Here is a 110,366-nt window from a genome sequence, read left to right as displayed (position 1 = left end):
TCGGCGACGCCGATTCGAGGATCAAGATGAAGGGAAGGCCCGGATGGGAGACCCGGATCGACCGCAACAGACGGACGCCGTCCAGATCGGGAAGGGCGTAGCCGCCGACGACGCCGTCCACCTCGCCCCGCGCCACGAGGCGGAGACACTCGCCGGCCGAATCGACGATCGTCACGTCGAAGTCCCCGTCTCGGAGCGTCTCGGTTAACCTCCCCGCGAGTCGATCCGGGACGGCGACGAGGGCGATTCGCGGTGTCTCCTCGGGCATGGCGACATCGTGACAACGCGTTCCACGCACCTAACGCCTTGGGGGCCGGCGTTCCGAGCGTCGAAAGCGACACGCCAGCGGGGCGCAGTCGACCGGTCCGCGTCGGGGACGGCCGCGACACTCGGGTGCCGCGTTCGGTAGCCTGATACCGCGGCCGCCCGACCGCCAGATATGGACGTGGACATCACCAGATCACGGGTCGGGGGACGGGCGCGCGCGCCGCCGTCGAAGAGCTACACGCACCGGGCGATCCTCGCGGCGGGGTACAGCGACGGCGCCGTCGTCGCCGATCCGCTCGTGAGCGCGGACACGCGGGCGACGATGCGTGCTGTCGAGGCCTTCGGAGGAACCGTCGACCGCACGGACGGCGACCTGGACGTGACTGGCTTCGCCGGCCGGCCGGGCGTCCCCGACGACGTCATCGACTGTGCGAACAGCGGGACGACCACCCGACTCGTCACGGCGTGTGCGGCGCTCGGGGACGGCCTGACGGTACTGACGGGCGACGACTCGCTACGCTCGCGGCCGCAGGGACCCTTGCTCGACGCCGTCGAGCAACTCGGCGGGCGCGCGGAGAGCACGCGGGGCAACGGACAGGCGCCGCTGGTCGTTGGCGGACCGATTGCGGGCGGCACCGTCTCCATCCCCGGCGACGTGTCCTCGCAGTACATCACCGCGCTCCTGATGGTGGGCGCGGTGACCGACGACGGGATCGACATCGACCTCGAAACCGAACTGAAGTCGGCGCCCTACGTCGACATCACGCTCGAAGTGCTGGACGCCTTCGGGATCGAGGCGGCGGAGACGACGACGGGCTACCGGGTGCCGGGCGGGCAGCGATACGAACGGGTCGATCCCTACCCCGTGCCCGGCGACTTCTCGTCGATGTCGTACCTGCTCGCGGCGGGCGCCGTCGCGGGGGCGGAGGGGGGCGTCGTCGTCGAGGGTGCCTACCCCAGCGCGCAGGGCGACAGCGCCATCGTCGACGTGCTGGAACGCATGGGTGCCGATATCTCGTGGGACCGCGAGGCGGGCGAGATCACGGTCCGCCGGAGCGACCTCACGGGCGTCGAGGTTGACGTGGGCGACACGCCGGACCTCCTGCCCACCATCGCGGTCCTCGGCGCCGTCGCGGACGGCGACACCCGGATCGTCAACTGCGAGCACGTCCGGCTGAAGGAGACCGACCGGGTGCGCGCGATGGCGACGGAACTGGAGACACTGGGCGCCGCGGTGACCGAGGAGGAAGACACCCTGACGATCCACGGGGGAGAGAGCGACCTGCGAGGGGCGACGGTGGCGGGCCACGACGACCACCGGATCGTCATGTCGCTCGCCATCGCTGGCCTCGTCGCCGAGGGAACGACTGCCGTCGCTGGCGCGGATCACGTCGACGTCTCCTTCCCGGGGTTCTTCGACGTGCTTTATGACCTCGGGGCCGAACTGGACGAACATGAACGGTAACCGATTCGGTCGTCTGTTTCAGGTGACGACCTACGGCGAGAGCCACGGCGACGCGATGGGCGTCGTCGTCTCGGGCTGTCCGGCCGGACTGGAGCTGTCCGAGGAAGACATCCAGGGCGACCTCGACCGGCGCAAGCCGGGGCAGTCGATGATCACCACCAGTCGGGGCGAACCCGACGAGGTGCGCATCCACAGCGGCGTGCAGGACGGCTACACGACCGGCACGCCGATTGGCATGGTCATCCAGAACAAGGACGCCCGCTCGGGCAAGTACGAACCGTTCATCACCGCGCCCCGCCCCTCCCACGGCGACTTCACGTACTCCGCGAAGTTCGGGACGCGCAACTGGGGCGGCGGCGGGCGCTCCTCGGCTCGCGAGACGGTGAACTGGGTGGCCGCGGGCGCGGTGGCGAAGAAGATTCTGGGCGACCACGGAATCGAACTCAAGGCCCACGTCAACCAGATCGGTGACATCGAAGCGCCCGCGGTGAGCTTCGAGGAGATGCTGGAACACAGCGAGGACAACGAGGTGCGGTGTGGTCACCCCGAGACGGCCGAACGGATGCGCGAGCGGATCGAGCAGTACCAGAAGGAGGGCGACTCCATCGGCGGTTCCGTCGAGTTCGAGGCACGTGGCGTCCCCCGGGGGCTCGGGGCACCGCGGTTCGACTCCGTCTCCGCTCGCCTCGGACAGGCGATGATGTCGGTGCCGGCGGCGACGGCCTTCGAGTTCGGCCTCGGGCGCGAGGCGCGCCGGTACAGGGGGTCGGAGCGCAACGAGGACTGGGAGTTCGACGAGGACGGCGACCCGGTGCCCGTCGGCAACGACCACGGGGGGATTCAGGGCGGCATCACGACCGGCCAGCCGATCCGTGGCGAAGTGACGATCCACGCCCCCACCTCCATCCCGAAGACCCAGACGACCGTCGACTGGGAGACGCGCGAGGAAAAGGAGATTCAGGTCGTCGGGCGCCACGATCCGGTGCTCCCGCCGCGGGGTGTCCCGGTCGTCGAGTCGATGCTCGCCCTGACCATCGTCGACTTCCTGTTGCTGTCGGGACGAGCCAACCCCGACCGGATGGACGGGAAGCCGGGCGAGTACGACACCGACTACCACCCCCGCAGTCCGGAGAACGTCGACGAGTAATACTGTCGGCTGTAGCTGTTTCAAGAGACCAGTCACACCGAGGTGACCGATCTCTTGATTGCCTTACAGCCGACAGTATAGGGCGCTTTCAGCGCTGATAACCGGTCCCTGAGGTATATATCGCCACAGTCCGCCGTTCGGATAGATGGCCGCCGACGCCAGCCCCTCGGATATCACGGAGTTCTTTCAGGCGGCGAGTCGCCACGACGTGTCGCTCGTCACGATCAATCGGACACATCCGGAGCCGGTACAGGAGTTGCTCGCGGACGCGTTCAGTATGCAGTCGGTCGACCTGGTCGAGCGGTCGCTCCCGCAGAACGACGACGACATCGTCGCCCTCCGTAAGGACGGTCAGGTGACGGCCGTCTCGTCGCTCCGCGAACTGATGCGGTCGTTCCTGCTCGTGAACGCCGACCGGTTCAAGACGGGGACCAAGGGCTTCGACAGCGACGTGCCCGACGTGCTCAAAGGGATGGACGAGACGCTGTTCGACCTGCGGGGGTATCCGGCGTCCAACAAGGAGAAGCTCCTGCTCATTCTCGTCTCGCGGCACATCGAACGACGAGCGTACGAGGCGGGAGCGGGGACGCTCCGCTCGACGTTCCAGCGGCTCTCGCGACTCGAAGACGAACTCGGGACGAAGAAGGTGTACGAACGGCTCGCGGGACGGACGGTCGACGTGCACGTCTACGGCGTGCCGGACGGGGTGCCACGGGGCCTCGACGCGACGGTCCACACCGGCACTAGCGACGAGTACCGGAACTCGTGGTGTGTGGTGTTCAAACCGCCGGATGGATCGGGGGCGGCGCTGATCGCCCACCAGCAGGAGCCGAACCGCTGGCGGGGGTTCTGGACGTACGACCGGGAGACGGTGGCGCGGGCGAATCGTTACCTCGACCGGTCGTTCTGAGAGGGGGTATCGTAACTGTCCGGCGAGAATCGCTACAGACGCCCGACAATTCCTCTGAGACGGATCGTCGTCCCCGTCGAAATCGACGGGAACCGCCCACGCGTTCAGGGACCCAGACCCCCGAAATCGGGAGTCTTACATCATTTTTGCTTGGTAACGTATAGCAAAGGCTTTAGTCGAACCGTGGTCAATCGTGTCGATAGTGGCCCCCCGAGGGCCGTGAAGTAAATATGACTGACCACGAGCTCATGTGGCGAATTGCTGGTGGCTCCGGCGACGGTATCGCGTCGACCAGCCAGAACTTCGCCAAGGCCCTGATGCGCGCGGGCCTTCACGTCTTTACGCATCGACACTATCCGTCGCGGATTCGCGGCGGTCACACCTACACCGAGGTACGGGCCGACTCGGAGCCGGTCCGATCCCGCGGCGACGGCTACAACTGCCTGCTCGCGCTCGGCGACTCCTTCGCCCGGAACCCGAAGGAGGGCGCCTACTACGGCGACGAGGAAGTGAAACCGCTGGCGGAGAACCTCGACGAACTCAACGAGGGCGGCGTCATCGTCTACGACACCGGCCTGCTGGACGCCGACGACATCCCGGACTTCGAGGAGCGAGTCGAGGAGAACGACTGGCACGTCTACCCGCTCAACCTCCGCGAAATCGCCCGCGACCACGGGCGTGAGGTCATGCGAAATACGGCGGGCGTCGGCGCGACGGCCGCGTTGCTGGGGATCGACCTCCAGTACTTCGAGGAACTGATGGCCGAGTCGATGCCCGAGGACATCCTCGAACCCAACAAGGAGATCCTCCACTACACCCACGACATGGTGACCGAGGAGTTCGAGTTCACCCACGACCTCCGGGTGCCCGAGGGCACCCACGACGAGGAACAGGTGCTCCTGTCGGGCAGCGACACCATCGCCTACGGCGCCATCGACGAGGGCTGTCGGTTCATCGCCGGCTACCCGATGACGCCGTGGACCGAGGTGTTCACCATCATGTCCCAGGCGCTGCCCGAGGTGGGCGGCATCTCCGAGCAGGTGGAGGACGAAATCGCCGCCGCGGCGCTCGCGCTCGGCGCCTCCCACGCCGGCGTCAAGGCGATGTCCGGCTCCTCAGGTGGCGGGTTCGCGCTCATGTCCGAGCCGCTCGGTCTCGCGGAGATGTCCGAGACGCCCGTCGTCCTCGTCGAGGCGATGCGTGCCGGCCCCTCCACGGGCCTGCCGACCAAGCCCGAACAGGCCGACCTCGAACACGTCCTCTATACGAGTCAGGGCGACTCGAACCGCGTCGTGCTGGCGCCGGGGACGGTCGCCGAGGCGTACGAGCAGTCCCGACTCGCCTTCCAGCTCGCCTACGGCTACAACATCCCCGCCATCCTGCTGTACGACCAGAAGATCGGCGGTGAACTGATGAACGTGCCCGCGAGCCACTTCGACCGCGAGCCCAACCCCGAACTCGGCGCCGTCACGACCGAGGCTGAACTGGAAGAGGCCCCTCACGGTCCCGGCGGGAAGTTCTACCGCTACCGCTACGACGCCGAGGACGGCGTCAGCCCGCGATCCATCCCGGGTCAGAAGGGCGGGCACTTCCTCGTGACCGGCAACGAACACAACCAGGCCGGCCACATCGACGAGGACCCGACCAACCGCGTCACGCAGGTCGAGCGTCGGGCGTCGAAGCTCGACGCCATCCGCGAGTTCCTCGACGACCAGGGCACCCAGACCCACATGGGTCCCGAGGAGGCCGACTACGGCCTGATCACCTTCGGGAGCCAGCAGGGGACCGTCGCGGAGGCGGTCGACCGCCTCAACGACGCCGGCCACTCGGTGAAAGGCATCGGCGTCAGCGACATGATGCCGTACCCGGTCGAGGAGATGACCGAGTTCTTAGAGAGCGTCGACGAGGCGCTGGTGGTCGAGATGAACTCCTCGGGACAGTTCCGCGGCCTCACGCAGAAGGAGCTCGGCCGGTTCGGCGAGAAGCTGTCGAGCCTCCTGAAATACAACGGCGAACCGTTCGAACCCGCCGAAATCGTCGCGGGGTTCGAGGCCAGCATCGAGGGCCAGGACGTGCCCGAACAGCAGACGACCTACGTCCCAGCGGCAGGTGACTAACATGAGTGCATTCTCAGCCATCGGTGAGGAACGGGAGATCGACCGCGAAGAGTTCACGCCCACCCTGGAACCGCAGGCGACGTGGTGTCCGGGCTGTGGCGACTTCGGCGTCCTGAAGGCGCTGAAACAGGCGATGCCGGAGATCGGCCGCAACCCCGACGAGGTGTTGCTGGTCACCGGCATCGGCTGTTCGGGCAAGCTGAACAGCTACTTCGAGTGTTACGGCTACCACTCGATCCACGGTCGGTCGCTCCCCATCGCCCGCGCGGCCAAACTCGCCAACCCCGAACTCGAGGTCATCGCGGCCGGCGGCGACGGCGACGGCTACGGCATCGGCGGGAACCACTTCATGCACACCGCCCGCGAGAACCACGACATGACCTACATCGTCTTCGACAACGAAATCTTCGGCCTGACGAAGGGGCAGACCTCGCCCACGTCGCCGAAGGGTCACAAGTCGAAGACCCAGCCCCACGGGAGCGCCAAGGACCCCATCCGGCCGCTCTCGCTCGCGCTCACGTCCGGCGCCTCCTACGTCGCCCGGACGGCGGCGGTCAACCCCAACCAGGCGAAGGAGATCCTCGTCGAGGCGATGCAACACGACGGCTTCGCTCACGTCGACTTCCTGACCCAGTGTCCGACCTGGAACAAGGACGCCCGCCAGTACGTCCCCTACATCGACATCAACGACTCGGAGGACTACGAGCACGATCCGACGGACAAGGCGGCGGCCCAGGAGATGGCCAGCGAGGCCGAGCGGGGCCTCTACGAGGGCGAGGTCCTGACCGGTCGGTTCTACGTCGACAGCGACCGGCCCTCCTACTCCGAGGAGAAACAGGCCATCGGCGAGATGCCCGAGGAACCGCTCGCGGAGCGGTACTTCGACGACGACTACGAGTGGGAGCGGACCCACGACATGCTGCTCGACCGGCACAAGTAGCGGTTTTCTTCTTCGCAACATATTTTTTCCGTGGACCGAAACGGGTAGGTATGAGTACGCTCGATACGGAACGTCGGATTCTCTCCGTCCTCGAGGAGGACGCACAGGCGTCCTACGGGGAGATCGCCGACCGGGCCGGCGTCTCGAAGCCGACGGTCCGAAAGTACATTCAGCAGATGGAGGAGGAGGGTGTCATCGTCGGCTACACCGCGGAGGTGGACCCGAAGAAACTCTCGGGGCAGTCCATCGCCATCGTCGGCATCGAAGTCGAGAGCGAGCGCTACGTCGAGGTCACCCGCGCGCTGAAGGGGATGGACGCCGTCGAAACCCTCTACACCTCCTCCGGCGACCACATGCTGATGGCGGAAGTCCGGGCACCCGACGGCGACGCCCTCGGCAACGTGATCAACGACGACATCCTCGACATCGACGGCGTGACCGCCACGCACCCCTCCTTCCTGCAGGAGCGCCTCAAATAACGGAATCTTGAGGGCCGTCGGCGCGCTACCCATCCTATGGTCGACGAGGGCGGGACGCTCCCCGGCGCGGACGACGGCGACGACCCCCGCATCGTCTGTCACGTCGATATGGACTGTTTCTACGCCAGTTGCGAGCGGCTTCGGGAGTCCGAACTGCGGGGCGAGCCGGTCGTCGTCGGCATGGGCTACGAATCCGGCGAGCCCCACGGCGCCGTCGCCACCGCGAGCTACGAGGCACGCGCCTACGGAGTGGAGAGCGCCCAGCCCGTCTCGCAGGCGCTGGAGTTGCTGCCCCGAAAGGCGGTCGCCCGCGAGGACCCCACCCTCGACCCCGCGGATGCGGGGCACTACCGGCCGGTCGACCTGGAGTACTACCGCGAGGTGGCGGGGGAGATCAAGGCGATCCTCCACGAGTGTGCGGACCGCGTGCGCGAGGTGAGCGTCGACGAGGCGTACCTCGACGTGACCGAGCGGACGGCGTGGGAGGTGGTGGACGGCCGACCGCTCGCTGAAGGGTACGCCCGCCACGTCAAGGAGCGCATCGCCCGCGAGGTGGGCGTGCCGGCGAGCGTCGGCGTCGCACCCACGATGAGCGCCGCGAAGGTGGCGAGCGACCACGACAAGCCGGACGGCCTCGTGGTCGTGGAGCCGGGCGGGGTGCGCGACTTCTTCGACCCCCTGCCGGTCGAGGCGGTCCACGGCGTCGGCCCGGTGACGGCGCGGAAACTCGGCGAGATGGGCGTCGAGACGGCGGGTGACCTCGCGGCCGCGGACCCCACGGCGATCCGCGAACGGTTCGGCGAGCGCGGGCGGACGCTCTACGACCGGGCGCGCGGAAACGACGACCGGGCGGTGACGCCGACGGGCCGCCCCAAGAGCCTCTCCCGGGAGTCGGCGTTCACGGAAGCGACGGCCGACGCGGGGAGACAGCGCGAGACGGTCGCGGGACTGGCGGCTGACGTGGCCGAACGGGCCGAGGGGAAGGGCGCGCTGTATCGCACCATCGGCATCAAGGCGGTGACCCCGCCGTACGACGTGTACACGCGCGAGCGCTCGCTCCCCGGCCCCGTGGCCGACGCCGATCTGGTCCGGGAGGTGGCCGGCGACCTCCTCGCGGAGTTCGCGGGCGACGAGATCAGAAAACTCGGCGTCCGGGTGTCGAACCTGCAGTTCGGGGCGGCCGAACAGGCGCGACTGGACGGGTGGGACGACGACGAGGCGGTGGAGCCGACGCCCGACCGGTCGACGACGGACGGCCAGTCGTCGCTGACGGACTTCGACGGGCTGGAGTAGGACGCCCGTCTGACGCGGAACTATGGGGAACGGGCGTCTCTCGGAGACCGATGACGGACACGGAGACGGAAACCATCACGGTCGCGGACGTGAGCGACGGTCCCGGCGGCGACGCCGGCGCCGACCCGGGGACGCCGGTCTCGCTCCCGGTCGTGGAACTGCTCACCGGCCGGGGGTTCGTCACGGGGAAGTCGGGGTCGGGGAAGTCCAACACCGCGTCGGTGCTCGTGGAGAACCTGCTGGCGAACAACTTCCCGGTCCTCGTGGTCGACACGGACGGCGAGTACTACGGCCTCAAGGAGGAGTTCGAACTCCTACACGCCGGCGCCGACGACGAGTGTGACATCCAGGTCAGCCCGGAGCACGCGGAGAAAATCGCGTCGCTGGCGCTGGAGGGGAACGTCCCCATCATCCTCGACGTGTCGGGCTACCTCGACGACGACGAAGCGAAGGAGCTCCTGCTGTCGGTCGCCCGCCACCTGTTCGCGAAAGAGAAGAAGCTGAAAAAGCCCTTCCTGATGCTCGTCGAGGAGGTCCACGAGTACATTCCGGAGGGCGGCGGCCTCGACGAGACGGGGAAGATGCTGATCAAGATCGGCAAACGGGGCCGGAAACACGGCCTCGGCATCGTCGGCATCAGCCAGCGTCCCGCCGACGTGAAGAAGGACTTCATCACGCAGTGTGACTGGCTGGTGTGGCACCGTCTGACGTGGAACAACGACACGAACGTCGTGAGTCGGATCATCGACGCCGAACACGCGAGCGCCGTCGAGGACCTCGGCGACGGCGAGGCGTTCCTGATGACCGACTGGAGCGAGTCGGTGCGCCGGGTGCAGTTCCACCGCAAGCGCACCTTCGACGCGGGGGCGACGCCCGGCCTCGACGACTTCGAGCGCCCGGAGCTCAAATCGATCAGCGACGACCTGGTCTCGGATCTCCGCGAGATCAGCGACGAACAGGAGCGCCGTGAGAGCGAACTCGCGGACCTCCGACAGGAGGTGGAGAAGAAAGAACAGCGCATCCGGGAACTGGAGGCGGAACTGGAGGAGGCCCGCGACCTCTCGCGGATGGCCGACCGGTTCGCGCAGGCGATGCTGCAGAAGGCGGAGGCGCCGTACCGCGGCGGCGAGGGTCGCAACCTCGCCCGCGCGGGGACGGTGGTGGACGATCAGGCCGAACTACACGAGTACGAACCCGACGACGAGACGAGCGAGGCGGATCCGGCCGAGGCGACGACGGACGACGCCGACGACCACCCGGCCATCGAGCCGAACGAGTGGCCGACGCCCGGGGCGGTGGGGGGAGGCGACGGCGCCGAGGAGAAGGACGGGGACGCCACCCCCGACGCCTCGAACGCGCAGACTGAAGTGACGTTCGGCGGCGAGGCCGCGGACGAGGAGCCGTCGACGTCGGTCGAGTCGGAGGAGAAGCCGGACGGAACGGCGTCCACGCCCGACGGCCCCGAACCCGGCACGCGCGAGGCGGTCGTCGCCCGGCTTCGGGCCGAAATCGACGGCCTGCCCGACCTCTCGCGGCGGATGCTCGCGCACTACCGCACGGAGGGACCGGCCGACCCGGTCGACGCCCACGTCGCCGCGGGCGGGACGCCGGAGGGGCCGATGGCGTACGGGCGAAATCGACCGCTCCGAACGGCCGGCTTCGTCGAACACGTCGAGGAGGACCAGTATCGGTACGCGCTGCCGGATCGGGTGGCCGAGGCGTTCGACGGCCACCTCGACGGCGACGCACTCGACGAGGCGGTCCGGGACGTGGAGCGGGCGTTCGTCGACGGGGAGACGCTTGCGGCCGAAGCGACGGACGTGCGCGCGGCCGACGAACGCGACGAGGTGGAAGTCGTCGACGACGACGTGGTCGGCGACGACGGCTTCGTCGACGAGGACGCGGTGCTGGTCGAGGAGAGCGGCGGCGCGCCGGCGTCGGCGGACGACGCGACGCGCCAGCAGATGTCGTCGGGGAGCGAGAGCGGGAGCGGGAGCGACGATCCGACCTCGCGGACCGACGCGGAAATCCTCTAGACGCCCGAGAGGGGCGTCGCTATCCTACACCCCGGAGACGAGGTCTTCCAGTGCCGCCCGCGGATCGTCCGCCTTGGCGACGCCGCTCGCGAGGAGGACGCCCGCGGCGCCGAGGTCGGCGGCCGCGGCGAGGTCGTCGCCGGTCGAGACGCCGGCGCCACAGTAGACGTCCACCTCGGGGTCGACGGCGCCCGCAGCGGCGACGGCACCCTCCACGATATCGGGGTCGGCGGTGCTGACCGACACGTCGCCGCCGATGAGCGCCGGGGGTTCGACCGCGACGGCGTCGGGACCGAGCGCGGCCGCCGCCGCGACCTGATCGGGGTTGTTGGCACAGACGACCGTCTCCAGGTCGGTGCGCTCCGCGGCGTCGAGGGCGCCGTCGACGTCCGCGAGTGTCAGGCGATGCTCGGAGTGGTTGCAAAGCGTGCCCGTCGCGCCCGCGTCGGCGACGGCCTCGGCGAGGGTGTGGCCGGTGTGGCTGCCGTGAGCGATCGGATCGACGTGTTGGGCCCACGTCTCGACGCCCGTCTCGGCGACGGCGTCGAGGTGGGCGGCCTGCGGCGCGACGGCGATTCGGACGCCGCTCGCCTCGGCCACGTCGCGGGCCGCCGTGGCGACGGCGACCGGATCACAGGGGTACGCCTTCAGGTTGACGAGAACGAACATGCTGTGGAACGCGTGGGGTGAGGTGAAAAAACGTGGCTATCCCTCCTCGATGGCCTCCGCGACGGCTTCGACCGTCTCCACGTCCACGTCGTACTCCTCGGCGAGCGACTGGGCGGCGGCGGGCGAGAGGGGCGGCCGGTCACCCCCGCCGTGGTGGTCGTGGATCGGGTCGAGACGCCCGTCGCTCACCTCCAGATTCACCGCGTCCCAGCGGGCGTAGTGGCCCATCGCGTCGAAGTACGCCTTGGTGGCGCGACGCTCGGAGCGGTCGAACTCGGCGGTCAGAAGCGTCTCTTCGCCTATCGCCGGCCCGGCTTTCACGATGCCGGCGGGGTTGACGAGCATGCTGCCCCCGTTGCCGACCCCGAAGCCGATTTCGCCCTCCTCGAAGCCGTCGGGGACGCCCTCGCTCATGTAGGCCGAACAGGAGACGACGAAGGACTGCGTCTCGAAGGCGTACTCGCGGACGGCGGGGTAGATGTCGCAGGTGTCGCGGGCCTCGGCGGAGGTGGCGCGGGTCTTGTCGCCGGGGTGGCCGTGTTGCTCCCAGAAGCCCGGCCAGACGGCGGCGTGAATCTCCTCGCCCTGCGCACAGAGCGCTGCCTTCGAGAGCGTCATGTGGTTCTCGTAGCAGACGAGGCCGCCGAGACGGCCCACGTCGGTGTCGTGGACGGCGAGGTGTTCGGGGTCGCCCCGACCCCAGATGGCGCGTTCGTCGTGGGTGGGCATGAGTTTCCGGTGGCGACGCACCAGGTCGCCGGAGCGGTCGAAAAAGAACAGCGAGTTGTAGAGCGTCCCGCTGCCCGGTCGGTCGTCCACCTCGTTGGTGCCGAGGACGAGATGCAGGTCGGCGTCGGCGACGGCCTCGCCGATGGTCGAGACGGCGTCGTCGTCGACGTGGAGGCTGTTGTCCGCGAGGTCGACCATCAGATCGGTCCAGCGGGCGATGGAGGTGCTCCGTCGCCAGTAGGGGTAGCCGGGGAAGTACGTCTCGGGGAAGACGAGGACGTCGACGCCCCGGTCGCCGGCGCGTTCGATCCACCGGCAGGTCTTGTCGAGGGTGGCCTCGGCGTCGTGATAGACCGGTTCGATCTGTGCGGCACCGAGCGTGAACGACTCGGCGGCGTCGCGGTCGCGTGACATGGCCACGGGTTGACGGGCGACCGCTATAATCGTACGCCTGCTAGTCCTTGCGCTTCACCACGTCACCGAGGGTGGTCGTCGTCGACGACCCGCCGGACCACTCGGCGTCCTCGTCGCCGGCGCCCTCGGAGAGGGAGATGTCGAGTTTGCGCTCCAGTTTCGTCTGGACCTCGTCGCTCGGGAGCACGTCGCCACGTTCGAGTTTGCGGATGAGGCTCGCCTTCTCGTTGAGTTCGTTCGCGAGTTCCTCCTGACTCAGGCCGCGATCCTCGCGGGCCGAGCGGATGCGGTCGTCGTAGTCGGTGGCGACCTCCTCCATGTCGTCGAACATGTCGCGGCGGCGGCGGGAGCCACCGGACGACGAGCCGCCCGACGTGGACGACGAGGACGACGAGGACGACGAGGACGAGGACGAAGTGGAGTACTTCGTCGAGGACGAACTGCTCGACTCCGTCCGGACCTCGGTGCCGAAGTCGGTACAGCTGTCACAGAGTTCGAGTTCGGCCCCCTCGACTTTCGTCGTCGTGAGCGACGAACTCTCCGCACCGCACATTTCACACTGGGGCATACTCCTCCGTAGCGGACGCCGGGGGATAAAAGGTGCGCCCGGGGGGTCAGGACAGATCGGACCACGCGCCCCAGAACCGCTGGAGCGCGGTGAAGTGGCCGATGACGGCGAAGAATGCGAGCAGGTAGCCGACGACCGAGAGGGAGAGCGGGCCGATCGGTCCCCCCACGACGGCGGCGACGACGGCGCCGAGGCCGATGAGGGCGAGGCGGTCCGCGCGGCCGACGAGGCCGCCGTACTCCCGGCCGAGGCCGACGGCCTGAATCTGCGTGCCCAGATAGGAGGTCATCAGGACGCCGGTGACCGCGAGGAGACCGAGGTCGTAGCGCGCGACGCCGGCCGCGAGGCCGACGACGAGGACGATGTCGGCGTACCGATCCAGCACGTGATCCAGCAGGTCGCCGCCGCGGGAGTCGACGTTCTGGGTGCGCGCGAGGGCGCCGTCCAGCAGGTCTAGCCACCCGTTCGCGAGGACACAGAGCGCGCCGACGACGTAGCCGACGGGCGTGGCGAGGGAGAAGCCGACGGCGGCGGCGACGGCGAACCCGAACGCGAGGACGCTGATCCCGTCGGGGGTGAGGCCGATCCGGTCGGCCGCCGCGACCATCGGATCGAGGACGAGTTCGGCCAGCGGACGGAGACGATCCAGGGTCATGATGATCGTTGTGACCGTTTGCTGGTGGTTCGCCGGCACGGTACGGCGAACAATTGGTGATGACTTTCGACGAACATTATCACAGATGGTCCGTGAAATCCACGTCGCCGGCGCTCGGGTCGCGGTCGCCGGCGATCACGGCCTCGATGTCGGCGGCCACGTCGGCCGGCGGCCGGTCGGTGGTGTCGATTTCGTAGACGTTGTCGAGGCCGTGACGGTCGACGGCCTCGGAGAGGATCACGTCGAGCGCCTCGCTCTCGGCGTTCTCGGCCGCCTTGGCCTCGTCGGCACCGCGCTCCCGGAGGCGGGATTCGAGTACGTCCGGCCGGCACCGGAGGACGACAACTCGGTCGGCGTCGAGGTGGTGGGCGAGGTGGGACTCGACGACGCCCGACCAGTCGCCGAGCGCCTCCCGGACGGCGTCGAGATCGGCGACGAGGGAGTCACGGCCCTCGTCGCGTTCGGACCAGAGGCCGGCCTCGCGGATCAGATCGTTGAGGTGGATCACCGGGCCGTCGAGCAGGGTGGTGACCGTCGTCTTGCCGGTGCCGGGCGTCCCGGTGACGGCGACCCGACGGTCGTCGCTCACACCCGCACCTCCGCGAGGGCGTCGTTGATCGTCTCGACGGCACGGGGCGTACTCTCGCGGGTGCCACAGGAGACGCGGATACACTCGGGGAGGCCGAAACTGGAGCAGTCGCGGACGATGACGCCCCGACGCTTCGTGGCCTCGGCGACGGCGGCGGCGTCGCCGACTTCGGCGAGGACGAAGTTGCCGCCGCTCTCCCACGTCGGTGCGTCGAGGTGCTCGCGGAGGTAGGCACGCGCCCAGCGCGCCGTCTCGACGGTGCGTTCGAGGTGGTCGTCGTCGTCGAGGGCGGCGAGGGCGGCCCGACACCCGACTTCGCTGGCGGCGAAGGGCGTGTTGACGCGGGCGTAGGCGTCCGCCCACGACGCGGGGACGACGCCGTAGCCGACGCGCAGGCCCGCGAGACCGTACGCCTTCGAGAACGTCCGCAGGACCGCGAGGTTGTCGTAGGAATCGAGGAGGTCGATGGCGGAGGGCGCGTCGGTGTACTCCGCGTACGCCTCGTCGACGACGAGGAGGGTGTCCTCGTCGACGGACTCGGCCAACTCGACGACCGCCTCGCGGGAGAACTCGGCGCCGGTCGGGTTGTGCGGCGACGTGAGATACACCATCCGCTCGCCGTCGTAGGCGTCGAGCACCGTCGCGGGCGTCTGGGCGAAGTCGTCGGCTTTTGCCAACTCGTAGGTCGCCACCTCGCCGTGGTGGTAGCGGGCGCTCATCCGGTAGTACGAGAAGCCGGGTTCGGGGACGAGAATCCGGTCGCCGGGGTCGAGGAAGGCCCGCGAGAGGTAGTCGATGGCGCCGTCGGCGCCGGGGGTCACCCACACCTGTTCGGGCGCGCAGTCCCAGCGGTCGGCGAGTTTGTCGCCGAGGTCGGTGTGGGAGGCCTTGGGGTAGACGCCGACCCGCGGCGCCGTCTCGCGGATGGCCTCGACGGCCGCCGGACTCGGGCCGTGAGGGTTCTCGTTCGACGAGAGTTTCGTGAGGTCGTCGGGGTCCATCCCGAGTTCGCGGGCCACCTCCTCGGCGCCGCGGCCGGGGACGTACGGCGAGAGATCCGAAAGGTCCCGTGGTTGCATGGTCGGAGGATGCGGACGCCGACGCTTAAGCGTGTTCGATCAGTCACCGCCGGTGATGGCGTCGAGGCCCTCGTGAACCAGTTCGAGCGTCTCCGTCGCCGCGGCGGGACGGTCGGCGGCGAGTTCCGGCCCCGTCCACCGGGCGGGCGTCGCGTCGCGACAGCGCCAGCCACGCGCTCGCTCGCCCGCGGCGTCGAGCAGGTACACCCGCACGTCGCGTTTCTCGACCCGCCCGTCCACCCAGTCGCGGAGCCAGTCCCAGAGCCGTCGGTCGTCGGTGATCCCCCGCCGGAGCGTGAGCGGTGGCGAGGCGGGTCGGCGGCGAGGAACGGACGGCACGCGGCCGATGGCGCCGAATCGGTCGCGCCAGTCCAGCCAGTCCGCGTCTCTCGCGTCGTCCCCGGCCTCCTCGCCCGGCCGCGCCTGGACCCGAATCGACAGCCCGCGCACCTCGGTGAAACCGAGCGGCGGGCGGTCGTCCCCGATGTCGACGTCGAACCGGTGGCGGCGGTAGGGGTCGTCGCTCATCCCTCATCGGGACTTTTCCGGGTCAGGTTCGGCCGCTCGTCGGGCCGGTACCGGCGGGTGAGGTCCGTCAGCCCCTCGCTCGGCTTCCGCGGCGTCGGGGGGCCGTGTTCGGCACGCTCGCCCGCACCGTCGGTTTCCGATCCCGTGTCGACGCGGCGGAGCCCCTCGCAGACGATTTCGAGCGTCTCGATGGCGACGGCGGAGCGCCCGGCGTCGAGCGTCGGCGCCGCGTATCGCCGGGGCCACGCATTTCGGAGTTCCCACCGCGCGGCCGGGGCCCCTTCCTCGTCGAGGAGGACGACGGCGATGGAGCGGCGCGCCTCGTCGACCTTTCCCTGCTCGACGAGCCGTCGCCACTCGTACAGTTCGATGGCATCGGTCGTGACGCCGTAGCGCAGTTCGAGCGAGCCGTACTCGTTCAGGCCGGCGAGTTTCCGCGGCGTCGGCGGATCGTTGCCCTCGCGGTACTCGACGACAGCCGTCGAGGAGTCGGGAATCCGACACCGGGTGAACCCCGCCTTCGCCACCCCGTCGATTTCGAGGAGGAAGCGAGCCACCCGGAACGGGCCGTGTCGGTCAGGCATCGTCGCCTCGCGAGGGGAGCGCCACGTGTGTATGCGTTGTTACCATACACCACGGACGAACGTCTCCGGGGCCCTTGAAGCTATGCGGGGCCGGTGGTCGTCGCTCACGACGGTGGGAGAATCGGCTACCGATGACGTGGTCGTCGCACTCGTCGGCGACCACGTGGTCGTGGTAGCGAAAAGCAGAGGAGGGACCCGCAGACGCGTCTCGGCCGTCAGATGGTGTAGGTGGTGTCGTAGGAACTCCCGCCGTTGCGGTCGATCAGGTTGCCACCGTCGTTGTCCGCGTTGGGATCGACGAGTTCGGGCACGCCGTCGTCGTCGTCGTCGTTCACCCAGGTGTTGTTCCGGAGTTTGAGCGCGCCGCCGCTGAGGTTGTCGACCGGGTGGTGGAACTCGTTGTCGTACACCTCGTGGTCGTTCCCCGGGGTGTTCGATCCGCCGACGAAGATGGCCGGCTGGCCCCAGGTACCGACGATGTTCTGGAAGAGGTTGTTCAGGATAGTGAAGTTCCGCGGACCGGTTCCGTTGCTGTCCTCGACGAGGGTGACGCCACGGGGTTTCTCGGTCCCGTTGACCCCCGAGTCGGTGACCGGTTCGGCACTGGTCGGACTCTCGTTACTACCACCAGCGGCGCCGATATTGGTGAACTCGTTGTGGACGACGCTGGCGTTCAGGACGTTCCCGTTCAGCGCGACGCCTTTCGCCTTGGAGTCGTTGTCCGAGTCCGAGAGGTCGGTCCCGCCGGTGGTCTTGATGTCGTCGAACACGTTGTTCTCGACGATCACGTCGTTGACTTCGCCGCCCGCATTCGGCCCCTGTACGCTGGTGACGACGACGCCCGTCGCCCGGACGGCGCCGTCGGCGTTGTCGGACGTACTGAACCGTCCGATGTCACAGTTGCGGACCGTGAGCCCGTCAGAGACGGCCTGTGCCCGGACGGCGTACTTCTCGCTGTTCGGAGAATTGTTGCCGTCGAACGAGATGTCGAATCCGTCCACAGTGACACCGGAAACGCCCGCGACTTCGATGGCACGATTGGTCGCCGGAGCCGACGTCCTGATCTGGGCACCGAGCGGATTCTTCGAGGCGAGTGTCAGATTCGCCTTGTCGATGGATACCCCTTCGTTGTACGTCCCGTCCCTGACGAGGATCACGCCCCCGTCGGGCACGTCGTCGACCGCTTCCTGAATCGTCGAGACGTTGGCGCCGCTGCTGCCGACGACGAGGTCGGCGAAGGCCTCCTGTTGCTGGTTCAACTGGATCGTGATGTCCCCTATCGCCTCGAGGTTCTGGACATCGTTGCCGGCGCCTCCCGGCAGCGACCAGTCGATGGTGAGATTCTTCGTCTGACCGCCGTCGAGCGGGACGTCGGCGTTGGACCACTCGCCCTCCCCGTCGAAGACGGTGTCGAAGGTCCCGCGCCGAATCTCGGTCCCGCCGATGGAGACGGTGACTTCGAGAATCTCGGTCAGGTCGTTCCGGTTGTCGGGCGTCCCGAACACCAAGCTGAGGTACCCGTTCAACGACCCGACGTTGTTGAGGCTGAGCGACTGGCTACCGCTCTGCCCGGGGCCGACGGGGCCGACGTTGATCGTCGTGGTCGGCGAGTCGTTGCCATTTGTTCTGAGGTCGATGTCCCCCGTCTGAATCGTGTTGTCTTCGGTCTGTACGTCGTCGCTGAAGTACGCTGCCGTGCCGGCACCTGCCGATGCCCCGATAGCACCGACGAGCGCCGCGCCGGCGAGCGCGCGCCGTCGTGTGACGTTCAAAATGTTGTCGTCTGTCATCGTAGCAGTCTCGATCCGAATCGATTGGTTGACGCTCCCCCACGCGCCGAGATGTGGTTGCCCTCTATCGAAATGCGGTGGGAGCGACGCGCTACAACCTATTAGATAACCATTTATTATTAGAAATCCAAGGTGTTTGAGAGAAGCGGCGTCGCTCTTCGAGGCGCCCCTCGATCATCCCGGTGGGGGGCCGTAATTGTTAGATTCTTAACTAGTTATTAACGCCCGGTACGAGGGAAGGGAGGGCGCGGAGGCGAGTTACAGCCACTCGTCGAGGCGGTCGGCCAGCCGACAGCTCAGGGCGGCGATGGTGAGCGTCGGGTTCATCGCGCCGCCGGTGGGGAAGACGCTGCTGCCGGCGATCCAGAGGTTCTCGCAGTCGTGGGCGCGGCAGTCGGGGTCGACGACGCTCGATTCGGAGTCGGTGCCCATCCGGGTCGTGCCCATGTGGTGGTACGCAGGGCCGGTCGCGTCGGGGCCGACGACCCAGTCTATCTCGGCGCCGAGTTCCGTCAGGATCGACCGCTGGACCTCGTTGGCGCGCTCGATGGCGCGGCGCGTCTCCGAACCGATCGACCACTGCACGTCGGGCACGGGATTACCGTGGTCGTCCGTGGTCGAGCGGTCGAGGGTGATGCGGTTCTCGGCGCGAGGGAACTGCTCGACGAGGCCGCCGACGGCGAGGTGGGTACCGTAGGACTCCCGCAGGGAGTCGAGCAGGGAGTCACCCCAGTCGTCGGCGTGGAGCGCGTCGATGACGGGGGAGGGACCGGCGTAGTTGAGAAACTCCAGTTTCACCCCAGGTAAGGGGTCCACTCCGTCGTAGAGGGCGTGACACTCGGTGGTGTTGAAGCCGACGTGGTTCTGTCGGGTCGGGCGGTCGATCCGGCCGCCGACGCCGGCGAAGCAGTGATCCATGAAGTAGCGGCCGACCGCCCCGGAGGAGTTGGCGAGGCCGTCGGGGTGAGCCCCGGACGCGGAGAGCAAGAGGAGGCGAACGTTCTCGACGCCGCCACAGGCGAGCACGACGGCGTCGGCGTCCTGCCGGTGTTCCTCACCGTCGGGCGTCGCGTAGACGGCGGCGTCGATCCGTTTCCCGGTATCGTCGTGGACGAGTCGCTGGACGGGCGCCCGGTCGACGACGCGGGCACCCGCCGCCTCCGCCCGGGCGACGTGACGCTCCGCGGTGTATTTCGCGCCGGACGGACAGACGGGTTTGCAGGTGCCGTAGCCGACACAGGCCGAGGCGCCGTCCGCCGGTTCGGAGTTGCGGGCGTTCGGCACGGAGTGGGTTGGGAGGCCGAGCGATTCGCAGGCCTCGGCGAAGATGGCGTCGCTGTGAGAGGGCGGGAAGGCGGGGAGGGGGAACGGCTCCTCGCGGGGCGGGGCGAAGGGGTTGTCGTCGGCGCCGGCGACGCTCAACTCCCGTTCGGCCTCGGCGTAGTACGGACGTAGGTCGGCGTAGTCGACCGGCCAGTCGACGCCGACGCCGTGGCGACTGTGGAGTTCGAAGTCGCGTTCGTGGAGACGCATCACCATGCCCTGCCAGTGGAGCGTCGACCCGCCGACGCCTTTCACGCGCGCGGCGTTCAGGGGGTAGCCCCTCGGCCCGCTGGATGTGTAGGCGTCGCGCTCGCCGCCCATGCCCCACAGCCCCTCCAGACCGGGGCGGATGTGCGCGTCGAGTTGGTCGGTCCGGTCGTCCAGGTCGAACCGCGGGCCGGCGTCGAGGACGACTACGTCGTAACCTGCTTCGGCGAGGCGGGCGGCGACGATGGCGCCCGCGGGGCCGGCGCCGACGATACAGACGTCGGCGTCGGGGTCGGGCGAGCGATCCTCAGCCATCCTCTTCCTCCATGGAGGCGCGCTGGTAGCTCTCGGTGCCGCCGGGGTAGGCGATGGGGTTCTCGATGCCGACCAGTCGGCCGCCGGTCGGCGAGGCGTAGAAGGCATAGAGGAGTTCGTTCACGAGGTGGAACCGAATCCGCTCGGAGAGGTAGCCGTCGGCGTCGGGGTCGGCCACGTCGACCCCGAGGTCACGGAGAAGGTCGTCGCGGGTCGAGCGGTCGAGGTCGGCGGGGGGGGCGTCGAACCAGTCCCGGGCCGTCGCGTCGAGGTCGGCGGCGACGGCGAGAACCTCGTCCCGGCGGTCGTCGGGGAGGCCGGCGACGTACGTCTCGACGAAGGTGTCGACGCCCTCGGCGGCGGAGGGGTAGACCGTCTCCGCGACGGCGACGAGGGTCGCGAGACCGTCGTCGGGGACGGGAGTGGCGTCGGGTGCCGCGGGGTCGGTACCCGTGGCCTCGTCCCCGTCGTCGAGGAACGCCGTCCCGGCGACGCCGGCGACTCCCGTCGCGGCCAGCGCCGCCAGCGCATCCCGTCGGCTCAGGTCCATCAGCCACGGATTAGGTGGGCCTAAATTTATGGCTTGTCCTCTCGGGTCGCGGTGAGCGGGCGGTCGGCCCAGGGGTAATCTCGCACCTCTATCGGTACCCGTCGAACAGCCACGACGAGAATCGACGACGAGTGCCGATCAGTCCTGTTCGACGGTGAACGCGAGGGTCTCGACGCCCTCGACGTCCACCTCGACCTCGTCGCCGTCTTCGAGGCCGCCGACGCCGGAGGGGGTGCCCGTCGAGATGACGTCGCCGGGTTCGAGGGTCATGTACGTGGAGATTTCCTCGATCAGTTCGGGGACGGAGAAAATGAGCTGTGTGATGTCTGAGGACTGCTTCTCTTCGCCGTTGACGCGGAGGCTGATCGCGGCGTCGTCGGGGAGGTGGTCGGGGTCGGCGACGACCGGCCCCATCGGGGCGCCGCCGTCGAAGGCCTTGCCGCGGACCCAGTTCTGTTCCTGTCGCTGGTCGTCGCGGTTCGAGAGGTCACAGACGACGGTGTAGCCGGCGATCACGTCCTCGGCGTCGGCGGCGTCGACGTTCCGGCACTGCTCGCCGACGACGACGCCGAGTTCGGCCTCCCAGTCGACCTGCTCTTTCCCCGCGGGGAGGGTGATCGTGTCGCCGTGGGCGGCCACGGTGTTGGGGGGCTTGAGGAAGAGCATGGGGCGGTCGGGGATGTCCATACCCGTCTCATCGGCGTGGTCGGCGTAGTTGAGGCCGATGCAGACGATTTTCGACGGGTCGCACGGAGCGAGGACGTCCACCTCGTCGAGGTCGTAGGTGGAATCGGCGAAGCTGACGGCGTCGCCGTGCCACTCGCCGGTCCGAACCATGCCTGCGGGATCGCGGAATCTGACGCGTCGCATGCGGGTTGCGTTATCCGCGGGCGAAATAAGCCTTCCTCGTTGGAGCGGGTGCCCGCCCGGCGACGATCCCTAAAGATTGATGTTGGCATGCGGACAACTCCAGAACGAACCATGGAACTCACCTGGCACGGCCACTCCACGTGGCACGTTTCGGTCGACGACACCTCCCTGTTGATCGATCCGTTCTTCGACAACCCGTTCACGTCGGTCGATCCGGCCGACCTTTCCCCCGATTACGTCCTCCTGACCCACGGGCACGCCGACCACGTCGGCGACGTGGGCGCGTTCACGGACGCGACGATCGTGGGCACACCGGAACTGGTCGGCTGGGTGGCCGACGAACACGGGGGCGACGACACCGTCGGCATGAACCTCGGTGGCACCGTCGAGTGTGGGTCGGCGTACGTGACGATGCACCGTGCGGACCACACCAACGGCATCGGCACCGACTACGAGTACAGCGCGGGGATGCCCGCGGGCTACGTCATCGGCGATACGGTTCCCACTCAGGAAGGCGACGAGGACGCCTTCGCGTTCTACCACGCCGGCGACACCGGCCTGATGAGCGAGATGCGCGACGTGATCGGGCCGTTCCTCGAACCCGACGCCGCGGCGCTCCCGGTCGGCGACCACTTCACGATGGGGCCGGCACAGGCCGCCATCGCGGCCGACTGGCTGGACGTGGATCACGTCTTCCCGATGCATTACGACACCTTCCCACCCATCGAGATCGACGTCGGAGACGTCGAGCGCGAGGTGGCGGCGACCGGCTCCGACGCCGAGGTGCACGTCCTCGACGGTGACGGGAGCTTCGCGTTCGAGCGGCCGTACGCCGAGGAGTAATACTGTCGGCTGTAACTGTTTCGAGATATGCGTCACCCCGGAAGGGCGGATATCTCGATTGACTTACAGCCGGCAGTAAGGCGAGCGTCGCGGACGACCGGAATCCGCACTATTTAGGCGACGCGCGCCGACCGAACGGACGCAATGAGCGATATCGAAACTATCACCGTCAGCGACGAGGGCTTCGCGTGTGTCAACCAAGTCGGCGACTTCGAGTTCACGGTCGACGCCACCGACGAGGAGGGACCGAACCCGAACGCGGCGCTCGTGGCGACGTACGCCTCCTGTTTCCTTCCGGCGTTCCGTGTCGGCGGTCAGCAGCGCGACCACGACGACCTCGGCAAGGTACAGATCGACGCGAGCGCCGACCTCGACGAGAACGACGACCTCGCGTCCATCCACTTCGCGATCCACGTCGAGGCCGACGTCGACGACGAGACGCTCGACGAGATCGTCGAGCGGGCGGAGGGGATCTGTCACGTACACACCGCGCTCCGTGAGGGGCTGCACGCGGACATCGACGTGTACGGCGACGCGTTCTGAGCGGCGAGTGGGTCGCCAGCGCCGCCGCTCCCGGGCGACGAGCGGCGTCGTCGAAGGAGGTTCAGCGGCGGTACCAGCGGTAACTCATCGCACGGCCGTCGACGATGACGACCTCTTGTCCTTCGGTCGTCGGCTCGTCGGCGCCGTCGTCGACGTCTTCCATCTCGTCGCGAAAGACGTACGGGCTGTCACTCGATGACATACACCACGGTAGGCGCCCACACATAAATAAAGTTACGTCAGACGCGTCAGCGCGGCTGTCTGGGACGATCCGTGGGACGTAATTGTCCTCTAGTGAGAACGACACCGTGCTTTCTTGTGGGAAATCGCCATCGTGTGCAGTAGCGGGAATGGTTCGGAGACACACGACCGACGGCGACCGCGGGTGGATCGGGACGGAACGACTGCCGCGGACGCGTGGACGGGGAGCGCCGTGAGCGGACACGGGGAGCGGGCGCCCGAGGCCAACCTGGGCCTCCTCGACGCGACGATGATCGGCATGGGGGCGATGATCGGCGCGGGGATTTTCGTCCTGACGGGACTGGCGGCCGAAATCGCGGGACCGGCGGCCATCCTCGTGTTCGCCCTCAACGGCGTCGTCACCGCCTTCACCGGCCTCTCCTACGCCGAACTCGCCGCCTCCATCCCCAAGAGTGGCGGCGGATACGCCTTCGTCCGGGAGGTGTTCGCCGACCTCCCCTCGTTCGTGATGGGGTGGATGCTGTGGTTCGCGTACATGATCGCCGGCGGCCTGTACGCGCTGGGCTTCGCTCCCAACTTCCTCGAACTCCTGCACGTCTACGACCTGACGCCGGCGCCGGATCAGGTGGGTGCAGTGGCGCTCCCGGTCGTCGACGCCGCCGTCCCCGCGGCCGTCGGCCTCGCGTTCGTCGCCGTCCTCGGGTTGGTCGTGCTGAACGCCATCTCGACGGCGGCGAGCGGGAGCGTCGAGACGATTTTCACGCTGATCAAGGTGAGCATCCTCGTCGTCTTCGTCGCCTTCGGTGCCACGTCGCCGATGTTCACGAGCGCCGAGTTCCAGCCGCTGTTCGCGGACGGCGGCGGCCCACTCAGCATCCTCCCCGCGATGGGGTTGACCTTCATCGCCTTCGAGGGGTACGACCTCATCACGACGGTGACGGAGGAGGTGAAAAACCCTCGCGAGAACATCCCGAAGGCCATCTTCGTGAGCCTCGCGGTGACCGTCGTCGTCTACCTCGCGGTGGTGAGCGTCGCGGTGGGGACCCTCGGCGCCGACGGCCTCGCGGCGGCGGGGGAAGCCGGTATCGCACAGGCGGCGACGGAGTTCATGCCGACGGGCCTGCCGGTCATTCGGAACGGGGGCGCGATCATCGTCTTCGGTGCCGTCTTCTCGACGCTGACGGCGCTGAACGCCGTCGTCATCGCCTCCTCGCGGGTGGCGTTCTCGATGGGTCGGGAGGACCAACTGCTCCCCTCCTTCGGCCAACTCCACCACCGCTACGGGACGCCCTTCGTCGCCATCCTCGCGAGCGGAGTGGTGATGCTCGGCTCCGTCGCCCTCCCGACCCAGAGCGCCGGCAACATGTCCAGTCTCTTCTTCCTCCTCTCCTTTATCGTCGTGAACGGCTCGGTCATCAAACTGCGACGGGAGCGTCCCGACATGAACCGGCCGTACAAGATGCCGTACTACCCGATTCCACCGGTCCTCGGCATCGTGCTCAACCTGATCCTGACTGGCGTGCTGGTGGAGTATCTGCTCCGGACGGACGTGCTGGCGCTCGGGCTCAGCGCCGGTTGGATCGCACTCGGCGTCGTGGCCTACGCCGTCTACACCCGGCTGGGAGCGGACGAAAGCGCGAGCAAACCGACGGGTGCCGACGAGACGGCACCACAGACGGACGACTGATCACCATGACCCTCGACATCATCATCGCTGGCGGTGGACGTGTCGGCTTCGAAACGGCGGCCCTCCTCGATACCCGCGGCCACGACGTGACGGTCGTCGAATCGGACGGCGACCGCTGTGACGCGATGGCCGACGAGTACGTGGCGACGATCATCCGCGGGGACGCCTCCAACCCCGACATCCTCCGGCAGGCCGACGTGGCGGGAAGCGACGTGATCGCCGGCCTCACCGGCCTGCCGGGGCTGAACCTCGCCATCTGCATGGAGGCGGCGGAGCTGAACCCCGAGATTCGGACGGTCGCGCGCATCACCGAGCGCGATCAGGAGGGGTACGAACGCTTCGTCGGCGAGACGGTCTTTCCCGAGGGCGCCGGCGCCCGGGTGGCGGCGAACGAAATCGAGGGAAGCGACGTGCGGACGCTCGCGGACGTGACGGGCACGCTCGACATCATGGAGATTCGGGTCGAGGAGGGCGCGCCGGCCGCGGGGAAGGCGCTTCGCGATGTTCGCTTCCCCGCCGGAACGCTCGTTATCTCGGACGACGACGGGGAGCGTGTCGCGCGCCCGGAGACGACGCTCGCGCCGGGGAAACGCTACGTCATCGCGGTCGAACCTGACGTGGCCGACGAAGTGATGAACCTCCTGCGGGGCTAGAGAATCGTCGCCACGTCGGCCAACGAGTCGAGGACGTAGTCGGGCTGGACGTCGCTCCGCTCCAGATCGCGGTCGTCGGTGACGCCGGTGCGGACGAGGGCCGTCGTCATGCCCGCGCGTTCGCCGAGGGCGATGTCGGTGTCGAGGCGGTCGCCGACGACCAGGCAGTCGGCGGGCGGGAGGCCGAGGCGCTCGCGGACGACCCGCTGGGCCGGTTCGGAGGGCTTCCCGAGCATCACGTCCGGATCGCGCCCGACCACGCCCGCGACGGCGTTGATGATCGCCCCCGATCCGGGCAGGTCGCCCTCGGCGGCGGGGATCACCATGTCGGGATCGGTGCCGACGAGCGTCACGGCCTCGTCGTCGCAGGCGCGGAGCGCCGCACAGAGCCGGTCGTAGTCGAAGGTGCGGTCGATGGAGACGACGACGGTGTCGGCACGCGCTTCGTCGGCGACTACGGACAGGCCGGCGTCGGTCAACTGGTCGACGAGAGCGTCCTCGCCGACGACGAAGAGGACGTCGTCGGCGTGGTTGTCGGCGAGATAGTCGGTCGTGATCGTTCCCGCGGTGACGATTTCGTCGGGGTGGGCGTCGAAGCCGGCCCGGCGGAGCCGCTCGGCGTACGCGGGCGGGCGCTTGGTCGGGTTGTTCGAGACGAACAGGCGACGGAGGCCGGCCCGCCCCAGTCGGTCGAGGCCCTCGGCGGCACCCGGGATCGGTTCGTCACCACGCACGACCGTTCCGTCCACGTCGAGGACGACTCCGCGGTAGGTCATCGAGGGCGATAGGGACGGGGGACAGTTGAACTTCGCGCTCGGCCTGAACCCGATTAACGGCCGATTAGCCAGCGCAAGGCGTCATTAGCTAACCCGGTACGTCGAGAGTATCCGGACGACCCAGAGGGGACATCGTCCCGATCCGGGAGCGTGACCATGACAGACGACTTCGAACTCACGAGGCGGAAGGCCCTCGCCGCCCTCGGCACCATCGGCGTGGCGTCGGCCGGCGCGGGACTCGGAACGAGCGCGTACTTCAGCGACCAAGAGACGTTCCAGAACAACCAGTTGACCGCCGGCGAACTCGACATGAAGGTGAGCTGGGCGGAACACTACAGCGACTGGAGCGCGGACGAGGCCGAGTTCGCCCGCATGGAGGACGGGGAACTGGTCGTCGACGACCGCGAGGGGTTCATGAACGCCACGCTCGAGGAACAGTTCCCGGACGACGAGACCCGGCAGGCCATCGAGACCGGCGACGCCGATCCCTGCGAGGTGCTGGCGGACGTGCCGGACGACCTCGACGGGCCGGTGATCAACATCGAGGACGTGAAACCCGGCGACTTCGGCGAGGTCACCTTCGACTTCGCGCTCTGTGACAACCCCGGCTACGTCTGGTTGAACGGCTCGCTCCGCGACGCGAACGAGAACGGACTGACCGAACCCGAGGCCGACGACCCCGACGAACAGGACGGCGTCGTCGAACTCTTAGACGAGATTCGGGTCACGGTCTGGTACGACGACGGCGACAACGTACTGGAGGACCCCGAGACCATCGTCACGGATCGGGAGTTCGAACCGAACCCCATCTCGGCGTCCATCGCCGTCTCCGGCGACGACCGCATCGTCACGCAGGGCACGCTCCGGGAGGTCCTCACGCAGCTCTCGATCGGGAACGGAATCCCGCTGGACGCGAATCCGACCTCCGACGGCCGTGACTGCTACACGAACTCGCCGACGATCCACTATATCGGCTTCCTGTGGGAACTGCCGGTCGATCACGCCAACGAGATTCAGTCCGACTCGGCCACGTTCGACCTCGGCTTCTACACCGAGCAGTGCCGGCACAACGACGGCGTGGGGTTGGCGACGGACCTCGAAGCGTACTACCCGCTGGACGGGAACGCGAACGACGCGAGTGGGAACGGATACGACGGCAGCGTCGTCGGGGAGGTATCGTACGCGAGCGGGCAAGCGGGGCAGGCGGCATCGTTCGATGCCACGGACTACGTTGAGGTTCCGGGATTCATCGACGCGAGCGCCGTTCAGAGCCGATTCGCGTGGGTGAAACCGCTCGACGGAATCGACGGTGCCTATCCCCGCGTGTTCCACCAGAACAACGCCTTCGAACTCGGATGGAAGCAGGGCAGCAACGAATGGGGTGTCTACAACGGGAACGACTGGTTCACGTTCGCCACGGCGCCGAGCGGTGAGTGGCAACACGTCGGCGTCGTGTGGGACGGGACGAATCTGATCGGATACAAGAACGGACAGGCCTTCCAGCTTGGCACCGCCGGCAGTTCAAGCTCGACCGCACCGATCAGGATCGGCGCGAACCCTTCGCCGAGCGGAGACAAGTTAGCCGGCCAGATCGACGACGTGCGCATCTACTCGCGCGCGCTCTCGGCGGCCGAGGTGCAGTCGCTCTACGACTCGGCCTGAGGGCCATCACCAAACCAAAGAGCCATTTGGACGCCGCCCTACGGTCCGATACCGTGACGAACACGCAGTTGACGCTCGTTCAGATCGACAACTACGGGCCGTGGACGGTGACGCCGGAACCGCGCCGCGAGATGGACCTCCAGACGCTCCAGTCGCGACTGTTCGCGGACCTCGCACAGTTCGTCGGCCACCGGGGCGGCTACGCCTTCTTCACCCGCTTCGACAACATGGTCGCCGTGACCAACGGCCTCGACCTCGACGACCACCGACTCCTCCAGGAGTCGACGGGCAACCGCTACCCCGTCACCGTCAGCCTCGGAATCGGCGTCGACCCGAACCCCGCCGTCGCGCTGGAGCGGGCGACGGAGGGGTTGCAAGGCGCCGGGAGCGCACAGGACGGCGACCGGCGCGAGGTGTTGAGCGGAACGCCGGTGACGGAGCCCTCCGGCGACGACGTCTCCATCGCCCACTTCGACGTGAACGACGCGACCGAGAAGTACACCGACCAGCTCAACGAGTTCGACTCGTTCATCCAGATCGAACAGGGCTACGCGGCGCTGATGCGGTACCTCCGCGAGGAGCACGGCGGCCTCTCCTTTTTCGTCGGCGGCGACAACATCATCGCCGTCACGCCCGACATGGCCGTCGCCGACTACCGGGCGGCCATCGACCACGTGGAAGAGACCGTCGGCGTCGACCTGAAGGTCGGCGTCGGGCAGGGCGAACACGCCCACGCGGCGGGGATGGCGGCGAAGCACGCCCTGGAGGAGTGTCGACACCACGGCACCGCGGTCGAACTGGGCGGGGCGGCGGGAGAAGTCGAGAGCGAGTAGCCGTCTCGATCCGGTCTACGCCTCGATAGCCGGTTCGTCCACGTCGAAGTTCTGCGCTTCGAGGGCGTCCTCCATCGCGGTCAGGAGACACGCGACGTTCTGCCGGCGGGCGGAGTAGCCCATGCAGCCGATCCGCCAGATGTCACCTTCGAGGGCGCCGAGGCCGCTCGCGATTTCGATGTCGTACTCGTCCATCAGGAACTCGATGACGGCCGCGTCGTCGACGCCGTCGGGCACCTCGATGGAGTTGAGGCTGGGGAGCCAGTACTCCTTCTCGGCGGCGGGTTCGAGGCCGAGGTTCTGGAGGCCCTCGCGGAGTTCACCCGCGACGGCGCGGTGGCGCTCCCAGCGGTTCTCCAGACCCTCCTTGGCGACGAGGCGGAGCGCCTCGCGGAGACCGTAGAAGTTCGTCGTCGGCGCGGTGTGGTGGTAGTTACGCTCGTCGCCCCAGTACTCCATGACGAGGTCGAGGTCGAGATACCAGGAGCCGGTGTCGTCGTCACGGTTCTGAATCTTCTCGCGGGCGCGTTCGCCGATGGTGAGCGGCGTCGCACCGGGGGTACAGGAGAGACACTTCTGGGGACTGCCGTAGGCGGCGTCGATGCCCCAGTCGTCGACGTGGAGTTCGACGCCCGAGAGGGAGGTGACGCAGTCGGCGATGGTGATGGCGTCGTGGTCGTGGGCGATGTCGGTCAGGTCGGAGACGTTCGGCTGGCGGACGCCCGTGCTCGTCTCGGCGTGGATGAAGCCGAACACGTCGGGCTGGTGTTCGTCGAAGGCGTCGGCCACGTCGGCGGGGTGGAGGGGTTCGCCCCACGGCGCATCGACGGTCACCACGTCACCGCCGGCGCGGCGGGCGATCTTCCCCATCCGGTCGCCGAAGTAGCCGTTGGTGGGAACGAGCATCGTGTCGCCGGGTTCGACGATGTTACCGATGGCCGTCTCCATCGCCGCGGTGCCCGTCCCGCTGGTCGCGAGGGTCCACTCGTTGTCCGTCTGGAACGCGTACCGCAGGAGCTCCTGGATGTCGTCCATGATCTCCAGGAACGAGGGGTCCATGTAGCCAAGTGCCTGTGTCGACATCGCGCGAAGGACGCGCGGGTGAATCATACTCGGGCCGGGACCCATCAGAATACGTGACGGTGTATCGAGTTCGCTCGTCTCCGGTGGACTTCTCATGTGTTTGGTCAAGGCCGAGCGGGATAAAAATCTGCGTGTTCGTGGCAATATATTGTCGAAGGGGTAGTTCGACGATTGTGGTGTGTGACCAATACCCGTGTTCACAACAGTCGTGGGACGAGCCGTCGCCAGCCAACGGTCAGGACGACGACGACGACGTAGGCGCCGACGAGGGAGCCGACGAAGTAGAGACCCAACTGTCCGAGCGGCATCGATTCCGCGGAGACAGCGGCGCTGACGCTGTAAGCGAGCGCGAGGGCGTGGTGGTACCAGCTCAGAAACGGGGACGACCCTCGGTCCGTCGTGGACGGCCGGTCGGCGGGGCCAGCCGTGTCGGGTGACGCCATACGGCGTATCCGGCACCCGGACGCAAAAGCGGTGCGACCGGTCGAAGCCGTTCGGTCGGTACAATTTTGTCTTCGCACATACACAATCGACGGTGTGTTTCGGTGTTCCGCCGAGGACCGGAGCGTCGCACCGGTCATCGCGGTGACGTTGCTCGTCGCACTCGTCGTCGTACTCGCCACGACGGTGTCCGGGTTCGTCCTCACGAACGAGACGGACGTGCCCCCGCCCGCCCCACAGATCAGCGTCTCACACACGACGGTCCCCGACGGGGACGAGCGGACGGTGGCGGTCACCCTCGACGCCGGCGACGCCGTGGCCACCGACCAACTCTACGTGGCCGGCTCGAAACCATTGGATATCGGAGGGCCGCCCGGGAGCGCCATGGCCGCGGACGACGGGGACGCCAGCGCCCGGGAGAACTTCGCCGAAACCGCGGCCGGCGACCCACAGGTCAGTATCGGTGCGCAGTGGGAAGCCAGCGAGACGGTGTATCTCGACCCCAAGGGGTCGGCCGACGGCGTGACGATCGAGATTTACTGGAACACCGAGCCGGTGCAGGGTGACGATCCCGGGACGGTGACGGGCGACGACGCCTACCTGATCGCGGAGTTCAGGGTCTGAAATGGGGTCGAATCTGGCTCGGTACGGGACTGCTGCCCACCGGTGGTTCGCCGTGAGGAAATGGTGTCGAAGGGATTCTGAACCACGGTCGCAGCAAGCTGCTTCTGCCGCTCACGGAGTCGTTCGCGGCAGGAAATGGGGTCGGAGGGATTTGAACCCCCGATCGACTGATATCTCCGGTTACGCCTCGGTACTCCAGAGGGTCGTCGTCGCGCGGCGATGATCAGTCGCGCGCTCGGTATATCAGTCTGGAGTGTCGTCACCGGGCGTTGCCTCTGGAGTCAGTCGCCATGCCGGGCTTGGCCACGACCCCTCGACAACTCCTTATCCGAAGGGCGGTAAAGGGATTTCGGTTATCGGTCGGTGGCCGACCAGTCGCACTCCTGGCATTTGTAGCCCGTGATCAGTTCCGTGACGGAGGGCATATACGCGACGGCGAGGACGTCGCCGTCGCAGTCCGGACACTGGCGGTCGGCGTCCTCGATGGCGTCGGCCTCCATGGGCGGGTCGCCCTCGATCAGTTCGGCCAGGCGTTCGGCGGTCACCATCCGACCCTGCACGACGCGGTTCGTCATGATGTGACGGTGGGTGTGGAGACAAGTAAGCTCTGTGTACGACGCCGCTCCGTCGGGGGTGACGACCGGTAGATTTTGATACTATGGAACGGTATGGACCGGTACGGATAGATAACCATGCACGGTGGCGTACGCGGCCGACACGGTGATGGGGTGGAGAACCGGTGACTGCGCCGTACAGCTACGACGGGATGTTGCCGCTGGGACCGGAACGGGGCTCCGAGTACGTCTGTTCGCGGTGTGAGTCGACGTTCGACGACGACCACTATCTCTGTCCGGTCTGTGGAACGCTTACACTCGAACGTCGATCAGTGACGGAGTCCTGACGGCCGGGGGAGTCGGCAGAACTATTTTTCTGCCACTCGTGGGATGTCGATAGCCGGATCGACTCGGCGCAGTCATGACCTCGTCACCACCCCACATCCTCGTCGTCGAGGACGAAACCGAACTGGCCGAACTGTTCGCCGAGTGGCTTTCGGAGGAGTACGACGTCGAGGTGGCGACGGATGGGGAGACGGCGCTGGAGCTGGTCGACGACGACACCGACGTGGTGTTGCTCGACCGACTGATGCCCGGGCTCTCGGGCGACGAGGTGCTGGAATCGATCCGGGAGCGCGGCCTCGACTGCCGGGTGGCGATGGTGACCGCAGTCGAACCCGACTTCGACGTTCTCAGTATGGGCTTCGACGACTACGTCGTCAAACCACTGTTCCGGGCGGACATCCAGCGACTCGTCCGGGGACTGCTCGAACGCGACGCGTACGACCGACAGCTCTCGGAGCTGTTCTCGGCGGTTTCGAAACTTGCTGCGCTCGAATCCCACAAGGAGCCGGACGAACTGGCCGACAGCGATGAGTACCAGCAACTCAAAGCGGAGCTAGAGCGAACTCGCGAGCGGGTCGAACAGCTCGAGGCGGACATGAACGAGGAGGACTTCGAGGCCGTCTTCTACGACTTCGACCGGATCGACCTGTGACGACGGTGCTGCTATCGGCCGATCCGCCACCGCGTTTCGAGAGACGTACCAATCGGCATTTGTTTCGGGACGTTGACAACCCACTGTATGGTACGAACCGACCCGTGTACGACCCTCCCGCCGTCACCCGTCCTCGACCGACCCGCGACTCGACAGTCGACTCACTGGCCGCCCGAACCGGGAGATGATGGGCGATGAGCGTGAGCAACACGCAAGCGAGCGATACCCTGCTGAGCCTCCCGGAGAACCCGATGGGCTACGTGGCGATCCTACTCGCGGCGGTGACGGGGGTGATCCACCTCTTCCTGGCGCCGCAGGTGATCGGCTTCAGTCAGACCCTCGCCATCCTCTTTGGCCTCAACGGGGCCGGGTTCGTCGGTGGCATCCTCGTCTACCTGACCCGGTACTGGCGCCGTGAACTCTACCTCGTCGCCGCCGGCTACGCCCTCGTGACGGTGCTCGCCTTCTTCGCGTTCCAGGGCTTCGGCGTCGACGCCTTCTACCGACAGGGGAGTCTGAACACGATGGCCGTCGTCTCCAAAGCCGTAGAGGGCCTGTTCGCCGTCGTCGCCGCGTATCTCTACACGAGCACCGACGCCTAGGTGTCCGGGCCGTCGAACACCTTGCCGGGGTTCATGATCCCCGCCGGATCGAGCGCCTTCTTGATCGAGCGCATGGCGTCCACCGCGGCCTCGCCGTGTTCGGCGACGAGGTAGTCCTGCTTGCCGAGGCCGATGCCGTGCTCGCCGGTCGACGTGCCGCCGAGTTCGATGGCGCGCTCGACGATTTTGCGGGACACCTCCTTCCCACGGGCGACGTGGTCCGGGTCGTCTTTGTCCACCATCACCGCGTAGTGGAGGTTACCGTCGCCGGCGTGGCCGAAGCAGGGGATTAGGAAGTCCTCCGCTTCGGCCAGTTCCTTCGCGTAGCGGATGATGCCCGGATACTCGCTGATGGGGACGGTCACGTCGCCGGGTGTGAGCGGCGAGAGGTGCTTCTCGTACGGTTCGAGGGCCTCGGCGAGTTCCCGGCGCGCCGCCCACAGTTCGTCCATCCCGCGGTCGTTCTCGGCCACCTCGAAACTCGTCACGTTGTGGGCTTCGAACACCGACCGGCAGAAGTCGATCTCCTCCTCGATGCCGTGGTTGGCGTGGAACTCGACGAACACCATCGGCACGTCGGGGAGGTCGGTGTCGAGATGCGCGTTCGACATCGCGGCGCTCAGGCGGTCGATGAGTTCGATTTTCGCCACGTCGACGCCCGAGCGGACGGCGTCGAAGACGGCGTTGGCGGCGTCGTCGAGCGTCTCGAAGTGGGCGCGCCCGCCCCGAACCTGCGCGGGTCGCCCGGCCAACTTGATCGTCACCCGGGTGATGACCCCGAGGGTGCCCTCGCTGCCGACGATGATGTCGCCGAGGTCGTAGCCACTCGACGTCTTGACCGCGCGGCTTCCGGTCGTGATCACCTCGCCCGTCGGGAGGACGACCTCCATCCCCAGCACCCAGTCGCTCACCTCGCCGTATTTTACGGTCTTCATCCCGCTGGCGTCGTTGGCGAGCATGCCGCCGATGGTCGAGATGGCGCCGGAAGAGGGGAGCGCGGGGAGGAAGAGCCCGTGTTTCGCCACCGCCTCGTTCACGTCGTCGCCGAGGATGCCCGGCTGGACGTCCACCTGCAGGTCGTCCGGGCGGACGTCCAACACGGCGTCCATCCGCGTCATGTCGAGCGTGATCCCGCCGTGGATCGGGACGGCGTTGCCCTCCAGGCTCGTGCCCGCGGCGTAGGGCGTGACGGGGACGCCGTGTTCGGTCGCCGCCCGCATGATCGACGCCACGTCCGCCGTTGACTCCGGCCAGACGACCACGTCGGGGCGGACGCCGTCCTCGCGCGCCGTCCCCCAGTCGTGGGAGCGCTGCTCGCGGTCGGCGTCGGCCACCGAAATCTGGTCCGGGTCGAGTCCCAGGTCGTCGACGAACGTGGTATCGTGGTGCATGCTTCGACCCAGCGTGGGCGCGAGTATAGACTTGTTGCTCGACGGGCGACCACGGGACGACGATATCGCCCGTGAAATCGCTCGGCCGATACGGCCACGAACGCGCCCGAAAGTCGATAGTTCGAATCTCATCGCCGATAATCGGCCAGTTCGCTTTTATGCATCGATGCCCTCCCAACCTCAATGGCTCGGTCACGCGTCCCCCGGCTGTACCGGTTCGTGCGCGACCGAACTGCGCAGGCCGAACCGATCGGCGTGGTGCTCGTCCTCGGCCTCGTCCTCGCTTCGACGACGGTCGTCGTCGCGTTCGGATCGGCCGCCATCGGCGACGTGCAGTCTCGGTCCGAACTCGACCGGGCGGAGAACGGGATGACGCTGCTCGACTCCCGACTCTCGACCGTGGCGCTCGGCGATTCCGAGACCCAGAGTGTCGACCTCCCCACGACGAGCGGCGGGTACACCGTCGATCCGGACGCGGGGACCATCCGCATCGTCCACCGGAACTACGACGGCTCCAACGACGCGACGCTGGTTCCGAACACGTCGCTCGGCGCCATCGTCTACCGGAGCGACGGAGCGTCCATCGCGTATCAGGGCGGCGGTGTCTGGCGGTCGTACGAAGACGGGTCGGCGCAGATGGTCTCGCCACCCGAGTTCCACTACCGCCGCGGGACGCTCACCTTCCCGCTCGTCCGCATCGAGGGCTCGGGGAGCGCGACCGGGAAGGCGACGGTGAGCGCGCGGTCGCCCGGTCAGGGGACGCCGGTGTATCCCGACGAGGCGACCTACCCCAACGGCGCCAACTACTCGAACCCGGTCGAGAACGGGACGGTCGAAGTCATCATCGACAGCGAGTACGCGGATGCGTGGGGGTCGTACTTCAGCACGCGGACCGACGGCAACGTCTCTTATCCGAGTTCGAACACCGTCGCGGTCGAACTCATCAGCATCGGGACGCTCGGCGACTTCCAGATGCCGCCGGAGACGCAGGGTATCACCGTCCGCGGGATGGACAGCGGCCACTCGCTACAGGACTTCTCGTTTACCGTCCGTCCGCAGGACACCGAAGAGTCCTCTTTCGCGAACCTCGACTGGTCGCTCTACGCCCAGCAGGGCCAACGGCAGTTCGAGATTCACGTCGGCGGCAACGGCGTCAACGACTGTAACGAGGACGTGGCGCTCTCCTTGTACTACAGCGACGACGGCGGCGACACCCACCACGGCTGGTACAGCGACGACTACCTCGAGACCGAGTGTGGCGAGGTGAACGGCAAGCCGGCCGACGGCGACGAGATATGGGTCGACGTCGACCTCACCCCGCCGAACGGGACGGCCGATCTGAACTACGAGAAGGTGAAAAACGACAACGTCCACTTCAAGTCGGGATCGAAGACGCTCGCGAGCGACGCGAAATTCGACGATCACCCGCCCGACCCGGGCGTCACCTACACCAGCGGGGACGACGAGGACCTGACCTTGCTCACCCGACATTACTTCGCGAAGATAGGGCCCGGCTTCGACCTGATCGTCGCCGACGGTAACAACGCTGGAATCGGCGAATCCGGCTCCTCGGGCTACATCTACTACGACGGGAGCGGCAAGGTCGTCACCTATCTCCACATCACGAAACACAACGTGACCGCACAGGTCAATTGATCCGAACCCTGATCGTCGTCTGTGCGACGTGGAGGTTGTCGGTCTCGAACGAACAGGAGACGGTTCCGGAGCCGTCGAGCGAGTCACAGGTCGCGCCGGGCATCCCCTCCAGTTGCGCCTCGAAGTAGCGTTTCCAGGCTTCCGCGCGGCGCGGCGTAGTTTCGACGACGACGGTCACCGCGTTCGACGGCTGGGTGTGTGAAACTACGGCGGTACTGCCCCGGACGCTCCGGACGAGCACGGTCGTCGACCCGGAGCGACGCTGGACGGCCCCAGTCACGGATTCGAGGGTCACGTAGTGGATCACCGTCCGGTTCTCGCCGAACTGGAACGGGGGCGCGCGACGCATCGCGGCGCCACCGCGGTCGACGCGGAAGACGGCACCGAGTTCGTAGACGACACCCCGCGAGAGGTCGTTGCCGTCGCCCGACGTACCTAGCGTGATCGACCGGGACTCCGTGGTTCCAACGGTCGTCCCGTCCGACAGCGAGACGTTGGTGTCGGAGGACTCCCCGAGCGTCAGCGTGGTCTCCGCGAGTTTGATCTCCGTCGCCCGCGACGGTGCGCCGCCGTGGGCGATGTCTCGCTGGTTGTCCGCGAGCACCTCGAACGCCCGCTCGCCGTTGTCGATCCGTTCCGCGTTGCGGGCGTCCTGCAGGCTCCCGAGGCCGACGACCGTGACTAGCCCGACCGACGCCGTGATCAGCGAGAACACGAGGACGAAACTCAACACGTCGCTGACGGCGCGTTCGTCAGTCATTCCGCACCTCCAGGGTACCCGCCGCGGGGTCGTACTCGGCGATCATCGTCCCGCCAGTGACGGACGTCTCCACGACCGGGACGCTCGTCCGAACCGTGACGTTGATCGCCACGTTCGACCGCCCGGTCGTCAGCGCGAGGCGGTACCGGTACGAAGGGGCGGTGCCGTCCACCTCGACCACGTCGATCAGATACGATTCGCTGGCGACGCGCGAGGGTACGTCGATCCGGAGCCGGACGTCACAGGAATCACAGTCCGAGAGGCGGCCGGCGCTCGCCAGGTCGTCGGCGACGGTCTGTCCGATCACCTGCAGTTCGATCCGCGCGGACTGGTCGCGCTGATCCTCCATCAGGCCGCCGCCGGCGACGAGCAGGCCGGAGACGAGGACGGCGGCGATGCCGAGCGACAGGACGTAGCCGAGCGCCGTCGACGTGGCGCGGCGGTCGCGGCGCATCACGGCGGACACGCCCCCGTGTCGTGAATCTCGCTGACGCGGCGGTCCGACGTCCCGTCGGTCACCGTGCCGTTGACGTAGTACGCCAGCCCACTCGGCACGTCCTTGAACGACGCCGACCCGTTCGGCGACAGGCCGGACGAGTCGGCGTAGACCGTCCCGTTGGTCACGTAGGTGACCCGAAGGTCGACGGAGTCGACGTCGGCGTTCGGATCGCTGGTTTGCCAGCCGACGTCGAAATCGTTCCCCGACTGCGTGACGTTGAACGTCGTGAAGGTGGGTCCGGTGGCCGGCTCGCCCGCCTCGTCGGGCGCCGCCCGGACCGTCCGCCGGTAGTCGAGGTCCTGTGTCGCGACCCCGATTCGCGCCGTCGCGGCGTAGATGGCCGGCGTCGTGTACGGGTCGTCGCCGACCGTCGTCGCGTACGTCGGCGGCGACGGGGGCGTACACTGCCCCGGGAAGTTGGCCGTGTCGACGGCGGTCCGGAACCCCTCCGAGTGGCGGTCGACGACGAACGAGTAGGTGGCGTCGATGCCATCGCCGTTCGACACCGACACGTCGACGGTCCCCGTCGGGCGGGCGTCGGCCAGCGGCGGGCAGTAGTCGCCGTCGACCCGGCCGGCGCCGATATCGACGTGCCCGCGCGTCAGTTCACAGGTGCCCCGGCCCACGACGCGGACCTGCGGCCCGCTCCCGTCGTCCTCGACGACCACGTCCTGTGCGGTGCCGTCGTCGATAGTGATGGTCGTGTCGTCGGGCGAGTCGACGGACGAGAGCGTGACGTTCAGCCGGAAGCGCCGAACCGACGAGTCGGTGGCCATCGTCCAGTCGCCGTCGCCGTTCCGGTCGACGATGCCGGTGCTCGCGTTCGCGTCGACGATACGGGTCCCCTGCTGGACGCCCGCGCGGTCCACGTCCCCCGCCAGCCCGTCGGTCGCGGAGTAGTTCGCGAGCGTCGGGATCCAGTCGTCGGTCGCCGCGCGATACGCGTCGCGACGGTCGGCGAAGCCAGTCACGTTCCGCCGGTTGGCGTATTCGACGGCGCCGCCGAGGCCGTCGACGACGGACGCCCGGAACGTCTCGGCTTTCTCGACGTCGGCGTGGGTCTGGCGCGTCGCCAGGTTCTCCGTGTAGATGACCGAGTTGAGCAGGAGGCTCAGCGAGAGGAAGATGACGGCGAGCGCGAGCGCGCCCACGAGGAGCAGCTGTGCGCGGCTCCGCTCCCCGGTCACATCCGCCACACCACCACCTCCACGCGGACGACGTTGTACAGCCCCGTCGACGACTCCGGCGGGATCAGGGCGTCGTAGGTGGTCGACTCGTTGACCGTCGTGTCGGTCGGCGTCTCGTTCGCGTCGTAGAGCGGGTCGTCGTCGTAGAGCATCACCGTCGTCGCCGCCGTGGCCGCGTTGTCGCTCGGCTCGCCGCGGTAGATGAACCGCTGGCGTGCGAACGACCCCGTGTCCGCGGTGTACGTGAAGTAGACGTTGAAGGCGACGCCGCGCGCCTCGAAGGTGTCGAGGAGCATCCGGCCGAGCGTCGTCCGTTCGACTTCGGCGTCGGTCGTGTACCCGCCGCCTGAGGTGCCGTGGAGCGTCCCGTTCGTCTCGTCCCAGTAGGTGACGGCGGCGTCGAGCGCCCCGTTCTCCCGGGCCGCGTCGAGGACGCCCGCGGCCGACGCCTGCTGTTGGTTCTCGATGTGCTGGCTGGCCGTACTCGCCGACAGCGGGGTGACGGCCGTCACCTGCAGGGCGAAGACGACGCTCGCGAGGACGACGATGCCCGCGGCGATTGCCTCCAGCGTGTGAGCCTGTGCGCGCACGGTTACCACATCCTGACGACGACGGTGGCGGTGGTTCCGTCGACGTAGACGACCCGTCGCCCGATCACCGACGCGCCGTCGGGGGGAAGGGAGTCGCCCGCATCGAGCGTGAACCCACTCGAACAGTCGTCGGTGTCGCTCACGTACACCCGCGTGCCGTCGGAGCAGACGGGGTTCGCGGTGCCGTCGTCGGCGCCGACGACGGTCACGTTGGCGTGGTGGCCCGCGGAGAGGCCCACCTGCTCGGCGAAGGGAGCGGCGTCGTCGAAGGCACAGCCGGTGTCGGTGTCGTCGGCGTCGAAAAAGGCAATCGTACAGCGGCGGTCGAGGGTCGCGCCGCCGTCGCCGTCGCCGTCGTCGAGGAGGTCGTAGACCACCGTGTCCGCGACGCGGTCGATACCCGCGAGCTCCTCCTGAGGACCGTCCGCGAACGGCTGGAAGATGCCGGGGACGAACGCGACGACGAAGGCGACGGTGACGAGGAAGACGCTCGTCCCGATGGCGAAGTCGATCGTGGTCTGGGCGCGGTTGCGGTGACGGCCACCCTCGATCATCCAACCACCAGCCACACGGCCAACGCGATGGTCTGCAGGATCACCACGAACTTGACGCCGGCCATCAGCTTCGCGGTCCGGATGTAGCCGCTGATGACCCCCGAGAGGATGGCCTGTAGGGTGACGGCGTGGAAGAAGAGCAAAGAGAGCAGCTGGGTGTCGATGCCGCCGCCGAACTGCGAGGACCCGCCGCCCCCGCCGCTGCTGCCCGCCTGCTCGGTCAGCCCCGCCATCACGTCGAGGAACTGCGTCTTCAGAATCGCCATCACGCCCAGCAGCGTGAGGTAGGTCATCAGGATGATCGCCACCTGCATCCGGGTGCGCGACCGTCGCTCGCGTTCGATGTCGTCCTGGTTCTCGCTGGCCTGGGCGGCCGTGGTCAGGACTTGCGTGATCTGACTCGACGCCTCCTGGGCCTTGCTGATGAGCTTGACCGTCCGGGCCAGCCGCGGGATGTGGTACTTGTTGTTGAACTCGACCAGCGCCGTCCGCAGACTCATGCCGTAGTTCACCTTCGCGTAGAGCACGTCGAACTCGTCGGCCAGCTTCCCGGACGACGTCTCGGCGACGGTGTTCACCGACTCCAGCAGCGTCTGTCCCGTGTCGTTCGCGCTCGACAGTTTGCGGAGGTTGTCGGACAGCTTCCCCGTGATGGCCGCCCGCGACCGGACGTTCCACTCGTGGAAGACGCCGAGGGGGACGAGCGTCAGGTAGAGCGGGACGTAGATCCACACGAACGTCCCCCAGACGGGTGCCTGCACCATGCCGGCCCACGTCGTCGGCGCCGCACCGCTGACGGCGGTGAACGCGACCAGCACCAGCGCTGCCGGAACGGTCAACACCAGCGTGAACAGTGGGTTGTCGCGGAAGAAGACGTGTGGCTGCCGCAGGAGCTGTTTCGTCCGGAACGCCCCTTCGCGGGATTTGATGCGGTCGAAGATGCCGAACTCGCCGACGTAGCTCTCGATCAGCCCGAGGTGAAAGAGGCCGCCACGGGTCGTCTCGGCGCCGCGGCCGCCATCGTCCGACGGGTCGAGGTAGCCGTCGCCCGGTTCGTCCTGTTTCACCGTCGAAACGAGCACCAGAAACATCGCGCCGGTGATCGGGATGAGACCGTACACCGTCGCGTACAGCATGAACGACTGGGCCTCCCCCAGCATACTCATGATGACGAGGATGATGATCAAGAGGAGCGGGAACAGCGAGAGCGTCATGTACATCTCGCCGAACAGTTCGAGGGTGTCGAGCGTGACTTCCTGTTGCTGTTTGGCGGTCCGCATGTGTTTGTCCTTCTTGTCGGAGAGAAACGCCTGCATGTTCCCGCCGGAGTTGACGATAGAGAGCATATCCGTCAGGAACTGCGAGAGGTCGTCGCTCGGCGTCTCGATGGCCTGTTGCTGGATGGCGTTGCGGTAGTCGGTGCCGAAATACTCCGTCTCCTGGACGATGCTCTGGAACTCGTAGGCCACCTCGCCGTACGTGTCGTCGGCTTTCGCCATCGCCTCCAGAATCTCCAACTGGTTGAGCCCCCCGACCGACAGGGCGTACATGAAGGAGATGGAGTCGGAGAGGAGCATGTTGATCTCGCGTTCCCGCGACGACGCCCGCGAGTAGGGGATGGCGATCAACGTGCCGAAGCCCGTGACGAAGCCGAACGAACCCATGACGAGGCCGATGATGGCGATAGCGGCGGGCACCTTGATCAGGTCGATGAACGCGACGACCGCCTCGTTGGGAATGCGCGCCCCCGTCGAGAACAGTTCGGGGGAGACGAGGCCGAACGCGAAGAGGCTGTAGCCGACGAGCGTGCCGAGCGCCCACAACACGCCGCCGAGGAGCACGCCGACGGCGAGCGCCCGCGAGAGGTAGAGTTCGACCGTCGTCGCCATCCGAGCCTGGACGAGTTTCGTCTCCACCTCGCCGACGAAGTCGCCGTCGCCGTCGAACAGCCGTCGGTAGAGGGGGTAAAACAGGTCGCCGAGGCTGTCGACGCCGCCGTTCAGTCCACGGCCGGTGTCGAGGCTCACGTCACTCCTCCTCGTCCGCGTCGGTCACGTCGCCGAAGCCCCACTCGTCCATGTCGGCGGCCGACTCGTCGTCGCCGTCGTCGAGCGAGTCGTCGGTCGACGCTTCGTTCGTCTCGCCGTCGTCGAGCGAGTCGTCGGGCGATGCTTCGTTCGCCTCGTCGGTCGACGCCTCGTCCACGTCGGGCGAGCCGTCCCCGTCCGCCGGCTCTTCGGCCGCGTCGGCGAACGACTCGTCCGCCGGCTCCTCGGCCGCATCGGCGAACGGCTCGTCCGCCGGCTCTTCGGCCGCGTCGGCGCCGGACGTGGACGACCCCCAGTCGAGGTCGACGTCGGCGCCCGACTCGTCGGTCGGCCCGTCGTCGAAGGAGATGTCGAACCCGTCGTCGCCGGACGACGCGCCGGCCGTGGGGTCGTTTCCGGTGTCCGACTCCGCGTCGAACGGTGACTCGTCGAGGTCGACCGTTCCCGCGGCGTCGTCGCCCCCGTCGGCGTCGGCGCCCGCGTCGTCGAATTCCGGTCCACCCTCGCCGCCGGCCTCGGCCGACGAGGGCGGCGTAGAGGGCGAGGCGGTCACGTCCGCGGCGGTGTCCACGTCCGTGAGCGCCGCGTCGATGCCCGGCACCGCCTCGCCGCGATACTCCTCGAACAGTTCCGTCTCGGCCCGGTCGAGGATGTCCGCACACAGCTCCAGTCCCGCCTCGTTCGGATCGGGACGGGGCACCATCGCCTCCTTCTCCGGATCGATGTCGATGAGGACCGACTCCATCTCGCGGAGGTCTTCCAGGCTGCGTTCGAGCTGGTCGTTCGCCATCAGCGCGAGGATGGTCTCCTCGTCGTTGATAAAGGCCTGGACGGTGGCGGCGACCTGCGTGTACGTGTTGAGACCGTTCTCGATGAGGTAGGCGAGGACGGCCTCGCGCTTGAACAACTCTTCTTCAAGGGTCCCACGAGTCCACCCGCGGTCGAACCGAATCTCGTCCAACGTGTTCGAGTTGCTCATCCGGAGGAACTCGTCGGTCTCGGCCTGCCATTGGTAGACGTCTTGGACGTTTATCTCGTCGTTTTCCGCGTCGTAGAAGTTGATCTCGGTGAGGTTCTTGTTCCGGCGAACCTTCCGGCCGCCCACCCTGGTCTGGGTCTGGATCGACACCAGGTCGAGCGCCGAGAACATCGTCTTCGAGACGTTGATCGGCTCCGTGGTGAACCGCTTGAGCACCTCGCCCACGCTGTCGGCGTGGAACGTCGTCAGCGTGGTGTGCCCGGTGGACATGACCTGGAAGAGGGTGCGGCCCTCCTCGCCTCGAATCTCGCCCATGACGATGTACTCGGGCCGCTGGCGGAGTGCGGCCTCCAGCAGGTCGAACTCGTCCACGTCGCCCTGTTCGTCGTCGGAGAAGGAGGGTCGAGTCACGGAGGCGACCCAGTTGCGCTGGGGCAGTTCCACCTCGCGGGTGTCCTCGATGGAGACGATTTTGGAGTTCGAGGGAATGAACAGGGAGACGGCGTTCAGGCTGGTCGTCTTCCCGGACGCGGTCCCGCCGGCGAAGATGAGCGACTTGTTGTTCTCGATGGCGAGCCACAGGTAGGCCATCTCCTCCAGCGAGAACGTCTTCCAGTTGATGAGGTCGACGGGGGTGAAGGGAACGTCCTTGAACTGCCGGATGGTGTAGTTGGTGCCGTGGTCGGAGACTTCCTTGCCGAGGGTGAGCTGGGCGCGGGAGCCGTCGGGGAGGGTGGCGTCGACCTGTGGCCGTCGCTTGCTGATCCCCTTGCCCGATCGCTGGGCGAGTTTGACGACGAAATCGTCGAGTTCGTCGTCGCCGTGGTAGATGTTCGAGATGATCTGTTCGTAGTCGCTGTGGTAGACGAAGACGGGGGAGTGGTAGCCGTCACACGAGATGTCCTCGACGTTGATGTCGTGTTTGATGCCGTCGATGCGCTCGTAGCCGATGAAGTCCCGCTTGAGGAAGTAGAGCAGTTTCTCGACCTGGTACTCCGAGAGGTGATCGGCGTCCTCCTCGACCAGCGCGGGTTCGGGGCGGACGCTGAGTCCCGACAGCTCCTCGTCGACGTCTGGCGCCGGCCGCCAGCCGAGACGGGAGAGGAGCCGTCCGGCCGTCCCGTCGGCGCTCTCGACGCCGAGTTGGGTGGCGATGGTGTCGAGCAAGCCGCTCCCCGACGTCTTCGAGTAGAGGTCGTACCGTTCCAGCAGCGCGTACGTCTCGTCTTTGATCACCCGTTCGCGCTCGTCGAGACCGCCCGCAACCTCGACGTCGGCGTATTTGATCGCGTTCTGGAGTTTGGCCCGCAGAAATTCGAGCAGGTCGTCCTCGATGGGCGTCGTGTGAGGTTGGACCACGTAGTATTTCTTCTCGTTTTCCTTGCGGGACTGGAAGATGACGACGTAGGCGTAGGGTTTGTTCACCCAGTAGCGGTCGATCTCCCGGAAGTGGAGCTTCTTCTCCATCGGCACCGTCTTCTCCAGGTCGTACCGGTTGGTGACGGTCGTGGCGCCGAACTCCGTCTCGAAGAAGGCGTCCTCGTCGAGGGCCTCGTCCACGTCGACCGTCCGCTCGTCGACGACGGTGTCGAGCTCCGCGGCGAGATTCTCGCCGAACGAGAGGACGTTCTCGGTCTTCTCGGGGTCGAACCCGAGGGTGTCGCTGGGATCGAACGGAACCGCCTCCCCCTGCCCGTCCGTCGGTGGAGTGCCGTCCGCGTCGTAGTGGAACTCCCGCTTGTAATCCTCCCACGTCCAGAGTCCCTTGACGACCGGCGGCGCGCCGTCCTGCACCCGCGAGACGGCGGCGTCGAGCCGGGTCGCTGCCGCCTTCCCGGCGGCGAGCGAGTCGGAGAGTGCCGCCGGATCGACCGCGTCGTCCCAACCGACGGCGGCCGCGCCGTCGAACCCCTCGGAACCGGAGTTCTCGGCGTCGTCGATAGCCATTGCACGATTCAAGATTGTCGCAGATATAAACTCTGGTGGCCGATCTAGACGGATGATAATTGGAACGACGTAGCTGTGACAATCTCGAACGTTTTTTGAAGGGGTATCCCATACCGGACGCCACGACCGAACCATGACATTTAGTCGCAGGAAGATCGTCGCGGCCGCTGCCGGTATGGTTGGCTCACTCGCGGGTTGTGCTGGTGGCTCCGGCGGCGGTGACGGCGGTGGTGGCGAGGCGACGGCGACCGAGACGGACACGCCCGAACCGACGGCGACGCCGACGCCGACGCCGACGCCGACGCCGTCCGGGCCACCGGAGGACGCCCCGACACAGACCATCACCGTCGAGAACAAGACGTTCGTCCCGATGGTGGCGGAGGTCGAACCGGGGACCGTCGTCGAGTGGGTGTACGAGGGCATCGGCTCCCACAGCGTCACGTCGATGTCGCCGTCCAGTTCGGAGAGCGGCCGAACCGCGTGGAACCCGGATATCGCCTCGGACTGGGAGATGAACGAGGACATCAGCAGCGAGCCGGTCAGCCACTACTTCCCCGAATCCGGTGTCTACGAGTACAAGTGTTCGTACGACTTCGGGCACATCGGCGGCTGTGCGGCCGTCGTGGTCGGCGATCAGGACTACGACCAAGAGATGCTGCCCTGCGAGCCGCAGTAACCGGCCAGTTCCTTTTCCGCCGTCGCGTCGGCAGGTCCACCCCCATCCGGCACGATCCACGCGTACATTTATCAACGAACCGAACGTTCCTCACCAACGAGTGTCAGTCGTATGAATGGAATACACGGGGTCGCGGCTGTCGACGGACGAACGACGGGGGACGACGCGCGGGAGCGAAACATCGCTGCCGGAACCGCACTGTCGGAGCTACTGCGGACGACGCTCGGGCCGAACGGTCGCGACAAGATGCTCGTCGACGATGGGACGGTGATCGTGACCAACGACGGGGCGAGCATCGTCGACCGGCTCTCCCTCGACTCGCCGGCCGCGCGGCTCCTCGCGGGTGTCGCCCGGGCCCAGCGCGGTGAACTCGGTGACGGCTCGACGGCCGCCATCGTCCTCGCGGGGACGTTGCTGGCCGAGGCCGAGACGCTCCTCGACGACGGTCTCCACCCGACGACGGTGATCGCGGGCTACGCCGACGCGGCGGGCCACGCCCGGTCACTCCTCGACGACCTGGCGTCGGCGCCCGACGGCGAGGTGGACCACCGTGCCGTGGTCTCGACCGCGGTCACCGGACGGTGGGACGAGCGCCGGACGGCGTTTCTCGCCGATCTGTCGACGCGGGCGTACCGCGCCGCTCGCGCCGGCGGCGACGATGCGGACCTGTCCGCCATCACCGTCCACGGCGCCGCCGGGGAAGCGACGACGGATTCCGAGCTCCTCGACGGACTGGTCATCGACACCGACACGTCCTCGACGAGCCTCTCCTCGATTGCCGCCGACGTGCCGCGCCGGCTGACCGACGTACGGATCGCCCTCCTCGACGACGAACTCACGATCCAGTCGCCCGATTCGGTGTCACGATACAGCGTCGACAGTCCCGACGGCCTCCGGCGCGCCCGGGATCACGAGCGCGACGAGTACCGGCGCTACGTCGAGACGCTTCGGAGTCACGGCGTCGACGTGTGCTTCTGTCAGAAGTCGATCGACGATGGCCTCCGTGCCCGCCTCGCCAAGGCGGGTATCCTCGCCTTCGAGCGCACTCGACAGGACGAGGTGCACAAGCTGAGCCGGGCGACGGGCGCGAGGCCGGTGATGCGTCTCGACGCGCTCGACCCGTCGGCGGTCGGACGCGCCGACGAACTGGAACGGGTGCGCCTCGGGAAGGGATCGTTCGTCGTCGTCCGGGAGGCGTCGTCGCGGCAGGTGTCGGTACTGCTCCGGGGGAGTCCCGAACACGTCGTGGACGAGACCGAACGCATCGTGAGCGACGGCATCGCACTGCTGGAGACCCTCGACGCCCGTCCCGGGCTGGTTCCGGGCGGTGGCGCAACGGAGACGGAGCTCGCGCTGGCGGTCCGGACGTTCGGCCGCGGCGTCGACGACCGGCGGGCGCTCGCCGTCGACGCGTTCGCCGACGCGCTCGAAACCGTGCCCGTCTCGCTGGCGCGGAACGCGGGCATGGACCCCGTCGACAGCCTGCTCGAACTCCGACGGCGCCACGCCGACGGCGAGCGGTCGGTCGGCGTCGACGGCGACACTGGGACCGTCACGGACGTGATGGCCCGCGGCGTCGTCGAGCCGGTCCGACTCAAGGACCGCGTCGTCGCCAACGCGACGGACGCGGCGACGCTCGTCCTCCGGGTCGACGACGTGATCCGGACGCGAGGGACGCGAGGCGGCGAAGAGCACGACCACGACCACGATCACGATCACGGCCACGGCGGCGTCCGGAGCGATCCGGGCGGCTACCCGTGGGCGATCGGTCACTGATACTGACGGCTGTAAGTCAATCAAGATATTCGCCACCCCGGGGTGGCGAATATCTTGAAACAGTTACAGCCGACAGTACGAAAAGAAGCGGTCGCGATCAGGACGGCTTGGCGGCCGTGCCACGGGACTGGCTCTCCACGTCGCCCAGGTCGTCCGGGTCGATGGTGAAGTCGAAGGCCTCCTGTGGCAACGACACCGTGACGCAGGTGTTCGGCAGGTCGACGATGCCGGCGATGCGGCTCTCGACGGGGATGGTGCTGAGCGCGAAGTACGCCTGCTCGCCGGTGTAGCCGAAATTCTCCAAGTAGTGGATGGCGTCGAGACACGCCCGGCGCATGCCGACGTTGGCGTTCTTGTAGTGCTGGGTACCGTCCTCGTCGACGGAGTAGCCCTCGAAAGTGATGTACTCGGTGAACTGGGGTTCGACGTTGCCCGGCTTGAAGATGGCGTGGTCGAGGCCGAACCGTTCCTGCCCCCCTTTGATCAGGTCGACCCGGAAGTCGATCCAACCCGCCATCTCGATGGCGCCACAGAAGGTAATCTCGCCGTCACCCTGCGAGAAGTGAATGTCGCCGGTGATGAAGTTCGCCCCCTCGACGAAGACGGGGAGGTAGACGCGGGAGCCGCGGCTGAGGTTCTTGATGTCGCAGTTGCCTGCGTTCTCCCGGGGCGGGATGGTTCGGGCGGCCTTCTGGCTCGCCTCCTCCAGTTCCTCGCCCTCCATCGATCCGAGCATGGCGTCTTCGGGTTCGGGCGGGAGCGCGAGCGGGGGTTGTTCCTCGCGAGTCTCGTGGTTGACGGCCGTCTCGACGTCCGGCCCGTCGTCGATGAGCTTCTGCTCTCGACGGTTCCACTCCTCCAGCAGTTCGTGTGACGGGGCCGTCCCGAGGATGCCGGGGTGGGTCAGTCCGGCGAAGTCGACGCCGGGGACGTGGCGCGAACGGGTGTAGACGCCGTCGAGTTCCCAGATGGCCTTGCGCGCCTCGGGGAAGTGGTCGGTGAGGAAGCCGCCGCCGTTGTCCAGCTCGAAGATGCCGGTGAAACCCCACTCGTGGTCCGGGAAGGCGCCGATGTCGAGGATGTCGACGACGAGGATGTCGCCCGGCTCCGCTCCCTGCACCTCGATGGGGCCACTCAGGTGGTGGTTCGGCGCCAGCTTCATGTCCCGGATGTCGTTGGCGCTGTCGTCGTTGACCACCTGCCCGCCGGTCCAGTCGAGACACTCCACGCGGAACTTCTCGCCGGGTTCGACGCTCGCGGCGGGCGGCGTGTCCGGATGCCACCGGTTGACGATGGGGTCGGGCTGTTCGTCGGGGGGTGCGTCGGTGTCTACCTCGAACACTGTCTCTGGCATAGGCCGTGACGATATTGTGTTTCAGAAACATTAATATTACTATGTATTCAACTGGTGATCATGTTGGGAGAAGGGACGAAGCGCGCGTGGACCGGTCGCGGAGGCGCGTCGCGACGGCCATGACCACCGAAGAATCGGGGGCGCTGGAGGATCGAATCGACCTTTACACGACGCTCTGGTCCGTCTTTCGGGACCGGCCCTTCGAATCGGACGAACTCGCTCGGCAGCTCGTGGAACGCGGGCAGCACGAACTCGTCTCGACGACGGCGGAGCCGGACGCGTCGCTCGCGTGGCTCGTCGACGCCGGCGTCGTCACGGCCGACGGGTCGGCGTACCGGGTGACTGACCTCCCGAACGACGCCGCGAGGGCGTTAGCCGACGCGGCTGCGGCGGACGTGGAGACGGTCCGTCGTCAGGTGCTCGCGGCGCTCACGGCACCGGACGAGGAGTCCGAGACGGTCGTCGTCGACGACGACGGCTACACCGTCGTCGAACTGGGCGTCGGAGAGTCGATGGACGCGGCCGCCGACCGGGTCGTCAAGGCCGCCGCGGACGGCGAGGGCGTCGCCGTGACGACGCCCGGGACGAACGCCGCCGCGGCACAGCGACTCGCGGACCGCTTGATCGCGGACCGCTCGTGGTCGAAGGCCGGATCGACCGTCGTGGAAGGCGACCACGAGGACGCGGAGCTGGTCTTTCACCTGTATCTCGACACCGACTAAACGAGGAGGGCGGCGGCACCGATGCCGACGAGCGCGCCGAGCAGGTTCGCGCTGGCGTACCAGACGGCGAGACGGCGCTCGCCCGTCTCCCACAGTCGAACGGTGTCGACCGAGAAGGAGGAGAAGGTCGTGTAGGACCCACAGGCACCGGTCCCGACGAACAGGAGGACGTCCTCGCCGGCCCCGAGGAAGGTTACGAGCGCGAGGACGAACGACCCGACGACGTTGACGGTGAAGGTTCCGTAGGGGAACGGCCGGTCGCCCGCGACGCCGCCGACGTAGCGGCCGGTCGCGAACCGGAGCACGGCGCCGATGGCGGCGCCGGCGCCGACGAGATACGCGGGGTCGACCATCACTCACCACCCCCGAGTGCCCTCGCGACGCGTCGGCCAGCGAGGACGGCGGCGAAACCGGCGGCGTAACTCGCGATCACGTACCCGAGACCGACGGCCGGTGCCGACTGGACGACTTCCAGTGCGAACGTGCTGTACGTGGTAAACGAGGAGAGAAAGCCGGTGCCGAGGACGACACTCGTCTCCTCGCTGAGCACGCCGTGGAGTTCGGCCTCGTAGACCAGAAAGCCGAGCGCGAGACAGCCGAGGACGTTCGCCGCGAAGGTGCCGGCGAGGCCGGGAAGTGCGAGCGAGAAGGCGTGCCGGAGGTTCGCCCCGGCGAAGCCACCGACTGCGACGAGGGCGACGAGTTCGAACGTCCGCAGTCGCGACGCCGTCGTCCGCTCCATGACGACCCGAACTGCGGGACGGTCCGTATTAATCACCCCCGTCGAATCGTCGCCGAGAGAAATGTGGTTTATAATGAAATTCAGGATAGTTAATTATAAGTAAATTATAAGTCGGGGTTCGTCGTTTGTAGACGTGTCATGGTACTAACTAGCGTAGACTACGACAGCCATCGTCCATCGCGGGGAGAATCATGACGCTGTACGGTGTCCTCGGGATGGGACTGCTGTTCGTCGGTGGCGTTCTCTTCGTCAACGGGATGTGGCTCCTCGGCTACGGATCGAACAGGGACGTCGCCATCTTCAACTTCCTCGTGGGGCTGATCACGTTTCTCATCGTCCTCTGGTGGGCGTTCGGCGGCGACGCCTCGGAGGGAACCGCGTTCAACGCCGCCGGCACCATGCTGTTTTCGTTCACCTATCTCTGGATCGGAGCGAACGCCATCCGCGGCGTCGACGATCAGCGCTCGTTCGGCTGGTACTGCGGATTCGTCGCCGTCACCGCCCTCCCGACGGCGTATCTCGTCTTCCTCAGCGGCGACGTGGGATTGACCGGACTGTGGCTCCTGTGGGCGGTGCTCTGGGCCGCCTTCTTCGTCCTGTTGGCGCTCGAACGCGACGACCTCACCAACCCGGTCGGCTCCTTTACCGCCATCACCGGCGCCGTCACCGCCATCGGCGGTTACCTGATGGCCGCCGGCTTCTGGCCGTGGGCCTGACCCGACGGCCCGTTTCGTTCTCTTCCTCGTGGCTGAATACAGTAACATGTCAGTCTGATTTGTTACAATAGTATTAAGTATATCTGAATAACATATCCTCGTGGACTGGTATCAATGCCCGAAGTAAAATTCGAAGTCGACGTCGACAGCCCGCCGGACGAACAGCCGGGAGCGAACCCGTTCAACCGCTGGCATCCGGATATCCCGGCCGTCGTCGACGTGGAACCAGGCGAGTCCGTCCGCCTCGAGGCGCTGGACTGGACCGGCGGTCAGATCACCGACAACGACGACCCGAACGAGGTCAGGGACGTCGACCTCTCGCAGGTCCACTACCTCGCGGGGCCGGTACACGTGGAAGGAGCCGAACCCGGCGACCTGCTGAAAGTCGAGTTCCTCGACATGGGACCGCTCAACGAACGCTCGGAGTTCGGGTTCACCGGCACCTTCTCGCAAAAAAACGGCGGCGGCTTCCTCACCGATCACTTCCCGCACGCCGCGAAGTCCATCTGGGACCTCGACGGCTACACCGTCTCCTCGCGCCACATTCCGGACGTGCGCTACGAGGGGAAGATTCACCCCGGACTCGCGGGCTGTGCGCCCAGTCAGGAACTCCTCGAGGAGTGGAACGCCCGCGAACAGGAACTCATCGACAAGTTCGAGGACGACCCCACGTCCATCCCCAACCACCCGACCGCGGAGAAGGAACCGGGCGTCGCGAACCCGCCGACGACCGAGGGCGCCCAGATGGGTGAGATGGACCCCGACGAGGCCGAGGAAGCCGCGAAGGAAGCGGCCCGAACCGTCCCGCCCCGCGAACACGGCGGCAACCACGACATCAAGGACCTCTCCATCGGCTCGACCGTCTACTTCCCCGTCTACGTCGACGGCGCCAAGTTCGGCGTCGGCGACTTCCACGCCTCGCAGGGCGACGGCGAGGTCACCTTCTGTGGCGCCATCGAGATGGCCGCCTACATCGACCTCAAATTCGAGGTGGTGAAAAACGGGATGGAAGACCACGGCGTCACCCACCCCATCTTCGAACCCGGCCACCGCGGCCCCAACTTCGAGGACTACGTCACCTTCTGTGGCTACTCCGTCACCGAGGACGGCGAGCAGAAGTACATCGACTCCCACACCGCCTACCGGCGGGCCTGCCTCCAAGCTATCGACTACCTCAAGCAGTTCGGCTACACGGGCCAGCAGGCGCTACATATCCTCGGCACGGTGCCAATCGAGGGCCGACAGAGCGGCGTCGTCGACGTGCCCAACGCCTGTTCGACGCTCGCGCTCCCGACCGGCGCCTTCGAGTTCGACATCTCGCCGGGGAGCCTCGGCAACGCGAGGGACCGCGGTGACCTCGTCGTCACCGACCGGCCGCTCGAGTAGCGGCCCGGTCGGTCACGCCGGCGACGCGTCTCGGCGGTGAAAGCGAGAGGGAGAGGGAATCGTCCGGGAGACCGGCGCTTAGCTGGTTTTCTCGGTTTCGGCGGTCGAGGTGTCGGCGGTCGACGTCTCCGTCGTCTCCGCGGTCGACGTCTCGGACGAGGACTCCTCCGCGCCCTCCTGCAGCTCCTCCTCGATCTCTTCGCGCCCGCGTTTGAACTCACCCATGGCCTGCCCGGTCGAGCGAGCCAGCTTCGGGATTTTGTTCGCCCCGAACAGCAAGACGAGGACGAAGAGGACGATGAGCAACTCCGGCCCGCCGGGCAACCCGGGGAACAGTGGAACGATTGGGTCGTACATCACTACCTCCTGCTAGCCTGTTCGCAATTATAGGCTTTTTGCTGTTCGCGACGCCGCAGAACGTCGCTGGCACCGGCCGGGACAGTGGCCGTCGTGGGACGGCGCACGTGCGATTCGCGGGCAAACGGTGCCAAACGCGCCGATATCAACAGGCGTAAGACCGTTCTCCCTCGTACGACGCCCATGGTCGACATCGGCGACGACGCTCCGGATTTCACCGTGCCGCTCGCGAACGGCGGCGTCGAGACGTTCACCCTCTCGGACCGCCTCGACGAGGCGCCAATCGTGCTCGCCTTCTTCCCGGCGGCGTTCACCAACACCTGCACGACCGAGATGTGTACGTTCCGCGACCGACTGGCGAACTTCGAGGACGTCGGTGGAACGGTGTACGGCGTCAGCGTCGACTTGCCGTACACGCTCAACGAGTTCCGCGACGAACACGACCTGAACTTCGGCCTCCTCAGCGACGAGCGCCGCGAACTGATCGAAGCCTACGACGTGGTCGACCGGTGGGAGCCACGCGACATCCGCGTCGCCAAGCGAGCCGTCTTCGTCGTCGACGGCGACGGGACGGTCACGTACGCGTGGGTCGGCGACAACCCGAAACAGGAGCCGGACTACGAGGAAGTCCACGAGGCGACGGTCGACGCGGCCTGAGACGGATCGTTGTAACTTAACTGTGTACCGGGGAGTCGCCGGACCCGCTCGGTACTGACTGGCAAGGACCCGTACGAGCCAGCGCGCTTTTTTCGCCGGCCGGCGAAACGTCCGCATGAACAGCGACGATGCCGACGGACGCAAGTACGACCCCGACGCCGACCACCCGTACCCCGACGAGAGACTGAACGACGTCCTGTCGGCCCTCCTCGACGACCCCGAGGTGACGACGTATCTGGAGGCCCAGAACGTCAACGCCGTCACGCGGAAAGGGTACAACGACCACGGGCCGAAACACATCAGCATCGTCCGGAACCGGGCGCTCCGGCTGTACGAACTCCTGAAACGCGCCGGCGTGTCGTTCAACGGCGCCGCGGACCAGGGCCTCGACGAGGCCGACGAACCGGTCGTCGTCGCGCTCGCGGCCACCCTCCACGATGTAGGCCACGTCGTCCACCGCGACGGACACGCCTACTACTCCATCCCGCTCGCCGCCGACATCCTCGACCGACTCCTCCCGCAGTGGTACGACACGGGTGAAGCGGTGCGGATGAAAGCCGAGACGCTCCACGCCATCCTCTGTCACCACACGGAGGAGGACCCCCTGACCCGCGAGGCGGGCGTCATCCGCGTCGCCGACGCCCTCGACATGGAGCGGGGGCGCTCGCGCATCCCCTACGAGAAGGGCGGCCGTGGGATCAACACGCTGTCGAGTCAGGCGATCCGGGACGTGACGCTGGAGTCGGGCGACGACACCCCGGTGCTAGTCGAAATCGAGATGGTGAACGCGGCCGGCGTCTATCAGGTCGACAACCTGCTGAAGGCGAAACTGCGGGACTCGATGCTGGAGGAGTACGTCCGCATCGTCGCCGTCAACACGAAAGAGGAGAGCGGGCTGGTCGAACGGATCGAACTCTAGTCGTCGACGACGGTTTCGGCCGTGACGCCGCTGACGTCGAGCGAGCCACCGAGCGTGCGGTTCGGGTAGGGGATGTTGATGTCCTCCGCGTCGAAGCGCTCTTTCACCGCGGTGACGTACTCGCCGCGGGTCTTGACGAAGTCCGAACGACTCGGATCGTCGATCCAGACCCGCGATTTGAGCACGACGGAGGAGTCGCCGAGTTCGGTCAGTCGGACCGTCGGTGCGGGGTCCTCGAGGATGTCCGGGTGGGCGTGGGCCTCCTCGAGGATGATCTCGTTCGCCCGCTCGATGTCGTCGTCGTAGCCGATGCCGAAGGGGACCTGCAGGCGAAGCTGTTTCTTCGCGACGGGATTCTTGATCACGTCGTCGGTGAGCTGCGAGTTCGGCACCGTCAACAGTTCGTTGTCGAAGGTGCGCACCCGCGTCACGCGGAAGCTGATGTCCTCGACGATGCCCGAGTTGCCGTCCCACTCGATCCAGTCCCCGATGCGGAACGGCTTGTCGGTGAAGATGAAGATGCCCGCGACGAAGTTGGCGATGACGTTCTGCATCGCGAAACCGATGGCGAGCGTCGCCGCCGCGGCGACGGTGGCGAGCGACTGCAGGAAGTCGCCGTAGCCAGCGAAGCCGAAGGCGACGGCGATGCCGACGAAGACGGTGATCGCCAGCATGAGTTTCCGGAGCGGCTTCCGGGCGTGCACCTCCAGTCCACGCGCGTCCATCACCCGGTCGAGAAGCGGGATGACCACCAGTCGGCCGACCAGATAGACGGCGAGCAGAGCGACGGCGAACGCGATGGCCGAGCCGAGCGACTCGGCGTACGGGACGCCGTTGTTCGCGAGGAACCGTGCGATGGCGCCGCCACCCCCGGCACCCGGTTCGGCTCCGGCGCCGTTCTGTAAGACGACCGGCGTCATCGGTACAGCACCGCGGTGTTGCCGCGCGTCTCGACGACGTCGGCGTCGACGCGGTCGGACAGGTCGACCGCCAGCGTCTCCACGTCCGTCCCCCCGCGGGCCGCTCGCAGGAACTTCACCTTCACCAGCTCTCGATCCCCCAACTGATCGTCGAGTTCGTCGACGACGGCCCCGACCCCGCTCTTGCCGACCCAGACCGTCACGTCGAGGTCGTGGGCCCGCTTTCGCAGCGCTTGCGTATCCATACCCCGGTACTGTGCCCGAATCGGTTTGAAACTTTATAATAAGGCCGACCGTGCGCCGCTCGGCCGGCGGGCCGCAACCAGACCGATCAGTCGTAGGGGTACCGCGCCGTCGCGCCGCAGTCACAGCGGACGACGACGTGCCCACTCTGGAGTCGGACGCGGGCGTTCCGGCCGGGCACGAGGTAGGCGTCGCAGGCGTCACAGGTGAACCGCCGGAAGGTCCGCGGGAGGGTGAGCCGGTTGCGCTCGGCGATGCGGCGGGCGAGGCGGACGTACTCCCGGGCGCGCTCCTCGTTGCCCTCCCTGACGGCGGCGCGGGCGAGGGCTTCGAGGCGGTCGACGCGCTCCGCGGGGATGCCCATGGTCGAAGCGGGCCGCGGGGTGGCAAAGGCCTTGCGACACCGCGTCGCGGCCGACGCCGCGACGGTGTGGAGAGTTTCGGTAGCGTCAAGGGAGCCAGGGGAGAATCGCCGCCCGTGCGGGTGCTGAACTACCTCGAACTGGAAGGCCAACTGGAGCGAAGCGGCATCGGCACCGCCGCCGCCCAGCAACGCGCCGCGCTGGCGACGACGGACGTCTCCGTCGTCACGTCGCCGTGGACGGGCGGGTCGCCGGCCAGTGCACTCGAGAGCCTCCTCCGTGGCCGCGGCGCCGTCCGCGACTACGACGTGGCCCACTGCAACGTGATCGGTCCGGGATCGGTCGCCGTCGCCCGCCACGCCAAACGGACGGGGCGGCCGCTAGTGCTTCACGCCCACGTCACCGCCGAGGACTTCGCCGAGAGCTTCCGGGGCTCCACCCACCTCGCCGGCCCGCTCCGTCGCTACCTCCGCTGGTTCTACTCGCAGGCCGACCTCGTGCTCTGTCCGAGCGCGTACACGAAGCGCACCCTCGAATCCTACCCCGTCGACGCGCCGATCCGACCGATCACCAACGGCGTCGACACCGAATCGCTCGCGGGCTTTGCGGACCTCCGTGAGGAGTACCGCGAGCGGTTCGATCTCGACGGACTCGTCGTCTTCTCGGTCGGCAACGTCTTCGAGCGCAAGGGCCTGACCACGTTCTGTCGGCTCGCCGAGGACACCGACTACGAATTCGCGTGGTTCGGTCCCTACGACACCGGACCACAGGCCTCCGAGACGGTGCGTCGCTGGACGACGAATCCCCCGGCGAACGTCACCTTCACCGGCTGGGTCGACGACAAGCGCGGCGCCTTCGCCGCCGGCGACGTCTACTGTTTCCCCACCAAGGCGGAGAATCAGGGCATCGCGGTGCTGGAGGCGATGGCCTGCGGGAAGCCCGTCGTCCTGCGGGACATCCCCGTCTTCGAGGAGTTCTACACTCACGGTCACGACTGCCTGAAGTGTTCGACCCACGAGGAGTTCCGCGACGCGCTGGATTCACTGGCTGCCGACCCCGACCTACGCCGGCGACTCGGCGAGAACGCGCGGGAGACGGCGAGCGAGCACTCGCTTTCGCGGGTGGGCGAGAAACTGGTCGACGCCTACGCCGAAGTCACAAGCGATTAACCCCTCCTCGTCGAATCGCCGACAATGCGTTCGGTCGCCGTCTTCACCGACACCTATCTCCCCACCGTCAACGGCGTGACCTACACCGTCAAGGCCTGGCGTGACTGCTGGGCCGACCGCGGCGGCCGGATGGACGTGGTCTACCCCCGCACCGACGGCTACGCCGCGCGCGCCGGCGAGTACCCCGTCCGGAGCCTCCCCTTTCCCTTCTACCCGGGCTTCCGACTCGGCACGCCCTGGATCCCGCGGCGCGTGCGGGACGCCGAAATCGTCCACGCCCACACGCCCTTTGCCGTCGGCCTCGCGGGGCTCCGGCTGGCGCGACGGACGGATCGTCCCTTCGTCGCCTCGTATCACACTCCCACGGCGGAGTACGCCGACTACGTGGCGCCGAGCGACGCCGTCGAACGACTCGTCGAACGCGCGAGCGAGCGCTACGAGAAGTGGTTCCTCGACCACGCGGACGCGGTGCTCGCGCCGAGCGAGGCGACGGCCGACCACCTCGACGACGTGGGCGTCGACACGCCCGTGACCGTCATCCCGAACGGCATCGACACCGACCGGTTCCGTCCCGTCGACGCCGCGGCGTTCCGATCACGACACGGCCTCGACGACGCCGAGACGCTGATCGGCTACACCGGCCGCCACGGCTACGAGAAGCGCCTCGCCGACGTCGTCGACGCCGCGGCGGCGCTGGACGCGACGGTCGTCTTCGGCGGCGACGGCCCGGCCCGCGACGAACTCGAAGCGCGCGCGGCCGACCGCGGCGTCGACGCCCGCTTTCTCGGCTTCCTCGACCGGGAGGAACTCCCCGCGTTCTACAGCGCGCTCGACGCCTTCGTCTTCCCGAGTCCGATCGAGACGCAGGGACTGGTCGCGCTGGAGGCCAACGCCTGCGGGACACCGGTCGTCGGCGCGAACGACGGCGCCCTCGCCGACACCGTCGAGGACGGCGTCACGGGCTATCACTTCGAGACGGGCGACGTCGACTCCCTCCGAACGTCGATCCGGCGGACGCTCGACGAACGCGACGCGCTCCGGGAGACGTGTCTCGAGACGCGGGAGCGACACGGGGTCGACCACGCGGTCGACCGCCTCGCTGACGTGTACGAACGGGTGAGCTAGAGTCGCGAATCGGCGTGACCGCCGGCGCCGTCAGTCGTCCTCGATGGCCTGGGCGATGCGCTGGAGCTGCCGGGTCACGTCACGAACTTCGTCGCGGAGCTGTCGGACCTCGCGGACGAGTTCCTCGTTGCCGACGGACTCCTCCTCGCCGCGGCCGCCACCCATGCCCGGTGGGCCGCCACCGCCGCCCATGCCCGGCGGACCGCCGCCCATACCGCCGCCCATGCCACCCGGGCCGCCACCGCCCATCATGCCGCTCATCATCTGGGCGAAGGGGTTGCCGCCCTCGCCGCCGCCCATCATCTCTTCGGGGTCGGGACGCTCGCCCTCCTCGCGCTCCTCGGCGCGTCGCTCGCGAATCTCCTCGACGCGCTCGCGGAAGGACTTCTCCTCCTCGCCGCCCTCGCTCTCCTCGCTACCCTCTGCCGGAGCGTCGTCGCCGGTGTCGTCGTCTGCCATGGAACCCGGTTCGCGAGCCACGCCGAAAAGGGTTGTCGTCTCCCGAGACGCACCCCGACACCGGCGCCGGACCGGCGGCGGCGGAGCGAACGGGTACGTTTTTTACTGATGGATCCAGTGTCGCATGGTATGGCTACACGTGGACAGCACGCTTCCGGCGCGACCCTCCCCGACATCGTGCCGTTCGATCCCCCCGCACTGACGCGACTGAGCTGGGAGCTCGGCTCCCGCGTCGTCGACGACGAGGCGTCCGTCCGAGTGGGCCGGTGGGAGCGCGTCGGGTCGTCGTGGTCGCTGTCGGTGTTCCGGGTGACGAGCGAAACGGTCGTCGTGCGCGTCCGGACACCCATCGGACGGCAACGCTTCTACGGGGCGGCGTGGATGGACCTCGAAGACGACGTCCCGGAACTCGACGCGGCGCCGTCGTGGGAGCGGGGCGCCTGACCGCCCCGACTGCCCCGTCAGCCGAACGCGCCCAGACTCGACTGCAGCCGTCGGTCGGTGCCGCCCTCCTCGACCTCGTAGCCCACCAGATCACGCAGATCGACCGCGTAGGTGCTGCCCCCCTGATCGAGCACGAGCAGTCGGCCCTTCGTCCCCCGGACCCGCCCCGTCGCCAGCGTCTCGGCGACCGGCCGCTCCGATATGTCCAGGCCGTAGTCGAAGTCGAACGTCTCGACGGGGTCGAAGTCGTCGAGGAGCGCCCGCCACGCGGCGCCGTCGACGGCGCGGCCGAGGCCCGCGCGCTTCGTGGGCACCCGGACGCGGTCGGTGATCTCGGTCGCCAGTTCGGCCTCGATTTCGCGCGCGATCCGCCCGTCGTCGACGGTACGGAGGTGCGCGCCGCGGTCCGCCCCCTGCTCGCGGAGGCGGGTCTCCAGCCGATACGCCTTCGTGACGCCCACCTTGAACGTGTCCGGGGCGAAGGCGGCGAGGTAGATGGCGTGATCGTCGAAACAGTCCATCTCGTCTTTGAGGCAGGTGCCCGTACACCGGGCACAGACCCACGTGGAAGTGTGGTCGGGGCAGTGGGGCACCCCGTCGGCGTCGCAGGGGCGGTGGCCGTCGTCGGTCACGACGCCCGCGCAGTGACGGTCACCGAGACGATAGGAGAGCTCAGTCCCGGGGTCGAGGGGGACGTACTCGACGGCCGCGGTCGGGTGTCGGGCGTCGGCCTCGACGTCGGCGCTCCCGTCGCTCACGAGGAGGCCGCCGTCGCCCGTCTCGTAGCCGACGATCTGCACGGGTCGGCTTGGACCTGCGGCCTAAAGGCCTATCCGATTTCGTCGATCAACTGCCGGGCGGCGCGGCGGACGGCGTCGTCGCTCGACTCCGGCGGCTCCCACCCCAGCGCGGAGAGCTTCTCGACGGAGAGGCGCATCTTCGGCACGTCGCCGGTCCATCCGCGGTCCCCGCCCGTGTACGCGTAGTCCGGATCGAGTCCCATCTCCTCGGTCACGATGTCGGCGATGCGGTTGACCGAGGTGGTCGTCCGCGAGCCGAGGTTGTAGGTGTTGAGCGGCGCGTCCGCGTGCGCGACGACGTGGCAGATGGCGTCGACGCAGTCCTCGACGTGGAGATACGACTTCTCCTGCCGGCCGTCGCCGAGGATCGTCAGGTGTTCGGGGTCGTCGCGGAGCTTCTCGACGAAATCCGGGATCACGTTGCCGCGCTGCCCCGGCCCGACGATGTTGGCGAAGCGGAACGTCCACGCCTGCAGGCCGTGGGCGTGGGCGTACGTGGAGACCAGTCCCTCGTCGGCGAGTTTGCTCGCGCCGTACTCGCTGATCGGTTCGAGGGGGGCGTAGTCCTCGGGCGTCGGCCGCGGTGCTTCGCCGTAGACGGTCGAGGAGGAGGTGAACGCGACGCCGTCGACGCCGACCTCCTCGGCGCGCTGGAGGACGGTGTAGGTCATCGCGGTGTTCTCCTCGAACATCCGCCGGGGTTCGGCGTGGTTCGTGTCGGTGTAGGCGGCGAGGTGGAAGACGAGGTCGGTGTCTCCCGTGACGGCGTCGGCCACGTCGTCGGGGTCTTTCACGTCCGCGACGACGAGATCCGCGCCGTCGGGGACGCGGTCCGCCTTCCCCTTCGACAGGTCGTCGGCGACGATCACCTCGTTGTCCGGGGCGAGACGGCCGGCGAGATGCGACCCGATGAGGCCCGCACCGCCGGTGATCACGACCCGCCGGTCGGTGAGTTGCATATCGGGCCATGCTCTCGGGCCGCGCAAGTGCCTTCCGATCGGGTCCGAAAGCCGTTACCCACTCCGTCACCTCCGCACGTCCATGCAAGACAGTCCGGAGGTCGTCGTGTTGCGTCTGGGCCATCGCCCCGGCCGCGACGACCGGATGACGACACACGTCGCCCTGACGGCGCGGGCGCTCGGCGCCGACCGGGCCGTCCTCGTCGGCGAGGCCACGCAGGCCCGGGAGACGGTCGCCGGGGTCACCGACCGCTTCGGTGGGCCGTTCGAGGTGACCGTCACCGACTCGTATCGGCCCCTCCTCCGGGACTGGGAGGGCACCGTCGTCCACCTCACGATGTACGGCGAGCCAGTCGAGGACGTGACGCCGACGATTCGGGAGCGCCACCGCGACGATCCGCTCCTCCTCGTCGTCGGCGCCGGAAAGGTTGACTTCGAGGTGTACGACCGCGCCGACTGGAACGTCGGCGTGACGAACCAGCCCCACTCCGAGGTGGCGGCGCTCGCCGTCTTTCTGGATCGGCTGTTCGAGGGGCGAGAACTGGACCGGGAGTGGGTCGACGCGGACCGCCGGGTGATCCCGCAGGCGACGGGCAAGCGCGTCGAGGAAGTGGACGACTAGAGTCGCTCGGACGTGCCGTCGACGTCGTGGCCGGCGAGGACGCCCGTCTCTTCGAGCAGGTAGTACGCCGCGGTGTGGACGACGAAGGCAGCGACGAGACCGTTCAGGGCCGCCCCGCCGGGACCGGGCAGCACCTGCGGCGCGCCGACGCCGGGGACGACCTGTCCTGCGGTGAGGATGGCGACGACGATACCGACGCCGTAGCCGAGGATGGCGATCCATCGAACCCCGGCGAAGTCGACGTCGTCCATCCGGGGAATATCCAGCCGCCAGCAGAGCAGGAAGTCGGCGATGATGACGCCACCCAGCGGCGGGACGTACTGTCCGAGCGTCGACAGCCACGGGATGAGCAGGCTCTCCGCGCCGGCGAGGGCGAGGAGGATGCCGACGGTGCCACCGGCCAGCACGAAGGGGCGCTTGCGGTCGAACTCGAACGCCTCGCTGCCGGCGACGCCGAAGGCGTAGGCCGCGTTGTCGTTCGTCGTCCAGATGTTGAGGATCAGGGCGATCAGGCCGATGGCGGCCAGTCCCTGCGCGGCGAGCACCTCGTACAGGTCACCCGCGGGCGTCACGTCGTAGACGGCGCCGCCGACGGCGCCCGAGAGAAAGAGAAAGCCGTTGCCGACGAGGAAGGCGATGAGGCCCGCCCAGAAGCCGACACGGGTGGACGACGCGAACCGCGCCCAGTTGGGCGCCTGCGTCCCACCGCTGATGAACGTGCCGACGACGATGGTGACCGCCGCGGCAAAGCCCATCTCCCCGCCGCCGGTGCCGGCGAACAGGCCGGAGACGCCGCCGGCGTCCTGGACGGCGATGAACACCGAGAGCAGGCCGACGACGACCAGAATCGGGACGGCGATCAGCGAGAGCTTCTCCATCCCCTCGTAGCCGAAGTAGGCCGTCGCGAGGTGAAGGACCCCCCAGACGACGATGAGCGCGAGGATCAGGCTCCGGGATTCGACGCCGAAAAACGTCGCCGTGGGGATGGCGACCATCGGGATGGTGACGCCGAACCAGCCGACCTGCGTCCCGCCGAGGAGGAGGTCGGCGAACTTCGCGCCCCACCGGCCGAAGCTGTATCGCGCGAGCAGGACGGTCGTCAACCCGGCCTTCGCGGCGATGCCACACAGCGCCGCGACGTAGACGCCGAGGATGGCGTAGCCGACGGCGGTGGCCGAGAGCATCGGGCCGAATCCCATCGCCGCCCCGACTTCCGCACCGGACCACAGCGTCCCGGCGAAGAAGACGAAACCGAGCAACACTGCGGAGATACTCACGAGCCCCTTGCGTTCGTCACGCGGGACATGATCTATCGGGTAGTCCGGGTCGGGCAGGTCTTCGTCACCGAACACGAACGTCCGCCAGGTTGATGATTCGTCCTCTGTTGCCATTACCCCTTGACGCACACGTATTGTTGATAAAATTTGGCATTACGCCCACGTTCGTCCGGAAATCCGGAGTGCGAAAGAATATGTACCGGCTGGTCATCGATCCGATATGACCGAGTACATCGTCACGGGGGGACGGACCCTCGACGGCGACGCCGTCGACATCGAGATCAGGGACGGGACGATTCGACGGATCGCCCCTGCCGGCGAGGGGGACACAGAGGCGTTCCCGGCGGATCGGCGCCACGACGCGGACGGGCGACTGGTGACGCCGCCGCTGATCGAACCCCACGTCCACCTCGACGCGACGGGGACCGCCGGCGATCCGTCCTGGAACGAGAGCGGAACGCTCGCGGAGGGCATCGAGGTCTGGGCGGCGTACAAGGCCGATATCACCGTCGACGACATCGTCGACCGGGCGACGCGGACCGTCGAGTGGTACGCGGCCAACGGCGTCACGCGCATCCGGACCCACGCGGACACGACGGAGCCGTCGCTGACGACGGTCGAGGCGCTCCTCGAACTTCGCGACCGGGTCTCGGACCTCGTCGACCTGCAGGTCGTCGCGTTCCCGCAGGACGGTCTCTTCACCGAGGAGGGCAACGCGGACCTGCTCCGCGAGGCGGTGTCGATGGGCGTCGACGTGATCGGAGCGATCCCGCACAACGAACACACCCGCGAGGACGGGGTCCGGAGCGTCCAGACGGTCTGTGACCTCGCCGAACGCCACGACCTCCCCCTCGACTTGCACATCGACGAGACGGACGATCCGGGGTCGCGGTTCACCGAGGTGCTGGCGAGCGAGGCGCTCAAGCGCGGCATCGGCGACCGGACGACGGCGAGTCACACCACGGCGATGCACTCCTACAACAACGCCTACGCCGACAAGCTGATCTCCCTGCTCGCCGAGAGCGGCGTGAGCGTCGTGACGAACCCGCCGGACAACTCGGTCCTGCAGGGGAGCTACGACGACTACCCGCGGCGGCGCGGGCACACGCGCATCGACGAACTGCGGGCGGCGGGTGTCACCGTCGGCATCGGCCACGACTCCGTCCTCGATCCGTGGTACCACTACGGACAGGCCGACCCCCTCGACGCCGCGTTCGTCCTCCTGCACTACGCCCACATGGCCGGCCGAGACGACGTGGCCGACCTGTGGACGATGCTGACCGAGGCCAACGCCGACGTGTTCGGAGTGGACGAGTACGGCCTCGTCGAGGGGTCGGCGGGGTCGCTCGTCGTCTACGACAGTCCCGACGCGTTCAACGCGCTCCGCACCCGCGCGCCGCGGACGCTCGTACTCCGGGAGGGCGAACCGGTGGCACGGACGGCGCCGGCGACGACGACGGTCCGTCGGGACTCCGGGGAGCGGCCGGTCGACTTCCACCGCTGATCCCGACCGTGCGAACCCTTTTGCCGACCACACCCTAAGAGCCGACCATGGCCCCCGTCGTACTGCAGTTGATCCCGAGCCTCGGACCGCTCCTCGTCGGTATGCTCGTCCTGCTTCTCGCCATCGTCACGGTGTACCAGATGGTGGAGATCGTCGACGCCTACGAGAAGAAGGCCCTCACCGTCTTCGGCGAGTACCGCCGCCTGCTCGAACCGGGCATCACCTTCATCCCGCCGTTCGTCTCGCGGACGTACGCCTTCGACATGCGGACACAGACGCTCGACGTGCCGCGACAGGAGGCGATCACGCGGGACAACTCCCCGGTCACCGCGGACGCCGTCGTCTACATCAAGGTGATGGACGCCCGCAAGGCGTTCCTCGAGGTGGACAACTACAAGATGGCGGTGTCGAACCTCGCCCAGACGACCCTGCGGGCCGTCCTCGGCGACATGGAACTCGACGACACGCTGAACAAGCGCCAGGAGATCAACGCCCGCATCCGGAAGGAACTCGACGAACCGACCGACGAGTGGGGCGTCCGCGTCGAATCGGTCGAGGTCCGGGAAGTGAACCCCTCGAAGGACGTGCAACAGGCGATGGAGCAACAGACCTCCGCGGAGCGTCGCCGCCGAGCGATGATCCTCGAAGCGCAGGGTGAACGGCGGAGCGCCGTCGAGACGGCCCAGGGTGAGAAGCAGTCGAACATCATCCGCGCCCAGGGTGAAAAGCAGAGTCAGATCCTCGAAGCGCAGGGTGACGCCATCTCGACGGTCCTCCGCGCGAAGTCCGCCGAGTCGATGGGCGAACGCGCGATCATCGACAAGGGGATGGAGACGCTGGAGCGCATCGGGCAGGGCGAGTCGACGACGTTCGTCCTCCCGCAGGAACTCACGTCGCTCGTCGGCCGGTACGGCAAGCAGTTGAGCGGGAGCGACGTGCAGGATCAGCAGGGACTGAGCTCGCTCGAATTCGACGACGAGACCCGCGAGCTGATCGGCCTCGACGACATCGAGGAGATTCTGGGTCAGATCGACGAAGCGGCCGAGATGGACATCGAGGAGCTCGAACAGGAGGCCGAAGCGATCAAGTCGGGCGCGGGAACGGACATCAAAAGCGCCGACGAGGTGGTTCAAGAGGCGGATAGGGGCGCGGATTTCACGGGCGAGGAGTCTGAGACGGAGACGGAGACGGAGTAGCCGTGGGGGCGACACGTTTTAGTCGGCAGATGACGACTGTGCGGTAGATGCCGAGTGGGGACCGGGGGGTCGACGCCGAGAAGCGGGCGACGCTACGACGATTCGCCGCACTGGGAGCGGCGACGCCGCTCGCCGGCCTGAGCGCCGGCGAGGCGCAAGCACAGACAGGCGACAACGACGCCCGCGACGCCATCCTCGGTTACGTGAACGCGACGCCCGGCGCCCACTTCTCGAAGCTCCGTGACGACCTGAAACTCGGGACGGGTGAGACCCAACACCACCTCCGGCGGCTGCTCGACGAAGGGGCACTCGTCTCGCGACGCGACGGCGACTACCGGCGCTTCTTCCTCGCCGACCGCTTCTCGACGTTCGAGCAGGTGGCGCTTGGCTACCTGCGTCGAGAGACGCCGCGGGGGATGCTGTTGACGCTCCTTCGCCACCCGGACGCGACGGGCAGCGAGATAGCGAGCGCCCTCGACGTGTCGCGGGCGACGGTGAGCACGTACGCCTCACAGCTCGACGACGCGGGACTGCTCGATCGGACGGACGGCTACGCCGTCTCGCGTCCGGAGACGATCATCACGCTACTGGTCCGTTACGCCGACTCCTTCGACGCCGAGACGCGGGCGTTCGCGGCCGACGCCGACTCGCTCGTTCGTTACGACCCCTGAACGTCGACCTTCCAGGTCGTCCCCGAGGAGTAGCCCCACTTCTCCACGTCCACGTCGAACTCGCCGGTGTGGATCGCGGTCATGTTTGCACCGACCTCTTTGGCGGTCATGCCGAGTTCCTGCGCGATGAGTCGGGACTTGAAGTACGTCTTGGTGGCCGCGTGTTCGCGGAGGTAGCCGAGGATGCGCCGCTGTTTCTCGTTGAGGTCGGTGCCCGCGGTGGTCGTGCTCATACCAGAGGAGTGGACCGAGTCGGTAATAGGGGGTTTGGTACGTGCGGTTAACACGCTTCCGTCGGTCGGTTTTCTCGCGTTCTCGAGGTGTAACACCCGCCGAAGATGGCCCACGAGGTACGGTCGCCTAACAGCCGGCGGCGTCGATGCCGGCCCGTGGCTCGGCCGCCGACGGGTCACGACGTGACCGCAACGGCGACACAGCTACCGACGGGTATCCGCCGGAAACGAAGATACTTATTAGCGTCACGGGTATGCGGTGGTATGGGTCTGTTCGATCGGCTGCGCGGTGAGGACCACCCGCGCGTCGCGTTCGTCGGCATCGACGGAGTGCCGTTTAGCCTCCTCGAGGAGCATCCGGAGGAGTTTCCGAACTTCGCGGCACTCGCCGACGAGGGGAGTGCGGGTGCCATCGACAGCATCGTCCCGCCGGAGTCGAGCGCGTGCTGGCCGGCGCTCACGACCGGCGTCAACCCGGGTGAGACCGGCGTCTACGGCTTCCAAGACCGCGAGGTCGGATCGTACGACACCTACGTCCCGATGGGACAGGACGTACAGGCACCGCGCATCTGGGACCGCCTCGACGAGGCCGGCCGGGAGGCGACGGTGATGAACGTCCCCGTCACGTTCCCGCCCCAGCGGAACGTCCAGCGGATGGTGTCGGGCTTTCTCTCGCCCGGCGTCGACAAGGCCGCCCACCCCGACGAACTCCGCGACTACCTGCAGTCCATCGATTACGCCATCGACGTGAACGCCAAACTCGGACACAGGGAGGACAAAAGCGACTTCGTCGAGGACGCTCACGACACCCTCGACACCCGCTTCGAGGCCTTCTCCCACTACCTTCAGGGGGACGACTGGGACCTGTTTTTCGGCGTCTTCATGACGACCGACCGGGTCAATCACTTCCTGTTCAAGGATTACGAACGGGACGGCGAGAACAAGGAGGCGTTCATGGACTTCTACCGCAAGGTCGACGACTACGTCGGCAAGATTCGGGCGATGCTCCCCGACGACGTGACGCTCGTCGTCGCCAGCGACCACGGCTTCACGTCGCTCGACTACGAGGTCCACTGCAACGCGTGGCTCGAAGAGGAAGGATGGCTCTCCTTCGAGGACGACGACCACGACGACCTGACCGACATCGCCGAGGAATCCCGCGCGTACTCGCTCATTCCGGGTCGGTTCTACATCAACCTCGAAGGGCGCGAACCGCGTGGGTCCGTCCCCGAGGAGGAGTACGACGAGGTGCGCGCCGAACTGAAGGCGGCGCTCGAATCGCTGGAAGGGCCGGACGGGAAGAAGGTGTGTGAGCGAGTCGTCGAGAAGGAGGACGCCTTCCGGGGGACCCACGACGACATCGCACCCGACCTCGTCGCCATCCCGAACCACGGCTTCGACCTCAAATCCGGGTTCAAGAGCCACGACGAGGTGTTCGACGTGGGGCCGCGCAACGGGATGCACAGTTTCGACAACGCGACACTGTTCGTCGACGACCCGTCCGTCTCCATCACCGACGCGGACCTGTTCGACATCGCGCCCACGATTCTCGACCTGATGGACGTCGACTACGGACGCACCGACTTCGACGGCGGGAGCCTCGTCACGTCGAAGTGATAGGGGTCATCGGAAGTCGTCAGGGATTCTCGCCGGACCGTCTCGGCGAGAATCTCTGGACAGTTACGATACTTCCTATGAGCTAGAGCAGGCCGTCGATCCGGTCGTCGGTGAGTCCCGCATCGTCCTCCTCCGCTCGTTGCTCCTCCTCGCGGGCCGCCTGTCGCGCGCGTTCGAGGAAGCCCTCGAGACGGTCGGAGTGGGCGACGCCGCCGAGCAGGACCAGCGCGGCGAGGCGGTCGTCACGGGTCGGAAAGTCGCCGCCGCGCACCTCCATCGTGTCGACTTCCGTCTCCAGCCACGAGCGGGCGCGTTCGACGCCTTTCCGCGAGATGGCGTCCGGGCGGCCGGCGACGACCAGCAGCCCGCGTTCCGCAGTCGTCGTCTCGGGGAGACTCATCCCGGAGCGTACTGCCCGCCGGGTCGTGCTCGTGACGACGTTGACGTTCGCGGCGGCGTCCGACGAGGCGTCGGCCGAGGCGTAGCCGAGCGTCGCGACGCCGCTTCCGCGGAGCGTGTTGATGACCTCGGAGCTGTCGACGACGGACTCGCCGACGCCCTGTGTCGCCTCGCCGGCGGCGAGGAGGAGGCCGACCCGCCGGGCGATGCGCTCGTTGATCGCCTCGTAGCCGGATTCGAGGCTCTCGCCCGACGACCGCCACGCGTCGTTGTCGACGAGGAGGGTGGCGTCCGCCTCACGGAGTAGCGTCTTCAGCGACCGACCGGCGTTCACCTGGTAGAGCGATCCCTCGTCGCGGCCGGGGAGGATACCCAGTCCGTAGACGGGGAGGTCGTATATCTCCTGCAGTTCGCTGACGAGATACGGCGCGCCGCCGCTCCCCGTCCCACCGCCGAGGCCGGCGACGACGAATATCGCCTCGGCCTCGGCCGTCGTACGACCGTCGATGGCACCCATCACTTCCTGCAGGTCGTTTTGCATCACCTGCGTGCCGAGTTCGTTGTCGCCGCCGACGCCGTGCCCGTTCACCTCGGCGCCGCCGATGAGGACGGTATCGAGAGGGAGGGACTGGAGGTCCGAGCGGGCGCTGTTGACCGCGAGCGACCCGACGACGGCACCGAACCCGTTTCGCGCGTCGAAGTCGGACAGCGCGGCGGTGACCTTGCCACCGGCCTGCCCGACGCCAATCAGGACGGACTTCATACGTCCGACGTGTGTCTTGCGCCCTCTTCAACGCTCCGTTGCGTGCAGCCGAGATTTTAGGTACGATGCCGGAACCACCGCGCAACATGGACGACAGATTGGAAGAACGCGTCGCCGCCCTCGAACGCACGATAACCGACGGTCACGCCGACGACGGCCTCCCCGAGGCCGCACGGATGGACGCCCGCCTCGACGAACTCGAGGCGACCGTCGGCGACATCGAGGCCCGGGTGGCCGAACTCGACGCGGCGGTGCAGGCGCTCCGTGGCTTCGCCGGCGGCGTCCGGGCAGTCGACGAAGCGGTCGAGCGGCGAGCGGACGCCGCCGTCGCCAGGGTCGACCGCCTCGAATCCGAACTGGCGGCGGTGCGCGAAGCGGTGAGCGGTCGGGACGAGACGAGCGTCGCGAACGAACCGACCGACCGCGACCACGCCACGGCCCCACCTCGCGACGCACGAACCACCTCGCAACGCGACTCAAGCCGGCGCGAACCGAGCGTCGCGGGCGACCGGAGTGAGGGTGCGGGTCGCGTCGGCGACCGCAGTCGCGACCGTGACGGCTCGTTGACCGGCGAGGTGGCCGCCCGCACCGACGACGCCCTCGCCGACGCAGCGGCGATGGAGGCGAAGCCGGACGACGCCGACGCCGACCGGTCGCTCGCCGAGCGCATCCGTCGGCTCCTGTGATCCGGGCCGTCCTCGCCGTCTGCCTGACCGTCGCCCTGCTGGCGGCGGTGACGCCCGCCGTCGACGAGGGGCGGGAGCGGCGGACGACGATCCACCTCGACCGCGTGGTCGACCGGATCGACCGCGCGGTGCGGTCGCTCCAGGCCCACGAGGACCCGACGGCGCCGAGCGTGGCGGGTGCACGGCGACTCGTCAGCGTTCACCTCCCGGAGCGGTCGTGGACGGCCGTCGGCGCGCGCCTGTGGATCGACGGCGAGCGCGATCAGATCGGCTATCGCCTCGACGGCGCGCGCGCACGCCGGACGCGACTGCCGGGAGTCGACCTCCGGACGCCGGACGGGCGCGTCGTCCTCGACGGTGGGTCCCGGCGTCGTCTCGAACTCTCGCTCGTCCGCGACGACGGGGTCGGCGTCGCCGTCGGGTGAGGTTGAAAAGCGATGCCGCGGCCACCGGCCACATGCGACTGCTGGATCGGCTGCGTGAGCGAGGGCGAACGGACGGCGTGTCGGACACGGGCGCCGACGACGAGTGCCGGTGTGAACCGACCTTCCGGACGCCGGCTGGATCGGACCCCGAAGACGACGCGGTGCTCGTCGTCGACGCCGACGACTGCCAGGGTGGGGGCGACCTGGCTACCGAACCGACCTGTCGCGCGACGGTCGTCGACGCCCTCGCGGACCGGGACGCCGACGCGGTTCGCGTCCGGCGTGACGGGCGCGAACGCGTCTACGACGACGGCGCCGTCGGACTGCTGGTCGCGGCCGGGCGGTTCGCCGCCCGCGTCGCCGTCCACGACGAGTCGCTCGCAACGCGGGCGCGACGTGATCCGCTGGGCGCCGCGCGTACCGCGACCGGTCGCACCGGGCCGGTCGCGAAGCTGGCGGCCAGCTCGGGGTTGGCCGCCGGCGCCGAGCGAGCCGACGGCGAATACGAGACGGCGCTATCCTCGACTGTCGGACTGACGGTGTCGAACTCGCGGCTGATCGAGCGCCCGCCGACGGGGGCGACGCTGGTCGAGCGGCGCGAACTCGACACCGGGGCGACGGTGCGTCGCTACCGCACCGACCGCGGCGACCACTACCTGCTCGAACCGCTCGGCTCGCGACTGGACGACGCGGAGCGGCGTGCCCTGTCAGCCGCCTACGACCGACTGGCGGCCGGCGACGTCGGCGGCGACCGGCCGGTCACCCGCGCCGTTCGTGCGGTCGACGCCGTCGCCGACGAGGAGGCCGTCTCCGTCGACGCGGTCGAACGCGTCCTCCGCAAACACACCCGTGGCCACGGCGTCCTCGACGATCTCTTCGCCGATCCGGCGGTGTCGGAGGTGGTGGCCTCGGCGCCGGTGAGCGACGGCCCGGTTCGGGTCTCCGCCGACGGCGAGCGGCTGCCGACGAACGTCTACCTGACGCGACGGGGAGCGGCCGCGCTCGCCTCCCGGTTTCGTCGGGAGAGTGGACGGGGCTTCTCCCGCGCGAACCCGACACTCGACGCGACGACCGAAGGGCCGTTCGGCGGGTCGATTCGCGTCGCGGGCGTCACCGACCCCGCCAGCGACGGCACCGGGTTCGTCTTCCGTGCCCACGAGACGGACGCGTGGACGCTCCCGGCGCTGGTGGCGAACGGAACGCTCCCGGCCGACGCGGCGGCGCTCTGCTCGCTGGCCGTCGAGCGTGCCGCGGCGGGGTTGATCGCCGGGCCGCGCGGCGCAGGAAAGACGACACTCTGTGGAGCGCTCCTGTGGGAACTCCCGCCGTCGACCCGGACCGTCGTGGTCGAGGACACGCCAGAACTCCCGGTCGCGGCGCTCCACGACGTCGGACGGGACGTCCAGGCCGTCAGAACCGAAGCCGACGACGGCCCGGCGCTCTCGGCGACCGAGGCGTTGCGCACGGCGCTCCGGCTCGGCGACGGCGCGCTGGTCGTCGGCGAAGTCAGGGGCGAGGAGGCGTCGACGCTCTACGAGGCGATGCGGGTCGGCGCGGCGTCGAATGCCGTTCTCGGGACGATCCACGGCGACGGCGCCGAGTCGGTCCTCGAACGCGTCGTGACCGACCTGGGCGTCCCGGCGTCCTCGTTCGCGGCGACCGACCTGCTCGTCACTCTCTCCGCGGACGAGCGGCGACGGGTCGCCGGCATCGAGGAAGTCCGTCACGCCGACGGCGAGGTGGCCTTCGAGTCGCTGTTCGAACGGGGTCCCGACGGTACGGAGTCGACGGGCGTCGTCGACCGCGGGAACAGCCACCTCGTGGCGTCGCTCGCCCGCCCCGACGAGTCGTACGCGGACGTGTTGACGGCGCTCGACGACCGCGAGGCCATGCTGTCCGACCTCGCCGACTCCGAGCGGACGGCCGCCGACGAGGTGGACGCGGCACACCGTCGGCGGGTGACGGAATGATCGTCCCGGTCGTCGACCGACTCGCCGGCTGGTGGCCGTGGGCCGTCGATCCCGAGCCAGAGACCGAACGGGCGCTGTCGTATCTGGCGGCCGGCGTCGACGCCGAGATGCTCGGCGCGGCGGCACGTGCCGCGGCGGTCCTCGTCGTCGTCGCCACCGTCGGTGCCGGCGTGTCGGTAGCTACGGTCGCGACTCCACGGCTCGGCGTCGCCGTCGGGTCCGCTGGCATGGCCGCCGGCGTCGCCGTCCCGTTCGTCGCGGACCGGGGACCGCAGTTCTTGGCGACGATTGCCCGCACCCGGGCGCTCGGCGCCGCCGCCTCGCTCGTCGGGCGGACGGCCCTCCGGTTGCGGATCGATCCGACGATCGAGCGGGCGGCGGCGTTCGCCGCCCGCACCGGGCACGGACCGCTCGCGGCGAGCCTCGGTGACCACGTCGAACGGGCTGCAGGGACGCCACGGAGCGGGATCGACGCGTTCGCGGACGAGTGGGCCGACCGGTTCCCGGCGCTCGGACGAGCCGTGACGCGACTGGACGCCGCCGCGTCGGCACCGGCGACCGAGCGCGACCGACATCTCGACCGGGCCGTCGAGGCGGCGCTCGACGGGGTGCAGGAGGAACTGGCCTCGTTCACGGGCGAGATCAGGGGCGCCGTCACGGGGCTGTATGCCTTCGGCGTCCTCCTGCCGCTCGCGCTGATCGGCGTCCTGCCGGCGGCGCGGGCGACGGGCGTCCGGCTCCCGCTGTCGGTCGTCGTCGCGCTGTACGACCTCGTGTTGCCGACGGGGGTGGTCGGGGTGGGTGCGTGGCTTCTCGCCCGTCGCCCCGTCGCCTTCCCGCCGCCGCGGATCGGTCGTGACCATCCGGAGACGCCGAATCGCCGCCTCCACGTCGTGGGGTGTGGCGTCGTCGCGGCGGCGGTCGGCGGCTACGGTGCGACGCGCCTAGTCGCCCCGTGGGCGGCACCGGTCGCCGCGGTCGGTTTCGGTGCCGGCGTCGCCCTCGTCGTCGACGCTCGCCCGGCGAAACGGGTGCACGAGCGCGTCCGCGCCGTCGAGGCCGAACTCGGCGACGCCTGCCACCTCGTGGGACGACGGGTGGCAGCGGGCGAAGCCGTCGAGACGGCTATCGCCGGTGCAGCGGAGCGGCTGACGGGAGCGACCGGAGCGATGCTGACCGACGCGGCGAATCGGCAGCGCCGGCTCGGCGTCACGGTCGACGAGGCGTTCGACGGCGAGGCCGGTGCCCTCGCGACGCTTCCGAGTCGGCGGGCACGTGAGGTGGCGACGCTGTTTTCGCTCGCGGCGACCGAAGGACGGCCGGCCGGTGAGGCACTGGTGACGACGGCCGAACACGTCGCGGAACTCGACCGGATCGAGCAAGCGGCACGCCGAGAACTGGGACAGGTGACGGATACGCTTTCGAACACCGCCGCGGCCTTCGGACCCATCGTCGGCGGGACGACGGTCGCGCTGTCGGCCCGCGTCACGCAGACGGGGACGACGGCACCGTTCGGGGCTGCCCCGCTCCCGACGGCCGAGTTGGGCCTCGCCGTCGGCGCGTACGTGCTGTGGCTCGCCGCCGCGCTCACGACGCTCTCGACGGGATTGACCCACGGACTCGACCGGACGCTCGTCGGTCACCGCGTCGGCGTCGCCCTCTGTCTCGCGACCGCCTGCTATCTCGCGGCGTTCGTGGGCGCCGGCCTCTTTCTCTGATACGGTTTATTGTAACTGTTTACCGGTGGTTCGCCGGATTGTCTCGGCGAACCACCGGTGATGACTTACAATAATCCGTATGACCCGAGATTCAAGTGCGGTGACGGGGCCACCCCATCCCATGATCGGTGTTCCAGTCGACGCGTGGTACGTCTGGCTCGGGTTGTCGCTCGCGAGCGTCGCGCTCGTGGGCGTCGGGACGACGCTACCGACGGCGCCACCCCCCGCCGCGGGGGACGCCGCCGAGACGGTCGACCGAACGGCGGCGACGGCTCACCCGGCGACCGCCGAGCAGCCGCTCGACGCGGAATCGGTTCGAGTCGGCTCGAGGCGCCTCGGCCTCCGAAACGACGCCGGAACGACGCACGCGACGTTCGCGTTCGGCCCGGTGACACCCGCAACCCGGGCACGAGGGCTCCAGGCGATCCTCCGCGGCGCTCCACCGGGGACACATTTCGACTCCGGCGAAGCGCTCTGTGCGGCCGGCCGCGACGCGCGTCGACGAGCACCCCGGTGGCGGCCGGTCGACGGCCCGCTGATCGTCCGACACGTCGTGTGGGAGGGGTGTGATGTCACGCTCGTCGGCTAGGGGGCAGGTCGAGCCGATCGCTGCGCTCGTCTGCCTGCTGGCGGTGTGTGCCGCCGTCTCCACGTACGCGACGGCGCTCGCAGGGGCGGGATACGAGACGGAGCGGGACGTGGCAACGCCGACGCTCGACCGCGTCGTCGACCGACTCGCGGCCGGTGGCGTCGCCGTCCCCGACCGGACGGAGCGAGCACGGCGCGCCGGGCCGGCGGGCTACCGGCTCAACGTCACGGTGGCGGCGGCGGGGGAGCGATGGCACGCGGGGCCGAGGCCGCCGGGGCGACGGGCCGACACCGACACCGCGGGGCGCACCATTAGCGTCCGACTGGCGCCGGGGCGGATTCGCCCCGGCCGGGTTCGCGTGGAGGTGTGGGCGTGACGAGCACCGTCCTCGACGCCGTCCTCTGTCTGCTGTTGATCAGCGCCGCGGTGGTGACCGTGACGACTGCGACGCCACGCGAGCCACCCGAGGAGGGGCGTGCCGCCGACGTGGCGTCGACGCTGACGACGACCACCACGTCGGTCAACTACACGCTCACGCCCCGGGGCGAAACGACGGCCGTCGGCGTGCTGGATCGCTCGGTCCGCTTCGACCGAACGAGCCACGGAACGTTGGCCGGACTCCTCGCGCGGGCTGCCGTCGCCCGCATCGAAGTGGACGGCGAACGGCTCTGGTACGCGCGGGACGGCTTCGGTCGTGCAGTCGGTCGGTCGGTACGAGGCGTCGTGCAGCCGAATCACACGCGGATCACCGCGACCTGGCGGCCGTATCCCGAGTCGTCCATGGAGGGGCGGGTCGTCGTCGGGAGTCGCCCGCCGCCGGACCGGCCGGTGCACGCGGCGACGGTCGAGGTGTCGAGCGCTTTCCCGACGACGCGGGAGTCGAGCCGGCGCGCGGCCCGGTCACGCGGGATCGACGGCGTCGCCGACGTCGTGGCCGACGGGTTCGTACGGGGGCTCTTCCCAGCGACTCGCACCCGGACCGCCGCGGGTGGGGCGCCGCCGTCGGCGGCGCTCGTCCGTCACCGATACCGACGCGTCTCCACTCGACTCGGCGTCTCGCGGCCGCCACGGCTCGCCGACGGCGGCGTCGCGGACGCCAACGAACGCCTCGAATCGGCGCTGTCGGATCGTGTCGCACGAGACCTGCGGTCGACGAACACCTCGGCCACGACGGCCGCCGAGGGCGTTCGTCTCGGTCGTGTCCGCATCGTCGTGAGGACGTGGCCGTGACCCGGTTCGCCGAGGACCGGCGGGGGCGCGTCCCCTTCGCGCTCGTTGGCATCGTGCTCCTCGTCGGTGCGTCGACGTTCGGTGCGGCCATCTCGACGCAGGGACCGGATCGGGTCGACCGTGGCGTCGACGCGGCGATGGAGCGGTCGTCCGCGGAGGCGACGGCCGCCCTTCGGTCGGGAGTCGCGGAGGCGGCGCGCGAGGCGGCGGCGGAGCCGGTGACGGCTCCCGCGGAGACGCCGTACGGGCGGTTGTTGAGCGACTCGACGCCGTTTCGGGACGCCCTCCGGCTGCGGATCTATCTGCGCGTCCAGGAGCGACTGTCGGTGACGCGGTACCGCCGGGGGGACGTGACCGCCGCCGCTACGCTTCCGGAGGCGACGACGCCGGCCGAACTCCAACGCGGCATGGAACGAATCGAGATTCGCGGGGTCGAGAACGGAACCGCCCTCCGCGTGACGGTCCGCAACTTGACCGTCACCGCGCTGGAGTCGGGGCGGGTCGTCGCCAGCGAGCGACGGGATCGAACGGTGACTGTCTCGACGCCGGTGTTGACGCTTCACGACAGGGCGACGGCGTTCGAGACGCGGCTGAACCGCGGGCCGCTCGACGGGCCGGGGCTTGGCCGTCGGTTGAGCGCGCGACTCTACCCCATCGCGTGGGCGCGCGGCTACGCCCAACATTACGGGACGGCGCCCATCGCCAACGTCGTCGCGAACCGTCACGTGGAGCTGTCGACCAACGGCGCGGTGCTCGAAGCACAGCGGGAGGCGTTCGGGCGGAGCGACCCCGAGGGCCGGGAGGCGATGCAGCGCGCACGGCTCGAATTCGGGGTGAAGGAGTTCGCGGCCGGGGCACCGGTCGACAGCTCGATGGCCGAGCGCGTCCTCCCGCGGCCGAACGCGATCCGGGAGCCGTCGGCGTCGCTTCCGCCCCGACACGGGGCGGACAACGCGTCTCCGAACCGGCGGCTGGACGTCGACGTGGGAACGATTTCGGGGCGAGCCCTGGCCGGCCTCCGGACGGACTCGGTCCGGTCGAACCGGTCGCTACGCGAGGTCCTCCGGGCGGCCTATCGGGTTGAGGCGAAGCTCCGAACGACGCGGCGGCAGACGTACGCGGAGCCCCGTCCGGAGTTCGAGTCCCCGGGCGAGGGGTGGTCGCTCGTCGACACCGACGAGAGCGCGAACCCGACGGTCGAGTCGAGCGTCGGGCCGACGCCGGACGCCCGGGCCGGGGAACGTCGGTTCGACGGGTTCGCCAGACACGTCGAACTCGACCGACGGGTGACGTGGACGTGGCGGCGCGGAAACGAGACGAGGACCACGGGCGGCGAGTGGACCGAACGGTATCGGGTGGGCGTGACGCTGGTCGGGCGATACGCCCCGAACGGGACGGCACCGGATCGACCGACGCGTCCGCGCTTCGAACGCGGTGGCCCGCTCGACGGCCCGAACCTCGCGAACGTGTCGGCGAAGGCCTCTCGGCGGCTCGTCGACGAGCAGGGTGGTCGGGACGCGGTCGCCGCCGCCGTCGCCGCCCGCGATCTCGACGTCCGCAAACGGACCGTCTACGGTGACCGGCCGGCCGACCTCCGCTCGTGGACGAACGAGAACTTGACCGCGTTCCGTGGCCAGCTCGCCAACGTCTCCGTCTCGGTGAGCGCGGGGCGGGTCGCGACTTACACGACGAACCCACCCGAGCGGCTGGCGGCCGAACTCCGCCGTCGACGGGCGACGCTGATCGACGCCCCGAACGAGTATTACGGCGCGGCGGACCGGGGCCGATACGGCGCCCGGGCCGCGCTGCTCGACGAGACGATTCGACGACTGGAGCGGCGGTCGGCGAACCACAACGAGACGCAGCGAGCGTTCGACGCGGTGCTCCATCGGGTCGGCGTCGGCTCCACGGAGCGACTGCACGACATCTTCCGTCTTCGGAACACGCCGACACCGATACGGCAGACGTCGCTCCCCGGGTCCCCGCCCGGCGGTCCGGTCGTCGTCGTCCCGGACGGGTCGCCGGCGTATCTCACGGTCACGTCGGTGAGTCACGACCGGGCGTCCGGCGTTCCACCCTCGCGCCCGTACCACCCGCTCTCGGCGAAGAACACCAACCTGTTCACCGTGCCGTACGGCGACGCCGCCGACGCGACGGTCGAGCAGGGGGTCGGCGGACCAACGGGGGTACGACTCCGGACGGCTGGACACACCCTGATCGCCTCGGAGTCGATATCGAACGGATCGACGCCCGAGTCACGCCGGCGGCTCCGGGAATCGGTGGACGACTCGATGGCCGTCATCAGGGCACGTGCGCGACGTATCGTCCGGAACGAGACGCAACTCACGCGCTCGGCGGCGCGGGCTGCGGTCGACGAGGGCGTCGCCCGATGGGATGGGACCGGCCGACGAGCGCTCGCGGCGAGTAACGGATCGCTCGCCGCCGCCATCGCCGCCGCGGCCGACGCGCGAGCGTCCGACCCGAGCGAGAGGCGTCGGGAGCGACTGGAGACGCGCCTCGACGCCGCGTTCGTGGCCGTCCGCCGAACCGCGGCGGCGAGGACTGCCGAGAAGGCGGTCAACGAGACGCTGACGCGGGTTCGGGAGCGAGCCACCGAGCGGGCGATTTCGGAAGCGAGCGACCGGGTCAGATCGAGGTATCTGAACGGCTCGTTCGGCCGCGTCGCGGCGGGACTGCCGGTCGCACCGGTGCCGGAGTACTGGTACGCGACGGTGAACGTCTGGGACGTGTCGGTTCGAGGGGCGTACGCCCGCTTCACGCTCCGGACGCGACGCGGTGCGCCGGCGTCGACGCCGGGGGCGGCGGTCAGGTACGTCCGCGACGGCTCGGCGGTGCGACTGGACGTCGACGGGGACGGGGCGCCGGAGCGACTCGGCCACGACGAACGGGTCGCCTTCGAGACGGGAACGGTCGTCGCCGTCGCCGTCCCGGCGTACCGTGGCGGCGTCGGCGACGTGGACGGGAACGCCGACGAGCGTGCGGGGACGTGGCCGGAGCCGAGATGTACCTCGTGGGAGGCGAGTGCCTGTCGGGATTCGGAGTGAGACTTTTGTCGGCGGGGTGCCCATCCGACGTATGCTCTACGACGCCGCCGACGAACCGGAGACGCTGTCGCCAGAACAACTTCGCGACGCCTACGAGCGGGAACTGCGAGCCGTGGTCGACGCCCGCGGCGTGGAGACCGTGGCCGCCGAGGCGGGCGTCGAGGCCGAGACGATTGCGGCCCTCCTCGACGGCGGGTCGTCGACGCTAACGCTCTCGGAGGCGGCGGCGATTCTCGCCGTGGACGACGACGCCCCCGACGCCGACGCCATCGTACAGGAGGTACGCGACCGCCTGCTGATGGGGATGACGACCGGCGTCGTCGACGTCGACACCATCGCCTCGAACGTCGACCTCGACCTCTCGGGACAGGAGGTACAGCAGGCCATCGAAGGGCGCATCCCAATGACGCTCGCGGAACTCGCCGCGATCCACGGCTACATCGCCGGGCGAAACGCCCGCTGATCTCTCGTGCGCGTCGCCATTCTGGGCTGTGGCTACGTCGGTCTCGAACTCGGCCGGCAGTTGACCGACGCCGGACACGACGTCGTCGGCGTCCGCCGGTCGGACGCGGGACTCGACGACATCGAGGCGGCGGGGTTCGAGGCCGTCCGCGCCGACCTGACCGACGCCGAATCGCTCGCCGCCGTCCCGGACGCGGACTGGCTGGTGTACGCGGCCAGCGCCGGCGGCCGCGGCGTCGACGCGGCGCGGGCGGCGTACGTCGACGGCCTGCGGACCGTCGTCGAGACGTTCGGCGCGCGGGCGTCGCCGCCGGATCGGCTCGTCTACACGTCGAGCACCGGCGTCTACGGCGACCACGACGGTGGCTGGGTGGACGAATCGACGACACCCGACCCCGCGACGGACCGGCAACGCGTCCTGGTCGAGGCGGAACGAATCGCGCTGGAGGCGGATCCGATGGACGGGACGGTCGTTCGCTTCGGCGGTCTCTACGGGCCGGACCGCTATCGGCTGGACTACTACCTCGACGGTCCCGTCACGGAGGGGTATCTCAACTCGATCCATCGCGACGACGCGGCGGGCGTCGTCGCACATCTGCTGGAGACCGACCGGGCGCGTGGCGAGGTGATCCTCGCCGTCGACGACGACCCCGTCTCGAAGTGGGCCTTCGCCGACTGGCTCGCCGACGAGTGTGGCCGCCCCCACGCACCGAAACAGACGGTCGAAGAGCGGGCGGCCGCGGGCGAAGTCAGCCGTCGGGTTCGGGCGAACAAGCGGTGTGCCAACGACCGACTCCACGAACTCGGCTACGAACTCCGGTATCCGACGGTTCGGGACGGCTACCGGCCGGCTATCGACGCGTTTCGGGACGACTGACGACGGATATTTAGTCCTATCCGAGCCGACTCAATAGGAGAATACTCTTGCCCTTTGACCGAGTCGGGGAGGGTATGTCGGTCGCCGCCGAGGAGTTCGTCCAGCGGGCGGTGACGTTCGCCCAGTCGTATCCGGAGTTGCTGGCGGCGTTGCTCGTCAGTGTCGTCGTGCTGATCGGTGGTGGCTACGTCCTCCACCAGTTCACTCGGCCGTCGGGCGTGCGGTTCGCGTCGATGGTAGCCGAACACGATCAGGTGTCGATCCTGACACACCCCAATCCCGATCCGGACGCGATGGCGGCGGCGATGGGCGTCGCGTCGCTGGCCGATCAGGTGGGGACGGCGGCGACGATTCAGTTCTCGGGGAAAATCCGGCATCAAGAGAACCGGGCATTCCGGAACGTCCTCGAAGTCGAACTCGATCAGATCGAGCGGGCGGAGGATCTGGCGTCCGGCGCGGTGATTCTAGTCGACCACAACGAGCCGCGGGGGTTCTCGGGATCCGAGACCGTCCGCCCGGTCGCCGTCGTCGACCACCACCCCGGCGACGGGCGCGGCGAGTCGTTCACCGACGTCCGCACCGAGTACGGCGCCTGTTCGAGCGTGATCGCCGAGTACTTCGAGGACCTCGACGCCACGCCGGTACCACCGGATACCCACGAGAGCGAAATCGACTCGACGTACGTCGTCCCCTCGCGCGTGGCGACGGGGCTCTTTTTCGGCATCCTGACCGACACGAACCGGCTCACGTCGGGCATCGACCCGGCCGACTTCGCCGCGAGCAGTTTCCTCTCGGCGGGCGTCGACGAGAACCTGCTCGACCGCATCGCCAACCCGCAGGTGAGCGCGGAGACGCTGGAGATCAAGGCGACGGCCATCCGCGAACGCGAGGTCGAGGGTGCCTTCGCCATCAGCGACGTGGGCGAGGTGTCGAACGTCGACGCGATTCCACAGGCGGCCGACGAACTCATCCGCCTCGAGGGCGTCACCGCCGCCATCGTCTACGGCGCGCGGAACGGCGTCCTCTATCTCTCGGGGCGCTCCCGCGACGACCGGGTCCACATGGGGCGAGCGCTCGAATCCGCGCTCGAGGACATCCCCAGCGCCGGCGGCGGCGGCCACGCGCGGATGGGCGGCGGACAGATTTCCCTCGACGACGGGGAGTTCGTCTGGCCCGCACGCGAGAACACGCTCACCGATCGGCTCTGGCGGGCGCTCGAAGGCGACCTGTAGCGTCGTGAGCGGGATCGAGAGGTCTTATTGCGTCGCCGACGTAGCCACCCCATGGCGACCACACGCGCCACGTGGGCGTACCGGGACCGCTTCGGCGACGGCTTCGGCCGAACCTACTTCCGACGGTTCGGTCCCGGCGTCGTCTCGAGCGTCGGTCTCGGGACGTATCTCGGCGACCCGACCGACGCCGTCGACGAGGCCTACGAACGCGCACTGATCGCTGGATTGGAGGGAGGCTGTAACGTGATCGACACCGCCGTCAACTACCGCTGTGGGCGAAGCGAACGCGTGGTGGGACGGGCGATAGACGGGGCCGACGTGGATCGGGACGCCGTCGTCGTCGCCACCAAGGGCGGCTTCCTCCCCTTCGACGGCGAGCGCCCCGCCGACCCCGCGGCCTACGTCCGCGAGACGTTCGTCGAGAACGGTCCCGTCGACCCCGCGGACCTCGTTGCGGGATATCACTGCATCGCCCCCGACGCCATCGAGGCGCTGCTGGACCGCTCGCTCGACGCCCTCGGCCTCGAGACGGTTGACTGCTACTACGTCCACAACCCGGAGACACAGCTTCGCGTTCGGTCCCGCGGGGACGTGTACGAAGAACTCGAAGCGACGTTCGAGCGACTGGAGCGCCGGGTCGCGGCGGGCGACATCGGCCGCTACGGCGTGGCGACGTGGGACGCGTTTCGCGTCCCGCCCGAGGACGACGCCCACCTGTCGCTCCCGCGGGTCGTCGAACGTGCCCGGGCGGCCGCAGAGACGGTCGGCCGGGACGAGACGGGATTCGAGGCGATCCAGCTCCCGTTCAACGTCCACATGGCCGACGCCTTCACCGTCCGCGCCCACGAGTTCGAGGGGGAGCGCCGGTCGGCGCTGGCGGTGGCCCACGAACTCGACCTGGACGTGTTCACGAGCGCCAGCCTCGGGCAGGGTGACCTCGCCGGCGGCCTCCCGCCGGCGGTCGACGCCGAACTGACGGGCGACACCCCCGCACAGCGGGCGCTCAACTTCGCACGGAGCGCGCCGGGGGTCACCTGCGCGCTCGTGGGAGCGAGCGACCCCGATCACGTCGCGGAGAACGTCGCCGCGGGGACGTTCGACCCGCTCGGCGCGCGGGCGTTCGACGCCGTCTTCGAGTAATACTCTGTGACTGTTTCGAGACTTACAGCCGGCGGGATAACTAGCGCAGGTCCTTCCACTCCCGGCCACAGTCGGGACAGATGCGCACGGCGAACACCTCGTCCGGGTCGTCCCGCTTTTTCAGCACCTTCTCACACTCCGCGCACGTGAGTCGCTCGTAGGTGTCCTTGACGAGTTCACCGTCACGGAGTCCCTTCCGGGTCGATTTCATGTGCCCACGTTGGGCGCCCCTGTTTAAAAAACGGACCGGCCGATGCGGCGGGCTTTTGTCCGCGCCGCACTCAGGTGGGCGTGATGGAGTACGTCCAGGAACGCGTGACGACGCTCCACGATCTGACCGATCCGACGCCGACGGCGCCGACCGACCGCGCGACGGTCGTCGTCCCCATGACCGAGCGCGAGTACGCCGGACTGGCGCCGGATCGTGTCCTCTCGGAACTGGAACGGGTCGATCCCGGGCAGGTGATCGTCCCGCTCCGGGCGCCCGAAGAGCGCGTCGGCGACTTCCACGACTGGCTCGCCGACTTCGACCTGTCGCTGTCGGTGCTCTGGTGTAACGGCCCGCGGCTGGAGGACCTGCTCGACGACCACGACCTCGACGGCGAGTTCGGGAAGGGTCGCGACGTGTGGCTCGGCCTCGGGCAGGCGCTCGACCGGGAGTACGTCGTCGTCCACGACGCCGACACCAAGAGCTATTCCCGGGCGGACGTGCCACGGCTGCTCTTCCCGCTCGCCCACGGCGACGACTTCTCGAAGGGCTACTACGCACGCGTCGAGAACGACCGCCTCTACGGCCGTCTCTTTCGCCTGTTTTTCGTCCCGCTGGTCCGCGCGCTGAGCGAGGGTCGGGACGCTCCCGTCCTCCGCTATCTGGAGTCGTTTCGCTACGCGCTCGCCGGCGAGTTCGCCGCGACGACCGACCTCGTCGAGCGCTTCCGGCCACAGCGGTCGTGGGGACTGGAGGTCGGCACCCTCGGCGACGCCTTCGAGTACGCCGACTTCGAGGGGAGCGCACAGGTCGATCTGGGCACGTACGAACACGACCACCGCGCGGTGAGCGGGCCGACGGGGCTCTCCGATATGAGTCGACACGTCGGCTCGGCGCTGCTTCGCGTCGTCACCGAGGGCGGCGTCGACCCGGACTACGACACGCTGGTCGACCGCTACCGAGAGACGGCGCGCTCGCTCGTGCGAAGCTACGAACTCGACGCGAAGTTCAACGGGCTGTCGTACGACCGCGGCGACGAACTCGACCAGATCGAAACGTACGTCGACGCCATCGAGCCGCCGGGGACGGATCGCCGCCTGCCGGCGTGGGCCGACGCCCCGGTCACTCCCGACCGGATCGCGGAAGCCGCGGCGGCCGATCTGGAGGCGGCGCGATGACTCTCGCCGACGCGACGGGCGACGAACTCGCGGGCGTCGTCGACCTCTTCGGCGCCGTGACCCGCACGGAACTCGAAGACGCGCTCGCCGAACTCGCGTTCAAGCGGGGCGAGGCCGTCGACGACGAGGCCATCGAGGCGGCCGTCGACGACGCGATAGCGGGCTACTACCTCGTGCCCGTCGACCGGGACGGGACGAGGCTACTGGCGCCCGGGCCGGCCGCGTTTCCCGCCCTCCCGGAGGGCGCCGAGGACCTCCCGCACATCCTCGACGTACCCGAACGGGAGCCGGACCGAGCCGAACTGGTCGAGGCCGCGGAGCGTCGGTTCCGGGCCGAGGCGGCGCGGGCCGTCGACGCCGGCGACGCCGACCGGGTCGAGCGACTGTTCGACGTGAGCTACGACCTCGAAACGTGGGGAGCGACCGACGTGAGCGGCGTTCGGAGTCGACTCGACGACGAACTGGAGAACCGCAACTGAAAGCACCCCCCGGACCGTAGACGACACGACGCCCCGACCGAAACCGACACGGGGCTTCCCGACACACCATGCGCATGGACCTGTCCGCGCTCGCCCGGCATACGCCACGGACCGTCGAGGACGCCGAGCGCGAGGCGGCGGTCGTCGCACCCATCGTCTCCCGCGGCGACGGCGACGCGCTCCTCTTTACGAAGCGCGCGGACCACCTCGGCCAGCATCCGGGCCAGATGAGTTTTCCGGGGGGTGGGCGCGAACCCAGCGACGCGGACCTAGAGGCGACGGCGCGTCGCGAGGCCAACGAGGAGATCGGACTCCGGTCGGAGGAAATCGACGTCGTCGGCCGCCTCGACGACATCCCGACGGTCAGCGACTACAGCGTCCGCCCGTTCGTCTCGCGCGTCCCCGACCGCGAGTACGTCCCCGACGAACGCGAGGTGGCCGAAATCGCCGTCCTCCCGGTCGCGGCGCTGACCGACCTCGACAACTACGAGTCCGAGCGCCGCGACCACCCCTACTACGGTGACATTCGACTCCACTTCTTCTACGTCGACGGCTACACCGTCTGGGGGGCGACCGGGCGGATGCTCGTCCAACTGCTCGAACTGACGACCGACTGGGAGATGCCGCCCGAGGTTGACCGCGTGGTCGATCCCGACGCGGAGTATCCGGTCTGATTACGACGCGTCGTCGGCGGCGGCGTCGGCGGCCCCCTCGTCTTCGTCCTGGTCGTCCGGCTCCTCCACGACCGCCACGTCCGTCCCGTCGGCGTGTTTCGGCACCTCGATGCGGAGCGTCCCGTTCTTGCTCAGGGTGGCCGACGCCTCGCCGGCCTCCACGTCGGCGTCCGGCGGGAGGCGTGCGCGGCCGTCGAGCGAGAGGCCGCGACCCGGGAACCGCATCTCGAAGCCCTCGTGGAAGTCGCGGAAACGGTCGAGGCGAACCTGCACCTCGCCCTCGACGTAGCGCACCTGCACGTCGCTGCGGGTGACCCCCGGCGCGTCGAAGACGACGAGGTAGGCGTCCTCGGACTCCAGAACGTCGTACGAGAGCGGCTTTCGTTCCTGAACCTTCCCGACGCCGCGACCGACTCGCTCCAGGACGGCGTTGGCCGCCGACTTGCCGAACTCCTTGAACCCGGTCATAGTTCGATCTCCTCGAGACAGTCGGTGCCGCCACAGAGCGGACAGGAGAGGTCGGCGACGGTGTGATCGTCCGCGATGTCGTAGGTGTAGTGGTTCTCGAACATGTCGAGCTCGCAGTCGGCGCTCGTACACTTGATCTCCTTCGTTGCAGGCATGGTGAGGGGTTAGGATGCGCGACTAATCAACATTAGCCTTCGTGGGACGGCGTCACTCGCTCCCGACGCGTCGGCCCGCGTGGATGGTGAACTCGACGTCGGCGGCGACCCGCAGGATCGCCCGGTCGCCGACGTCGAGACGGCGGAGCCGGTCCGCACGGGGATGGTCGCCGAGGGTCACCGAGAACGCCCCGCTCGCCGGCCACGCCCCGACCCGCCCGTCGACGGTCAGCCGTTCACGGAGGAGGCGGCCGTCCATCGTGGTGTAGCTGGCCGACGAGAGGCAAGTCTCGACCGTTGGGGGCCGGTCGACGGACAGCGCGACGAACCCCTCGCCGTCGACGGTGACCGTCGTCCGCCGCGTCGCTCCCCGCTCGCGGTGTGTGATATCGGCGACGGCCTTCGGATAGCCCCACACCTCGACGCCAAGCGCCCGTGCAGGCTCGGTCGTGACCGGGAGGAAGTCGACGTAGCCGCCGACGCGTCGGATCGCCGAGACGGGCGGGGCGTCGGCGGGAACGGCCGGAAAGAGGACGCCGAACTCGTCGTAGGGATCGATGTCGCTCCCGCCGATTCGGTCGTACGCGACGGAGAGGAAGGTCACGGCGGCGCGGGTGGGCGTCACCCGCACCGGCCGCAGGCTCTCGGGAAGGATCGACCGGACCCCGGACCGCGACGCGGGGAGGACGACCCCCCGAGCGCGCGCCGTCGTCGAGAGCGGGAGTTCGACCCGGTGGCCGGTCGAGAGCGTCTCCACGGCGCCGTCGGTGCCGCCCGGACGGGAGACGCCGCCGACCGTCACGCGTCGCCCCCCAGCCGCGGGGGTGCGGTCGATTCGCGGGCCCTCATTCCGCGGGGTGTATCTCGGCGGGGACGCCGTTGCCCGGGCGCAGCGTCGGCGTCACCCGCAGGTCGTCGAGGGCGTCCTGTGGCACGTCGATGTCGAAATCACGCACCAAGCGGGCGAGCGTCAGTGTCGCCCCCGAGAGGGCGAACTGCTTGCCGACGCAGGCGTGCGGCCCGGACGAGAACGGGAAGTACGCCGGCGTGTCGTTCGGATTGTGGCGCTCCCAGCGGTCCGGGTCGAAGGTGTCGGGATCGTCGAAGTAGCGGCCGGAGCGGTGGATCGACCACTGGGGCATGATGACCGCCGCGCCCTCGTCGACGCGGTAGTCGCCGAGGCGGGCCTTTCGGTTGGCCCGGCGGAACACCGCCCACGCCGGGGGGTAGAGCCGCAGCGCCTCGCGATAGACGCGCATGGTGTACGGGAGGTCCCGCACGTCGCCGTGACTCGGCGGCTCAGAACCGAGAACCGTCTCGGCCTCCTCGCGAACCCGTTCGCGGACGTCGGGATACCACGAGAGCAGCGCCGTCGTGTAGGTGAGACTCAGCGCCGTCGTCTCGTGGCCGGCGATGAGGAACGTCGACACCTCGTCGCGGATCTGGTTCTCGGGGTAGTCGACGTCGGGGTCGTCCTCGGCCCGGAGGAGCATCGTCACCATGTTCCGTCCGGAGTCGCCCTCTTCGACGAGCCGCCGGCGGCGCTCGATGATGTCCTCGCTCAGCCCGCGGATGCCCGCCGCGGCCTCGCGAAACTCGGGGGAGATGCGACTCGGGAGCCAGTCCGGGCCGACGCTCGCGAGGTCGAACTCGAACTCCGTGCCGGCGGTCTGCATCCACTCGTGGAACTGCTCGGCTCGGTCGTGGCCGATGTCCTCGCCGAGCAACACCTCCGAGGCGACGCGGACGGTCATCCGGGTCATCTCGCGGTGGAGGTTGGTCTCGAACCGGCCGCGGTCGGCCCAGTCGTCCGCGATGGTCGCGACGCGTTCGCCGACGCTGTCGGCGTAGGTCCGCACCTGTCGACTGTCGAAGGCGGGGTTCATGATCGACCGCTGCTGTCGCCAGAGCGGGCCGTCGCTCTGGACGAGGCCGCCCTCGGCGATGAGCGCCGCCGACTCCTGGGCGGGGACGCGCCCGAACGTCTCGGGGCGGGAGAGGGCCTCGTGGACGAGTTCGGGGTTCGTCAACACGACGAGGGGCGCGCGGCCGGGGATTGGGACGGCCACGCCGTCCCGGTAGCGGGACTGCATCACCCCCAGAAAGCGGAACGTATCCCTGCCGAATCGCATGGCGTTCAGGAGGCCGGCCTGCGGCGGGTTCGGGAGAGCCTTCGGCATATCGTCCCGTAGGATTAGGTCGACTTGTGCCTTTGGGGGCGGAACCCACACGAACACGGTTTTACGCGTCGACCGCGAACGGCCTCCATGATCGACCCCGCAGACCTCGCCGTCACCATCGTCGACGGCTACGTCGACGAACCCGCACACTTCGGGGTCCCGCCGTACGTCTCGACGTACCCCCGCTTCACCGCGGGCGCGCTGGTCGACGCCGGCGTGCCCGAGTCGGGAATCGACTACCACACCATCGACGAACTCCGCGACGACCGCTCGAAGTGGCGCGACGTGGCCGACGCCGACCTCCTGATCTACCTCGGCGGCATGACCGTCCCCGGGAAGTACGTCGGGGGCACCCCCGCCGAACCCGACGAGGTTCGAGAGCTGGCGTGGACCGCCGACGGCACGACGCTGATGGGCGGTCCCGTCCGCTTCGGCGTCGGCGAGGAGAACGCCGGCGCCCAGGAGATGGAGCGCAAGGACCTCGACTACGACTTCGTCGCCAAGGGGGACGTGGAGGCGGCGGCCCACGACCTCGTGGCGAGTGGCTTGGAGGGGTTCGGCAACCGCATGCGCGACAACGCCGACCTCGACCGCTGGGCCGCGCTGGGTGCGTTCGTCGTCGAGGACCACCCCAACCATCCGGACTACCTGATCGCCGAACTCGAAACCTCGCGGGGCTGTGCCTACCGGTGTTCCTTTTGCACCGAACCGCTGTACGGCGATCCGGGATTCCGCTCCGCCGAGTCGGTCGTCCGCGAAGTCGAGGCGCTCTACGACCGCGGCGTCCGACACTTCCGGCTGGGCCGACAGGCCGACATCCTCGCGTTCGGCGGCGACGGCGAGGCGCCGAACCCCGACGCGCTCCGCCGACTGTACGCGGGCATCCGGGAGGTGGCGCCCGACCTCGGGACGCTCCACCTCGACAACATGAACCCCGTCACCATCGTCGACTACCCCGAGAAGTCACGCGAGGCCATCCGCATCATCGCCGAGCACAACACCGCGGGCGATACGGCGGCGTTCGGTCTCGAATCAGCCGACCCCGTCGTCCAGGAGGAGAACAACCTCCTCGTCACGGCCGAGGAGTGTCTGGAAGCGGTGCGGGTCGTCAACGAGGAAGCAGGGTGGCGCCCCGGCGACGACCCCGCGGACGCGCCGACGACGGGCGACGGCGCCGCGAATCGCCTCCCCAAGCTCCTGCCGGGAATCAACCTCGTCCACGGCCTCGCGGGCGAGCGCGAGGAGACGTTCGCGCACAACAAGCGGTTCCTCCAGCGCGTCTACGACGAGGGGCTGATGCTCCGGCGCATCAACATCCGGCAGGTGATGGCGTTCGCGGGGACGGAGATGAGCGACACCGGCGCCGAGGTCGCCCACGACCACAAGAAGCAGTTCAAGCGGTACAAACGCGAGGTGCGCGAGGAGATCGATCAGCCGATGCTCCGCCGGGTCGCGCCGCCGGGAACCGTCCTCCCCGACGTGCATCTGGAGTACCACGAGGGCGGCAAGACGTTCGGCCGCCAGCTCGGAACCTATCCCCTGCTGGTCGCGGTGCCCGGCGAGCGCGAACTGGGGGCGACGATGGACGTGGCGCTCGTCGACTACGGTTACCGCTCGGTGACCGGCGTCCCCCACCCGCTCGACCCCAACACGGCGTCGATGGACGAACTCACCGCGCTTCCGGGCGTCGGCCGCTCCACCGCGGGCGACATCGTGGTGAATCGTCCCTACGCCTCGCTCGGTGAGGTGGGTGTCGACGCCGATCTATCGCGGTTCGCGGCGGTCGACTCGATGGAGTCGGCGGACTAAACGACGTACTCCGAGAGCTGAACGACGTACCACTCGTTCTCGTAGTTGGCGTAGTCGACCCGGTCGGGCGCGTCGGCGGCGGGCGTGGTCGCGACGCCGTCGCCGTCGTCGGTCACCCGCGTCACCTGCCGGCCGAGCGTTCGCTGGAGGTCCGCGTACGCCTCGGAGTATGGCGCACACTCGTCGTAGCCGTCGTCGATGGCCGTCTCGACGATGTCGCGTTGCTCGGCCGAGAGGTCGCGTTCGTCGAGGTCGACCCCGTACCGGTCGTAGACGAGGGCGACGAACTCGTCCGTCGAGTCGGCGACCATCCGCACCGCGACCCGTCGGGTCTCGACGGTCGTGGGTTTCGTTCGCTCGATCCGGAACCGGAACTCCTGACCACCGAGGTGGAGCGTCTCGGCGGCCGGGTCCGGGACGAGTTCGGATCGCGACTCCGCCTCGTCGTCGGGGTACGCGAGCAGGGCGCCGATGCTGATCGAACGAGCGCGTTCGAACCGCTCCATCTCTCGACGGCCCGGGTAGCCGAGGGCCGCGTAGAACGCCGTCCGGTCGACTGCGGGAAGGTCGGCGAAGGCCAGGGCGTCCCCGGTCGCCGTCGTCTCGGGGCCGGTCTCCAGCGTGAACTCGTAACCGGTGCGGTCGGCCGTGGAGACGACGGCCGTCTCGGCGACGACGTACGTCCCGTCGGCCGCGAGGAACGCCGAATCGGAGAACGGTGGGGAGGAGGGTTCCGGCACCCACATCGTCGGCTCGGCGCCGCCGAGGGCGTCGCGGGCGGCCGCGCGTTCGGGCGGCGAGAGCGATTCGACGGGGTCGCTGGCGCCGTCGGCGGTGTCGGCGTCGGTCGTCGGCCGGAGGCGCAGGTCGGCCCCGCGCGGGCAGTCGGTGCCGAAGCCGAACGCGGGGCCGAGACAGCCAGCCGTCGCGGCCAGGCCGGTTGCGCTAACTGAGAGGAGGGCACGGCGTCGCATGTAGACGCCGTTTCACGGCCGAGAGATAGGTCTTGTGTCGGTGGTCGCCGTCCGGTCGTGTCGGCGCGGTTCGCCGACGACCGGCACGCCGTTCAGAAGTCCTCGTCGATGATCTCGCCGACCGCGAAGTTGGATTTGACCTCGGTGATCTCGATTTTGACGCGTTCGCCGATTTCGGCGCCCGGAACGATGATGACGTAGCCACGTTCGACGCGGGCGATGCCGTCGCCCTGCTTACCGATGTCCTCGATTTCGACGTACCGAATCTCGCCGACCTCGACGGGTGGTTGTGGCTCCGAGGTGGGCGTTTCGGATTCGGTAGACTCCTCCGATTCGGCCCGTTCCCGAGAGATCAGTGCCACGCGGTAGGTTTCGTCGGGATCGATCGATCCCGTCTCGATTTCACGTTGCGGTACCTCGATCACGTACGATCCATCCTCCGACTGCACACGCGCGCTGAACAGACACAACAGGTTATCTGAGATCTCCACAGTGTAAACCTCCATGCCAACCTGTGGCGGGATCGTTAAAGGTGTATCGCCGCCGTACGGCTCGCTGTACGTCAGTATCGGCGACACGCCGACGAGTGGGCACGACGAACCGTCTCAGCGGAGCGCCCCGTTCAGGTCTTTCGGCCCCTCGGAGTCGTACACCACCACCTCACCCGACTCCGTCTCGACCGGTTCGTAGTTGTCGCGGACGCCGATGGCCTCCTCCAGTTCCCGGACCGCCCGCTGCTTGAGCGTCCGCGCCAGGTCCTCGGCGTCGGCGCGCGAGATGTCGCGCCCGAGGCCCTCGCACTCGTGGGCGCGGACCATCCCCGCCTCGTCCACCGCCTCGCCCATGGGCTGGCTCGTCCCACCGAGGGCGACGCTGAACGGGTAGGTCGCACAGATCAGCGGCCGGTCGTCGTGGACGGTACACCGTCCCTCCCCCTCGCGCTCCTCGTAGAACGTGCAGTCGCCGCAGGCGTCCGTCTGGAGCGCCCACTCGAACGTCTCGCCCTCGGGGCCGTCGGCCCCCGCCGAGAGACCGTACGGCATCGGCCGCGCCACGTCCCGCCAGTCGTAGCCGGTCGTCGCCTGCAACTCGCGTACCTCGTCGGGGAACACCGTGGCGGTGTGGGGGTCCTCGTCGTCGCTCTTGCAACAGCCACCACACCGCGTACACTCGAAGCCGATGGACTCGATGGCGTCGGCGAGGTCGCTCACGTTCAACGCCCGCGCCCGGTCGAGTTCGGCTTCGAGCGACTCCATACCGGGCGTGGGCGGAGGAGGGAAAAAAGGTCGTCGCCCCGGCTACGCCGGCCCCACCCGCCCCGTCTCGGGGTCGATCCACACCCGCCCCTCGACGGCGAGTTTGTCGAGGTGGGCCCGAACCGTCCCGGCGGCGAGGTCGCGAACCCCCGAGAGGTCCCGGTCGTACGCCGCGTCGAGGACGGCCTCGACCGACGCGGCGCCCGACCGGACCGCCGCCTCGATCCGTCGCTCCCGGTCGAGACGGTGGGCGTAGAGCCGACGGATCGTCGCCTCGGGGCCGTCGACGACCGGTCCGTGGCCCGGATACAGCCGCGGCGGGTCGCGGGCGAGGAGGCGCCGGAGCGCCACGAGGTAGGCGCGCATGTCGCCCTCGGGGTGGGCAACGGCGACGCTCCCGGACGCGCGGACGAGGTCACCGGCGAGGATTCCATCGGGGGCCTCGAAGGCGACGTGATCCGGCGCGTGACCGGGGGTGTCGAGGACGGTCAGGCCCCCCACTCGGTCGCCCTCCACGAACGTCCGGTCGGGGGCGACGCCCGTGACGGCCTCGAACCGCGTCTCGCGGCCGCGCCGTGCCCACACGGTCGCACCCGTCTCGGCGGCGTAGTCCGCGACGGCGCCGACGTGGTCCGGATGGGTGTGCGTGACGGCGATACGTTCGACCGTCCGCGCCGCGACGGCGGCGTCGAGGGCCTCGGTGCGGGCGGCGGGGTCGACGAGGAACGAGCCGGCCGGCTCGTCGACGAGGTAGGCGTTCGTCTCGCCGCCGGCGGTCGTCTCGGTCGGCACCGGAACGCGTCGGAGGTTCATGCGGCCCGTCGTGAGTCGGTGGGCCGGAACGAGGCGGCGAACCCGCGCATCACTTCTCGATGATGCTCTCTTCGACCGCCTCGCCGAAGTGCCGGGCCACGTCCTCGTAGTAGACGAGCATCTCGTCGCCGGCGTCGAGGTCGGTGACGGCGGTCCGGCCCTCGCGGGTGTGGACCTTGATCGTCTCGGCGTTCTGGAGGAGCGTCTCGATGCGGTCGACGCCCTCCTCCGTCTCCACTTCGGCCTGCACGCGGAACATGGGCCGTTTCTCGATTTTGACGCGGCCGACCACGGTTTCGCGGGTGTTGCCGTCGGTGTCGACGACCTGCACCTCGTCGCCGCTCTGGAGTTCGGCGAGGTACTTCGTCCCGCCGCCGGGCGAGCGGACGTAGGCGTGGACGGCGCCCGCGTTCACCCGGAAGGGTCGGGAGGCGACGTAGGGCGACTCGGCCGTCTCGGCGTGGACGAAAAAGAGGCCCCGCGACATCGACCCGACGAGCATCCCCTCGTCGCCCTCCATGAGCGACCCGGTGTCGACACAGACCCGGTCGGCCATGCCCGTCCGCTCGACTTTCGTCACCTCGGCGAACTGGAGGTCGAGGTGTTCGCGCTCGGCGTCGTCGCGGACCTCGCAGGTGCGGCGAATCTCGTCGGGATCACCGGAGTCGAGGAGGACGCCGTCGGCGCCGAGTTCGAGCGTCTCGAACGCGGTTTGGGCCTCCTCGGCGGTCGTGACGCCGGCGATCAGGTCCGTCTCCTCGCCGATGCGGGCGATGAGGTTCTCCAGCGGGATGATCGTCCAGTCCTCGCCGACGACGATGGTGTAGTCGGCGTCTTTCGCCGCCTCCTCGGCGAAGGCCTCGTAGTCCTCGCTGAAGATGCGGACGTAGGCACCCTGTGCCCGGTCGTCGTCGCGGCGGAGCGTCGAGAGGTCGGCGGAGCCGGAGAAGTCGGGGGGCAGGTCGACCGTGCCGTCACCCTCCCCGTTTTTGCCGACGACGTAGGCGTCCGCGTTCGGCCCGTCGGGTTCGGCGTCCTCGACGAGGTCGGCGTCGGTCCGGAACGCCGCCACGTGCACGTCGCCGAGTTCGCGCACCTGCGCCACGTCGGACTCGTCGACCAGCACCCAGTCGACGCCGGCTTCGAGGCCGGCCGTGATGCGCTCTTTCCGCGTCTCCCAGTCGCCGACCGTCCCGTCGGCTTTCAGCCATACGCTCCGTGTCATTGTCGGCAACTCGGTGGGGCGTGGCTTGAACGTGGCGGATAGCGGTAGTGATCAGGTCAGGCTTCGAGCAGGCCGCCGCGCCGGAGCGCCTCGTCGACGCCCGCGTCGTCGTGGATGATGGCCGAGATGGCGCGCGTGATGGCCCCGGGGTCGTCGTGCTGGAAGATGGAGCGACCCATCGAGACGCCGGCGGCGCCGCCGTCCATCGCGCCGCGGACCATCCGCACCGTCTGTCGGTCGGTGCCGCGGCTCCCCCCCGCGATGACGACGGGGAGGCGGGTGCCCGCACAGACGGGGGCGAAGCTGTCGCCGTCGCCGCTGTAGCCCGTCTTCACCACGTCCGCGCCGAGTTCTTCGGCGAGGCGGACGGCGTGGGCGAGGGCCTCCGGGTCGTCCTCGTCGATGTCGGGGCCGCGGGCGTAGGCCATCGCGAGCGTCGGGACGCCGAGTTCGTCGGCGCGCTGGGTCACCTCGGCGAGGGCAGTCATCTGCTCGGGTTCGTACTCCGAGCCGACGTTGATGTGGAAGGAGACGGCGTCGGCGCCGGCGCGGAGGGCGGCTTCGACGGTACCCGTTTGGCGCTTGTCGTCCTCGTCCGGGCCGATGTTCGTCGAACCGTTGAGATGGACGATGTAGCCCGCACCGTTCTTGTGGTCGTGGACGCGGGGTGCGACGCCCTTCTGTGTGAGGACGGCGTCCGCGCCGCCGTCGGTCACCGCGTCGATGGTGGCTTCGATGTCGACCAGTCCCTTCACCGGCCCCATGGTGACGCCGTGGTCCATGGGGACGATCAGGTAGCGGTCGTCCGTGGAGATGCGTCGAAGACGCGCCCGTGTTCCCGTATTCATGTGTTACCCTGTACCAGTGGCGCTTATGTACGTTCCGGATGCGGCTGTTCGTTCGATCCCGCGGCACCGCGGAGCGCCCCCTCCTTGAGTTCGCGCGCCTTCGATTCTAGCCGGCTCGCGACGGTCACCGGCGGGTCGCCGCGTTCGACGCCCTTGGCGACGATGTCGACCAGTGCGGAGCCGACGATGACGCCGTCGGCGCCGGCTTCGATCACCCGCTGGGCGTGGTCGCCCGACGAGATGCCGAACCCGACCGCCTTGGGCACGTCCCACTCCGCGATCCGTGCGAGGCTCTCGTCGGTCTGATCCGAGAGGTCCGCGCGCGCCCCGGTCGTGCCGAGGCGGGCCTGCACGTAGACGTAGCCCGACACCTGCGACATGATGCGTTCTAAGCGCTCGCCTCTCGTCGTCGGCGCGACGATGAAGACGAGTTCGCAGTCGTGGGCGTCACACGCCTCCCGCAGGGGCGCGGCCTCCTCCGCGGGCAGGTCGGGGACGACGAAGCCCTCAATGCCGACCTCGGCGGCGCGGCGGACGAACGCCTCCGGTCCCTTCTCTTCGCCCTCGCCGAACTGGTAGATGAGGTTGTAGTAGGTCATACAGACCAGCGGCACGTCCACGTCGAGGTCCTCGACGAACTCGAAAAAGCGCGTGGGCGTCATGCCGCCCTCCAGCGCGCGGACGATGGCGCTCTGGATGGTCGGCCCCTCCGCGATGGGTTCGGAAAAGGGCAGGCCGAGTTCGATCACGTCGGCGCCGCCACGCTCCAGCGCCTCCACGTACGACAGCGACGCCTCGTAGTTCGGGTCGCCCGCGGCGAGGTAGGGGACGAAGGCAGGGCCGTCGGCGAACGCCTCGGCGATGCGGCTCACTGGAACCCCCCCGTCTCGGCGAAGGTCTCTATCTCCGGCGCGTTCTCGATGTCGCGGCCGTGGGTCTCCTCGAGGACGGTCTCTAAGTCCTTGTCGCCGCGGCCGGAGATGTTGAGCAGGATGACCTCGCCGAGGTCTTCGTGATTCTCCTCGACGTAGGCGGCGGCGTGGGCGGATTCGAGCGCGGGGATGACGCCCTCCAACTGTGAGAGCCGGTGGAAGCCCTCCAGGGCGTGGTCGTCGTCGACGTTGACGGCGGTGACGCGCCCGCGGTCGACGAGGTCGGCGAGTTCGGGGCCGACGCCGGCGTAGTCCAGGCCTGCCGAGACGCTGTGGGACTCCATGATCTGTCCGTCGCGATCCTGCAGGACGCGCGTCCGGGAGCCGTGGAGGACGCCCTCGGTACCGGTCGAGAGCGTTGCGGAGTTGGGGGCGACGCCTGCTTCCTCGTCGACCTCCAGACTGCTGCCGCCGGCCTCGACGGCGTAGAGGTCCACGTCGTCGTCCGGAATGAACTCCGCGAAGACGCCCATCGTGTTGGAGCCGCCGCCCGCGCAGGTGAGCACGGAGTCGGGGAGGCGGCCGGCCTTCTCGCGAATCTGCTCGCGGGCCTCCTCCGAGATGACGCGCTGGAAGTCCCGCACCATCGCCGGGAACGGGTGGGGACCGACGACGCTCCCGATGACGTAGTGTGTGTCCTCGACGTTGGTCGCCCAGTCGCGCATCGTCTCGCTGATGGCCTCCTTCAGGGTGCCGCGGCCGACGGTCACCGGATTCACTTCGGCGCCGTTGAGGCGCATCCGGAACACGTTGGGGCGCTGGCGGTTGATGTCCCGCCGGCCCATGTACACCTCGCAGGGCATACCCAGGTGGGCACACGCCATCGCCGTGGCGGTGCCGTGCTGGCCGGCGCCCGTCTCCGCGATGATGCGCTCTTTGCCCATGTACTTCGCCAGGAGGACCTGCCCGAGCGCGTTGTTCAGCTTGTGCGCGCCGCCGTGGAGGAGGTCCTCCCGCTTGAGATACACGTCGCGGTCGTACCGCTCCGAGAGCCGCTTGGCGTGCTGGAGGGGCGTGGGTCGCCCGCCGAAGTCGGCCAACCGTGCCCGGAAATCGTCCATGAAGCCGTCCTCGTTCTCCAGTACGTACCGCTGGTACGCGTCTTCCAGTTCCTCGATGGCCGGCATCAACGCCTCGGGAACGTACTGTCCGCCGTACTCGCCGAACTTGCCTGTATGGGAGCTCATGCTGTCGTAAATCGTCGCACGTTGTCGGTCACGTCGCCGTCCATGATCGCACTGCCGATCAGCAGGGCGTCGGCGCCCGCCGACCGCATCCGTCGCACGTCGTCGGTCGATCCGATCCCGCTCTCCGCGATCAACGTCACGTCGTCCGGAACGTGGGGAGCAATCGACTCGAAGGTGTCGAGGTCGACTTCCAGTGCCCCCAAGTCGCGGTTGTTGACGCCGATCAGGTCCGCGCCCGCGTCGAGTGCCCGGTCGAGTTCCGCACGGGTGTGGACCTCGACCAGCGGCTGGAAGCCCCGTTCCTCGGCGGCCTGCAGGAGGCCGGAGAGGTCGTCGACGAAGCGCGCGATCAACAAGGTTAGATCCGACGCCACGAGGTCGAGTTGGGACTCCTCGACGATAAAGTCCTTGCGCAGGACGGGCACGTCGACGGCCGCCCTGACGCGTTCGAGCGCGTCGGTCGACCCCCCGAAGTGTTCGGGTTCGGTCAACACCGACAGCGCCGTCGCCCCGCCCGCGACCATCGCCCGTGCGAGGTCGACCGGGTCGTCGTCCCGTCGCCCCGCCGTCGTCGGACTCGTGGGCTTCACCTCCGCGATCACCGGTACCCGTCCGTCGGCCTCCGCATCGGCCAGAGCGTCCGAAAAGGACCGGGCGTCGACCGAGATACGCTCCTCGCCGCCCGCCCGTTCGTGGGCGGCGTCGAGGAGCGAGCGCACCGCCGGCGCCAGTTCTTCACCATTAGCGTCCATCATTGTACACTAACGGACTGATTTGCACATAAGCCTTGCGTCCCATTTTTGACTCGACCCGCCCACCGAAAACGCATGGAAGGCATCTACGCACGCGAATCGCCGCGACTGGGGCGGGCGGTACAGGTCGGCGTCGCCGGCGACCGGGTCATCAGCGTCTCCTTTCCCGAGTCCGTCCCCGACGACGCGGGCCCCGACCACCCGCTTCTGGACCGCGTCTTCGACTACCTCGACGGGGCCGAGGACCACTTCGACGACGTGACCGTCGCGCTCACCGTCCCGACCGACCAGCGGACGGTCCTCGACGCCGTCCGGAACGTTCCCTACGGCGAGACGGTGGACGTGGCGCGCGTGGCGCGCCTGGCCGGCCTCGACGACGAGGACGAGGACGACCTGCACGCCGTCCGCGAGGCGCTTCGGGCCAACCCCGTCCCACTCTGTATCCCCGACCACCGTGTCTCGGGACCGGGCGCGACGCCCCCCGAGGTGGCCGAGCGGCTGCGTGACCTCGAAGCCTAACGCCCCCACCGCTCGTTGACGACGAACTCCAAGGCGTTCACGAGGTAGTGGGCGACGACGACGGTGACGAGACTTCCGGTGAGCACGAACGCGACGGCGAGGACGAACCCGAGCGCGCCGGTGACGACGATGCCGATCCGCCCCTGTGCGCCGTGGCCGAGGGCGAAGGCGACGGAGGAGAGCGCCGCGAGGAGCCACGGCGAGACGCCGAAGCCCGTCGCGAACGCGCCGATCAGGATCCCGCGAAAGAGGAGTTCCTCGAAGCCGGCGACGAGCGGCAGGACGACGAGCAGGAGCACTGCCCACCCCGCGGCCGACTCGGGCGCCATCGCCTCCCGAAGCGCCGTCGCGTCGCCGAAGCCGAACCGGTCGCTCAGGCGAGAGCCGACGGCGTTGACGGCGTGGAGCGCGACGCCGAGGCCGACGCCGGCGGCGAGGGCGGACGGCGCGAGCGAGTCGGCGGTGAGACCGAGCGCCGACGGCGGGACGGCGGCGATCCACATCCCGACGAGGAGGAGGGTGGCGGACAGGCCCTGCGAGACGATGACGTTGACGAGTAGTGTCGTGGTCGAGAAGCGTGGGAGACCGGAGCGGTCGTCGCCGACGACGCGTTCCCCGAGCGAGGCGGGGTACTCCGCCGCCGTCGGCGCCTCGGAGACGGGTGGCTCGGCGGGTGTGAGGACGTCCGCGGACGCACGCGCGAGAAAGAGCAACCCCGCGAGGACGACGCCGACGAAGCCGGCGAAGGCCGTCCACTCGGGCATCAGGATGGAAAGACGGTGGGCACCGCAGCCGTCCTACTGGGGGCTGGGACTGCTCGGGCCCTGGTTGACGCTCTGCTTGTCGAGTGCCGAGCCGGTGATCGTCTTGAGCCGGTCGACCAGCGAGTCCTTCTCGGGCTCGCCTTCGAGTGCCACGTCCAGCACCTCGCTGATGTGGCTGACGGGGATGATCTCGATCATCTCCTCGTACTCGTCCTCGATCATCACGTCCTGCGTGTTGGCCTCGGGGATGATGACCCGATCACAGCCGGTCTTGGCGGCGGCCTCGATCTTGTGCGTGACGCCGCCGACGGGGAGGACGTCCCCGCGGACCGAGAGCGAGCCGGTCATCGCGAGCGACTGGTCGACGCCGACGCCCTCCAGCGCGCTGATGACCGCGGTGGCGACGGTGATGGAGGCGGAGTCGCCGTCGACGCCGCCCTCACCGGCCTGGACGAACTGGATGTGGATGTCCTTCTGGGTGATGTCCTCGTCCGAGAACTTCTTGATGATCGCGGAGACGTTGGAGACGGCCTCCTGTGCCATCTCCTTCAGTTGGCCCGTGGCGATGACCTCGCCGGGACCCTGCGAGGGCGTCACCTCGGCCATGACGGGGAGGACGATACCGGAGTCCTCGCCCATCACGGCCAGCCCGTTGACGCGGCCGACGACGAACCCGTCGCTGACCTGGAGTTCGTAGTCCTTGCGCCGCTGGATGTAGTCGTCCGCGAGCTGCTGTTCGATGCTGCGGGAGCGACCCTTCGCCTGCAGGATGTGATCCCGCGTCGTGTACTCGGCGTCGGCGGCGCGGGCGATGTCGCCCGCGACGCGGACCAGCCCGCCGAGATTCCGGAGTTCGAGCGTCAGGTGGCCCTTCCGGCCCGCACGCCGACGGGCTTCGAGGATGACCTCCTCGATGGCCTTGTCGGTGAAGTGGGGCAGGCGGCCGTCCTTCTCCACTTCCTGGGCGATGAAGCGGGCGTACTTCCGGCGCATCTCCGGGGTGTCCTCGATGGTGTCGTCCATGTACACTTCGTAGCCGTACCCCTTGATCCGGGAACGGAGCGCGGGGTGCATGTTCTCCATCGCGTCGAGGTTCCCCGCGGCGATCATGACGAAGTCACAGGGAACGGGTTCGGTCTGGACCATCGCGCCCGAGGAGCGCTCGGACTGGCCGGTGATGCCGAACTCACCCTCCTGAATCGCCGTCATCAGGTGCTGTTGGCTCCTCACGTCGAGCGTGTTGATCTCGTCGATGAAGAGCACGCCCTTGTTGGCCTTGTGGATGGCGCCCGGCTCGACCCGGTCGTGAGACGGCGTCTCCATGCCGCCGGACTGGAACGGGTCGTGGCGGACGTCGCCCAGCAGAGCGCCAGCGTGGGCGCCGGTGGCGTCCTCGAACGGCGCCGTCTGCTGGTCCGCGTTGTTCACGATCAGGTTCGGAATCATCGCGTCCGAGCCACGGGAGCCGTAGCGGAACGCGAGGTAGATGATACCCGCCGCGAGGATGCCGAGCAGGATGTTCCCGGCGATGATGAGCGAGTAGCCAAGCACGATGGCGATGATGATCCACATCAGGAACGAGCGCATCTGGTTGCGCTTGCGGGCCTCCTCCTTGTGGGCCTCGACGATCTGATCGCCCTTCCCCGAGGGCACCGTCCGGACCTTCGGTTCGTTGCCGTCGTCGGGGTTGTGATAGACGAGGACGTCCTGCAGCTCCTCCTGGGGGAGGAGTTCGCTCATCGCCTTCGCGAGCATCGACTTGCCCGTCCCGGGCGAGCCGATCATCATGACGTGGCGACGCTGTTTGGCCGCCTTCATGACGACGTCGCGGGCGTGTTCCTGTCCGATCACCTGGTCGACGAGGCGGTCGGGGACCTGAATCTCGGCGGTCGACTCGATCTGGAGCCCACCGAGGAGGTCGTCCTCCGCGTCTTCGTCGATTTCGGCGTCGATCTGGACGTCGCTGCCGAGATCCTCGATGGACCCGTCGTCCGCGCCGTTACCCGGGTCGTCGCCGGGTTCCGGGCCGGACGGGACAGGGACGTCGTCCTCCCATTCGTCGGCCCCGCCGGACTCGTCACGAGGCGGATCGTCGTCGATCCGCTCCGCGCCGTCGGCCGGGCGCTCGTCCGTGTTCGTGTCGTCGTTCATAGAACGGTTTCGTTGGTCGAACTGAAGGGTTAGCGACTGATATACTTTCTCCCCTTGGTTATCATTGTCGAGGGGCAGAGCCACGGGATAGAACCCATCTACCGCCACAATTCGTCGAACGCGCCGACTCGTCGATTTTATAAATGCGGGCGCGTACGTCGTCATCATGCGGGGGTTCTACATCGGCCGGTTCCAGCCGTACCACGACGGCCACCACCGAATGGTCGCCGAAATCGTCTCCGAGGTGGACGAACTCGTCCTCGGCATCGGCAGCGCCGGTCACTCCCACTCGACGCGCGATCCGTTCACCGCGGGCGAACGCGTGATGATGATCACGAAGTCGGTCGCGGAGTTCGACTGCACGACGTACGTCGTCCCCATCGAGGACCTGGACCGCAACTCCGTCTGGGTGAGCCACGTCCGGAGTATGTCCCCCTCCTTCGACGTCGCCTACTCCAACAACCCGCTCGTCATCCAACTGTTCGAGGAGGCGGGCGTCGAGGTGCGCCAGTCACCCATGTTCAACCGCGACGTGCTGGAGGGAACGGAGCTTCGCGACCGGATGATCGACGGCGGCGACTGGCGGCATCTCGTCCCCGATCCGGTCGTCGAGGTGATCGACGAAGTCGACGGCATCCGGCGCATCCAGCGCGTGAGCGAAACCGACACCAACGGCCCATGATCACCCTCGCCTCCGACTTCGGCACCCCGTATCCGGCCGCGATGAAAGGCGCCATCCTCCGGCGAAGCGACGCCCGTCTCGTCGACGTGAGCCACGACCTGCCGCGGGGTTCGATCCGCGCCTCGGCGTTCTGGCTCCGCGAAGTGCTTCCGACCTTTCCGCCGGCGACCCACCTCGCCGTCGTCGACCCCGGCGTCGGCACCGACCGCGCCGTCCTCGTCGCGCGGGCGGGCGAACACACGCTCGTCGGCCCGGACAACGGCCTGCTGGTGCCCGCGGCCCGACGACTCGCCGCCGAGGCCGACGCCGGCGTGGACTGGTTCCACGCCGACCCCGGCGACCCCGCCTCCACGACGTTCCACGGCCGCGACGTGTTCGCGCCGCTCGCGGCGGAGATACACGAGGCCGTCGCGGCCCGCGGCGTCGGCGCCCTCGACGACCACGACCGGCTGACGCCGGCCGAACCGGTCGACTGTCGGCTGCCGGAAGCGACCGTCGAGAACGACGGTGCCGAGGGGTTCGTCCTCGCCGTCGACGACTTCGGGAACGTGATCACGAACGTCCCCGGCGACTTCCTCGACGGTCGGGACGTCGTCCGGGTGAACGGCGAGAAAGTGCCCGTCGGGGCGACGTTCGGTTCCGTCGACCCCGGAAGCCCGCTGGTGGTCGTCGGGAGCCACGGCTACGTCGAGTGCGACGTCAACGACGGCCGCGGCGACGAGTGGTTCGGTCTCTCGCCGGGGAATACGATAGAAATCGACGGCGTCGAGTGACGGTGACCGACCGCGGCGGATCGCGGTCAGTCTCGCGTCGCGGTGAATCCGAGTTCGTTGATCATCTGCACCAGGGCGTCGATATCCATGTCGTCCGTGCCCTCGACTTCGACCGTCTCCTCGATGTGGTTAGCGCTCACCCGCCTGACCCCGTGTTCGTGGCGGATTTCGTCCTGAATGGTGTCTTCACAGCCGTTACACATCATATCCGAGACGGTGATTTGGTGGGTCGAAATTGTGGACATCCTCACCGAGTGCCGTCGTCACGTCAAAGTATAAATGTTTCTGTGGTGAGAGTTAGGGGCGATCGACGCGCTCAGCGCGCCGCGATCACGTCGTCGATACGGAGGATCATCGTCGCGGCTTCGGCGGCGGAGCCGACGGCCGCCCGCTTCACCGCCGCGGGATCGAAGATGCCGTACTCGACGGGGTCGGCGACGGCGCCGCTGCGACCGCCGGCGATGATGCCCGCGCGCCCCTCGCGCTCGTGGTGGGTGCGCAGATCGACCATCGCGTCGATGGGGTCCATGCCGGTGTTCTCCGCGAGCGTGCGCGGGAGTGCCTCGACCGCGTCGGCGAAGGCCTCGACGGCGAGCTGTTTCCGGCCCGCAATGTGCGACGCGGCCTCGCGGACGCGGCTCGCGACGGCGATTTCGGTCGCACCGGCGCCGGGGACGACGCCGCCCGACTCCACCGCGGCGACGACGCCGTCGACGGCGTCGGTGACGGCGCGTTCGAGTTCGTCGACGACGTGTTCGGTGCCGCCACGGAGCAGGAGCGTCACGGCCGCCGCGGCCGCGCTGCCCTCGACGACGACGAGGTCGTCGCCGCCGAAGCGTTCGATGTCGACCGCGTCGGCGTGTCCGAGGTCCGCGGGGTCGACGTCGGCCACCGTGCCGAGGCGGCGGGCGCCGACGGCGCGGGCGATGGCCGTGGCGTCGCTCCCTTTCACGTTGCCGAACGCGAGGATACCGGCGCGGGCGAGGTGGCTGGCGACGCGGTCGTCGATCTTCTTCGTACAGAATAGCACGTCGACGCCGGCGTCGGCAAGCGCCGAGGCGTAGCCACGGAGTTCGGTCTCCTCGGCGTCGAGTGCGGCGTCGAGCTGGTCGACGCTGGTGATCGAGTACTCGGTGTCGACCGCGCTCTTCCGGACGTCGAGTTTCACGTCGACGACCGCAACCGTCGCGTCCGACACGGATCGGGGCATGGCGTCGACGACGGGGTCTTTGTCGACCACGACGCCCTCGATCAGGCGGGTGGCGCTCGAACTCGCGCCCGTGTGGGTGGTGATGTGGATGCTGTCACGGTCGATGTCGCCGTCCGCCGTGACGTGCCGGACCGCGGCGACGACACGCTCGGCGAGCGCCTCGGCGGACACGTCGCCCGTACCCTTGCCGGTCATGCTCGACTCCGCGACGCGGGCCAGCAGGTCGTCGTCGAGATCCGCGTCCAACACCAGTTCGTCGATAGCGGCCAGCGCGACCCCGGCAGCCTCGTCGTAGCCCTCGACGACGACCGTGGGGTGAAGATCACCGTCGAGGAGGTCCTCGGCGCGGACGAGGAGTTCGCCGGCGAGGACGGCGGCGGTGGTCGTGCCGTCGCCGACCGACTCCTCCTGTGTCTCGGCGACTTCGACGATCATCTGCGCGGCGGGGTGTTCGATGTCCATCTCGCCGAGGATGGTCGCGCCGTCGTTGGTCACGACGACGGTGCCGGAGGCGTCGACGAGCATCTTGTCCATGCCGCGCGGTCCGAGCGTGGTTCGGACGGCGTTCGCGACGGCTTTCCCCGCGCGGATGTTGGAGTCCTGAGCCGACCGACCCTGGGTCCGCTGCGTGTCTTCGGTCAGAATGTACAGCGGTTGCTGCATACGGGTACTCATGATCACAGAAAGGGACGCTTGCAGTTCTATATATGCGTTGTCGGAGCCGGGATAGCACGGTGCACGGCGATCAACGCCAGTCGTACCGGGCGACCGCACGGTCGGAACGGTCGGAGACGCCGTGGGGGTTTCGCGCGGGCGTCCGATCCTTGAGGCGGGCGACGAGGCCGTCGGCGGCGCCGCGGGCGACGCCGGTCACGACGGCTCGACCGGTGCCGAACCACTCGGTCGGCGCCAGGTTCCCGCGGAGGACTTCCCGACCGGCGTCGAGGGCGTCCCGCAGGGCTCGCCGGGTCGTGTCCGTGGCCGCGGCGGGCTGGAGGCCGTAGTTCTTCACGAGGCGGTAGGCGAGCGATCGGAACTCGGCGCCGCGGTCGCCCGTGGTGATGCCGCCGTCGGCGGAGTACTCCTGTCGGACGCACATCTCCGGGCGCCACGCCACCGCGTAGTCGAGGGTCGCGAGGCGGTGGGCGGCGTCCCGGTCGCCGCCGGTTTCGAGGTACTCGTCGAAGCCGTCGAGGGCGTCGAGGACCGAGCGTCGGAACGCGACGTTGCCACCGTTGAAGTAAGTCACCTCGCGGGAGCCGATCCGTCGGCGCTCGAACTCCTCGGTCGTCATCCCACCGTCGAGGGTGCGGTGGGTCGGGCCGGTGACCACCGGCGCCTCGGGGAGGCCGTCTTCGAGACCCGCGAGCCACGAGGGTTCGACCACGAGGTCGTGTCGGAGGCTCGCCACCACGTCGCCGGTCGCGACTTCGAGGCCGGCGTTGCGAGCGACGTTCTCGGTGCGAGTCGACACCTCGACGAGTACGTCCACGTCGTCGCGGTCGCGAATCATCCCGGTAGTGCCGTCCGTCGACGGCCCGTTGACGACGATCACCTCCGCGTCGGGGACGTGCGCGGCGAGGGCGTCGAGACACGCCGCGAGCCGATCCCGGCCGTTGAGGGTCGGTATCACTACCGAGAGGTCCATATCCGACCACACCGACTCAGCGACCATAACGGTTCCCACTGCTGCGGTCGATGACGGAGGACACCGGAGCGGAGCGACACACCGCCGAACGAGGGCTAAACGTGCGCGTTCCAGTACGACACCGACGCGACGTGATCGCCGAGGGGCGTATCGCCGATGGCGGTGTCGGCGCTTCGGAACGCGCCGGCCAACCGGTTCGGAATCTTTCGGTAGAAGCCGTAGGGGAGGACGAAGTCGTGATTTGCGTCGGTGAGCGTCAAGCCCGCCCCGTCGATGAGGCGTTTCACCTCGTCGTGGCCGTAGAGCCGCGAACCCATCGGAAGCAACCAGTTGTAGAGGACGCGCGTGCTTCGGTCGTTGAACGTATCGAAGAAGACCTGCCGTTTCGAGACCCGACACATCTCCGCGAGGAACTTCGCGGGCGTGTCGGCGAGGTGGAAAAACCGCATCGCGAAGACGGTGTCGAAGTGATCGTCAGGGAAGGGGAGTCTGGCGGCGTCGCCACGGATGAACTCGATGCGGTCGGCGACTCCCGCCGCACGGGCCTTCTTCCGACCTTCGGCCATCATCGCCGAGGAGATGTCCAGCCCGACGATGTCGGCCCCGCGTTCGGCCAGCATGACCGTGAACCGCCCCGTCCCGCAGGCAATCTCCAGTACCTTCCGGTCGTCGAGAGGGTTCAGCGCGTCGAGAACGGCCCGCTTTTCCCGGCGGTCGATCAGCCGCCCACCGCGCGAAAATCGCTTGACATCGTACTCCTGGGCGACCTCGTCCGCCTGATACCACTCCTCTCCTTTCACGCTACGCGTCTCTTTGCCCGAAGATTAAAACCGTACTGGATGTGCCGTCGGCCGCAACCGCCCGCCCGACCGCCGCCGGCCACGCTCCTCTTTTTGCATATAATGCCATATAAGGTGTCTCGTGTATTTTCATGTGTATAGAGATAACCTTTACCACTACTGGGGCGGACTCGTGAGTATGAGCACCACAGCGGCTGACTCCGTCGGCGACGACCGACTCACGACCACCGAATACCGAGAGCGACTGCGCGAACTCCCACCGAGTGCGAAGCTCGTCGCGAAGGTGCTCGAAAGCGACTCGCCGCTCTCGCAGGGGCAACTCGCCGAGGAGTCGTTGCTCCCCGACCGGACGGTTCGGTACGCGCTGAACCGTCTGGAGGAGTCCGACATCGTCGACTCCCGATACAGCTTCAAGGACGCCCGAAAGCAGGTCTACTTCCTCCGAACCTGATACGGATTGCTGTAACTGTGTACCGGCGGTTCGCCGGCCCGTCCTGACGAACCACCGTACTGACTCACAACAAACCGTACGAGACGGCGGTCACGGCATCGATTCACGGTCACGACCCGAGCCGTAGCGAGGCTCAACGATCCCCGGCCCGTTCGTCGTCCCGCGTGCCCGCACACCACGGACAGAAGGAGAGCCCCGGATCGTACTCCCGGCCACACGACGGACACGGGACGGACGGCTCCGCGTCGGGACGACGCGGCGTTCGCTGTCCGACGCCATCACCCCCCGTCCGGCTGGCGACGCGGTAGGCGTCGAGCGTATTCAGCGTGAACAGCAGGAGGAGCGGCCCGCTTACACGAAGCGGGAGCGTCGAGAGCGTCACCGTCCCGGAGTCGGCGAACGAGGCGATCAACACCAGCCCGGCCCCGAGCACGAGCGAGAACCACGCGAACGCGCGCCCCCACTCTCGGAGGTAGGCGTGGCCCGCGCCGGCGACGCCGATCACCGCCCCCAGTACGCTCACGATAACGGTGATGGCCACCCGACGATCCCGCTTACCCATCGTGGAGGGATGGAGGCGCCACGCGCTTATAGCCTCGGCCGACCGCCGAGACGGTCGAGCAGGTCCGCGAGCGTCGCCAGGTCGTACTGCCCGGGGGCGGTCGCTTCGGCGGGGTCGACCGGCGCGTAGCCGATCTTCGAACCGTAGAGCGGGGCGACCGCCCGCGTGTGTCGGCCGGCCTCACCCATCGCCATCGTCGCCACCCGGTCGCCGCGTTCGGTCGCCGCGTGCGTCACCGACAGCACCCGCAACGCGTCGCCGGGCGTCGTCGCCGTCACCGCGGCCTTCCCCACGTCGCCGTGATCGGCGGCCGTCGCGAGGGTCTCGTCGAGTCGTGCGGTCGACGGCGTCGACTCGAAGTCGTGGACCGACGCGATGACGACGGCGCCGTTGGCACGGGCCGTCGCCGCCGCCGTCGCCCCCGGATCGTCGCGCAGGCTCGCGAGTTCGATGTCCACCGCGCCGACGGCGTCGTGTTCGCTCGCCGCTTCCAGGACAGCCAGTCGCTCCCGTTCCGGGGCATCGGCCTCGCCACCCTCCGCCGGATCGCGGTTCGTGGCGATCAGCGGCAGGCTCCCGTCGTAGTCGTCGAGTGCTTCGAGCGGATCGGTCGCGAAATCCATCCGAAACTCGACGGCGTCGGCGTGGTCGCGGGCCGCCGCTTCGTCGTCGAGATCGCCCGTCGCCGCCGCGAGGACCAACGAGTCGAACTCCATACTCATCCCTGGGACGGGCCTCGGTTAATCTCGTCGACCGGTCGGTGATCGAGGACGTACCGCCGGCCCGTCCTCTCGGACCGTTCGGTCACCGAGTCGACGGCGTAGGGTCGGATGCGTCGCTCGCGTTTCGTCACCACCCGGAAGTCGAAATGTTCGGCCTCGTAGCCGCCGTCGCGGTCGGCCATGGCCGCGCGGTGGCGGTCGAGGCGGTCGGCCACGCGCCGCTCGGAGCGCGCGGGCAGGTCGTCGAGTCGGTCGTCGAGCGCCGCGAACAGGTCGCCGTCCAGATCGTAGCCCACCGAGTGCCGCGCGGCGTGCATCGCGGCGAGCGCCGTCGTCCCCGTCCCCGCGAACGGGTCGAGCACCCGGTCGCCGCGGACGGAGAACATCCGGATCAAGCGCAGCGGCACCTCCAGCGGGAAGGCCGCGGATCGGTCGCGTCGGTCGCCCGTCTCGAGCGCCTGTTCCTCGCCGCGGAACTCCCAGAGATCGGAGAACCAGCGGTTGCGCTCCTCCCAGAAGTACGCGCTCTCGTACCGGCGGTCGTCGCCGGGCGGGAAGGATCGGGGGCCGCCCTTCCGGAAGAGGAGCACGTATTCGTGTTCGAGCGTGACGTAGGCGTTCGGCGGGAGCGTCCCCGACCCCATGAACTTGGTGTGGCTGTTGGTCGGCTTCCGCCAGAGCACGTCGGGGAGGGGCGTCAGCCCCCGCGAGCGGAGGGCGTCGACGATCCGGGCGTGGTTGGGGTACTGCTGGAACTCGCCGCCGACCGAGCGGGTGGCGTCGCCGACGTTGACACAGACGACGCCGCCGGGCGCGAGGACGCGGTCCACCTCGTCCCACACCGCGTCGAGTTGGGCGTGCATCAGGTCGAACGCGGCGTCGCCGTCGCCGGCGTCGAGCGCCGCGCGCACGTCCGGGTCCCGCGCCGCGAAGAGGTCGTCCCAGAGGTCGATCATCGGATACGGGGGCGACGTGACGACGAGGTGGACCGACTCGTCGTCGACGGCGCTCATGTCACCCGCATCGCCGACGTGAAGGACGTGCTCCGTCCGCATCGACTCATCCTCCCGACCGCCGACGGGTATCGGTGTCGGTTCCGGCGACGGCCATCGCGTTCTTGACCCTCCGACACCCACACCCGCCATGGCCCCGCCCGAACGCATCGTCTCCCTCGCGCCAGCCGCCACCGCGACCTGCCGCGAACTCGGCGTCGCCGACCGCCTCGTCGGGATCACGACCCACTGTCGCTCGGAACTCGAGGACGTCGACGACAATCCGACCGTTCTCGGGGGATGGCTCGACCCCGACCTGGACGAACTGGAACGGCTCGACCCGGACCTCGTCTGCACGAGCGACGCGCTCCAGGCCGAGGTCCGGGACGCCATCCGCGACCGGGGAATGCGGGTCCACCACATGGACGCCGAACGGCTCCCCGAGGTGATCGACGGCTTCGCCACCCTCGGCGACGCCGTGGGCCGGGGCGCGGCGGGCGAGCGACTGGCCGCCCGGAGCCGCGAGCGACTGGATCGAGTCCGCGAGCGAGCCACGGGCGCACGACCGACCGTCTACGCCGAGGAGTGGGCGGACCCGCCGATGGCCGCCGGCAACTGGGTGCCCGAACTCGTCGAGGTAGCCGGCGGTCACCACCCCTTCGTCGACCCCGGCGAGCGGTCCCGGGCCGTCACCCGCGAGGAAGTGGAGGCGGCCGATCCCGACCACGTCGTCCTCCACCTCTGCGGCCACGGGACGCGGGTCGACCCCGCGACGGTCACCGACCGCGACTGGGCCATCGACGCCGCGGTCCACGTCGTCGACGACGCACTCTTGAACCAGCCGAGTCCGAATCTGCTAGACGGCGCCGAACGGCTCGTCGAGCTGTTTTAGTCGACCTCGGGCTCCGGATCGGTCGCGTCGGCCGCCCCGCCGCCCGTCGTCTCGTCGACCGCGCTCGTCAGGGAGACGTTGAGCGCGAGCATCGAGACGACGCCGCCGGCGACGGTGACGAGGTTCTTCACCGCGTGGTCGAGGACGGCGGCGCCGAAGGCCGTCGCGCCCGTCACGGGGGTCAGCCCCGCGACGAGGAGGGTGAAGGCCGCCTCGTAGAGGCCGATCCCGCCGGGCGAGAGCGGGAGCACCTTCGCGAGGTTGCCGACGCTCACCGCGAAGAAGCCGATGGCGACGAGCGTCGGCGGGGCGAGCGAGACGTCGAACGCCGCGAGCACGATGACTGCGGTCACCACGTCGAGCCCCCAGATAGCGAGGCTGCTGACGCCCACGCGGGCGAACGCGCCACGGTCGGCCGCCACCGTCTGCACGTCGGCGACGAACCGCTCTATGACCCCCGCCACGTAGTCGGCGTAGGAGTCGGAACTCACGCCGGTGACGACCCGCCGGACCAGGTTGCCGTCGCGGCGCGCGCTGACGACGATGACGACGACGGCGAGGAGGGCCGCCGCCGCGACGCCCGCCGCGACGGTGAGCGCGACGCGTGCGCTCCGGGGATCGATGCCGGGGACCCCCGCGGAGACGGCGGTGACGATCTGGTCCGTCGCACCCGTGAGGACGTAGCCCACGAGGACGGTCCCGCCGAGGGCGGTGATCGTCAGCAGGTCGAAGACCCGCTCGACGGCCAGCGACGCGAAGCCGGTGGGGTACGGAATCCCCCGGCGCGCCTTCACGACGTACGCGCGGACGGCGTCGCCCGCCCGCGCGGGGAAGACGAGGTTGCCGGTCTGACTGATGAAGACGGCGCCGGTGAGGAAGCCGAGGCGCTCGCGGTAGCCGAGTTCGTTCAGGATGTCGCGGTAGCGGGCGCCCCGGAGCGGCCAGGAGAGGAGGTAGACGGCGCCG

Annotated in this window: 118 protein-coding genes and 1 tRNA gene (2 of these 119 only partly in view); 55 read left to right on the top strand and 64 right to left on the bottom strand. The window is 68.6% G+C overall.

Going from position 1 to position 110,366, the window contains the following annotated elements; all coding sequences use genetic code 11:
- Positions 1-268 carry the 5' end (the start) of a PAS domain S-box protein gene (locus tag DU484_RS09100; RefSeq protein ID WP_114585755.1) on the bottom strand. It extends 1,502 nt beyond the left edge of the window, so only the first 268 of its 1,770 coding nucleotides appear in the window; its start codon is at positions 266-268; its stop codon lies beyond the left edge, outside the window.
- 171 nt (positions 269-439) lie between these two features.
- Here DU484_RS09100 and aroA point away from each other — a divergent pair, with 171 nt between their 5' ends.
- The 8 genes from aroA (at position 440) to DU484_RS09060 (ending at position 10,654) form a co-directional block, all read left to right on the top strand.
- Positions 440-1,732 (top strand): 3-phosphoshikimate 1-carboxyvinyltransferase, encoded by a 1,293-nt coding sequence (gene aroA / locus DU484_RS09095; protein WP_114605754.1) that lies wholly within the window; start codon positions 440-442, stop codon positions 1,730-1,732.
- Positions 1,722-2,879 (top strand): chorismate synthase, encoded by a 1,158-nt coding sequence (aroC, locus tag DU484_RS09090; protein WP_114585753.1) that lies wholly within the window; start codon positions 1,722-1,724, stop codon positions 2,877-2,879. The genes aroA and aroC overlap by 11 nt, the downstream gene beginning before the upstream one ends.
- Positions 2,880-3,024: 145 nt before the next feature.
- Complete coding sequence (locus DU484_RS09085) at positions 3,025-3,789, top strand: DICT sensory domain-containing protein (protein WP_114585752.1); 765 nt, start codon at positions 3,025-3,027, stop codon at positions 3,787-3,789.
- A gap of 230 nt (positions 3,790-4,019) precedes the next feature.
- Positions 4,020-5,906 (top strand): 2-oxoacid:acceptor oxidoreductase subunit alpha, encoded by a 1,887-nt coding sequence (locus DU484_RS09080; protein ID WP_114605753.1) that lies wholly within the window; start codon positions 4,020-4,022, stop codon positions 5,904-5,906.
- Position 5,907: 1 nt separating this feature from the next.
- Positions 5,908-6,846, top strand: coding sequence for a thiamine pyrophosphate-dependent enzyme (locus DU484_RS09075; protein ID WP_114585750.1), 939 nt, complete (start codon positions 5,908-5,910; stop codon positions 6,844-6,846).
- Between the two features lie 50 nt (positions 6,847-6,896).
- Entirely contained in the window at positions 6,897-7,325 is a 429-nt protein-coding gene (gene lrpA1, locus DU484_RS09070; protein WP_114585749.1) for an HTH-type transcriptional regulator LrpA1, read from the top strand.
- A gap of 36 nt (positions 7,326-7,361) precedes the next feature.
- Positions 7,362-8,618, top strand: coding sequence for a DNA polymerase IV (gene dinB / locus DU484_RS09065; RefSeq protein WP_114605752.1), 1,257 nt, complete (start codon positions 7,362-7,364; stop codon positions 8,616-8,618).
- A gap of 50 nt (positions 8,619-8,668) precedes the next feature.
- Positions 8,669-10,654 (top strand): helicase HerA domain-containing protein, encoded by a 1,986-nt coding sequence (locus DU484_RS09060; protein ID WP_114605751.1) that lies wholly within the window; start codon positions 8,669-8,671, stop codon positions 10,652-10,654.
- A 24-nt stretch (positions 10,655-10,678) separates the two neighbouring features.
- Here the strand turns inward: DU484_RS09060 and tpiA are convergent, their stop codons facing one another.
- The 12 genes from tpiA to DU484_RS09000 form a co-directional block, all read right to left on the bottom strand.
- Positions 10,679-11,323, bottom strand: coding sequence for a triose-phosphate isomerase (gene tpiA, locus DU484_RS09055; protein ID WP_114585746.1), 645 nt, complete (start codon positions 11,321-11,323; stop codon positions 10,679-10,681).
- Positions 11,324-11,359: 36 nt separating this feature from the next.
- Complete coding sequence (locus tag DU484_RS09050) at positions 11,360-12,466, bottom strand: carbon-nitrogen hydrolase family protein (protein ID WP_114605750.1); 1,107 nt, start codon at positions 12,464-12,466, stop codon at positions 11,360-11,362.
- A gap of 40 nt (positions 12,467-12,506) precedes the next feature.
- The gene (locus tag DU484_RS09045) at positions 12,507-13,034 is read right to left on the bottom strand and encodes a multiprotein bridging factor aMBF1 (protein WP_114585744.1); all 528 of its coding nucleotides are present in this window, start codon (positions 13,032-13,034) and stop codon (positions 12,507-12,509) included.
- A gap of 46 nt (positions 13,035-13,080) precedes the next feature.
- Positions 13,081-13,689, bottom strand: a complete 609-nt coding sequence (locus DU484_RS09040; protein WP_114587212.1) for a CDP-alcohol phosphatidyltransferase family protein — start codon at positions 13,687-13,689, stop codon at positions 13,081-13,083.
- A 79-nt stretch (positions 13,690-13,768) separates the two neighbouring features.
- Entirely contained in the window at positions 13,769-14,278 is a 510-nt protein-coding gene (locus DU484_RS09035; RefSeq protein ID WP_114585743.1) for an adenylate kinase family protein, read from the bottom strand.
- Positions 14,275-15,357, bottom strand: a complete 1,083-nt coding sequence (gene hisC, locus DU484_RS09030) for a histidinol-phosphate transaminase (protein ID WP_114585742.1) — start codon at positions 15,355-15,357, stop codon at positions 14,275-14,277. The genes DU484_RS09035 and hisC overlap by 4 nt, the downstream gene beginning before the upstream one ends.
- A 39-nt stretch (positions 15,358-15,396) precedes the next feature.
- The gene (locus DU484_RS09025) at positions 15,397-15,885 is read right to left on the bottom strand and encodes a phage tail protein (protein WP_114605749.1); all 489 of its coding nucleotides are present in this window, start codon (positions 15,883-15,885) and stop codon (positions 15,397-15,399) included.
- A complete protein-coding gene (locus DU484_RS09020) occupies positions 15,882-16,469 on the bottom strand; it encodes a phage tail protein (RefSeq protein WP_114605748.1) in 588 nt (195 codons plus the stop codon). The genes DU484_RS09025 and DU484_RS09020 overlap by 4 nt, the downstream gene beginning before the upstream one ends.
- 215 nt (positions 16,470-16,684) lie before the next feature.
- Positions 16,685-18,259, bottom strand: coding sequence for a TasA family protein (locus DU484_RS09015; RefSeq protein ID WP_114605747.1), 1,575 nt, complete (start codon positions 18,257-18,259; stop codon positions 16,685-16,687).
- 258 nt (positions 18,260-18,517) lie between these two features.
- On the bottom strand, positions 18,518-20,104 hold the full coding sequence (locus tag DU484_RS09010; RefSeq protein WP_114605746.1) for a GMC family oxidoreductase: 1,587 nt from the start codon (positions 20,102-20,104) through the stop codon (positions 18,518-18,520).
- Positions 20,097-20,654 (bottom strand): gluconate 2-dehydrogenase subunit 3 family protein, encoded by a 558-nt coding sequence (locus DU484_RS09005; protein WP_114605745.1) that lies wholly within the window; start codon positions 20,652-20,654, stop codon positions 20,097-20,099. The genes DU484_RS09010 and DU484_RS09005 overlap by 8 nt, the downstream gene beginning before the upstream one ends.
- A 138-nt stretch (positions 20,655-20,792) precedes the next feature.
- Positions 20,793-21,524, bottom strand: coding sequence for a fumarylacetoacetate hydrolase family protein (locus tag DU484_RS09000; protein ID WP_114605744.1), 732 nt, complete (start codon positions 21,522-21,524; stop codon positions 20,793-20,795).
- A 111-nt stretch (positions 21,525-21,635) separates the two neighbouring features.
- Between DU484_RS09000 and DU484_RS08995 the strand changes: the two genes are divergently transcribed.
- Positions 21,636-22,367: a metal-dependent hydrolase gene (locus DU484_RS08995; protein WP_114605743.1), complete on the top strand. Its 732-nt coding sequence runs from the start codon at positions 21,636-21,638 to the stop codon at positions 22,365-22,367.
- A 144-nt stretch (positions 22,368-22,511) separates the two neighbouring features.
- Entirely contained in the window at positions 22,512-22,910 is a 399-nt protein-coding gene (locus DU484_RS08990; protein ID WP_114585734.1) for an OsmC family protein, read from the top strand.
- A gap of 61 nt (positions 22,911-22,971) precedes the next feature.
- Here DU484_RS08990 and DU484_RS19985 read toward each other — a convergent pair whose 3' ends face one another.
- Positions 22,972-23,112, bottom strand: coding sequence for a hypothetical protein (locus tag DU484_RS19985; RefSeq protein WP_157969314.1), 141 nt, complete (start codon positions 23,110-23,112; stop codon positions 22,972-22,974).
- Positions 23,113-23,400: 288 nt separating this feature from the next.
- On the opposite strand from DU484_RS19985, the gene DU484_RS08985 reads away from it, so the two are divergent.
- Positions 23,401-24,798, top strand: coding sequence for an APC family permease (locus tag DU484_RS08985; protein WP_394338760.1), 1,398 nt, complete (start codon positions 23,401-23,403; stop codon positions 24,796-24,798).
- On the top strand, positions 24,798-25,451 hold the full coding sequence (locus DU484_RS08980) for a potassium channel family protein (protein WP_114606754.1): 654 nt from the start codon (positions 24,798-24,800) through the stop codon (positions 25,449-25,451). Before DU484_RS08985 ends, DU484_RS08980 begins: the two co-directional genes overlap by 1 nt.
- On the opposite strand, the gene DU484_RS08975 is transcribed toward DU484_RS08980, so the two are convergent.
- Positions 25,448-26,227, bottom strand: coding sequence for an HAD-IIA family hydrolase (locus DU484_RS08975; protein ID WP_114605742.1), 780 nt, complete (start codon positions 26,225-26,227; stop codon positions 25,448-25,450). The two genes, DU484_RS08980 and DU484_RS08975, sit on opposite strands and share 4 nt — an antisense overlap.
- Before the next feature lie 156 nt (positions 26,228-26,383).
- On the opposite strand from DU484_RS08975, the gene DU484_RS08970 reads away from it, so the two are divergent.
- On the top strand, positions 26,384-27,889 hold the full coding sequence (locus DU484_RS08970; protein ID WP_114605741.1) for a LamG domain-containing protein: 1,506 nt from the start codon (positions 26,384-26,386) through the stop codon (positions 27,887-27,889).
- 53 nt (positions 27,890-27,942) lie between these two features.
- Positions 27,943-28,722 carry a GTP cyclohydrolase IIa gene (locus DU484_RS08965; RefSeq protein WP_114585730.1) on the top strand — a complete coding sequence of 260 codons (780 nt, stop codon included), beginning with the start codon at positions 27,943-27,945 and terminating at the stop codon, positions 28,720-28,722.
- A gap of 15 nt (positions 28,723-28,737) precedes the next feature.
- Here the strand turns inward: DU484_RS08965 and DU484_RS08960 are convergent, their stop codons facing one another.
- Entirely contained in the window at positions 28,738-29,901 is a 1,164-nt protein-coding gene (locus DU484_RS08960) for a pyridoxal-phosphate-dependent aminotransferase family protein (RefSeq protein WP_114605740.1), read from the bottom strand.
- 101 nt (positions 29,902-30,002) lie between these two features.
- Positions 30,003-30,248 carry a hypothetical protein gene (locus DU484_RS08955; protein ID WP_114585728.1) on the bottom strand — a complete coding sequence of 82 codons (246 nt, stop codon included), beginning with the start codon at positions 30,246-30,248 and terminating at the stop codon, positions 30,003-30,005.
- Between the two features lie 94 nt (positions 30,249-30,342).
- On the opposite strand from DU484_RS08955, the gene DU484_RS08950 reads away from it, so the two are divergent.
- Entirely contained in the window at positions 30,343-30,870 is a 528-nt protein-coding gene (locus tag DU484_RS08950) for a type IV pilin (protein ID WP_187347794.1), read from the top strand.
- A gap of 136 nt (positions 30,871-31,006) precedes the next feature.
- Here DU484_RS08950 and DU484_RS19530 read toward each other — a convergent pair.
- Together DU484_RS19530 and DU484_RS08945 are read right to left on the bottom strand one after the other, a co-directional pair.
- A tRNA-Trp gene (locus DU484_RS19530) sits at positions 31,007-31,183 on the bottom strand.
- A gap of 40 nt (positions 31,184-31,223) precedes the next feature.
- Entirely contained in the window at positions 31,224-31,445 is a 222-nt protein-coding gene (locus tag DU484_RS08945) for a DUF5795 family protein (protein ID WP_114605739.1), read from the bottom strand.
- A 164-nt stretch (positions 31,446-31,609) separates the two neighbouring features.
- Between DU484_RS08945 and DU484_RS19525 the strand changes: the two genes are divergently transcribed.
- The 3 genes from DU484_RS19525 to DU484_RS08935 all read left to right on the top strand — a co-directional run bounded on the left by DU484_RS19525 (position 31,610) and on the right by DU484_RS08935 (position 33,023).
- Positions 31,610-31,771 carry a hypothetical protein gene (locus DU484_RS19525; protein ID WP_157969299.1) on the top strand — a complete coding sequence of 54 codons (162 nt, stop codon included), beginning with the start codon at positions 31,610-31,612 and terminating at the stop codon, positions 31,769-31,771.
- Positions 31,772-31,845: 74 nt separating this feature from the next.
- On the top strand, positions 31,846-32,421 hold the full coding sequence (locus DU484_RS08940) for a HalX domain-containing protein (protein WP_114585684.1): 576 nt from the start codon (positions 31,846-31,848) through the stop codon (positions 32,419-32,421).
- A gap of 194 nt (positions 32,422-32,615) precedes the next feature.
- Positions 32,616-33,023, top strand: a complete 408-nt coding sequence (locus DU484_RS08935; RefSeq protein WP_114585683.1) for a DUF7475 family protein — start codon at positions 32,616-32,618, stop codon at positions 33,021-33,023.
- On the opposite strand, the gene DU484_RS08930 is transcribed toward DU484_RS08935, so the two are convergent.
- Complete coding sequence (locus tag DU484_RS08930) at positions 33,020-34,414, bottom strand: FAD-binding oxidoreductase (RefSeq protein ID WP_114605738.1); 1,395 nt, start codon at positions 34,412-34,414, stop codon at positions 33,020-33,022. The genes DU484_RS08935 and DU484_RS08930 overlap by 4 nt on opposite strands.
- Positions 34,415-34,597: 183 nt before the next feature.
- Here DU484_RS08930 and DU484_RS08925 point away from each other — a divergent pair, with 183 nt between their 5' ends.
- Positions 34,598-36,070, top strand: coding sequence for a DUF7289 family protein (locus DU484_RS08925; protein ID WP_114605737.1), 1,473 nt, complete (start codon positions 34,598-34,600; stop codon positions 36,068-36,070).
- Here DU484_RS08925 and DU484_RS08920 read toward each other — a convergent pair.
- Genes DU484_RS08920 through DU484_RS08890 form a run of 7 tightly spaced genes read right to left on the bottom strand, consistent with a single transcriptional unit; the run spans position 36,063 to position 44,634 of the window.
- The gene (locus DU484_RS08920; RefSeq protein WP_114585680.1) at positions 36,063-36,830 is read right to left on the bottom strand and encodes a DUF7289 family protein; all 768 of its coding nucleotides are present in this window, start codon (positions 36,828-36,830) and stop codon (positions 36,063-36,065) included. The genes DU484_RS08925 and DU484_RS08920 overlap by 8 nt on opposite strands.
- Positions 36,823-37,284: a DUF7266 family protein gene (locus DU484_RS08915; RefSeq protein ID WP_114605736.1), complete on the bottom strand. Its 462-nt coding sequence runs from the start codon at positions 37,282-37,284 to the stop codon at positions 36,823-36,825. The genes DU484_RS08920 and DU484_RS08915 overlap by 8 nt, the downstream gene beginning before the upstream one ends.
- Complete coding sequence (locus DU484_RS08910; RefSeq protein ID WP_114585678.1) at positions 37,284-38,525, bottom strand: DUF7261 family protein; 1,242 nt, start codon at positions 38,523-38,525, stop codon at positions 37,284-37,286. Before DU484_RS08910 ends, DU484_RS08915 begins: the two co-directional genes overlap by 1 nt.
- Entirely contained in the window at positions 38,513-39,115 is a 603-nt protein-coding gene (locus tag DU484_RS08905) for a DUF7288 family protein (protein WP_187347793.1), read from the bottom strand. The genes DU484_RS08910 and DU484_RS08905 overlap by 13 nt, the downstream gene beginning before the upstream one ends.
- Positions 39,109-39,660, bottom strand: coding sequence for a DUF7287 family protein (locus DU484_RS08900; RefSeq protein WP_114585676.1), 552 nt, complete (start codon positions 39,658-39,660; stop codon positions 39,109-39,111). Before DU484_RS08900 ends, DU484_RS08905 begins: the two co-directional genes overlap by 7 nt.
- Positions 39,657-41,687 carry a type II secretion system F family protein gene (locus DU484_RS08895; RefSeq protein WP_114585675.1) on the bottom strand — a complete coding sequence of 677 codons (2,031 nt, stop codon included), beginning with the start codon at positions 41,685-41,687 and terminating at the stop codon, positions 39,657-39,659. Before DU484_RS08895 ends, DU484_RS08900 begins: the two co-directional genes overlap by 4 nt.
- Before the next feature lies 1 nt (position 41,688).
- Entirely contained in the window at positions 41,689-44,634 is a 2,946-nt protein-coding gene (locus DU484_RS08890) for a type II/IV secretion system ATPase subunit (RefSeq protein WP_316043107.1), read from the bottom strand.
- A gap of 175 nt (positions 44,635-44,809) precedes the next feature.
- Between DU484_RS08890 and DU484_RS20395 the strand changes: the two genes are divergently transcribed.
- Positions 44,810-45,310: a cupredoxin domain-containing protein gene (locus DU484_RS20395; protein WP_114585674.1), complete on the top strand. Its 501-nt coding sequence runs from the start codon at positions 44,810-44,812 to the stop codon at positions 45,308-45,310.
- Positions 45,311-45,421: 111 nt separating this feature from the next.
- Positions 45,422-47,086 (top strand): thermosome subunit alpha, encoded by a 1,665-nt coding sequence (gene thsA, locus DU484_RS08880; RefSeq protein ID WP_114605734.1) that lies wholly within the window; start codon positions 45,422-45,424, stop codon positions 47,084-47,086.
- A gap of 97 nt (positions 47,087-47,183) precedes the next feature.
- Here thsA (DU484_RS08880) and fmdA (DU484_RS08875) read toward each other — a convergent pair whose 3' ends face one another.
- Positions 47,184-48,440, bottom strand: coding sequence for a formamidase (gene fmdA, locus DU484_RS08875; RefSeq protein WP_114585672.1), 1,257 nt, complete (start codon positions 48,438-48,440; stop codon positions 47,184-47,186).
- Positions 48,441-48,559: 119 nt separating this feature from the next.
- On the opposite strand from fmdA (DU484_RS08875), the gene DU484_RS08870 reads away from it, so the two are divergent.
- Complete coding sequence (locus DU484_RS08870) at positions 48,560-49,162, top strand: hypothetical protein (RefSeq protein ID WP_157969544.1); 603 nt, start codon at positions 48,560-48,562, stop codon at positions 49,160-49,162.
- Here the strand turns inward: DU484_RS08870 and crcB are convergent.
- Both crcB and DU484_RS08860 read right to left on the bottom strand, forming a co-directional pair.
- Positions 49,159-49,515, bottom strand: coding sequence for a fluoride efflux transporter CrcB (gene crcB, locus DU484_RS08865; protein ID WP_114585670.1), 357 nt, complete (start codon positions 49,513-49,515; stop codon positions 49,159-49,161). The genes DU484_RS08870 and crcB overlap by 4 nt on opposite strands.
- Complete coding sequence (locus tag DU484_RS08860; RefSeq protein WP_114605732.1) at positions 49,515-49,904, bottom strand: fluoride efflux transporter FluC; 390 nt, start codon at positions 49,902-49,904, stop codon at positions 49,515-49,517. Before DU484_RS08860 ends, crcB begins: the two co-directional genes overlap by 1 nt.
- Before the next feature lie 191 nt (positions 49,905-50,095).
- Between DU484_RS08860 and DU484_RS08855 the strand changes: the two genes are divergently transcribed.
- Positions 50,096-50,620 (top strand): AmiS/UreI family transporter, encoded by a 525-nt coding sequence (locus tag DU484_RS08855; protein ID WP_222844894.1) that lies wholly within the window; start codon positions 50,096-50,098, stop codon positions 50,618-50,620.
- Between the two features lie 114 nt (positions 50,621-50,734).
- Positions 50,735-52,006 (top strand): formamidase, encoded by a 1,272-nt coding sequence (gene fmdA / locus DU484_RS08850; protein WP_114605731.1) that lies wholly within the window; start codon positions 50,735-50,737, stop codon positions 52,004-52,006.
- 78 nt (positions 52,007-52,084) lie between these two features.
- On the opposite strand, the gene DU484_RS08845 is transcribed toward fmdA (DU484_RS08850), so the two are convergent.
- On the bottom strand, positions 52,085-52,363 hold the full coding sequence (locus DU484_RS08845) for a Sec-independent protein translocase subunit TatA/TatB (protein ID WP_114585667.1): 279 nt from the start codon (positions 52,361-52,363) through the stop codon (positions 52,085-52,087).
- Positions 52,364-52,546: 183 nt separating this feature from the next.
- Here DU484_RS08845 and DU484_RS08840 point away from each other — a divergent pair, with 183 nt between their 5' ends.
- Positions 52,547-53,020, top strand: coding sequence for a redoxin domain-containing protein (locus DU484_RS08840; RefSeq protein ID WP_114585666.1), 474 nt, complete (start codon positions 52,547-52,549; stop codon positions 53,018-53,020).
- Between the two features lie 115 nt (positions 53,021-53,135).
- Positions 53,136-53,939 carry an HD domain-containing protein gene (locus tag DU484_RS08835; RefSeq protein ID WP_114605730.1) on the top strand — a complete coding sequence of 268 codons (804 nt, stop codon included), beginning with the start codon at positions 53,136-53,138 and terminating at the stop codon, positions 53,937-53,939.
- Here the strand turns inward: DU484_RS08835 and DU484_RS08830 are convergent.
- From DU484_RS08830 to DU484_RS08820, 3 genes are all read right to left on the bottom strand, one after another.
- The gene (locus DU484_RS08830) at positions 53,936-54,859 is read right to left on the bottom strand and encodes a mechanosensitive ion channel family protein (protein WP_114605729.1); all 924 of its coding nucleotides are present in this window, start codon (positions 54,857-54,859) and stop codon (positions 53,936-53,938) included. The two genes, DU484_RS08835 and DU484_RS08830, sit on opposite strands and share 4 nt — an antisense overlap.
- Positions 54,856-55,104 (bottom strand): YhbY family RNA-binding protein, encoded by a 249-nt coding sequence (locus DU484_RS08825; protein ID WP_114605728.1) that lies wholly within the window; start codon positions 55,102-55,104, stop codon positions 54,856-54,858. The genes DU484_RS08830 and DU484_RS08825 overlap by 4 nt, the downstream gene beginning before the upstream one ends.
- 86 nt (positions 55,105-55,190) lie before the next feature.
- A complete protein-coding gene (locus DU484_RS08820; RefSeq protein ID WP_114585662.1) occupies positions 55,191-55,466 on the bottom strand; it encodes a ribonuclease P protein component 4 in 276 nt (91 codons plus the stop codon).
- Positions 55,467-55,580: 114 nt separating this feature from the next.
- On the opposite strand from DU484_RS08820, the gene DU484_RS08815 reads away from it, so the two are divergent.
- Both DU484_RS08815 and DU484_RS08810 read left to right on the top strand, forming a co-directional pair.
- Positions 55,581-56,633, top strand: a complete 1,053-nt coding sequence (locus DU484_RS08815) for a glycosyltransferase family 4 protein (protein WP_114605727.1) — start codon at positions 55,581-55,583, stop codon at positions 56,631-56,633.
- 24 nt (positions 56,634-56,657) lie between these two features.
- Positions 56,658-57,758, top strand: a complete 1,101-nt coding sequence (locus DU484_RS08810; protein ID WP_114605726.1) for a glycosyltransferase — start codon at positions 56,658-56,660, stop codon at positions 57,756-57,758.
- A gap of 30 nt (positions 57,759-57,788) precedes the next feature.
- On the opposite strand, the gene DU484_RS08805 is transcribed toward DU484_RS08810, so the two are convergent.
- On the bottom strand, positions 57,789-58,217 hold the full coding sequence (locus DU484_RS08805) for a hypothetical protein (protein ID WP_114585659.1): 429 nt from the start codon (positions 58,215-58,217) through the stop codon (positions 57,789-57,791).
- Positions 58,218-58,346: 129 nt separating this feature from the next.
- Between DU484_RS08805 and DU484_RS08800 the strand changes: the two genes are divergently transcribed.
- Positions 58,347-58,661 carry a hypothetical protein gene (locus DU484_RS08800; RefSeq protein ID WP_114605725.1) on the top strand — a complete coding sequence of 105 codons (315 nt, stop codon included), beginning with the start codon at positions 58,347-58,349 and terminating at the stop codon, positions 58,659-58,661.
- Positions 58,662-58,678: 17 nt separating this feature from the next.
- Here the strand turns inward: DU484_RS08800 and DU484_RS08795 are convergent, their stop codons facing one another.
- Complete coding sequence (locus tag DU484_RS08795) at positions 58,679-59,461, bottom strand: DUF2797 domain-containing protein (RefSeq protein WP_114605724.1); 783 nt, start codon at positions 59,459-59,461, stop codon at positions 58,679-58,681.
- Positions 59,462-59,490: 29 nt separating this feature from the next.
- Entirely contained in the window at positions 59,491-60,420 is a 930-nt protein-coding gene (locus DU484_RS08790; protein ID WP_114585656.1) for an NAD-dependent epimerase/dehydratase family protein, read from the bottom strand.
- 82 nt (positions 60,421-60,502) lie between these two features.
- Here DU484_RS08790 and DU484_RS08785 point away from each other — a divergent pair, with 82 nt between their 5' ends.
- The gene (locus DU484_RS08785) at positions 60,503-61,042 is read left to right on the top strand and encodes a tRNA (cytidine(56)-2'-O)-methyltransferase (RefSeq protein ID WP_114605723.1); all 540 of its coding nucleotides are present in this window, start codon (positions 60,503-60,505) and stop codon (positions 61,040-61,042) included.
- On the opposite strand, the gene codB is transcribed toward DU484_RS08785, so the two are convergent.
- Positions 61,039-62,433 carry a cytosine permease gene (gene codB / locus DU484_RS08780; RefSeq protein ID WP_114605722.1) on the bottom strand — a complete coding sequence of 465 codons (1,395 nt, stop codon included), beginning with the start codon at positions 62,431-62,433 and terminating at the stop codon, positions 61,039-61,041. The genes DU484_RS08785 and codB overlap by 4 nt on opposite strands.
- Positions 62,434-62,539: 106 nt before the next feature.
- On the opposite strand from codB, the gene DU484_RS08775 reads away from it, so the two are divergent.
- The 3 genes from DU484_RS08775 to DU484_RS08765 are packed head-to-tail and all read left to right on the top strand — an operon-like array spanning position 62,540 to position 65,690.
- The gene (locus DU484_RS08775; protein ID WP_114605721.1) at positions 62,540-63,823 is read left to right on the top strand and encodes a cytosine deaminase; all 1,284 of its coding nucleotides are present in this window, start codon (positions 62,540-62,542) and stop codon (positions 63,821-63,823) included.
- A 47-nt stretch (positions 63,824-63,870) separates the two neighbouring features.
- On the top strand, positions 63,871-65,019 hold the full coding sequence (locus tag DU484_RS08770; protein ID WP_114585652.1) for an SPFH domain-containing protein: 1,149 nt from the start codon (positions 63,871-63,873) through the stop codon (positions 65,017-65,019).
- Positions 65,020-65,066: 47 nt separating this feature from the next.
- A complete protein-coding gene (locus DU484_RS08765; protein ID WP_114585651.1) occupies positions 65,067-65,690 on the top strand; it encodes a winged helix-turn-helix transcriptional regulator in 624 nt (207 codons plus the stop codon).
- Here DU484_RS08765 and DU484_RS08760 read toward each other — a convergent pair.
- On the bottom strand, positions 65,678-65,923 hold the full coding sequence (locus DU484_RS08760; RefSeq protein ID WP_114585650.1) for a DUF7123 family protein: 246 nt from the start codon (positions 65,921-65,923) through the stop codon (positions 65,678-65,680). The two genes, DU484_RS08765 and DU484_RS08760, sit on opposite strands and share 13 nt — an antisense overlap.
- Positions 65,924-66,187: 264 nt before the next feature.
- Between DU484_RS08760 and DU484_RS08755 the strand changes: the two genes are divergently transcribed.
- Positions 66,188-67,540, top strand: a complete 1,353-nt coding sequence (locus DU484_RS08755; protein ID WP_114585649.1) for an alkaline phosphatase family protein — start codon at positions 66,188-66,190, stop codon at positions 67,538-67,540.
- Positions 67,541-67,622: 82 nt separating this feature from the next.
- Here the strand turns inward: DU484_RS08755 and DU484_RS08750 are convergent, their stop codons facing one another.
- A complete protein-coding gene (locus DU484_RS08750; RefSeq protein WP_114585648.1) occupies positions 67,623-68,702 on the bottom strand; it encodes a tubulin/FtsZ family protein in 1,080 nt (359 codons plus the stop codon).
- 86 nt (positions 68,703-68,788) lie between these two features.
- Between DU484_RS08750 and DU484_RS08745 the strand changes: the two genes are divergently transcribed.
- From DU484_RS08745 to DU484_RS08690, 12 genes are all read left to right on the top strand, one after another.
- Positions 68,789-69,388, top strand: a complete 600-nt coding sequence (locus DU484_RS08745; protein WP_114605720.1) for a DUF7310 family coiled-coil domain-containing protein — start codon at positions 68,789-68,791, stop codon at positions 69,386-69,388.
- Positions 69,385-69,813, top strand: a complete 429-nt coding sequence (locus tag DU484_RS08740; RefSeq protein ID WP_114605719.1) for a DUF7311 family protein — start codon at positions 69,385-69,387, stop codon at positions 69,811-69,813. The genes DU484_RS08745 and DU484_RS08740 overlap by 4 nt, the downstream gene beginning before the upstream one ends.
- Positions 69,814-69,845: 32 nt before the next feature.
- Entirely contained in the window at positions 69,846-71,783 is a 1,938-nt protein-coding gene (locus DU484_RS08735; protein ID WP_114585645.1) for an ATPase, T2SS/T4P/T4SS family, read from the top strand.
- Positions 71,780-73,501 carry a type II secretion system protein gene (locus DU484_RS08730; RefSeq protein ID WP_114605718.1) on the top strand — a complete coding sequence of 574 codons (1,722 nt, stop codon included), beginning with the start codon at positions 71,780-71,782 and terminating at the stop codon, positions 73,499-73,501. The genes DU484_RS08735 and DU484_RS08730 overlap by 4 nt, the downstream gene beginning before the upstream one ends.
- Before the next feature lie 121 nt (positions 73,502-73,622).
- Positions 73,623-74,090, top strand: coding sequence for a DUF7283 family protein (locus DU484_RS08725; RefSeq protein ID WP_114585643.1), 468 nt, complete (start codon positions 73,623-73,625; stop codon positions 74,088-74,090).
- A complete protein-coding gene (locus tag DU484_RS08720) occupies positions 74,071-74,466 on the top strand; it encodes a DUF7285 family protein (protein WP_114585642.1) in 396 nt (131 codons plus the stop codon). Before DU484_RS08725 ends, DU484_RS08720 begins: the two co-directional genes overlap by 20 nt.
- Positions 74,463-75,320, top strand: coding sequence for a DUF7284 family protein (locus DU484_RS08715; RefSeq protein WP_157969297.1), 858 nt, complete (start codon positions 74,463-74,465; stop codon positions 75,318-75,320). The genes DU484_RS08720 and DU484_RS08715 overlap by 4 nt, the downstream gene beginning before the upstream one ends.
- Positions 75,317-78,385 (top strand): DUF7286 family protein, encoded by a 3,069-nt coding sequence (locus DU484_RS08710; RefSeq protein ID WP_157969543.1) that lies wholly within the window; start codon positions 75,317-75,319, stop codon positions 78,383-78,385. The genes DU484_RS08715 and DU484_RS08710 overlap by 4 nt, the downstream gene beginning before the upstream one ends.
- 31 nt (positions 78,386-78,416) lie before the next feature.
- Positions 78,417-78,848 carry a DUF5791 family protein gene (locus DU484_RS08705; protein ID WP_114585639.1) on the top strand — a complete coding sequence of 144 codons (432 nt, stop codon included), beginning with the start codon at positions 78,417-78,419 and terminating at the stop codon, positions 78,846-78,848.
- 6 nt (positions 78,849-78,854) lie between these two features.
- The gene (locus DU484_RS08700; protein WP_114605716.1) at positions 78,855-79,724 is read left to right on the top strand and encodes an SDR family oxidoreductase; all 870 of its coding nucleotides are present in this window, start codon (positions 78,855-78,857) and stop codon (positions 79,722-79,724) included.
- Positions 79,725-79,798: 74 nt separating this feature from the next.
- The gene (locus DU484_RS08695; RefSeq protein WP_114585637.1) at positions 79,799-80,956 is read left to right on the top strand and encodes a DHH family phosphoesterase; all 1,158 of its coding nucleotides are present in this window, start codon (positions 79,799-79,801) and stop codon (positions 80,954-80,956) included.
- A 51-nt stretch (positions 80,957-81,007) separates the two neighbouring features.
- Positions 81,008-82,096 carry an aldo/keto reductase gene (locus tag DU484_RS08690; protein ID WP_114605715.1) on the top strand — a complete coding sequence of 363 codons (1,089 nt, stop codon included), beginning with the start codon at positions 81,008-81,010 and terminating at the stop codon, positions 82,094-82,096.
- A 40-nt stretch (positions 82,097-82,136) separates the two neighbouring features.
- On the opposite strand, the gene DU484_RS19980 is transcribed toward DU484_RS08690, so the two are convergent.
- Positions 82,137-82,307, bottom strand: coding sequence for an HVO_0758 family zinc finger protein (locus DU484_RS19980; protein ID WP_181861580.1), 171 nt, complete (start codon positions 82,305-82,307; stop codon positions 82,137-82,139).
- Between the two features lie 83 nt (positions 82,308-82,390).
- On the opposite strand from DU484_RS19980, the gene DU484_RS08685 reads away from it, so the two are divergent.
- The 3 genes from DU484_RS08685 to DU484_RS08675 all read left to right on the top strand — a co-directional run bounded on the left by DU484_RS08685 (position 82,391) and on the right by DU484_RS08675 (position 84,635).
- Positions 82,391-83,482, top strand: a complete 1,092-nt coding sequence (locus DU484_RS08685) for a glycosyltransferase family protein (protein WP_114585635.1) — start codon at positions 82,391-82,393, stop codon at positions 83,480-83,482.
- Positions 83,479-83,961, top strand: coding sequence for a DUF7109 family protein (locus tag DU484_RS08680; protein WP_114605714.1), 483 nt, complete (start codon positions 83,479-83,481; stop codon positions 83,959-83,961). Before DU484_RS08685 ends, DU484_RS08680 begins: the two co-directional genes overlap by 4 nt.
- 74 nt (positions 83,962-84,035) lie before the next feature.
- Positions 84,036-84,635, top strand: a complete 600-nt coding sequence (locus DU484_RS08675) for an NUDIX hydrolase (RefSeq protein ID WP_114585633.1) — start codon at positions 84,036-84,038, stop codon at positions 84,633-84,635.
- On the opposite strand, the gene DU484_RS08670 is transcribed toward DU484_RS08675, so the two are convergent.
- Genes DU484_RS08670 through DU484_RS08660 form a run of 4 tightly spaced genes read right to left on the bottom strand, consistent with a single transcriptional unit; the run spans position 84,636 to position 87,438 of the window.
- Positions 84,636-85,103, bottom strand: coding sequence for an Hsp20/alpha crystallin family protein (locus DU484_RS08670; RefSeq protein WP_114585632.1), 468 nt, complete (start codon positions 85,101-85,103; stop codon positions 84,636-84,638).
- Complete coding sequence (locus DU484_RS19975) at positions 85,100-85,258, bottom strand: DUF7559 family protein (protein WP_187347791.1); 159 nt, start codon at positions 85,256-85,258, stop codon at positions 85,100-85,102. Before DU484_RS19975 ends, DU484_RS08670 begins: the two co-directional genes overlap by 4 nt.
- Positions 85,259-85,310: 52 nt before the next feature.
- Positions 85,311-86,060: an acetoacetate decarboxylase family protein gene (locus DU484_RS08665; RefSeq protein WP_222844893.1), complete on the bottom strand. Its 750-nt coding sequence runs from the start codon at positions 86,058-86,060 to the stop codon at positions 85,311-85,313.
- A gap of 43 nt (positions 86,061-86,103) precedes the next feature.
- On the bottom strand, positions 86,104-87,438 hold the full coding sequence (locus tag DU484_RS08660) for a cytochrome P450 (RefSeq protein WP_114585631.1): 1,335 nt from the start codon (positions 87,436-87,438) through the stop codon (positions 86,104-86,106).
- An 87-nt stretch (positions 87,439-87,525) separates the two neighbouring features.
- On the opposite strand from DU484_RS08660, the gene DU484_RS08655 reads away from it, so the two are divergent.
- Entirely contained in the window at positions 87,526-89,247 is a 1,722-nt protein-coding gene (locus DU484_RS08655) for a radical SAM protein (protein WP_114605713.1), read from the top strand.
- On the opposite strand, the gene DU484_RS08650 is transcribed toward DU484_RS08655, so the two are convergent.
- The 9 genes from DU484_RS08650 to trpC all read right to left on the bottom strand — a co-directional run bounded on the left by DU484_RS08650 (position 89,244) and on the right by trpC (position 97,237).
- On the bottom strand, positions 89,244-90,221 hold the full coding sequence (locus tag DU484_RS08650) for a hypothetical protein (RefSeq protein ID WP_114605712.1): 978 nt from the start codon (positions 90,219-90,221) through the stop codon (positions 89,244-89,246). The genes DU484_RS08655 and DU484_RS08650 overlap by 4 nt on opposite strands.
- Positions 90,222-90,313: 92 nt before the next feature.
- A complete protein-coding gene (locus DU484_RS08645; RefSeq protein WP_114587206.1) occupies positions 90,314-90,712 on the bottom strand; it encodes a TRAM domain-containing protein in 399 nt (132 codons plus the stop codon).
- Positions 90,713-90,826: 114 nt separating this feature from the next.
- The gene (locus DU484_RS08640; RefSeq protein ID WP_114605711.1) at positions 90,827-91,477 is read right to left on the bottom strand and encodes a YkgJ family cysteine cluster protein; all 651 of its coding nucleotides are present in this window, start codon (positions 91,475-91,477) and stop codon (positions 90,827-90,829) included.
- A gap of 42 nt (positions 91,478-91,519) precedes the next feature.
- Complete coding sequence (locus tag DU484_RS08635; RefSeq protein ID WP_114605710.1) at positions 91,520-92,290, bottom strand: MBL fold metallo-hydrolase; 771 nt, start codon at positions 92,288-92,290, stop codon at positions 91,520-91,522.
- Between the two features lie 49 nt (positions 92,291-92,339).
- Positions 92,340-93,515: a 3-dehydroquinate synthase II gene (locus DU484_RS08630; protein ID WP_114585626.1), complete on the bottom strand. Its 1,176-nt coding sequence runs from the start codon at positions 93,513-93,515 to the stop codon at positions 92,340-92,342.
- Positions 93,516-93,571: 56 nt separating this feature from the next.
- Complete coding sequence (locus DU484_RS08625) at positions 93,572-94,363, bottom strand: 2-amino-3,7-dideoxy-D-threo-hept-6-ulosonate synthase (RefSeq protein ID WP_114585625.1); 792 nt, start codon at positions 94,361-94,363, stop codon at positions 93,572-93,574.
- A gap of 23 nt (positions 94,364-94,386) precedes the next feature.
- Positions 94,387-95,235 carry a tryptophan synthase subunit alpha gene (trpA, locus tag DU484_RS08620; RefSeq protein ID WP_114585624.1) on the bottom strand — a complete coding sequence of 283 codons (849 nt, stop codon included), beginning with the start codon at positions 95,233-95,235 and terminating at the stop codon, positions 94,387-94,389.
- Entirely contained in the window at positions 95,232-96,482 is a 1,251-nt protein-coding gene (gene trpB / locus DU484_RS08615) for a tryptophan synthase subunit beta (protein WP_114585623.1), read from the bottom strand. The genes trpA and trpB overlap by 4 nt, the downstream gene beginning before the upstream one ends.
- Positions 96,479-97,237, bottom strand: coding sequence for an indole-3-glycerol phosphate synthase (gene trpC / locus DU484_RS08610; protein ID WP_394338757.1), 759 nt, complete (start codon positions 97,235-97,237; stop codon positions 96,479-96,481). The genes trpB and trpC overlap by 4 nt, the downstream gene beginning before the upstream one ends.
- A 72-nt stretch (positions 97,238-97,309) precedes the next feature.
- Here trpC and DU484_RS08605 point away from each other — a divergent pair, with 72 nt between their 5' ends.
- Positions 97,310-97,753, top strand: coding sequence for an MGMT family protein (locus DU484_RS08605; protein WP_114585621.1), 444 nt, complete (start codon positions 97,310-97,312; stop codon positions 97,751-97,753).
- On the opposite strand, the gene DU484_RS08600 is transcribed toward DU484_RS08605, so the two are convergent.
- Together DU484_RS08600 and lonB are read right to left on the bottom strand one after the other, a co-directional pair.
- On the bottom strand, positions 97,750-98,517 hold the full coding sequence (locus DU484_RS08600; RefSeq protein ID WP_114605709.1) for a CPBP family intramembrane glutamic endopeptidase: 768 nt from the start codon (positions 98,515-98,517) through the stop codon (positions 97,750-97,752). The genes DU484_RS08605 and DU484_RS08600 overlap by 4 nt on opposite strands.
- A 33-nt stretch (positions 98,518-98,550) precedes the next feature.
- On the bottom strand, positions 98,551-100,668 hold the full coding sequence (gene lonB / locus DU484_RS08595; RefSeq protein ID WP_114605708.1) for an ATP-dependent protease LonB: 2,118 nt from the start codon (positions 100,666-100,668) through the stop codon (positions 98,551-98,553).
- A 166-nt stretch (positions 100,669-100,834) separates the two neighbouring features.
- Here lonB and DU484_RS08590 point away from each other — a divergent pair, with 166 nt between their 5' ends.
- Both DU484_RS08590 and DU484_RS08585 read left to right on the top strand, forming a co-directional pair.
- Positions 100,835-101,350, top strand: a complete 516-nt coding sequence (locus DU484_RS08590) for a nicotinamide-nucleotide adenylyltransferase (protein WP_114585618.1) — start codon at positions 100,835-100,837, stop codon at positions 101,348-101,350.
- Positions 101,347-102,123: an SAM hydrolase/SAM-dependent halogenase family protein gene (locus tag DU484_RS08585; RefSeq protein ID WP_114585617.1), complete on the top strand. Its 777-nt coding sequence runs from the start codon at positions 101,347-101,349 to the stop codon at positions 102,121-102,123. Before DU484_RS08590 ends, DU484_RS08585 begins: the two co-directional genes overlap by 4 nt.
- A gap of 26 nt (positions 102,124-102,149) precedes the next feature.
- Here DU484_RS08585 and DU484_RS08580 read toward each other — a convergent pair whose 3' ends face one another.
- From DU484_RS08580 to DU484_RS08565, 4 genes are all read right to left on the bottom strand, one after another.
- Positions 102,150-102,368: a heavy-metal-associated domain-containing protein gene (locus tag DU484_RS08580; protein ID WP_114585616.1), complete on the bottom strand. Its 219-nt coding sequence runs from the start codon at positions 102,366-102,368 to the stop codon at positions 102,150-102,152.
- Positions 102,369-102,439: 71 nt separating this feature from the next.
- Positions 102,440-103,996: a thermosome subunit alpha gene (gene thsA / locus DU484_RS08575; protein WP_114606748.1), complete on the bottom strand. Its 1,557-nt coding sequence runs from the start codon at positions 103,994-103,996 to the stop codon at positions 102,440-102,442.
- A gap of 82 nt (positions 103,997-104,078) precedes the next feature.
- Positions 104,079-104,981 carry a glycosyltransferase family 2 protein gene (locus tag DU484_RS08570; protein WP_114605707.1) on the bottom strand — a complete coding sequence of 301 codons (903 nt, stop codon included), beginning with the start codon at positions 104,979-104,981 and terminating at the stop codon, positions 104,079-104,081.
- 95 nt (positions 104,982-105,076) lie between these two features.
- A complete protein-coding gene (locus DU484_RS08565; protein ID WP_114585613.1) occupies positions 105,077-105,781 on the bottom strand; it encodes a class I SAM-dependent methyltransferase in 705 nt (234 codons plus the stop codon).
- Positions 105,782-105,959: 178 nt separating this feature from the next.
- Between DU484_RS08565 and DU484_RS08560 the strand changes: the two genes are divergently transcribed.
- The gene (locus DU484_RS08560; protein WP_114447891.1) at positions 105,960-106,232 is read left to right on the top strand and encodes a helix-turn-helix domain-containing protein; all 273 of its coding nucleotides are present in this window, start codon (positions 105,960-105,962) and stop codon (positions 106,230-106,232) included.
- Positions 106,233-106,365: 133 nt separating this feature from the next.
- Here DU484_RS08560 and DU484_RS08555 read toward each other — a convergent pair whose 3' ends face one another.
- From DU484_RS08555 to DU484_RS08545, 3 genes are read right to left on the bottom strand one after another with little or no spacing between them, the layout of a single operon-like run.
- Entirely contained in the window at positions 106,366-106,794 is a 429-nt protein-coding gene (locus tag DU484_RS08555; protein WP_114605706.1) for a DUF7575 domain-containing protein, read from the bottom strand.
- Between the two features lie 26 nt (positions 106,795-106,820).
- The gene (locus DU484_RS08550; protein ID WP_114585611.1) at positions 106,821-107,516 is read right to left on the bottom strand and encodes a type I 3-dehydroquinate dehydratase; all 696 of its coding nucleotides are present in this window, start codon (positions 107,514-107,516) and stop codon (positions 106,821-106,823) included.
- Positions 107,513-108,571: a DNA-methyltransferase gene (locus DU484_RS08545; protein ID WP_114605705.1), complete on the bottom strand. Its 1,059-nt coding sequence runs from the start codon at positions 108,569-108,571 to the stop codon at positions 107,513-107,515. The genes DU484_RS08550 and DU484_RS08545 overlap by 4 nt, the downstream gene beginning before the upstream one ends.
- Positions 108,572-108,659: 88 nt before the next feature.
- On the opposite strand from DU484_RS08545, the gene DU484_RS08540 reads away from it, so the two are divergent.
- Positions 108,660-109,400 carry a helical backbone metal receptor gene (locus tag DU484_RS08540; RefSeq protein ID WP_114605704.1) on the top strand — a complete coding sequence of 247 codons (741 nt, stop codon included), beginning with the start codon at positions 108,660-108,662 and terminating at the stop codon, positions 109,398-109,400.
- Here the strand turns inward: DU484_RS08540 and DU484_RS08535 are convergent.
- Positions 109,397-110,366: the 3' portion of a flippase-like domain-containing protein gene (locus DU484_RS08535; protein ID WP_114605703.1), read on the bottom strand. The gene runs 863 nt beyond the window's last position; only the last 970 of its 1,833 coding nucleotides appear in the window; the start codon falls outside the window, past its right edge — the gene reads right to left on this strand; the stop codon is at positions 109,397-109,399. The two genes, DU484_RS08540 and DU484_RS08535, sit on opposite strands and share 4 nt — an antisense overlap.

The sequence above is a fragment of the Haloplanus rubicundus genome (genome assembly GCF_003342675.1).
GTDB classification, from domain to species: domain Archaea; phylum Halobacteriota; class Halobacteria; order Halobacteriales; family Haloferacaceae; genus Haloplanus; species Haloplanus rubicundus.
The sequence above is the reverse complement of the archived record's forward strand: the minus strand, read 5'-3'. Positions and strand labels throughout refer to the sequence as shown.

What these genes read in the sequence shown, in the direction of transcription:
- aroA (WP_114605754.1), top strand. Translation starts at nt 440, where the DNA reads ATGGACGTGGACATCACCAGATCACGGGTCGGGGGACGGGCGCGCGCG.
- aroC (WP_114585753.1), top strand. Translation starts at nt 1,722, where the DNA reads ATGAACGGTAACCGATTCGGTCGTCTGTTTCAGGTGACGACCTACGGC.
- DU484_RS09085 (WP_114585752.1), top strand. Translation starts at nt 3,025, where the DNA reads ATGGCCGCCGACGCCAGCCCCTCGGATATCACGGAGTTCTTTCAGGCG.
- DU484_RS09080 (WP_114605753.1), top strand. Translation starts at nt 4,020, where the DNA reads ATGACTGACCACGAGCTCATGTGGCGAATTGCTGGTGGCTCCGGCGAC.
- DU484_RS09075 (WP_114585750.1), top strand. Translation starts at nt 5,908, where the DNA reads ATGAGTGCATTCTCAGCCATCGGTGAGGAACGGGAGATCGACCGCGAA.
- lrpA1 (WP_114585749.1), top strand. Translation starts at nt 6,897, where the DNA reads ATGAGTACGCTCGATACGGAACGTCGGATTCTCTCCGTCCTCGAGGAG.
- dinB (WP_114605752.1), top strand. Translation starts at nt 7,362, where the DNA reads ATGGTCGACGAGGGCGGGACGCTCCCCGGCGCGGACGACGGCGACGAC.
- DU484_RS09060 (WP_114605751.1), top strand. Translation starts at nt 8,669, where the DNA reads ATGACGGACACGGAGACGGAAACCATCACGGTCGCGGACGTGAGCGAC.
- tpiA (WP_114585746.1), bottom strand. Translation starts at nt 11,323, where the DNA reads ATGTTCGTTCTCGTCAACCTGAAGGCGTACCCCTGTGATCCGGTCGCC.
- DU484_RS09050 (WP_114605750.1), bottom strand. Translation starts at nt 12,466, where the DNA reads ATGTCACGCGACCGCGACGCCGCCGAGTCGTTCACGCTCGGTGCCGCA.
- DU484_RS09045 (WP_114585744.1), bottom strand. Translation starts at nt 13,034, where the DNA reads ATGCCCCAGTGTGAAATGTGCGGTGCGGAGAGTTCGTCGCTCACGACG.
- DU484_RS09040 (WP_114587212.1), bottom strand. Translation starts at nt 13,689, where the DNA reads ATGACCCTGGATCGTCTCCGTCCGCTGGCCGAACTCGTCCTCGATCCG.
- hisC (WP_114585742.1), bottom strand. Translation starts at nt 15,357, where the DNA reads ATGCAACCACGGGACCTTTCGGATCTCTCGCCGTACGTCCCCGGCCGC.
- DU484_RS09025 (WP_114605749.1), bottom strand. Translation starts at nt 15,885, where the DNA reads ATGAGCGACGACCCCTACCGCCGCCACCGGTTCGACGTCGACATCGGG.
- DU484_RS09020 (WP_114605748.1), bottom strand. Translation starts at nt 16,469, where the DNA reads ATGCCTGACCGACACGGCCCGTTCCGGGTGGCTCGCTTCCTCCTCGAA.
- DU484_RS09015 (WP_114605747.1), bottom strand. Translation starts at nt 18,259, where the DNA reads ATGACAGACGACAACATTTTGAACGTCACACGACGGCGCGCGCTCGCC.
- DU484_RS09010 (WP_114605746.1), bottom strand. Translation starts at nt 20,104, where the DNA reads ATGGCTGAGGATCGCTCGCCCGACCCCGACGCCGACGTCTGTATCGTC.
- DU484_RS09005 (WP_114605745.1), bottom strand. Translation starts at nt 20,654, where the DNA reads ATGGACCTGAGCCGACGGGATGCGCTGGCGGCGCTGGCCGCGACGGGA.
- DU484_RS09000 (WP_114605744.1), bottom strand. Translation starts at nt 21,524, where the DNA reads ATGCGACGCGTCAGATTCCGCGATCCCGCAGGCATGGTTCGGACCGGC.
- DU484_RS08995 (WP_114605743.1), top strand. Translation starts at nt 21,636, where the DNA reads ATGGAACTCACCTGGCACGGCCACTCCACGTGGCACGTTTCGGTCGAC.
- DU484_RS08990 (WP_114585734.1), top strand. Translation starts at nt 22,512, where the DNA reads ATGAGCGATATCGAAACTATCACCGTCAGCGACGAGGGCTTCGCGTGT.
- DU484_RS19985 (WP_157969314.1), bottom strand. Translation starts at nt 23,112, where the DNA reads ATGTCATCGAGTGACAGCCCGTACGTCTTTCGCGACGAGATGGAAGAC.
- DU484_RS08985 (WP_394338760.1), top strand. Translation starts at nt 23,401, where the DNA reads ATGATCGGCATGGGGGCGATGATCGGCGCGGGGATTTTCGTCCTGACG.
- DU484_RS08975 (WP_114605742.1), bottom strand. Translation starts at nt 26,227, where the DNA reads ATGACCTACCGCGGAGTCGTCCTCGACGTGGACGGAACGGTCGTGCGT.
- DU484_RS08970 (WP_114605741.1), top strand. Translation starts at nt 26,384, where the DNA reads ATGACAGACGACTTCGAACTCACGAGGCGGAAGGCCCTCGCCGCCCTC.
- DU484_RS08960 (WP_114605740.1), bottom strand. Translation starts at nt 29,901, where the DNA reads ATGAGAAGTCCACCGGAGACGAGCGAACTCGATACACCGTCACGTATT.
- DU484_RS08955 (WP_114585728.1), bottom strand. Translation starts at nt 30,248, where the DNA reads ATGGCGTCACCCGACACGGCTGGCCCCGCCGACCGGCCGTCCACGACG.
- DU484_RS08945 (WP_114605739.1), bottom strand. Translation starts at nt 31,445, where the DNA reads ATGACGAACCGCGTCGTGCAGGGTCGGATGGTGACCGCCGAACGCCTG.
- DU484_RS08940 (WP_114585684.1), top strand. Translation starts at nt 31,846, where the DNA reads ATGACCTCGTCACCACCCCACATCCTCGTCGTCGAGGACGAAACCGAA.
- DU484_RS08935 (WP_114585683.1), top strand. Translation starts at nt 32,616, where the DNA reads ATGAGCGTGAGCAACACGCAAGCGAGCGATACCCTGCTGAGCCTCCCG.
- DU484_RS08930 (WP_114605738.1), bottom strand. Translation starts at nt 34,414, where the DNA reads ATGCACCACGATACCACGTTCGTCGACGACCTGGGACTCGACCCGGAC.
- DU484_RS08925 (WP_114605737.1), top strand. Translation starts at nt 34,598, where the DNA reads ATGGCTCGGTCACGCGTCCCCCGGCTGTACCGGTTCGTGCGCGACCGA.
- DU484_RS08920 (WP_114585680.1), bottom strand. Translation starts at nt 36,830, where the DNA reads ATGACTGACGAACGCGCCGTCAGCGACGTGTTGAGTTTCGTCCTCGTG.
- DU484_RS08915 (WP_114605736.1), bottom strand. Translation starts at nt 37,284, where the DNA reads ATGCGCCGCGACCGCCGCGCCACGTCGACGGCGCTCGGCTACGTCCTG.
- DU484_RS08900 (WP_114585676.1), bottom strand. Translation starts at nt 39,660, where the DNA reads ATGATCGAGGGTGGCCGTCACCGCAACCGCGCCCAGACCACGATCGAC.
- DU484_RS08890 (WP_316043107.1), bottom strand. Translation starts at nt 44,634, where the DNA reads ATGGCTATCGACGACGCCGAGAACTCCGGTTCCGAGGGGTTCGACGGC.
- DU484_RS20395 (WP_114585674.1), top strand. Translation starts at nt 44,810, where the DNA reads ATGGTTGGCTCACTCGCGGGTTGTGCTGGTGGCTCCGGCGGCGGTGAC.
- thsA (WP_114605734.1), top strand. Translation starts at nt 45,422, where the DNA reads ATGAATGGAATACACGGGGTCGCGGCTGTCGACGGACGAACGACGGGG.
- fmdA (WP_114585672.1), bottom strand. Translation starts at nt 48,440, where the DNA reads ATGCCAGAGACAGTGTTCGAGGTAGACACCGACGCACCCCCCGACGAA.
- DU484_RS08870 (WP_157969544.1), top strand. Translation starts at nt 48,560, where the DNA reads ATGACCACCGAAGAATCGGGGGCGCTGGAGGATCGAATCGACCTTTAC.
- crcB (WP_114585670.1), bottom strand. Translation starts at nt 49,515, where the DNA reads ATGGTCGACCCCGCGTATCTCGTCGGCGCCGGCGCCGCCATCGGCGCC.
- DU484_RS08860 (WP_114605732.1), bottom strand. Translation starts at nt 49,904, where the DNA reads ATGGAGCGGACGACGGCGTCGCGACTGCGGACGTTCGAACTCGTCGCC.
- DU484_RS08855 (WP_222844894.1), top strand. Translation starts at nt 50,096, where the DNA reads ATGACGCTGTACGGTGTCCTCGGGATGGGACTGCTGTTCGTCGGTGGC.
- fmdA (WP_114605731.1), top strand. Translation starts at nt 50,735, where the DNA reads ATGCCCGAAGTAAAATTCGAAGTCGACGTCGACAGCCCGCCGGACGAA.
- DU484_RS08845 (WP_114585667.1), bottom strand. Translation starts at nt 52,363, where the DNA reads ATGTACGACCCAATCGTTCCACTGTTCCCCGGGTTGCCCGGCGGGCCG.
- DU484_RS08840 (WP_114585666.1), top strand. Translation starts at nt 52,547, where the DNA reads ATGGTCGACATCGGCGACGACGCTCCGGATTTCACCGTGCCGCTCGCG.
- DU484_RS08835 (WP_114605730.1), top strand. Translation starts at nt 53,136, where the DNA reads ATGAACAGCGACGATGCCGACGGACGCAAGTACGACCCCGACGCCGAC.
- DU484_RS08830 (WP_114605729.1), bottom strand. Translation starts at nt 54,859, where the DNA reads ATGACGCCGGTCGTCTTACAGAACGGCGCCGGAGCCGAACCGGGTGCC.
- DU484_RS08825 (WP_114605728.1), bottom strand. Translation starts at nt 55,104, where the DNA reads ATGGATACGCAAGCGCTGCGAAAGCGGGCCCACGACCTCGACGTGACG.
- DU484_RS08820 (WP_114585662.1), bottom strand. Translation starts at nt 55,466, where the DNA reads ATGGGCATCCCCGCGGAGCGCGTCGACCGCCTCGAAGCCCTCGCCCGC.
- DU484_RS08810 (WP_114605726.1), top strand. Translation starts at nt 56,658, where the DNA reads ATGCGTTCGGTCGCCGTCTTCACCGACACCTATCTCCCCACCGTCAAC.
- DU484_RS08805 (WP_114585659.1), bottom strand. Translation starts at nt 58,217, where the DNA reads ATGGCAGACGACGACACCGGCGACGACGCTCCGGCAGAGGGTAGCGAG.
- DU484_RS08800 (WP_114605725.1), top strand. Translation starts at nt 58,347, where the DNA reads ATGGCTACACGTGGACAGCACGCTTCCGGCGCGACCCTCCCCGACATC.
- DU484_RS08790 (WP_114585656.1), bottom strand. Translation starts at nt 60,420, where the DNA reads ATGCAACTCACCGACCGGCGGGTCGTGATCACCGGCGGTGCGGGCCTC.
- DU484_RS08785 (WP_114605723.1), top strand. Translation starts at nt 60,503, where the DNA reads ATGCAAGACAGTCCGGAGGTCGTCGTGTTGCGTCTGGGCCATCGCCCC.
- codB (WP_114605722.1), bottom strand. Translation starts at nt 62,433, where the DNA reads ATGGCAACAGAGGACGAATCATCAACCTGGCGGACGTTCGTGTTCGGT.
- DU484_RS08775 (WP_114605721.1), top strand. Translation starts at nt 62,540, where the DNA reads ATGACCGAGTACATCGTCACGGGGGGACGGACCCTCGACGGCGACGCC.
- DU484_RS08770 (WP_114585652.1), top strand. Translation starts at nt 63,871, where the DNA reads ATGGCCCCCGTCGTACTGCAGTTGATCCCGAGCCTCGGACCGCTCCTC.
- DU484_RS08765 (WP_114585651.1), top strand. Translation starts at nt 65,067, where the DNA reads ATGCCGAGTGGGGACCGGGGGGTCGACGCCGAGAAGCGGGCGACGCTA.
- DU484_RS08760 (WP_114585650.1), bottom strand. Translation starts at nt 65,923, where the DNA reads ATGAGCACGACCACCGCGGGCACCGACCTCAACGAGAAACAGCGGCGC.
- DU484_RS08755 (WP_114585649.1), top strand. Translation starts at nt 66,188, where the DNA reads ATGGGTCTGTTCGATCGGCTGCGCGGTGAGGACCACCCGCGCGTCGCG.
- DU484_RS08750 (WP_114585648.1), bottom strand. Translation starts at nt 68,702, where the DNA reads ATGAAGTCCGTCCTGATTGGCGTCGGGCAGGCCGGTGGCAAGGTCACC.
- DU484_RS08745 (WP_114605720.1), top strand. Translation starts at nt 68,789, where the DNA reads ATGGACGACAGATTGGAAGAACGCGTCGCCGCCCTCGAACGCACGATA.
- DU484_RS08735 (WP_114585645.1), top strand. Translation starts at nt 69,846, where the DNA reads ATGCGACTGCTGGATCGGCTGCGTGAGCGAGGGCGAACGGACGGCGTG.
- DU484_RS08730 (WP_114605718.1), top strand. Translation starts at nt 71,780, where the DNA reads ATGATCGTCCCGGTCGTCGACCGACTCGCCGGCTGGTGGCCGTGGGCC.
- DU484_RS08725 (WP_114585643.1), top strand. Translation starts at nt 73,623, where the DNA reads ATGATCGGTGTTCCAGTCGACGCGTGGTACGTCTGGCTCGGGTTGTCG.
- DU484_RS08720 (WP_114585642.1), top strand. Translation starts at nt 74,071, where the DNA reads ATGTCACGCTCGTCGGCTAGGGGGCAGGTCGAGCCGATCGCTGCGCTC.
- DU484_RS08705 (WP_114585639.1), top strand. Translation starts at nt 78,417, where the DNA reads ATGCTCTACGACGCCGCCGACGAACCGGAGACGCTGTCGCCAGAACAA.
- DU484_RS08695 (WP_114585637.1), top strand. Translation starts at nt 79,799, where the DNA reads ATGTCGGTCGCCGCCGAGGAGTTCGTCCAGCGGGCGGTGACGTTCGCC.
- DU484_RS08690 (WP_114605715.1), top strand. Translation starts at nt 81,008, where the DNA reads ATGGCGACCACACGCGCCACGTGGGCGTACCGGGACCGCTTCGGCGAC.
- DU484_RS19980 (WP_181861580.1), bottom strand. Translation starts at nt 82,307, where the DNA reads ATGAAATCGACCCGGAAGGGACTCCGTGACGGTGAACTCGTCAAGGAC.
- DU484_RS08685 (WP_114585635.1), top strand. Translation starts at nt 82,391, where the DNA reads ATGGAGTACGTCCAGGAACGCGTGACGACGCTCCACGATCTGACCGAT.
- DU484_RS08680 (WP_114605714.1), top strand. Translation starts at nt 83,479, where the DNA reads ATGACTCTCGCCGACGCGACGGGCGACGAACTCGCGGGCGTCGTCGAC.
- DU484_RS08675 (WP_114585633.1), top strand. Translation starts at nt 84,036, where the DNA reads ATGGACCTGTCCGCGCTCGCCCGGCATACGCCACGGACCGTCGAGGAC.
- DU484_RS08670 (WP_114585632.1), bottom strand. Translation starts at nt 85,103, where the DNA reads ATGACCGGGTTCAAGGAGTTCGGCAAGTCGGCGGCCAACGCCGTCCTG.
- DU484_RS19975 (WP_187347791.1), bottom strand. Translation starts at nt 85,258, where the DNA reads ATGCCTGCAACGAAGGAGATCAAGTGTACGAGCGCCGACTGCGAGCTC.
- DU484_RS08660 (WP_114585631.1), bottom strand. Translation starts at nt 87,438, where the DNA reads ATGCCGAAGGCTCTCCCGAACCCGCCGCAGGCCGGCCTCCTGAACGCC.
- DU484_RS08655 (WP_114605713.1), top strand. Translation starts at nt 87,526, where the DNA reads ATGATCGACCCCGCAGACCTCGCCGTCACCATCGTCGACGGCTACGTC.
- DU484_RS08650 (WP_114605712.1), bottom strand. Translation starts at nt 90,221, where the DNA reads ATGCGACGCCGTGCCCTCCTCTCAGTTAGCGCAACCGGCCTGGCCGCG.
- DU484_RS08640 (WP_114605711.1), bottom strand. Translation starts at nt 91,477, where the DNA reads ATGGAGTCGCTCGAAGCCGAACTCGACCGGGCGCGGGCGTTGAACGTG.
- DU484_RS08635 (WP_114605710.1), bottom strand. Translation starts at nt 92,290, where the DNA reads ATGAACCTCCGACGCGTTCCGGTGCCGACCGAGACGACCGCCGGCGGC.
- DU484_RS08630 (WP_114585626.1), bottom strand. Translation starts at nt 93,515, where the DNA reads ATGACACGGAGCGTATGGCTGAAAGCCGACGGGACGGTCGGCGACTGG.
- DU484_RS08625 (WP_114585625.1), bottom strand. Translation starts at nt 94,363, where the DNA reads ATGAATACGGGAACACGGGCGCGTCTTCGACGCATCTCCACGGACGAC.
- trpB (WP_114585623.1), bottom strand. Translation starts at nt 96,482, where the DNA reads ATGAGCTCCCATACAGGCAAGTTCGGCGAGTACGGCGGACAGTACGTT.
- trpC (WP_394338757.1), bottom strand. Translation starts at nt 97,237, where the DNA reads ATGATGGACGCTAATGGTGAAGAACTGGCGCCGGCGGTGCGCTCGCTC.
- DU484_RS08605 (WP_114585621.1), top strand. Translation starts at nt 97,310, where the DNA reads ATGGAAGGCATCTACGCACGCGAATCGCCGCGACTGGGGCGGGCGGTA.
- DU484_RS08600 (WP_114605709.1), bottom strand. Translation starts at nt 98,517, where the DNA reads ATGCCCGAGTGGACGGCCTTCGCCGGCTTCGTCGGCGTCGTCCTCGCG.
- lonB (WP_114605708.1), bottom strand. Translation starts at nt 100,668, where the DNA reads ATGAACGACGACACGAACACGGACGAGCGCCCGGCCGACGGCGCGGAG.
- DU484_RS08590 (WP_114585618.1), top strand. Translation starts at nt 100,835, where the DNA reads ATGCGGGGGTTCTACATCGGCCGGTTCCAGCCGTACCACGACGGCCAC.
- DU484_RS08585 (WP_114585617.1), top strand. Translation starts at nt 101,347, where the DNA reads ATGATCACCCTCGCCTCCGACTTCGGCACCCCGTATCCGGCCGCGATG.
- DU484_RS08580 (WP_114585616.1), bottom strand. Translation starts at nt 102,368, where the DNA reads ATGTCCACAATTTCGACCCACCAAATCACCGTCTCGGATATGATGTGT.
- thsA (WP_114606748.1), bottom strand. Translation starts at nt 103,996, where the DNA reads ATGCAGCAACCGCTGTACATTCTGACCGAAGACACGCAGCGGACCCAG.
- DU484_RS08570 (WP_114605707.1), bottom strand. Translation starts at nt 104,981, where the DNA reads ATGGACCTCTCGGTAGTGATACCGACCCTCAACGGCCGGGATCGGCTC.
- DU484_RS08560 (WP_114447891.1), top strand. Translation starts at nt 105,960, where the DNA reads ATGAGCACCACAGCGGCTGACTCCGTCGGCGACGACCGACTCACGACC.
- DU484_RS08555 (WP_114605706.1), bottom strand. Translation starts at nt 106,794, where the DNA reads ATGGGTAAGCGGGATCGTCGGGTGGCCATCACCGTTATCGTGAGCGTA.
- DU484_RS08550 (WP_114585611.1), bottom strand. Translation starts at nt 107,516, where the DNA reads ATGAGTATGGAGTTCGACTCGTTGGTCCTCGCGGCGGCGACGGGCGAT.
- DU484_RS08545 (WP_114605705.1), bottom strand. Translation starts at nt 108,571, where the DNA reads ATGCGGACGGAGCACGTCCTTCACGTCGGCGATGCGGGTGACATGAGC.
- DU484_RS08540 (WP_114605704.1), top strand. Translation starts at nt 108,660, where the DNA reads ATGGCCCCGCCCGAACGCATCGTCTCCCTCGCGCCAGCCGCCACCGCG.